This is a genomic window from Cupriavidus gilardii, from assembly GCF_013347325.1.
GTDB lineage: Bacteria > Pseudomonadota > Gammaproteobacteria > Burkholderiales > Burkholderiaceae > Cupriavidus > Cupriavidus gilardii.
In genome coordinates, this window is record NZ_CP054624.1 from 1,395,976 (window position 1) to 1,509,511 (window position 113,536).

At 67.6% G+C, this 113,536-nt stretch carries 101 protein-coding genes (2 of these 101 running past the window's edge); 25 read left to right on the plus strand and 76 right to left on the minus strand.

The window, feature by feature from the left end; all coding sequences use genetic code 11:
- The 9 genes from FOB47_RS06380 to FOB47_RS06420 form a co-directional block, all read right to left on the minus strand.
- Positions 1-763: the 5' portion of an ABC transporter ATP-binding protein gene (locus FOB47_RS06380; protein WP_174780328.1), read on the minus strand. 305 nt of this gene lie to the left of the window's left edge; only the first 763 of its 1,068 coding nucleotides appear in the window; its start codon is at positions 761-763; the stop codon falls past the left edge of the window.
- Between the two features lie 31 nt (positions 764-794).
- Positions 795-1,697 (minus strand): carbohydrate ABC transporter permease, encoded by a 903-nt coding sequence (locus FOB47_RS06385; protein ID WP_174780329.1) that lies wholly within the window; start codon positions 1,695-1,697, stop codon positions 795-797.
- Positions 1,681-2,613: a carbohydrate ABC transporter permease gene (locus tag FOB47_RS06390; RefSeq protein ID WP_174780330.1), complete on the minus strand. Its 933-nt coding sequence runs from the start codon at positions 2,611-2,613 to the stop codon at positions 1,681-1,683. Before FOB47_RS06390 ends, FOB47_RS06385 begins: the two co-directional genes overlap by 17 nt.
- Positions 2,613-4,010, minus strand: a complete 1,398-nt coding sequence (locus tag FOB47_RS06395) for an ABC transporter substrate-binding protein (RefSeq protein ID WP_244959177.1) — start codon at positions 4,008-4,010, stop codon at positions 2,613-2,615. The genes FOB47_RS06390 and FOB47_RS06395 overlap by 1 nt, the downstream gene beginning before the upstream one ends.
- 26 nt (positions 4,011-4,036) lie before the next feature.
- Positions 4,037-4,966 carry a TauD/TfdA dioxygenase family protein gene (locus tag FOB47_RS06400; RefSeq protein ID WP_174780331.1) on the minus strand — a complete coding sequence of 310 codons (930 nt, stop codon included), beginning with the start codon at positions 4,964-4,966 and terminating at the stop codon, positions 4,037-4,039.
- A 93-nt stretch (positions 4,967-5,059) separates the two neighbouring features.
- Positions 5,060-5,467: a cupin domain-containing protein gene (locus FOB47_RS06405; RefSeq protein WP_174780332.1), complete on the minus strand. Its 408-nt coding sequence runs from the start codon at positions 5,465-5,467 to the stop codon at positions 5,060-5,062.
- Between the two features lie 29 nt (positions 5,468-5,496).
- Positions 5,497-5,997 carry an Ohr family peroxiredoxin gene (locus FOB47_RS06410; protein ID WP_174780333.1) on the minus strand — a complete coding sequence of 167 codons (501 nt, stop codon included), beginning with the start codon at positions 5,995-5,997 and terminating at the stop codon, positions 5,497-5,499.
- A gap of 13 nt (positions 5,998-6,010) precedes the next feature.
- Entirely contained in the window at positions 6,011-6,763 is a 753-nt protein-coding gene (locus tag FOB47_RS06415; protein WP_174780334.1) for an SDR family oxidoreductase, read from the minus strand.
- Positions 6,764-6,927: 164 nt separating this feature from the next.
- Positions 6,928-7,899 (minus strand): GlxA family transcriptional regulator, encoded by a 972-nt coding sequence (locus tag FOB47_RS06420; protein ID WP_244959178.1) that lies wholly within the window; start codon positions 7,897-7,899, stop codon positions 6,928-6,930.
- 300 nt (positions 7,900-8,199) lie between these two features.
- On the opposite strand from FOB47_RS06420, the gene FOB47_RS06425 reads away from it, so the two are divergent.
- Positions 8,200-9,228 carry a LysR family transcriptional regulator gene (locus tag FOB47_RS06425; RefSeq protein ID WP_174780336.1) on the plus strand — a complete coding sequence of 343 codons (1,029 nt, stop codon included), beginning with the start codon at positions 8,200-8,202 and terminating at the stop codon, positions 9,226-9,228.
- A 36-nt stretch (positions 9,229-9,264) separates the two neighbouring features.
- Here FOB47_RS06425 and FOB47_RS06430 read toward each other — a convergent pair whose 3' ends face one another.
- The 3 genes from FOB47_RS06430 to FOB47_RS06440 are packed head-to-tail and all read right to left on the minus strand — an operon-like array spanning position 9,265 to position 11,851.
- Positions 9,265-10,023 carry an enoyl-CoA hydratase/isomerase family protein gene (locus FOB47_RS06430; protein WP_053823804.1) on the minus strand — a complete coding sequence of 253 codons (759 nt, stop codon included), beginning with the start codon at positions 10,021-10,023 and terminating at the stop codon, positions 9,265-9,267.
- 53 nt (positions 10,024-10,076) lie between these two features.
- Positions 10,077-10,817 (minus strand): glutathione S-transferase family protein, encoded by a 741-nt coding sequence (locus FOB47_RS06435; protein ID WP_174780337.1) that lies wholly within the window; start codon positions 10,815-10,817, stop codon positions 10,077-10,079.
- Between the two features lie 53 nt (positions 10,818-10,870).
- Positions 10,871-11,851, minus strand: a complete 981-nt coding sequence (locus FOB47_RS06440) for a quinone oxidoreductase family protein (protein ID WP_174780338.1) — start codon at positions 11,849-11,851, stop codon at positions 10,871-10,873.
- A 212-nt stretch (positions 11,852-12,063) separates the two neighbouring features.
- Here FOB47_RS06440 and FOB47_RS06445 point away from each other — a divergent pair, with 212 nt between their 5' ends.
- Both FOB47_RS06445 and FOB47_RS06450 read left to right on the plus strand, forming a co-directional pair.
- Positions 12,064-13,263, plus strand: a complete 1,200-nt coding sequence (locus FOB47_RS06445) for a CaiB/BaiF CoA transferase family protein (RefSeq protein ID WP_174780339.1) — start codon at positions 12,064-12,066, stop codon at positions 13,261-13,263.
- 93 nt (positions 13,264-13,356) lie between these two features.
- The gene (locus FOB47_RS06450) at positions 13,357-14,358 is read left to right on the plus strand and encodes a Bug family tripartite tricarboxylate transporter substrate binding protein (RefSeq protein ID WP_244959179.1); all 1,002 of its coding nucleotides are present in this window, start codon (positions 13,357-13,359) and stop codon (positions 14,356-14,358) included.
- Positions 14,359-14,481: 123 nt separating this feature from the next.
- Here the strand turns inward: FOB47_RS06450 and FOB47_RS06455 are convergent, their stop codons facing one another.
- Positions 14,482-15,165 carry a GntR family transcriptional regulator gene (locus FOB47_RS06455; RefSeq protein WP_053823799.1) on the minus strand — a complete coding sequence of 228 codons (684 nt, stop codon included), beginning with the start codon at positions 15,163-15,165 and terminating at the stop codon, positions 14,482-14,484.
- A 317-nt stretch (positions 15,166-15,482) separates the two neighbouring features.
- On the opposite strand from FOB47_RS06455, the gene FOB47_RS06460 reads away from it, so the two are divergent.
- A complete protein-coding gene (locus tag FOB47_RS06460) occupies positions 15,483-16,121 on the plus strand; it encodes a DUF4142 domain-containing protein (protein WP_244959180.1) in 639 nt (212 codons plus the stop codon).
- Here the strand turns inward: FOB47_RS06460 and FOB47_RS06465 are convergent.
- From FOB47_RS06465 to FOB47_RS06475, 3 genes are all read right to left on the minus strand, one after another.
- Entirely contained in the window at positions 16,030-16,500 is a 471-nt protein-coding gene (locus FOB47_RS06465; protein WP_174780340.1) for a hypothetical protein, read from the minus strand. The genes FOB47_RS06460 and FOB47_RS06465 overlap by 92 nt on opposite strands.
- Before the next feature lie 41 nt (positions 16,501-16,541).
- A complete protein-coding gene (locus FOB47_RS06470; protein WP_174780341.1) occupies positions 16,542-18,224 on the minus strand; it encodes a hypothetical protein in 1,683 nt (560 codons plus the stop codon).
- Between the two features lie 65 nt (positions 18,225-18,289).
- Entirely contained in the window at positions 18,290-19,252 is a 963-nt protein-coding gene (locus tag FOB47_RS06475; RefSeq protein ID WP_174780342.1) for a Bug family tripartite tricarboxylate transporter substrate binding protein, read from the minus strand.
- Between the two features lie 244 nt (positions 19,253-19,496).
- Here FOB47_RS06475 and FOB47_RS06480 point away from each other — a divergent pair, with 244 nt between their 5' ends.
- Entirely contained in the window at positions 19,497-20,195 is a 699-nt protein-coding gene (locus FOB47_RS06480) for a GntR family transcriptional regulator (protein WP_174780343.1), read from the plus strand.
- A gap of 89 nt (positions 20,196-20,284) precedes the next feature.
- On the opposite strand, the gene FOB47_RS06485 is transcribed toward FOB47_RS06480, so the two are convergent.
- The 3 genes from FOB47_RS06485 to FOB47_RS06495 all read right to left on the minus strand — a co-directional run bounded on the left by FOB47_RS06485 (position 20,285) and on the right by FOB47_RS06495 (position 22,602).
- On the minus strand, positions 20,285-21,037 hold the full coding sequence (locus FOB47_RS06485; protein ID WP_174780923.1) for an amino acid ABC transporter ATP-binding protein: 753 nt from the start codon (positions 21,035-21,037) through the stop codon (positions 20,285-20,287).
- Positions 21,038-21,077: 40 nt separating this feature from the next.
- Positions 21,078-21,731, minus strand: coding sequence for an amino acid ABC transporter permease (locus tag FOB47_RS06490; RefSeq protein WP_006576339.1), 654 nt, complete (start codon positions 21,729-21,731; stop codon positions 21,078-21,080).
- Between the two features lie 67 nt (positions 21,732-21,798).
- Complete coding sequence (locus FOB47_RS06495; protein ID WP_053823793.1) at positions 21,799-22,602, minus strand: amino acid ABC transporter substrate-binding protein; 804 nt, start codon at positions 22,600-22,602, stop codon at positions 21,799-21,801.
- Positions 22,603-22,830: 228 nt separating this feature from the next.
- On the opposite strand from FOB47_RS06495, the gene ku reads away from it, so the two are divergent.
- From ku to FOB47_RS06520, 5 genes are all read left to right on the plus strand, one after another.
- Positions 22,831-23,712 carry a non-homologous end joining protein Ku gene (gene ku / locus FOB47_RS06500; RefSeq protein ID WP_174780344.1) on the plus strand — a complete coding sequence of 294 codons (882 nt, stop codon included), beginning with the start codon at positions 22,831-22,833 and terminating at the stop codon, positions 23,710-23,712.
- On the plus strand, positions 23,709-24,572 hold the full coding sequence (locus FOB47_RS06505; RefSeq protein ID WP_174780345.1) for a tetratricopeptide repeat protein: 864 nt from the start codon (positions 23,709-23,711) through the stop codon (positions 24,570-24,572). The genes ku and FOB47_RS06505 overlap by 4 nt, the downstream gene beginning before the upstream one ends.
- 172 nt (positions 24,573-24,744) lie before the next feature.
- Complete coding sequence (locus FOB47_RS06510) at positions 24,745-24,912, plus strand: hypothetical protein (protein WP_174780346.1); 168 nt, start codon at positions 24,745-24,747, stop codon at positions 24,910-24,912.
- 498 nt (positions 24,913-25,410) lie between these two features.
- Positions 25,411-26,271 carry a hypothetical protein gene (locus FOB47_RS06515; protein ID WP_174780347.1) on the plus strand — a complete coding sequence of 287 codons (861 nt, stop codon included), beginning with the start codon at positions 25,411-25,413 and terminating at the stop codon, positions 26,269-26,271.
- 17 nt (positions 26,272-26,288) lie between these two features.
- A complete protein-coding gene (locus tag FOB47_RS06520; RefSeq protein ID WP_244959310.1) occupies positions 26,289-26,960 on the plus strand; it encodes an N-acetyltransferase in 672 nt (223 codons plus the stop codon).
- 54 nt (positions 26,961-27,014) lie between these two features.
- Here the strand turns inward: FOB47_RS06520 and FOB47_RS06525 are convergent, their stop codons facing one another.
- The 3 genes from FOB47_RS06525 to hppD form a co-directional block, all read right to left on the minus strand.
- Positions 27,015-28,217, minus strand: coding sequence for an amino acid aminotransferase (locus tag FOB47_RS06525; protein ID WP_053823788.1), 1,203 nt, complete (start codon positions 28,215-28,217; stop codon positions 27,015-27,017).
- Between the two features lie 140 nt (positions 28,218-28,357).
- Complete coding sequence (locus tag FOB47_RS06530) at positions 28,358-29,743, minus strand: amino acid permease (protein WP_174780348.1); 1,386 nt, start codon at positions 29,741-29,743, stop codon at positions 28,358-28,360.
- A 196-nt stretch (positions 29,744-29,939) separates the two neighbouring features.
- A complete protein-coding gene (gene hppD / locus FOB47_RS06535; protein ID WP_053823786.1) occupies positions 29,940-31,013 on the minus strand; it encodes a 4-hydroxyphenylpyruvate dioxygenase in 1,074 nt (357 codons plus the stop codon).
- Between the two features lie 262 nt (positions 31,014-31,275).
- Here hppD and FOB47_RS06540 point away from each other — a divergent pair, with 262 nt between their 5' ends.
- Positions 31,276-31,749 carry an Lrp/AsnC family transcriptional regulator gene (locus tag FOB47_RS06540; protein WP_006576330.1) on the plus strand — a complete coding sequence of 158 codons (474 nt, stop codon included), beginning with the start codon at positions 31,276-31,278 and terminating at the stop codon, positions 31,747-31,749.
- A 170-nt stretch (positions 31,750-31,919) separates the two neighbouring features.
- Positions 31,920-32,618, plus strand: coding sequence for an SDR family NAD(P)-dependent oxidoreductase (locus tag FOB47_RS06545; RefSeq protein WP_053823785.1), 699 nt, complete (start codon positions 31,920-31,922; stop codon positions 32,616-32,618).
- Between the two features lie 34 nt (positions 32,619-32,652).
- Here the strand turns inward: FOB47_RS06545 and FOB47_RS06550 are convergent, their stop codons facing one another.
- From FOB47_RS06550 to FOB47_RS06560, 3 genes are all read right to left on the minus strand, one after another.
- Positions 32,653-33,603, minus strand: a complete 951-nt coding sequence (locus FOB47_RS06550; protein WP_053823784.1) for a tripartite tricarboxylate transporter substrate binding protein — start codon at positions 33,601-33,603, stop codon at positions 32,653-32,655.
- 63 nt (positions 33,604-33,666) lie between these two features.
- Positions 33,667-34,563 (minus strand): isocitrate lyase/PEP mutase family protein, encoded by an 897-nt coding sequence (locus tag FOB47_RS06555; protein ID WP_174780349.1) that lies wholly within the window; start codon positions 34,561-34,563, stop codon positions 33,667-33,669.
- Positions 34,560-35,741, minus strand: coding sequence for a TauD/TfdA family dioxygenase (locus FOB47_RS06560; protein ID WP_053823782.1), 1,182 nt, complete (start codon positions 35,739-35,741; stop codon positions 34,560-34,562). Before FOB47_RS06560 ends, FOB47_RS06555 begins: the two co-directional genes overlap by 4 nt.
- 103 nt (positions 35,742-35,844) lie before the next feature.
- Between FOB47_RS06560 and FOB47_RS06565 the strand changes: the two genes are divergently transcribed.
- A complete protein-coding gene (locus tag FOB47_RS06565; RefSeq protein WP_053823781.1) occupies positions 35,845-36,741 on the plus strand; it encodes a LysR family transcriptional regulator in 897 nt (298 codons plus the stop codon).
- A 28-nt stretch (positions 36,742-36,769) separates the two neighbouring features.
- On the opposite strand, the gene FOB47_RS06570 is transcribed toward FOB47_RS06565, so the two are convergent.
- The 15 genes from FOB47_RS06570 to tcuA all read right to left on the minus strand — a co-directional run bounded on the left by FOB47_RS06570 (position 36,770) and on the right by tcuA (position 54,917).
- Positions 36,770-37,705, minus strand: coding sequence for a LysR family transcriptional regulator (locus FOB47_RS06570; protein ID WP_174780925.1), 936 nt, complete (start codon positions 37,703-37,705; stop codon positions 36,770-36,772).
- 60 nt (positions 37,706-37,765) lie between these two features.
- Positions 37,766-38,299, minus strand: coding sequence for a DoxX family protein (locus FOB47_RS06575; protein WP_174780350.1), 534 nt, complete (start codon positions 38,297-38,299; stop codon positions 37,766-37,768).
- A gap of 14 nt (positions 38,300-38,313) precedes the next feature.
- Positions 38,314-40,482: a xanthine dehydrogenase family protein molybdopterin-binding subunit gene (locus FOB47_RS06580; protein WP_151022512.1), complete on the minus strand. Its 2,169-nt coding sequence runs from the start codon at positions 40,480-40,482 to the stop codon at positions 38,314-38,316.
- Positions 40,479-40,946 (minus strand): (2Fe-2S)-binding protein, encoded by a 468-nt coding sequence (locus FOB47_RS06585; RefSeq protein ID WP_344233078.1) that lies wholly within the window; start codon positions 40,944-40,946, stop codon positions 40,479-40,481. Before FOB47_RS06585 ends, FOB47_RS06580 begins: the two co-directional genes overlap by 4 nt.
- A 212-nt stretch (positions 40,947-41,158) precedes the next feature.
- Positions 41,159-44,323, minus strand: a complete 3,165-nt coding sequence (locus tag FOB47_RS06590) for a CusA/CzcA family heavy metal efflux RND transporter (RefSeq protein WP_174780351.1) — start codon at positions 44,321-44,323, stop codon at positions 41,159-41,161.
- Between the two features lie 14 nt (positions 44,324-44,337).
- Positions 44,338-45,576 carry an efflux RND transporter periplasmic adaptor subunit gene (locus FOB47_RS06595; protein ID WP_174780352.1) on the minus strand — a complete coding sequence of 413 codons (1,239 nt, stop codon included), beginning with the start codon at positions 45,574-45,576 and terminating at the stop codon, positions 44,338-44,340.
- A gap of 18 nt (positions 45,577-45,594) precedes the next feature.
- Positions 45,595-46,887, minus strand: a complete 1,293-nt coding sequence (locus FOB47_RS06600; RefSeq protein WP_174780353.1) for a TolC family protein — start codon at positions 46,885-46,887, stop codon at positions 45,595-45,597.
- An 80-nt stretch (positions 46,888-46,967) separates the two neighbouring features.
- Positions 46,968-47,402 carry a cobalt-zinc-cadmium resistance protein gene (locus FOB47_RS06605; protein WP_174780354.1) on the minus strand — a complete coding sequence of 145 codons (435 nt, stop codon included), beginning with the start codon at positions 47,400-47,402 and terminating at the stop codon, positions 46,968-46,970.
- A 97-nt stretch (positions 47,403-47,499) separates the two neighbouring features.
- The gene (locus FOB47_RS06610; protein ID WP_174780355.1) at positions 47,500-48,507 is read right to left on the minus strand and encodes a D-2-hydroxyacid dehydrogenase; all 1,008 of its coding nucleotides are present in this window, start codon (positions 48,505-48,507) and stop codon (positions 47,500-47,502) included.
- A 25-nt stretch (positions 48,508-48,532) separates the two neighbouring features.
- Complete coding sequence (locus FOB47_RS06615; protein WP_174780356.1) at positions 48,533-49,513, minus strand: Bug family tripartite tricarboxylate transporter substrate binding protein; 981 nt, start codon at positions 49,511-49,513, stop codon at positions 48,533-48,535.
- A gap of 30 nt (positions 49,514-49,543) precedes the next feature.
- Positions 49,544-50,437, minus strand: coding sequence for an amidohydrolase family protein (locus FOB47_RS06620; RefSeq protein WP_174780357.1), 894 nt, complete (start codon positions 50,435-50,437; stop codon positions 49,544-49,546).
- A 34-nt stretch (positions 50,438-50,471) separates the two neighbouring features.
- Positions 50,472-51,449 (minus strand): Bug family tripartite tricarboxylate transporter substrate binding protein, encoded by a 978-nt coding sequence (locus tag FOB47_RS06625; protein WP_244959181.1) that lies wholly within the window; start codon positions 51,447-51,449, stop codon positions 50,472-50,474.
- A 45-nt stretch (positions 51,450-51,494) separates the two neighbouring features.
- Positions 51,495-52,283 carry a class II aldolase/adducin family protein gene (locus FOB47_RS06630; protein ID WP_174780358.1) on the minus strand — a complete coding sequence of 263 codons (789 nt, stop codon included), beginning with the start codon at positions 52,281-52,283 and terminating at the stop codon, positions 51,495-51,497.
- A 32-nt stretch (positions 52,284-52,315) separates the two neighbouring features.
- Positions 52,316-53,488, minus strand: coding sequence for a tricarballylate utilization 4Fe-4S protein TcuB (gene tcuB / locus FOB47_RS06635; RefSeq protein WP_174780359.1), 1,173 nt, complete (start codon positions 53,486-53,488; stop codon positions 52,316-52,318).
- On the minus strand, positions 53,475-54,917 hold the full coding sequence (gene tcuA / locus FOB47_RS06640) for an FAD-dependent tricarballylate dehydrogenase TcuA (protein WP_174780360.1): 1,443 nt from the start codon (positions 54,915-54,917) through the stop codon (positions 53,475-53,477). The genes tcuB and tcuA overlap by 14 nt, the downstream gene beginning before the upstream one ends.
- Before the next feature lie 389 nt (positions 54,918-55,306).
- On the opposite strand from tcuA, the gene FOB47_RS06645 reads away from it, so the two are divergent.
- Both FOB47_RS06645 and FOB47_RS06650 read left to right on the plus strand, forming a co-directional pair.
- On the plus strand, positions 55,307-57,487 hold the full coding sequence (locus tag FOB47_RS06645; RefSeq protein WP_174780361.1) for a DUF6351 family protein: 2,181 nt from the start codon (positions 55,307-55,309) through the stop codon (positions 57,485-57,487).
- Between the two features lie 158 nt (positions 57,488-57,645).
- On the plus strand, positions 57,646-58,569 hold the full coding sequence (locus tag FOB47_RS06650) for a tripartite tricarboxylate transporter substrate binding protein (protein ID WP_170265857.1): 924 nt from the start codon (positions 57,646-57,648) through the stop codon (positions 58,567-58,569).
- A 107-nt stretch (positions 58,570-58,676) separates the two neighbouring features.
- Here the strand turns inward: FOB47_RS06650 and pcaD are convergent, their stop codons facing one another.
- From pcaD to FOB47_RS06685, 7 genes are all read right to left on the minus strand, one after another.
- The gene (pcaD, locus tag FOB47_RS06655; protein WP_006576473.1) at positions 58,677-59,459 is read right to left on the minus strand and encodes a 3-oxoadipate enol-lactonase; all 783 of its coding nucleotides are present in this window, start codon (positions 59,457-59,459) and stop codon (positions 58,677-58,679) included.
- Positions 59,460-59,597: 138 nt separating this feature from the next.
- Entirely contained in the window at positions 59,598-59,882 is a 285-nt protein-coding gene (gene catC / locus FOB47_RS06660) for a muconolactone Delta-isomerase (protein ID WP_006576472.1), read from the minus strand.
- 45 nt (positions 59,883-59,927) lie between these two features.
- Positions 59,928-60,983: a cyclase family protein gene (locus tag FOB47_RS06665; RefSeq protein ID WP_174780362.1), complete on the minus strand. Its 1,056-nt coding sequence runs from the start codon at positions 60,981-60,983 to the stop codon at positions 59,928-59,930.
- A gap of 78 nt (positions 60,984-61,061) precedes the next feature.
- Positions 61,062-61,358, minus strand: coding sequence for a YciI family protein (locus FOB47_RS06670; RefSeq protein WP_174780363.1), 297 nt, complete (start codon positions 61,356-61,358; stop codon positions 61,062-61,064).
- Between the two features lie 58 nt (positions 61,359-61,416).
- On the minus strand, positions 61,417-62,760 hold the full coding sequence (locus tag FOB47_RS06675; RefSeq protein WP_174780364.1) for a short-chain fatty acid transporter: 1,344 nt from the start codon (positions 62,758-62,760) through the stop codon (positions 61,417-61,419).
- Between the two features lie 301 nt (positions 62,761-63,061).
- Complete coding sequence (locus FOB47_RS06680; protein WP_315904297.1) at positions 63,062-64,033, minus strand: IclR family transcriptional regulator; 972 nt, start codon at positions 64,031-64,033, stop codon at positions 63,062-63,064.
- The gene (locus FOB47_RS06685) at positions 64,030-64,815 is read right to left on the minus strand and encodes an IclR family transcriptional regulator (RefSeq protein WP_053823768.1); all 786 of its coding nucleotides are present in this window, start codon (positions 64,813-64,815) and stop codon (positions 64,030-64,032) included. Before FOB47_RS06685 ends, FOB47_RS06680 begins: the two co-directional genes overlap by 4 nt.
- Before the next feature lie 229 nt (positions 64,816-65,044).
- Between FOB47_RS06685 and FOB47_RS06690 the strand changes: the two genes are divergently transcribed.
- Both FOB47_RS06690 and FOB47_RS06695 read left to right on the plus strand, forming a co-directional pair.
- Positions 65,045-66,199 (plus strand): acyl-CoA dehydrogenase family protein, encoded by a 1,155-nt coding sequence (locus FOB47_RS06690; RefSeq protein WP_053823767.1) that lies wholly within the window; start codon positions 65,045-65,047, stop codon positions 66,197-66,199.
- 39 nt (positions 66,200-66,238) lie between these two features.
- Positions 66,239-67,216 carry a Bug family tripartite tricarboxylate transporter substrate binding protein gene (locus FOB47_RS06695; protein WP_174780365.1) on the plus strand — a complete coding sequence of 326 codons (978 nt, stop codon included), beginning with the start codon at positions 66,239-66,241 and terminating at the stop codon, positions 67,214-67,216.
- A 232-nt stretch (positions 67,217-67,448) separates the two neighbouring features.
- Here FOB47_RS06695 and FOB47_RS06700 read toward each other — a convergent pair whose 3' ends face one another.
- Positions 67,449-67,886 (minus strand): PRC-barrel domain-containing protein, encoded by a 438-nt coding sequence (locus FOB47_RS06700; protein ID WP_053824595.1) that lies wholly within the window; start codon positions 67,884-67,886, stop codon positions 67,449-67,451.
- Positions 67,887-68,054: 168 nt separating this feature from the next.
- On the opposite strand from FOB47_RS06700, the gene FOB47_RS06705 reads away from it, so the two are divergent.
- Positions 68,055-69,659, plus strand: a complete 1,605-nt coding sequence (locus FOB47_RS06705; protein ID WP_174780366.1) for an alkaline phosphatase D family protein — start codon at positions 68,055-68,057, stop codon at positions 69,657-69,659.
- 194 nt (positions 69,660-69,853) lie between these two features.
- Here FOB47_RS06705 and FOB47_RS06710 read toward each other — a convergent pair whose 3' ends face one another.
- From FOB47_RS06710 to FOB47_RS06750, 9 genes are all read right to left on the minus strand, one after another.
- Complete coding sequence (locus FOB47_RS06710; protein ID WP_174780367.1) at positions 69,854-70,684, minus strand: M55 family metallopeptidase; 831 nt, start codon at positions 70,682-70,684, stop codon at positions 69,854-69,856.
- Between the two features lie 40 nt (positions 70,685-70,724).
- Positions 70,725-71,786 carry a DmpA family aminopeptidase gene (locus tag FOB47_RS06715; protein ID WP_174780368.1) on the minus strand — a complete coding sequence of 354 codons (1,062 nt, stop codon included), beginning with the start codon at positions 71,784-71,786 and terminating at the stop codon, positions 70,725-70,727.
- Positions 71,787-71,801: 15 nt separating this feature from the next.
- Complete coding sequence (gene gsiD, locus FOB47_RS06720) at positions 71,802-72,725, minus strand: glutathione ABC transporter permease GsiD (protein ID WP_174780369.1); 924 nt, start codon at positions 72,723-72,725, stop codon at positions 71,802-71,804.
- A gap of 8 nt (positions 72,726-72,733) precedes the next feature.
- Entirely contained in the window at positions 72,734-73,654 is a 921-nt protein-coding gene (gsiC, locus tag FOB47_RS06725) for a glutathione ABC transporter permease GsiC (RefSeq protein WP_006576461.1), read from the minus strand.
- A 168-nt stretch (positions 73,655-73,822) separates the two neighbouring features.
- On the minus strand, positions 73,823-75,379 hold the full coding sequence (gene gsiB, locus FOB47_RS06730) for a glutathione ABC transporter substrate-binding protein GsiB (protein ID WP_053823760.1): 1,557 nt from the start codon (positions 75,377-75,379) through the stop codon (positions 73,823-73,825).
- A 114-nt stretch (positions 75,380-75,493) separates the two neighbouring features.
- A complete protein-coding gene (locus tag FOB47_RS06735) occupies positions 75,494-77,404 on the minus strand; it encodes a dipeptide ABC transporter ATP-binding protein (RefSeq protein ID WP_174780370.1) in 1,911 nt (636 codons plus the stop codon).
- A gap of 31 nt (positions 77,405-77,435) precedes the next feature.
- Positions 77,436-78,440, minus strand: coding sequence for an isoaspartyl peptidase/L-asparaginase family protein (locus FOB47_RS06740; RefSeq protein WP_174780371.1), 1,005 nt, complete (start codon positions 78,438-78,440; stop codon positions 77,436-77,438).
- Positions 78,441-78,489: 49 nt separating this feature from the next.
- Positions 78,490-79,515, minus strand: coding sequence for a MurR/RpiR family transcriptional regulator (locus FOB47_RS06745; RefSeq protein WP_174780372.1), 1,026 nt, complete (start codon positions 79,513-79,515; stop codon positions 78,490-78,492).
- Between the two features lie 319 nt (positions 79,516-79,834).
- Positions 79,835-80,377, minus strand: a complete 543-nt coding sequence (locus FOB47_RS06750; protein WP_082371864.1) for a hypothetical protein — start codon at positions 80,375-80,377, stop codon at positions 79,835-79,837.
- Between the two features lie 130 nt (positions 80,378-80,507).
- Here FOB47_RS06750 and FOB47_RS06755 point away from each other — a divergent pair, with 130 nt between their 5' ends.
- Positions 80,508-81,245, plus strand: coding sequence for a type 1 glutamine amidotransferase domain-containing protein (locus FOB47_RS06755; protein ID WP_174780373.1), 738 nt, complete (start codon positions 80,508-80,510; stop codon positions 81,243-81,245).
- A gap of 173 nt (positions 81,246-81,418) precedes the next feature.
- Here the strand turns inward: FOB47_RS06755 and FOB47_RS06760 are convergent, their stop codons facing one another.
- The 5 genes from FOB47_RS06760 to FOB47_RS06780 form a co-directional block, all read right to left on the minus strand.
- Positions 81,419-82,870, minus strand: coding sequence for an FAD-binding oxidoreductase (locus FOB47_RS06760; RefSeq protein ID WP_174780374.1), 1,452 nt, complete (start codon positions 82,868-82,870; stop codon positions 81,419-81,421).
- 25 nt (positions 82,871-82,895) lie between these two features.
- Positions 82,896-83,699, minus strand: coding sequence for a 4-hydroxy-2-oxoheptanedioate aldolase (hpaI, locus tag FOB47_RS06765; protein WP_053823756.1), 804 nt, complete (start codon positions 83,697-83,699; stop codon positions 82,896-82,898).
- An 83-nt stretch (positions 83,700-83,782) separates the two neighbouring features.
- Complete coding sequence (locus FOB47_RS06770) at positions 83,783-85,258, minus strand: NAD-dependent succinate-semialdehyde dehydrogenase (protein ID WP_174780375.1); 1,476 nt, start codon at positions 85,256-85,258, stop codon at positions 83,783-83,785.
- A gap of 34 nt (positions 85,259-85,292) precedes the next feature.
- Positions 85,293-86,816: a UxaA family hydrolase gene (locus FOB47_RS06775; RefSeq protein WP_174780376.1), complete on the minus strand. Its 1,524-nt coding sequence runs from the start codon at positions 86,814-86,816 to the stop codon at positions 85,293-85,295.
- Between the two features lie 67 nt (positions 86,817-86,883).
- A complete protein-coding gene (locus tag FOB47_RS06780) occupies positions 86,884-87,918 on the minus strand; it encodes a tripartite tricarboxylate transporter substrate binding protein (RefSeq protein WP_174780377.1) in 1,035 nt (344 codons plus the stop codon).
- Between the two features lie 155 nt (positions 87,919-88,073).
- On the opposite strand from FOB47_RS06780, the gene FOB47_RS06785 reads away from it, so the two are divergent.
- Positions 88,074-89,060 carry a LysR substrate-binding domain-containing protein gene (locus tag FOB47_RS06785; RefSeq protein ID WP_174780378.1) on the plus strand — a complete coding sequence of 329 codons (987 nt, stop codon included), beginning with the start codon at positions 88,074-88,076 and terminating at the stop codon, positions 89,058-89,060.
- A 127-nt stretch (positions 89,061-89,187) separates the two neighbouring features.
- Here FOB47_RS06785 and FOB47_RS06790 read toward each other — a convergent pair whose 3' ends face one another.
- The 3 genes from FOB47_RS06790 to FOB47_RS06800 form a co-directional block, all read right to left on the minus strand.
- On the minus strand, positions 89,188-90,681 hold the full coding sequence (locus tag FOB47_RS06790; RefSeq protein ID WP_315904298.1) for a TAXI family TRAP transporter solute-binding subunit: 1,494 nt from the start codon (positions 90,679-90,681) through the stop codon (positions 89,188-89,190).
- Between the two features lie 14 nt (positions 90,682-90,695).
- Entirely contained in the window at positions 90,696-91,889 is a 1,194-nt protein-coding gene (gene gltS, locus FOB47_RS06795; protein WP_174780380.1) for a sodium/glutamate symporter, read from the minus strand.
- A 151-nt stretch (positions 91,890-92,040) separates the two neighbouring features.
- The gene (locus FOB47_RS06800; RefSeq protein ID WP_174780381.1) at positions 92,041-93,381 is read right to left on the minus strand and encodes a dicarboxylate/amino acid:cation symporter; all 1,341 of its coding nucleotides are present in this window, start codon (positions 93,379-93,381) and stop codon (positions 92,041-92,043) included.
- 328 nt (positions 93,382-93,709) lie between these two features.
- On the opposite strand from FOB47_RS06800, the gene FOB47_RS06805 reads away from it, so the two are divergent.
- Entirely contained in the window at positions 93,710-95,629 is a 1,920-nt protein-coding gene (locus FOB47_RS06805) for a sensor histidine kinase (protein WP_174780382.1), read from the plus strand.
- Positions 95,626-97,026, plus strand: coding sequence for a sigma-54-dependent transcriptional regulator (locus FOB47_RS06810; RefSeq protein ID WP_174780383.1), 1,401 nt, complete (start codon positions 95,626-95,628; stop codon positions 97,024-97,026). Before FOB47_RS06805 ends, FOB47_RS06810 begins: the two co-directional genes overlap by 4 nt.
- Positions 97,027-97,214: 188 nt before the next feature.
- Here the strand turns inward: FOB47_RS06810 and FOB47_RS06815 are convergent, their stop codons facing one another.
- From FOB47_RS06815 to FOB47_RS06830, 4 genes are all read right to left on the minus strand, one after another.
- On the minus strand, positions 97,215-97,895 hold the full coding sequence (locus FOB47_RS06815; RefSeq protein ID WP_174780384.1) for a DUF2239 family protein: 681 nt from the start codon (positions 97,893-97,895) through the stop codon (positions 97,215-97,217).
- A gap of 101 nt (positions 97,896-97,996) precedes the next feature.
- On the minus strand, positions 97,997-98,974 hold the full coding sequence (locus FOB47_RS06820; protein WP_174780927.1) for a Bug family tripartite tricarboxylate transporter substrate binding protein: 978 nt from the start codon (positions 98,972-98,974) through the stop codon (positions 97,997-97,999).
- Positions 98,975-98,997: 23 nt separating this feature from the next.
- Complete coding sequence (locus FOB47_RS06825; RefSeq protein WP_174780385.1) at positions 98,998-99,909, minus strand: phosphate/phosphite/phosphonate ABC transporter substrate-binding protein; 912 nt, start codon at positions 99,907-99,909, stop codon at positions 98,998-99,000.
- On the minus strand, positions 99,906-100,907 hold the full coding sequence (locus FOB47_RS06830) for an ornithine cyclodeaminase family protein (RefSeq protein WP_053823744.1): 1,002 nt from the start codon (positions 100,905-100,907) through the stop codon (positions 99,906-99,908). Before FOB47_RS06830 ends, FOB47_RS06825 begins: the two co-directional genes overlap by 4 nt.
- A 109-nt stretch (positions 100,908-101,016) precedes the next feature.
- Here FOB47_RS06830 and FOB47_RS06835 point away from each other — a divergent pair, with 109 nt between their 5' ends.
- Positions 101,017-101,904 (plus strand): LysR family transcriptional regulator, encoded by an 888-nt coding sequence (locus FOB47_RS06835; RefSeq protein WP_174780386.1) that lies wholly within the window; start codon positions 101,017-101,019, stop codon positions 101,902-101,904.
- Between the two features lie 47 nt (positions 101,905-101,951).
- On the opposite strand, the gene FOB47_RS06840 is transcribed toward FOB47_RS06835, so the two are convergent.
- From FOB47_RS06840 to FOB47_RS06860, 5 genes are all read right to left on the minus strand, one after another.
- On the minus strand, positions 101,952-103,148 hold the full coding sequence (locus FOB47_RS06840; protein ID WP_174780387.1) for a c-type cytochrome: 1,197 nt from the start codon (positions 103,146-103,148) through the stop codon (positions 101,952-101,954).
- Positions 103,149-103,200: 52 nt separating this feature from the next.
- Positions 103,201-104,067: an ABC transporter ATP-binding protein gene (locus FOB47_RS06845; protein ID WP_244959182.1), complete on the minus strand. Its 867-nt coding sequence runs from the start codon at positions 104,065-104,067 to the stop codon at positions 103,201-103,203.
- On the minus strand, positions 104,061-105,152 hold the full coding sequence (locus FOB47_RS06850; RefSeq protein WP_174780388.1) for an ABC transporter permease: 1,092 nt from the start codon (positions 105,150-105,152) through the stop codon (positions 104,061-104,063). Before FOB47_RS06850 ends, FOB47_RS06845 begins: the two co-directional genes overlap by 7 nt.
- A 3-nt stretch (positions 105,153-105,155) precedes the next feature.
- Positions 105,156-106,181, minus strand: a complete 1,026-nt coding sequence (locus FOB47_RS06855; protein ID WP_174780389.1) for an ABC transporter substrate-binding protein — start codon at positions 106,179-106,181, stop codon at positions 105,156-105,158.
- Between the two features lie 80 nt (positions 106,182-106,261).
- A complete protein-coding gene (locus FOB47_RS06860; RefSeq protein WP_174780390.1) occupies positions 106,262-107,374 on the minus strand; it encodes an LLM class flavin-dependent oxidoreductase in 1,113 nt (370 codons plus the stop codon).
- Positions 107,375-107,555: 181 nt separating this feature from the next.
- Here FOB47_RS06860 and FOB47_RS06865 point away from each other — a divergent pair, with 181 nt between their 5' ends.
- Positions 107,556-108,797: an acyl-CoA dehydrogenase family protein gene (locus FOB47_RS06865; RefSeq protein ID WP_174780391.1), complete on the plus strand. Its 1,242-nt coding sequence runs from the start codon at positions 107,556-107,558 to the stop codon at positions 108,795-108,797.
- Between the two features lie 4 nt (positions 108,798-108,801).
- Here the strand turns inward: FOB47_RS06865 and FOB47_RS06870 are convergent, their stop codons facing one another.
- Positions 108,802-111,711, minus strand: coding sequence for an EAL domain-containing protein (locus FOB47_RS06870; RefSeq protein ID WP_174780392.1), 2,910 nt, complete (start codon positions 111,709-111,711; stop codon positions 108,802-108,804).
- A 337-nt stretch (positions 111,712-112,048) separates the two neighbouring features.
- Between FOB47_RS06870 and FOB47_RS06875 the strand changes: the two genes are divergently transcribed.
- Complete coding sequence (locus FOB47_RS06875; RefSeq protein ID WP_174780393.1) at positions 112,049-112,504, plus strand: nuclear transport factor 2 family protein; 456 nt, start codon at positions 112,049-112,051, stop codon at positions 112,502-112,504.
- Between the two features lie 76 nt (positions 112,505-112,580).
- Here the strand turns inward: FOB47_RS06875 and FOB47_RS06880 are convergent, their stop codons facing one another.
- Positions 112,581-113,536, minus strand: partial view of a tripartite tricarboxylate transporter substrate-binding protein gene (locus tag FOB47_RS06880; protein ID WP_053823736.1) — the 3' portion only. Its footprint extends 58 nt past the window's final position; 956 of the gene's 1,014 nt are visible here — the last part of the coding sequence; its start codon lies beyond the right edge, outside the window; its stop codon occupies positions 112,581-112,583.

The following is a 113,536-nucleotide window of genomic DNA, read 5'->3' on the forward strand; positions in this document are numbered from 1 at the left end:
CGATCGACGGCGCACCGTCGCGTTGCACACGGCCCCGGAAGAAGTTCATTGCCGGCGAGCCGATGAAGCCGGCGACAAAGGCATTGCGCGGGCGATCGTAGAGTTCCAGCGGCACGCCGCATTGTTCGACCACACCGTCCTTCAGCACGACGATGCGGTCCGCCATCGTCATCGCCTCGACCTGGTCATGCGTCACGTAGAGCGTGGTGGTGCCCAGCCGCTGGTGCAGCGCCTTGATTTCGGTACGCATCTGCACGCGCAGCTTGGCGTCGAGGTTCGACAGCGGCTCGTCGAACAGGAAGGCTTCGGGCTGACGCACGATGGCGCGCCCCATTGCGACCCGCTGCCGCTGGCCGCCGGACAGGCGGCGCGGCGTACGGTCGAGCACGGCCGAAAGGCCAAGCGTTTCCGCGACCGCCTGCACGCGCCGTTCGATCTCGGTCTTGTGAAGACCCTGCAGCTTCAGCGAAAAGCCCAGGTTCTGCGCCACCGTCATATGCGGATACAGCGCGTAGTTCTGGAACACCATCGCGATATTGCGGTCGCGCGGCGCCACGTCATTGATCACGCGGTCGCCCAGGCGGATCTCGCCACCGCTGATCGGCTCGAGCCCCGCCACCATGCGCAGCAGCGTAGATTTTCCGCAGCCGGACGGACCGACCAGTGCGACGAACTCGCCGTCGTGGATATCGATCGACAGGTCGTGAATGACCTCGGTGCCGCCGTAGGCCTTGCGCAGATGTCGGAGAGAGATGGAAGCCATGAGTCCGTCGAAATAGAATGCGAGCCTGCCGTCAGTCCTTGACGCCGCCGGCGGTCAGCCCGCGCACCAGGTATTTGCGCACCAGCAGCGTGAATGCGACCACCGGCAGCATCACCAGCGTGCCACCCGCGGCGATCTTGGTCCATTCCCAGCCTTCGTACTGCAGGAAATTGACGATCGCGACGGGCGCGGTCACGGCGTTGGTCCGGGTCAGGATCAGCGCGTAGAAGAAGTCGTTCCACGAGAAGATGAAGCACAGCACCGCGGTGGCCGCCACGCCCGGCGCCGTGAGCGGCAGCGTGACGCGCCAGAACGCGCTCCACACGCCGCAGCCGTCGATCCAGGCCGCCTCTTCCAGCGCGGCCGGTACGGCCTCGAAGAAGCCCTGCATCAGCCAGATCACCACGGCCAGGTTGAACGTCAGGTAGACAAGGGCCAGCCCCCAGACGGTGTCGAGCAGTCCGATCCAGCGATACGCCAGGAAGAACGGGATCGTGAAGGCGATCGGCGGTGCCATTCGCGTGATCAGGATCCACAGCGCGACGCGGCCACGCGAGCGGAAACGCCAGCGCGTCAGCGCATACGCCGCCGGAACGCCGAACACCAGCGACAGCGCGGTCGACAGCGTGCTGACCAGCAGGCTGTTGCCGAACGAGCGGGCGAAGTTCCCTTGGAGCAGCGCACGGAATGCCTCGAGCGTCGGCGTAAACAGCAGGCTGTCGTCGAACGCGCCCTCGGCCGGCCGGAACGCGATCTGCACCAGCCACAGGAACGGGAACATCAGCACCAGCAGCAACGCCAGCGCCAGGGCCACACGGGCGTGGCGGCGCCACCAGCGCAGCGGCGTGGCCGTCGACCGTCGCAGCCCGCGCGTATCGCTATGGGCCGTGTCGCGCTGCCGCGGCAGTCGCAGCGTGTCAGTCGTCGCGTTCATTCGCCTCGCTCCCCTTGAACCGGCTGATCGACCAGCTGATGACGAAGACCGCGGCCAGCATCACCACGGCAATCGCACTGGCATAGCCCCAGTACGAGAAATTGAAGGCCTGGATAAAGCCGTAGAAGTTGGTGACCTCCGTGACCGTGCCCGGCCCGCCATTGGTCAGCACATAGATCAGCGGAAACGCCTTGAAACTGTCGATCAGGCGGAACAGCGCGCATACCACCAGCACCGGACGGATATACGGCAGCACGATGTAGCGGAACAGCTGCCAGCGGTTGGCGCCGTCGATGCGTGCCGCTTCCAGCGGCTCGTCCGGGATCATCTGCAATGCCGCCAGCACCATCAGCATCGTGAACGGAAACCACTGCCAGGTCTCGGCGATGCTGATGGCCCACAGCGCGGTATCGGGATTGGCGATCAGCGAGCGTAATGGCAGGCCGATCTGCTCCAACGCACGATGCAGCGGGCTGACGTCGGGCGTGTACAGGATCTTCCAGATCAGCGCGACGACGATCGGCGGCAGCACCATCGGAAACAGGAAGACCGAACGAATCGCCGCCAGCACGCGGGAGTTCGCGTTCAGCAGCAGCGCGATGGCAAGGCCCAGGACGAGCTGCAGGGTCACGCTGGACAGCGACAGCCGCAGCTGCACCCACAAGGAGCCGAGAAAGCGAGGGTCGTCGAGCGGTTGCCGGTAGTTGACCAGCGGATCGTCGAAGCGGAACGTTCCCACCGGGTCGAGCAGGTTCAGCGGCGTCAGGCTGATCACCAGCAACGTGGCAGCCGGCACCAGCGTGATGGCGCCCAGGATCAGCAGCGACGGCGCGAGCCCGAACAGGAAGGCACGGCGCCGCTCGGCTTCCCAGCCACGCGACGGCGCGGCGTGCCGGATCGAAACGGAGTTCGCCATCAGACAGCCACACCTGCCCGCTTCAGTTCCGCGATCGCCGCGGCCTGCGCCTGCTTCATTGCGCCGGCGGCGCTCTGCTGGCCCGAAACGATCAGCTCGATTGCCTTGTTCAGCTGCTGGTCGACCTGCGGATAAACCGACACGGTGCGGTACTTCATGTGGCCCTGCTTGCCCGACAGCTCGATCGAATCGGTGCACAGCTTCGCGATGTCATAGCCGTTGACGACCTGCCGCTTGCGGAACACGTCGGCGTCGATGTCCGAGCGGCGCGACGGCGAGCCATAGCCAGCGGCCACCGCGCGCCGCGTGATCGTCTTCGAGGTGGCCCAGACGATGAACTGCCAGGCCGCGTCCTTGTTCTTGCTGCCCACCGGTATGCCGTAGCCATGCACCGCGGTGCCCGGGAAGCGGCCGGCCGGCCCCTTTGGCACCAGGCCCCACGCGGCCGTTTGCGCGGCCTTGCTGGAGGCGGGATCACCGACCTGCGACAGATAGATCTGTCCAAGCGTGCTGAAGTTGCTGCGGCCGGCCTTCAGTGCCTGCACGGCCTGGTCCGGCGTATACGAGACGGCGCCATCGGGGCCGAACTCGCGCAGCAAGCGGGCGAAGTAGTCGGCGGCGGCAATCGCCTCCGGCGTATCGAGCGTGGGATAGAGGTCGTCCGGCGCCTTGCGGAATACGTCGCCGCCGAACGCATGCAGATATGGCGGAAACGTCCAGCCGTAGTGGTTGTCGGTGACGAAGCCGGCCACGCGATCCTTGCGATTGACGGCCTTCAGCGTCTTGACCAGATCGTCGGTGGTATCCGGGTAGGCAAGTCCCGCGGCCTTGACCAGGTCGAAACGGGACGCGGCGCTGATGGTCACCTCGGCGGTCCAGGGCACGCCATAGAGCTTGCCATCGCGGCCGGTCTCCGGCGCGCGGGCGCCGGGCAGGAAATCGTTGATGTCGAACTCGGCCGGCGTTCGGCCGGGGTCCTTGATGAAATCGTCGAGCGGCGTCAGCCAGCCGGACTGGATCCAGCGGCTCGAATAGATGAACGTCACGTTCACCACGTCGAAGCCCGAGCCCTTGGTCGACAGCTCCAGATCGACCCGCTGGTTGTAGACCGGAAAAGACGGCGTGTCGAAATTGACCTTGATGCCGGTCTGCGCCTCGAACTCGGGCAGCCATTGCCGCAGCAGCTTCTGGTATGGCGCGCTGAATGCGGAAACGTTGAGCACGACGCCGGCGTGTTTCCGGGCACCTTGCGCAAAGGCCGGCGCTCCCAGCAACGCACCGGCACCCAGTGCCGCACCGGCGCGCAGCACGCGGCGGCGGCCCGCATCAAGCGCGCTCGCGTCAGCGCTGTGGCCCGGGGCTGCTACGGAGTCGCCAGGTTCAAATGCAGTGGTCATGTCCTGTCCTGATGCAATGGCATGAATCACTGCTGCGCGGCGGCAGTCAGATCGACACTGCGGCGGCCGTCGACGCCGACCGGCACGTCGCCGGTCACCGTCACGCGCCGCACCACCCGGTGCTGGTCGCCATAATCGTTCAGCGCGTAGTGCTGCGTGGCGCGGTTATCCCAGATCGCCACGTCGCCGGGCGACCAGCGCCAACGCACCGTGTTCTCCAGCCGCACCACGCGGTTTTGCAGCACGTCCAGCAGATGCCGCGATTCGCTGGTCGAAAGCCGCGACAGCCGCTTGATGAAATGCCCGAGCAGCAGCGCGCGTTCACCGGTTTCCGGATGGACCCGCACAACGGGATGCTCGGCCTCGATGACCTTGCGGGTAAAGACCGCGCGGTATTTCTTGCGCCCTTCGGCCTCCTGTTCGCTGGCGCCGTCGTCGACGCGCGTTTCCGCATAGTCGAAGTCGTTGCCGTGGACGGCCCACAGGCGATCGGCGATCGCCTTCAGTTCTTCCGGCAGCGCGTCATAGGCGGCCACCGTGTTGGCCCAGACGGTATCGCCGCCAACCGGCGGCAATACCACCGCCCGCAGGATGCAGACCTTGGGCGGCGCAACCTTGAAGGTCACGTCGGTATGCCAGGAATCGGCGCGGCCGCCGTGACGCGAATCCAGTTCGAGGAAGGCGGTGCCATCCGGTGCAGGCACGGTAGGATGCGATTCGATTTCGCCCCACAGCCGCCCAAACGCCTGGTGGGTCGCGTCGTCGAGATGCTGCTGCCCGCGCAGGAACAACACGCGGTGTCGCAGCAAGGCGGCCTTCAGCGCCGCCAGCGTGCTCGGGGCCAGCGAGCCCGACAGGCGCAGCCCGCGAACTTCTGCCCCGATGCGGGGCGAAACCGGAACGATGTCCAGCTCGGTGGACGTGGTTTCAGGGCGATCCTGGATGACGGCGCTCATCGGTTCTCCGTGGCAATGAATGGGACCAGACAATGGTATGGGCCCCTTTCCGCCAGGAGAACGAAGTAAAACGTATGTCGATATTCGCGCGCCCTAATCGATCGGCGTCAGAATCGGCGCCCCCTGCTTCTTGATCAGGAACACGACGAACTTCGCCGGTTGCGTCTTGCTGGCGTTGCGCCCGACCGTGTGGATATCGTTCGGCCCTTCGTGGAAGGTCTCGCCGGCCTTGAGCGTGACCTCCTTGCCGCCCTTGACGCCCATCACGATGCTGCCCTCGAGCACATAGACGAAGCCGTGGGCGTCGTGGCGATGCACCGGGTCGGCGCCGCCGGGCGCGTAATCGACGACGATCATCTCGACTTCCTTGCCGGGGTATTCCGGCAACGGCTGCGTCAGCAGCGGCTTGACCGAGACGCCTTCTCCGGCCGCGATGGCGGGCGGCACCATCATCATGGAGGACAGCAGCAACGTTGCCGCAAAGGCAGTGACTGGTTTCATGATTTCACTCCAGATTCTTGGACAGTTCCTCAAACCGACACGGTGATGACGGTATGCATACCCTCGCGGGCGATCTTTGCGTAAGGACAGAGCCGCTCGGTATGGCGGACCAGTTCTTCGGCGACCGGCTTGTCGACACCGGGCATCCGGATGTGGATGTCGGCAGTCAGCCCATAGCCGCCGTCAGCGGGATCGCGGCCAAACGACACCTTGACCGCGACCGTCGCTGCCGTGACGTCGATCTGCTCGCGCTGGGCCAGCAGGCTCAGCGCCCCGTGGAAGCAGGCCGCGAAGCCCGCCGCGAAAAGCTGTTCGGGATTGGTGCCGCCGCCCGGCCCGCCGAGTGCCGCCGGCAAGCGCAGGTCGAGATGCAGGCTGCCATCGTCCGATCGCGCGACGCCCGATGCGCGGCCATGCCCTGCCTCGCCTCCCGACACCGTCACGGTGGTCGTGTACAGCTCGGCGAAGTCGCTGCCGCGATATCGGTCGAGCAGCGTCAGCGGCGGCGGCTTCAGCCCCTTGGTTGTCATAGGGCCTCCGCGCCTACTCGACCTGAGATTGGCGCATCCAGTCCTCGAAGCTGATGCGCCCCAGATGGGCCTGTCCCTCCGGCACCAGCGAGCCCGTCTGCAGCTCTGCGCCGAAGTAGCGGGCGGCGGGATCGACCTTGACCGTGCGCGAATCTCCGATCGCCTGCAGATAGCGCTGCACGATGTCGCTCATCTTGAACGGCTCGGGACCGGCGATCTCGACGATGCCGTTCGCGGGCGCGGCCAGCGCGCGATCGGCCACGGCTTGCGCGACGTCGTCCGACGAAATCGGCTGGATCAGCGCCGGCGACAACCGGATCGTGTCGCCCTGCGCCGCCGCTTGCGCGATGCCGCCGAGAAACTCCAGGAACTGCGTCGAGCGGACGATCGTATAGGGCACGCCGGACTCGCGGATCAGGGTCTCCTGCGCGAGCTTGGCGCGGAAGTATCCGTTCTTCGGCAGCCTGTCGGTGCCGACCACCGACAGCGCAACGTGGTGTGCGACGCCCGCTTCCTTCTCGGCGGCGGCCAGATTGCGCGCCGATGTCTCGAAGAAATGCAGTACCGCGGCGTCCTCGAACGACGGCGAATTGGCGACGTCCACCACCACCTGCGCGCCGGCCAGCGCTTGCGCGAGCCCTTCGCCGGTCAGGGCGTTGACGCCGGTTTGCGGCGACGCGGCGACCACCTGATGCCCCTGGGCCGACAGCCTCGCCACGACTTTCTTGCCGATCAGGCCCGTGCCGCCAATGACAACGATCTTCATGATGCTTCTCCCTGCTGTGAGTGGAAGTGGAACGACTTCACGCTCATGCTAGGGGTCGCGCATCGCGCGCACCAGACCGATGCCGAAACCACGGTGTTTCCCGATCGGCACCAATCGGAGCGGGCAGACCGGAGCAGGCAGACCGCTCGAAAGGAATGCGCGGATCAGCGATTGACCTTCAACCGGTATTCGCTGGGCGAGAGCCCGAAGTGCCGGTGGAAAGCGACACGCATGCGTTCCTCGCTGCCAAAGCCGCATTCGCGCGCAATCTGGTCGACCGGCTTGTCAATGTCCTGCAGCATGCCGCGCGCCGCCTCCATGCGGAAGTGCTCGACGCCCTTGGCCGGCGTGCGCCCGGTCTTTTCCTTGTAGACCCGCGCGAAGTTGCGCGGGCTCATGCCGACGCGATCGGCCAGTTGTTCGACCGACAGGTCTTCCCGCGACAGATTCTGGGCGATCCACAAATGCAGCGTCTCGAACACCGGTACCTGCCGGCTCTGCGCGATCAGCATTTCGCTGAGCTGCGGCTGCGCGCCCGGGCGCTTCATATAGACCGCGAGTTCCTTGGCGACACTGAGCGCCACATCGTGGCCGCAATCGGCTTCGACCATGGCCAGCGCCAGATCGATGCCGGTGGTGACGCCGGCGGACGTCCACAGGTTCTGCTGCTGGACGAAGATCGCGTCGGCATCCAGATCGACCGTGGGGAACATCTGGTGAAACCGGCCCAGCATCGCCCAGTGCGTGGTGGCGCGCTTGCCATCGAGCAGCCCGGCGTGCGCCAGCAGGAACGCCCCGCTGCAGACCGAGGCCGTCCGCCGGACCTTGCCGGACACCGTGCGCAGCCATTCGATCAGTGACCCGGAGTCCTTCGCAACCTCCAGGATCTTCGGCGAGCCCGGCACGATCACCGTGTCGACGGTGCGCGGGTCCAGGCTGTCGAGCGCGACCGACTGCATCGCCGTGCCCTCGACCGCCGCGACGGCACCGCCACGCTCGCTGGCGACGTGGCAGCGATATTCCGGCATGCCGCGCTCGCGCGCATAGTGGGACGCCGCCCAGAACACGGTCTGCGGACCGGCGAAATCGAGCAGGCTCACGTCGGGATACAGCACGAACACGACGTTGCGCGGCATGTCTTCAACGTGTGCGGCGGGGGAGAATGAGCGATTCAATTGCATGGCACCCGGGATGGCGACAACGGATGGTATGTCCGCCCCAAGATGGCATGCAAGATCGTGTCGATGCCGCAATGCGGCAATGCGATGCCGTTCCCATTTCCGCACCAATTTCGCGCACATCGGGCAAAACACCGGGAAACAGGCTGGCAGCCTGGCAGAAAATCAGGGAACGCTGTCATTTACGATACAGCGGCGCCTGATTAGCATCCAGGCACGCCATATCTCTGCGCGGCCATGCATTCAGGGAGTGCTGAAATGAACGAACCGGAAACGGCGGAACGCGCCTTCCGCCTCAGCCTGCCCAATCGCGCGGACGCGCTGTCCACCAGCTTCGCGGCCAGCTATGCCGGCATCATGGCCTTCATGGCGGTGGCCAGCGAGGGCAGCTTCGCCAAGGCCGGCGAGCGCCTGGGCATCGGCCGCTCGGCCGTCAGCCGCAACGTGCAGAAGCTGGAAACCCAGCTCAGCACGCGGCTGTTTCTTCGTACCACGCGCACCACGCAGCTGACGCGCGAAGGTCAGCGATTCTTCGAAAACTGCCATCAGGGTGTCACGCATATCGTCGAAGCGATGAACGACATGCTGGAGCTACGGGAGGGCCCGCCGCGCGGCCTGATTCGCATCAGTTCGACGGTGGGATTCGGCCGCAAGATCGTCGCCCCGCTGCTGGAGCGCTTCATGAAGGCCTATCCGGATATCGCGATCGACCTGCTGCTCGACGACAAACCCACGGATTTCGCCGCCGAGCAGATCGATGTCGCGTTCCGCAATGGCCGCATCGAGGACTCCAGCATCATCGCCAGGCGGCTGATTCCGATGCAGATGGCATTGTGCGCATCGCCCGCCTATGCGGCCGCGCGCGGATTGCCGCGGACGCTCGAACAATTATCGGAGCACGACTGCATCAATTTCCGCTTTGCCAGCGGGCGGATATTCGAATGGGAATTCAAGGTCGACGGCAATGTGCGCAAGCTCATGCCGACGGCACGGCTGACCTTCAACGACGCCGATCTGGTGCTCGATGCGGTGCTGCAGGGCTGGGGCATCGCGCAGATGGCCGGATACCAGATCTGCGGTCACCTCGCGAACAAGGAACTGGTCGTCGCGCTGGACCGCCATTCGCCCGACGATCGCGGCCACTACATCTGCTACCTCAGCCGCCAGCACCTGCCGACCCGCATCCGCGTCTTTATCGACTTCATGACCGAGCAGATCCGCGCGCTGGATCTCGATTGCCTGACCCAATTCAACGACCACACGTTGGGACAGGAATTGGCGGCTTGAAACCCGGTGCTTCGGCCCGGCGCGCTTCACTGCTCCCTATCGCCCGACAAAGCGCGGCACGCGTTTCTCCTTCCACGCCAGCGCCCCCTCCTTGATGTCCTCCGATTGCACCGAGCGCTGCATGTCGGCGGTCAACGCCTCGACGTCGAGCACGCCGCGCGCGATCGCGTTCAGATGCTTTTTCATGCCGAACACCGAGATCGGCGCCAGCGAAGCGATGGTGGAAGACAGCTGCTCGACGCGCTCGCGCAGCGCACCGGCCGGCACCAGCTCGGTCAGGAAGCCGCAACGGAACATCGCCTCGGCATCGATCTTTTCGGCGGTCAGGAACAGATGCTTGGCGGCATTCAGTCCCAGCCGGGAGACATAACGCTCCATGCCGCGCTGGTAGAAATGCAGGCCCAGGCGGGCGGCCGGCATGAACATCTCGGTGGCCAGTGTGCCGATGCGGAAGTCGCAGGCGAGCGCGAGATCGGTGCCGCCGCCATAGACGCCGCCGTGAATCTCGGCAATGGTCACCGGGCGGCAATCCTCGAGCGCATTGACCAGCGGCTCGAACCCAGCGCCGCGCTGCCCCGCGGCCAGCTTGCCGATATCGAAGCCGCTGCAGAAGTACTTGCCGCTGCCGCGAATCCGCAGCACCAGCACATCGGCCTCATTGACCGTGTCGACATGCTGGCGCAGCGCGGCCAGGTCGTCCGGCCCCAGCCGGTTGGCGACGTCCGGCCGGCTCAGCGTGATGGTGGCGATGCGGTCTTCGATCTGGAGGATGGGGAGCGATCCGGTGTCTGACATGGCTGACCTTGTAATGAGAGGGAGTAATCGAATCAAGGGGAAAGGAATGCCGCCTATGCGCTCGCCAGGGCATCGTCGAAACGGTCGATCCGCGCTTGCGCAAAGGCGGGACGGGCCTGTACCCGTTGCCACCAGTCGGCCACGGCGGGAGCGGAATCCGCTGACAGCGCATTGACATCGAGTTCGGCGAGCCGCGCGACGAACGGCACGGCGGCGATATCGGCCAGCGTGTAGCGATCGCCAAGCAACCAAGGACCGCAATCCGCCAGCATCGCCTCCATCTTCGGCACGATGGCCTTCAGCTGGTCCAGCGCGGCGCGCTTCTCGTCCTCGGTATAGGGCTGTCGCGCGACGCGCAGCCACGCCTCGCGCCGTTGCGCGGTCGGCACGCGAGCCAGCCGTTCGGCCAGCTCGGCGTCCGTCCATTGCGATGCCTGGGCCTGGAACACCAGGCTCCAGTTCAGGATCAGCAGGTTCGGCAGCGCGCGCTCGTCGGTCCAGCGAATGAAATTGCGCATCACGGCGCGCCGATAGGGATCGGCCGGCCGCAGCGGCGGCTGCGGATGCGTGTCGTCGAGGTATTCGCAAATGGTGCTGCTTTCGTGCAGCGCCCGGCCGTCGTCCAGCACAAGCCCCGGCACCACGCCGTTGGGGTTCACGGCCAGATAGGCCGCGGAGTGATGCTCCTGCCGGCGCATGTCGACCGGCACGCTGTCGTAGCGGATGCCCTTCTCCGCCAGGCACAGGCGCACCCGCCGCGACGCGCTGGACAGCCAGCTGTGATAGAGCTTCATGCCGGTTCTCCTCGCTACACCGGCGATGCCGGTTCCATCATTGATCGTTGGGCCTAAGGAATCAGCACCACGGCGCCGCTGGTCTGCCTGGCTTCGAGCTGACGATGGGCCTCGCGCGCATCGGCAAAGGCAAAGCGCTGCCCCACTTCGAGCCGGACATGGCCGGCGGCAACCGCTTCGGTCAGCGCCGCCATGCCCTTGCGTAACGAGGCGGCATCGGCAATGAAGGTGCGCAACGTGGGACGACAGACCATCAGCGATTTCGCATGCAGCAACTGCAGGTCGAACGCCTCGACGTCGCCGGACGCGGTGCCGTAGTTGATCGCCATGCCGAGCGGCCGCAGGCACGACAGCGACGGCACGAACACGTCCTTGCCGACCGCGTCATAGACCACCGCGACGCCGCGGCCATCCGTCAGTTCGAGCGTGCGCGCGACGAAATCCTCGCGGCGATAGTCGATCGCGTGATGGCAGCCATGGGCCAGCGCGATCTCGCGCTTGGCCTCCGAGCCCACCGTGCCGATCACTGTCGCGCCCAGCGCCCGTGCCCATTGGCACAGGATCACGCCCATGCCGCCGGCCGCCGCATGCACCAGCACCGCATCGCCGGCTTGAACCGGTGAAATTCGGCGCAGCAGATATTCCGCGGTCAGGCCACGCAGCAGCGTGGCGCCCGCCACGTCCTCCGGGATCTGCGGGGGTAATGGCACCACGCGTGCCGCGGGAACATTGCGCACCACCTGGTAGGCCCCCGGCTGGAAACACGCCACCGATTGGCCGACCTGCAGTCCGCTGACGCCCGGCCCCACCGCTTCGATTCGCCCTGCCCCCTGCGAGCCGAGAACGACCGGGAACGACGTCGGCTGATGCGGGCCGTGGCTGCCGCGCCGTTGATAGATGTCGGCGAAATTGACCCCGATCGCGCGCTGCCGGATCCGGACCTCGCCCTCGCCGGGCGGCGGCACGGCGACCTCGACGAACTGCAGTTCGTCCGGGCCGCCGTTTCTCTGTATTTGTATTGCCGCCGAATGCATACGGTTCCTTGATGGGAAAACGCGTCCGCGTACTGAACGTCACTTGCTGGCGCGGGGCCATGACCGACTCGCAAAGTGTGGACGGGCTACCGCCAGCCGCACAGCGCAAAGTCTAGGACACGATCTGGCCGTCCGCATCCATATAACCCCCTATTCGTATACAGACGATTGTTGTGCGTATACTCGCCGCACCCTCTCTTTCCTTCCGCGCCATGGCCCAATCCGACTCCCGACTCCCCCTGCACGGCATCAACGTCCTGGACCTCACTGTCGCCCGCGCCGGCCCTGCCGCGGTCCGGCTGCTTTCGGACTGGGGCGCCAATGTGATCCGGCTCGAGCCTCCGCCGCCGAAGGACCACGGCTCGGTGACGGGCCAGCGCCGCGGCTCGGACGAGCAGAACCTTCACCGCAACAAGCGCAGCATGTGCGTGGACCTGAAGACGCCGGAAGGCGCGCAGATCCTGGCGCGGCTGCTCGAGAACACCGACGTGGTGGTCGAGAACTTCCGTTCGGTGGTCAAGGCGAGGCTCGGGTTGACGTACGAGGCGCTGAGCGCGCGCAATCCGCGCGTGATCCTGGCCAGCATCTCGGGCTTCGGCCAGGACGGCCCATACAGCGAACGGCCCGGGGTCGACCAGATCGTCCAGGGCATGTGCGGCCTGAGCTCGGTGACCGGCGAGCCCGGGCGCGGGCCGGTCCGTGTCGGCATCGCGATCTCCGATACGACGGCAGGCATGTTCCTGGGCCAGGGGATCTTGCTGGCGCTGTTCCATCGCGAACGGACCGGGCGTGGCCAATGGGTCCATACCTCGCTGATCGAGTCGATGTTGAACAAGCTGGATTTCCAGGCGGCGCGCTACACGGTCGACGGCGAAGTGCCGACGCAGCAGGGCAACGCGCATCCGACCCTGGTGCCGATGGGGACCTATCGCGCCAGCGACGGGCTCGTCAATATCGCGGCCAGCACGCAGCGCATGTGGGCCAATTTCTGCCAGGCGCTGGAGGCGCACGATCTGCTCGACCACGCCGACTATCGCGACGCGCGATCGCGTGCCCGCAATCGGGTGCGGCTCGACGAAGCGATCCAGGCCCACACCTCGCGCTTTACCTGCGCGGAATTGATGGCGCGGCTCAATCCGGCCGGCGTGCCTTGCGGCCCCGTCCTCGATATCGGCCAGGCCTTCGAGGACCCGCAAGTGCGGCACCTCGGCATGACCCGGTCTGTGCGCCACCCCGTGCTCGGCGAACTGGACCTGCTGCGCTCGCCGATCAATCTGTCCGCCGCGCCCCATCCCGAGCGCTTTGCGCGCGCTGCGCCGGACCCGGGCGAGCAGACCGACGAGCTGCTCGGCGAGTTGGGCTTTGCGCCGGAGCTGATCGCGCAGTGGCGCGACAAGGGCGCGATCGCCTGACGAACGGCCCAAGGGCCGGACTGAGGAACGGCCTGACGATGGATGCGGGGCCGCAGAGCCCATCGACCCATACAACACGACAAGGAGACACCGATGCACAGCCATTCCACAGCGACCTCTGCGGCCTCTGCCACTGTCGCGGCCCTGGCGGCCGTGGGTCTGATCGCCGTCGCCGCGCCTGGCGCCGCCAGGGCGGAGGGCTATCCGAACAAGCCGATCCGGCTGGTGATCGGCTACACCCCCGCAGGCGCGGCCGACTTCGTTGCGCGCGTGGTCGGCGAGGCGATGTCCAAGGAGCTGGGGCAACCGGTCGTCGTCGAGAACAAGCCCGGCGCCGGCAGCACGCTCGCATCGGCATGGCTGGCGCAGGCGCCGGCGGACGGCTATACCCTCGGGCTCGCTACCGCGACGATCTACGGCATGGACCAGCACCTGTACAAGGTCAAGTACAAGCCCGACAGCTTCACGCCGATTACCCGGCTGACCATCTCGCCGCTGATCCTGGCCGTCAACAAGGACCTCGGCATCGCCGATGTCAAGACGCTGGCCGCCAAGGCCAAGGCGAATCCCGGCAAGTTCAACTACGCGTCGTCGGGCATCGGCGGCTCGCCGCATGTCGCGGGGCTGTCGTTCGCGAATGCGATCGGCGTCGACATGACGCACGTGCCGTACAAGGGCGGCGCGCCGGCCTTGCAGGCGGTGGCCGCGGGCGAAGTGGAATTTTCCTTCGGCACGGCCTCGTCGGTGCTGCCGCTGGGCACGCAGGGCGTGGTCAAGATGATCGGCGTCACGACACCGCAGCGCTCGGCCGTGGCGCCGGGCCTGCCGACCATTGCCGAGCTGGGACTGCCGGGCTTCGACTACACCTTCTGGTTCGGACTGTTCGGACCGGCGGGACTGCCGAAGGACGTGACAGACAAGCTCTATGCGGCTGCCACCAAGGTGCTGGCCGATCCGGCGATCCGCACGCGCCTTGTCGACAACGGCAGCGAGCCGGCGCCGTCGCGCTCGCCGGCGGAGTTCAAGCAGTGGGCGCAGCAGGATGGCAAGGTCGCGCTGCAGCGCACGGTGCAGGCCGGTGTGAAGATCGACTGAACGTCGACTGAACGTCGACTGAACGTCGACTGAATGATCGACTGAATGATCGACTGAATGATCGACTGAATGATCGACTGAATGATCGACTGAATCGCGGCGCGCACCCAGGCGCGCCCTCCTTCAGCGCGGCGCCTTGGCGCCGACCGCCTCGTCCGGCATCGACGCGATCATGTCCGCATAGACGTTCCCGCCGGTCGAGATATGCTCGACCATCGCGCGGGCCGCCGCCTCTTCATCGCCGCGCAGGATGGCTTCCATCACCGCGCCATGCTCTTCGAGCGAGGCACGGATGCGCGCGGGCTTCTCGAAGCGGTAATCGCGCATGCCGCGCATGCGGGCCCGCATCGTGCGGATCTGCGCGCTGAGGATCTCGTTGCGGCAGGCCTCGTAGATGACCGCGTGGAACCCGTCGTTGGCCTCGCGGTAGCGGTCCGCGCTCGCCTGCGCCGCGGCCTGCTGGCAAGCCGCGTAGGCCTCGCGCAGCGCCTCGCGTTCGGATTCGGTAATGCGCCGCGCCGCGAGCTGGGCCGCCAACGCCTCCAGCTGGACCAGGATCTCGCTCATCGCGACGTATTCGCGCAGCGTGATGGCCGATACGATCGCGCCGCGGCGCGGCACCAGGTCCACCAGCCCCGCCGACGCCAGCCGGATCAATGCCTCCCGCACCGGCGTACGCGATACCGAGAAACGCGACAGCAATTGCTGCTCGTCGAGTTGGGCGCCGCTGGCCAGCTTGCCGGAGAGGATCTCCTGTTCGATGGTGGCGCGGATCGTTTCCGCCAGACTCGTTCGCTCTTCGGGCATGCGGCAGGGACATCGGTTTTGAGTGGGGCCAATTCTACTACGGCGCCCCTCGAAACCGGCTTTTTTGCATGCACTGCGACGCGTTGTGTGTACGAAGCGGAAGACGGCGGCTCGATCCGCGGCGGAAACCTCGGTGGTCCCAGCGTTTTTACCGCCGCATGCAATTTTTTCGCCGGCGGGCACGCCCGCGAAGGCCGCCGTCGCGGGCGTCCTGCGTTCGCGGGCCTCGTTGCACCGCCTGGCGGCGCGCAGGACAGAGCTGGGCGTGGATATTGCTGAACGAGGCATACCCATCCACGATCAAGGGAGAACATGCCATGCCCATTCGTATCATTCGCACCAAAGCACTCAGCGTCCTCGGTGCCGCCGCCTGCTCCCTGCTGCTGTCCTCGGCGGTGATGGCGCAGGGCACCAGCACCGCGCCGAAGAACACGGCGCCCGGCAATATGCCCGCCACGACCGCAACGGATGAGAGCGGCACGCGCGGCACCGCCCGCGATACCAGCAAGCTGGTGCGCGCCGACCGCAGCTTCCTCGAGAACGCAGCACAAGGCGGCCTGGCCGAGGTCGAAGGCAGCAAGCTGGCCGAACAGAAGGCCTCCAGCGCCGACGTCAAAACCTTCGCGGCCCGCATGGTCAAGGACCACACCATGGTCAACGAGGAGCTGACCAAGCTGGCCTCGAGCAAGGGCTATACGCCGCCGACCGAACCGTCGGTCGTGCAGCGGACCGAGCTCAAGGGGCTCAGCGCGCTGGACGGCGAGCGCTTCGACAAGATGTACGCCAGCCGGATCGGCGTCGCCGCGCATGAAAAGACGGTCAAGCTGTTCCAGGAAGCCGCGAAGAATGCGAAGGACCCCGATATCAAGGCCTTTGCCGCCAAGCACGTGCCGGATCTGGAGCAGCATCTGCAGATGGCGCGCGACCTGAACAAGAAGGTCGGCAACGACAAGTAAGCCCTCGTCGGGCCCGCAACGCGGGCAGGCCGCCGTCGATCGCCAGCATCGGCAGCCACATCGTCGCCAGATAGGCCGCTACCTGCAAATTCGGCGGCATCGCGGCGGCGGCCTGCAAACCCGGCCCGCACAGCACCGGCATCGCCACGACCATCGCGGCGATCCGCAGTGCCATGGCGCTCGTCCCGTTCCGTATCCCCGCACGCGGCAGTCCGCAACCGAGCATCATTGCGGCGCTGCTGACCGGAAAGGCGCGCAGGTGGTCGGCCGTCCATTGCCCGAAGGCGGCCGGGTCGATCCACGGGCCCGAGGTGGCGCAGCGCTGCAGATACAGCGTGGCGCCGCGCCACAGGTCATCGAGCGCGAGATCGGCGGCCATCGCGCCGGCCGCGATGGCAATGGCGAGGGACAGGCGAGCCCTCAATCCGATGCCGCCCCGCCATGGCAGCAGTGGCCGGCCTGAGCCGGCGCGGCAGCCTGTACCGCCGAGCCCTCCGTGCCGCAGCAGTTGCCCGGCAGCACCGGCGCCTGCACGCCGCTGTGGTTGCAGCATCCGCCCTTCCACCAGCGCGCGCCCTCGCCTTCGCAGTACTTCGCGTCGGCATCGACCATCCGCATGAACATCGGGTGGTAGTTGCGGCAGACCTCCAGTTCGGTCTTGACCCAGTGCAGCGGGTCCTTCGCATAGTGCGACCAGTAGTCGCCCTGCATATTGATGCCGGGCACCGCCGGATTCCAGCTCTCGTCGAGCCACAGGTCCGGATCGCCGTACTTCGCGCACAGCTTGCGGATCGCGGGATCGTCGAGCGCCAGCAGCCGGCCGTTCTCGATGATGTTCTCGTTGTCGCCGGACCGTTCGGTCGTGTACGTCGGGAAGTAGAGGTGCAGGTGCCAATGGCCGACCAGGTGCCCCATCCTGGCGGCCTCGCGCTCGGCCATCGACGAGATGATGGTGCCGAAGCCCATATGGATGACGCCGGAGCGCACGCGTTCGTACAGGCAATTGACGAAGCCCGACGGAAAGTCCTTGCGCGGCCGATGGATATGCGGATTGGTGCCGATCGACGCCTCCCACCAGTACATCAGGCCCTTGCCCGGGAAGGTCGGATACTGGATGTCCCTGGTCTGCTCCATCACGTTGCGCAGCTTGTCGCCGAATTCGCCGCCGGCATTGATGCGCGTGATCTTCGAATTCTCGACGACGAGCTGGGTCCAGTCGCAGGGCGCGATATGGTTGGTGGTGCCGGCGATCACGCCGCAGCCGTCCTCCTTGAACGGGTGGAACATCCACGGGCGTCCGGTGATATGTCCCGGCAGATAGGTCTTGCCGAAATGCTCGTTGCCGCGCCAGGTCGCCGCGGTCAGGTCCGGGTGATAGAACTCGCGCCGCGCGTCCCAGTAGTCGTCGTGATTGGTGAAGCTGATGTCGGTGCCTTCGGGGTCCGTAATGCGCGCGCGCCGTGCGGTACGGATCCGATCCCAAGTCCAGCGGTCGATCGCGTTGATCACCTCGATCGGCATCGCATGCGCGGGCGAGGCCAGGATTTCCGGCGTGATGAACGGCATGCGCTGGATCTTGATGAAGCGCTCCGCCAGCACCGGGCCGCCATAGCCCATCAGGATCTTGTCGTACTGCTGCTTCTTCTCTTCCTCCTCCCACATGTCCATCCACTGCGCCAGCTCGCGCGTGCGGAACAGGTAGTAGTCGACCTCGTCGGCGCCGACCCAGGTCGGGATCGGACCGCGATCGACCTTCTGGATCTCGTACTTGACCTTGTACTTCTCGAGGATGCGCTGGCACGCCTGGATCGTCAGCTCGCTATGCCAGTTGTCGACGCGCAGCAGCACGCGTTCGCCCTCCTTCAGGTCCCAGCAGGCGTTGAGCCCGTGGTTGTACGGACGGCGCGCGACGTGCTCCAGATACGGCAGCAGCTGGTCGGCGTCGGTGATCTCGACGAACGGCGGGCAGCGCGGGCGGCGGCTGTCCTTCAGCGGCGGACGGTCGTAATGCGGCAGCCCGCTGCGATCGTCGGCGGCGGGCGAGCGGGTATCCGGGTTGGCGTCGAGATTGCGGCCGGCGTTGGTGGCGAGATTTGCGGTCATGTCTGTCTCGGTTCTTGTGAGGGATCGAGGGGCGTAGAGAATCAGGCGATGCGAAGATCCGGCGGTCAATCGACGCTGGCCCCGGAGCGCTTGACCAGCGCCCCCCAGCGTTCGTATTCGGCGCGGACGAACTGCGCGAAGGCCGCGCTCGATTGCGGTACCGGCTCGGCGCCGCGGTCCAGCAGTTGCTGCCGCAGCGCGGGATCGGCCAGCGCCTTCTGGATCGCCGCGTGGACCTTGGCGGCCACCTCCGCCGGCGTACCCTTCGGCACGAAGATGCCGTCCCACGCGCTGACCTCGAAGCCGGCCACGCCCTGCTCCGCCACGGTCGGCACATTGGGGAAGCTGGGCACGCGCTGTGCCGTCGTCACCGCGAGTCCCTGCAACTTGCCGGCGCGCACCGCCGGCATGACGTTGGGCATCACCTCGATCATCAGGTCGACCTGGCCGCCCATCAGATCCGTCAGCGCCAGTGCGCCGCCGCGGTACGGCACATGCACCATCGAGACGCCGGTCGACGCCTTCAGCAGTTCGGACGCCAGATGCGAGGTGGTGCCATTGCCGGCCGACGCGACCGTGTATTTGCCGGGATTGGCCTTGAGCACCTGCAGCAGCTCCGGGAAATTCTTCGCGGGAAAGCCGGGACGCGTGACCACCATCGTCGCAATACGCGTCAATTGCGCGACGGGCACGAAGTCCTGCATCGCGTCGAAGCCGGTGCGCTTGTACAGCGCGTGATTGATCGCGAAGGTGCCGTTGGTGCCGTACAGCAGCGTGTAGCCGTCGGGCGCCGCCTTGGCCGCGGCCTGCGAACCGATGTTGCCGCCGGCGCCAGCCACGTTCTCGATCACCAGCGTCTGGCCGAGCTCCTTGCCGACGCGGGTCATCACCAGGCGGGCCAGCGTGTCGCCCCCGCCGCCGGCAGGGAACGGCACGATCAGGCGGATCGCCTTCGACGGATAGGGCTCGGATGCGGCGAACGCAGGTGCGGCGCCGGCCAGCAGCCCGGACGCGATGGCGATGGCCACCGCTCGGCGGCGCAGGGAAACGGCGGGCGAGCGAGAGGCTCGCCGCCTGGGAAGGCGGGATGGCACGGTCTTGTCTCCTGTCCGGCATGTTAGCGATGTTTGCATGCAAACACGCATTTGTATGCCTTGTATTGTCGTTACAATCTTGTTTTTGCATGCAGTATTGGCGATGCGCACGACTGCGTCAAGCCGCCCCCGTGTCATAATGAAGCCCGGCATGTTCTCCTTAATGCACTTTTAAACGATGGCCTCTCAGATCGAACGCGTGACGATGGAATTGCGGCGCCGCATCCTGGCAGGCGAGCTGCAGGCCGGCGAACGGATCCGCGAGGTGCAGTTCTCGGGAGAGCTGGGCGTATCGCGGACCCCGCTACGGCTGGCGCTGGGCGAGCTGGAAAAGGAAGGACTGCTGGAGCGGCTGCAGACGCGCGGCTTCCGCGTGCGTCAGGTCACGCTCGACGAAGTGGCGATGGCGATCGACGTGCGCGGCACGCTCGAAGGGATGGCGGCCCGGCTGCTGGCCGAGCAAGGCGTCACCAGGGCGGTATTGGAGGAGCTGCAGGCCTGCGTCGACGAAGGGCGCCTGCTGGTCGAACAGGCGCTGCTCGGCCGCGATACGCCGGTCGATACCGCACGCTGGGCAACGATGAATGCGCGCTTTCATCGGGCACTGGTGGAAGGCGCGGCCAATCCCGCGCTGGCATCGGCGCTCGACCATATCGCCAGGACGCCGATGGCCGGCCCCGGAGCACTGGGCGCGGCGGGCGTGCAGCCGTCGCTGGAACTGGCCTTCGTGCAGCGCGCCCAGTTCGATCACGAAGATGTGGTGCGGGCCATCGTCGCGCATGAAGGCGCGCGGGCGGAAGCGCTGATGCGCGAGCATGCACGCCGCAGCCGCGACAACAAGCGCGCGCTGGTGCAGGGGCTGCATCCGGCGACGTAGCGGCCCCCCCCGCCTCGCCTCGCCTCGCCTCGCCTCGCCTCGCCTTGCTTCGCTTCGCCGTGCCGTGCCGTGCCGTGCCGTGCCGTGCCTTACAGCATATGGGCCAGAAACTCGCGCGTGCGGGGATGCTGCGGCGCGCGGAAGAACGCCTCGGAGGGCGCGCTCTCGACGATGCGGCCCTGGTCCATGAAGACGACCCGGTGCGCAACCTCGCGCGCAAAACCCATTTCGTGCGTGACCACCAGCATCGTCATGTGGTCGTCCGCCAGCTGCCGCATCGTGCGCAGCACCTCGCCGGTCAGCTCCGGGTCCAGCGCCGAGGTCGGCTCGTCGAACAGCATGATGTCGGGCTCCATCGCCAGCGCACGCGCGATCGCCACGCGCTGCTTCTGCCCGCCCGACAGCCGCGACGGATAGTTGTCGCGCTTGTCCAGCAGCCCGACCTTGCGCAGCAGCGCATCGGCCGTCGGCACGATGGTCTCGCGGGACATGCCCTTGACCGTCATCGGCGCCTCGATGATGTTCTGCAGCACCGTCATGTGCGGGAACAGATTGAACGACTGGAACACCATGCCCATCTTGCGGCAGATGCGGCGCACCTCCGCGTCGGGCACATAGCGGCTGCGCTGGTCCGCCCCGGGCTCGGCCAGCGTCTCGCCCTCGATCTCGATGCTGCCGCCGTCGATCGTCTCCAGATGATTCAGGCAGCGCAGCAGCGTGCTTTTGCCCGAACCGGACGGCCCGATCACCGCCACCACCTCGCCCTTGCGCAACGTCAGCGAGACGCCGTGCAGCACGCGATTGGCGCCGAACGACTTGACGATATCGCGGGCGTCGATCATCACCGGGCGCTCCTGCCCTTCGCCCCCGCGGGCCTGCGGCTCATTGATCGTGTGCGGCATAGCGTTTTTCCAGGCTTTGGAACATCCAGGTCAGCAGCAGCGTCATCAGCAGATAGAACGCCGCGGCGACCAGGAAAGGCGTGGTGGTGAAGTCGCGCTGCACGATGCCGCGCGCGGTGCGCAGGATGTCGTTCAGCGCCAGCACGTAGATCAGCGAGGTGTCCTTGACCAGCGTGATGGTCTCGTTGCTGACCGGCGGCAGCACGCGCCGCACCATCTGCGGCAGCACCACGCGGCGCATTGTCTGCAGGTAGGTCATGCCGAGCGCCTTGCTGGCTTCGTACTGGCCGCGGTCCACGGACTGGATGCCGGCGCGGAAGATCTCGGCGAAATACGCCGCGTAGTTCAACGCGAAGGCCACCACGGCCGCGGGGAAGTCGGGCAGGCGCACGCCGACGACTGGCAGCAACGGCAGCGCGAAATAGACGAACAGCAACTGCAGCATCAGCGGCGTGCCCCGCATCAGCCAGATATAGCCGTTGACGGCGACGCTCAGCGGCCGCCATGCCGACAGCCGCGCCAGTGCCAGCGCCAGGCCGAGCGGCACCGACAGCGCCAGCGTGATGAAGAACAGCGAGAGCGTGATCCGCGCGCCCTGCGCCATCGGTCCCAGCAGGGAGAGAACGTAGTCCATGGATCGAAACCCGGCGCGCGGGATCCAGAAAAAAGCGGCGCCCCGTGAAGGGGCGCAGCGAGCTTGCTTACTTGATCAGATTCGCGCCGAACCACTGCTGCGCGATGCGGGCAGCCGTGCCGTCCTGCTTCATCTCGGCCAGCGTCTTGTCCAGCTGCGCCAGCAGCTCGGCGTCGTCCTTGCGCAAGCCCACGCCGTAGTCCTCGGTGCCGAAGTTCTCGTCGAGCACGCGGTACTCGCCGGCGCGCTTGCTGACCAGATAGCGGCCCACGACCTCATCGACCACGATGGCATCGAGGCGGCCCGCCGACAGGTCCATCAGCGCGGTCACGTTGTCGCCGAAGGTCTTCAGCTCCTTGATGCTGGCGGCGACCTGCGCTTCCTTGCGGATCGCGTCGACCGCGCTGCTGCCGTCCTGGGCGCCGACGATGCGGCCGGCCAGGTCGGCCTTGGCCTTGATCGGCGAGCCGCTGCCCACGACGATGATCTGGTGGTTGCTCATGTAAGGCGCCGTGAAGCTGATGTTCTTCTTGCGCTCTTCGGTGATGGTCAGGCCGTTCCACAGCACGTCGACGCGCTTGCCGTTCAGTTCGGCCTCCTTGGCGCTCCAGTCGATCGGCTTGAATTCGACCGTCATGCCCAGCCGGCGCGCGGCCTCCTTGGCCATGTCGATATCGAAGCCGACGATTTCATTGTTGCCATCGCGAAAGCCCATCGGCGGGAAGTTGTCGTCCAGGCCGACCACGACGGTCCTGGCGGCCGCGGCCGGGGCGCTGGCGCCGCCGGCCGCCGCCGGGGCTTGTTCGGACTTGCCGCAGGCGGCGAACAGGGCCACGGCGGAGACGATCAGGAGGGCTTTCAGTGTTTTCATGATGTGAGAGGCGCGGAGCGAGAGAGATCAGTGCAAAGGCGGGCGACGCCCGCAGGCCATCCGAATCCCGCCCGCTTCGGCGCGGTGAGATGGCGGCAAACCCGCCATTATACGAAAGACCGATCCGGCCGGAGAATGTGGCGCACAGGCCGGCGGCGTCTGTCCGTGTCGTCTATTCTTTAGCAATGTGCTAAATCCTTTAGCAATGCGAACCCGAAAGGTGACGACATGGCCGCACGCTCCATTGCCTCCCTCTCGCTGAGCTTCGGCTTGGTTTCCATCCCGGTCCGAGTCTTTTCGGCGACCGAAAGCAAGTCCGGCGTCGGTTTCAACCTGCTGCACAAGGGCTGCGGCTCGCGGCTGCGGCAGCAGTACGTGTGCCAGCGCGAGGGCGTGGTGGTCGAACGCGCCGACATGGTCAAGGGCTACGAGTTCGAGAAGGACCGCTACGTGGTCTTCACGCCCGAGGAGCTCGATGCGCTGGAGACCGGCGCGCGCCACACGATCGACATCGTCGCCTTCATGCCGACCGGCGCCATCGATCCGATCTATTTCGACGAGGCCTACTATCTGGCCCCCGACAAGCGCGGCGCCAAGCCGTACAGCCTGCTGACGGAGGCGATGCGCAAGACCGGGACCTGTGCGCTGGCCACCTGGGTGTGGAAAGGCAAGCAGTACATGGTGCAGGTGCGCGCCAACGACGACGGCCTGGTGCTGCAGCAATTGCTCTATGCGGACGAGGTCCGCTCGATGGCCGATCTGAACGTCGAGCGCACCGACATCCGTCCCGCCGAACTGACGCTGGCCGAGCAGCTGATCGAGCAGAGCACGGTCGAAGCCTACGACCCCGCGGCGTATCAGGACGAGGAGAAGCAGCGCGTGCTGGCCGAGATCGACAAGAAGATCGAGGGCAAGAAGATCACGGTATCGGCGACGGCCGAGCGGCCCAGCGAGGGCGGCGAGGTGATCGACCTGATGGCGGCGCTGAAGGCGAGCCTGAGCAAATCGCAGGCCGCGGCGAAGAAGCCCGCCCGCGAGACGGCGCCGCGCAAGGGTGCCAGGCGCGCCGCGGAGCCCGCGACCCCGATCCGACGTACTGCCAGGAAATGAGCGCGGTCGGCAAGGACAGCTTCACGCTGAAGGACATCGAAGGCAAGTTCGGCGTCTCGCGTGGGACGGTGGCGAGCCTGACACGCGCGGGTTTGCTCGAACCGGCCAAGGGCAGCCGCGGCGAGCGCCAGTATTCGTTCCAGGACGTGGTGTTGATCCGCACCGCGGATTCGCTGAAGAAGGCGAATGTCCCGCCGCGCCGCGTCACCCGTGCGTTGCAGCGATTGAAGGCATGGTCGCAGGACCGGCCGCTGTCGGGGGTCCGTATTGCGGCGGTCGGCAATGGCGTGGTCGTCTCGGAACCGCATCGCCAGTGGGAGGTGGAAACCGGCCAACTGGTGATGGAGCTGCAGCCGAGCCGGTCGCAGCCGGGCGCGGTGCTGTCGATCCAATCGGCGAGGAAGGCGGAGGACCGCGCGGACGACCGCGCCGACGTTGGGACCGATGCCGGCAGCGACGCCGGCACGTGGTTCCAGCTGGGGTGTCAGCTCGAAGCGCAGGACATGCGCAAGGCCGAGCAGGCCTACCGCCGCGCGATTGCGATCGCGCCCGACTACGCCGACCCCTATCTGAACCTCGGCTGCCTGCTGACCGAGGCCGGGCGCGTGCAGGAGGCCGAATCGCTGTATCGGGACGCGGTCGCCGCCATCGGCGACGAACCCCTGCTCCATTTCAATCTCGGCGTCACGCTCGAAGATCTGGAGCGATACGAGGACGCGCTGCGCAGCTATCACCGCTGCATCGATATCGCGCCCGACATGGCCGACGCGCATTTCAACGCGGCCCGCCTGCACGAGCAACTGGGCGACGCGCATCGCGCGATCCGGCATTTCAATCAGTACCGGAAGTACTGCCGCTGAGGTCCTGTTGCCGGTGCGTGGTGCGCCGCAAGGTTGAGACTTCTCGACGGCTATGGGATACTCGCCCTGCTTTCGCCCCATTTTTCAGGGCCGATGGAGCAAACGCTCCACCGAAAGCCCGCCATTCGCGCCTGCGTCTGGCCAATCTTCCTTCCTTCAAATTCGCGACCGAATGCAAACTGTCCTGCGCCGCACCGCCCTTTACCAGCATGCCCTGCATGCCGTGGCGGCACGCGCGTACGGCGACGCCTACGGCTTTGCCGCGCGCCAGGCCATGGTCGCCCGCACATCCCATATTCCCGCCGTGCTTCTCTCAGCCGTGCGGGGAGACAGGGACTAAGACCACACCACAGTCCCACACCGGTCTCCCTGGCACGGCACATTGCCCGGGGATCGCCATCCATCGATGGCGGTCCACTGTTCAACGTGCAAATGGGAGAGCGCATGTCCGCCAAGACCAAAAAATCCGCCGCCGTCTATTACCGCGCCGTGCTCGCCATGGCCGGCATTGCCGCGCTTTATCTGGCGGTTGAATTTCTCGTGCTGAATCCGCTGTAGGCGGTCTGGGCGTGTTGCCCTCTCCCCAGCCCTTTCCCGCGAGCGGGAGAGGGAGCAGGTCGTCGCGGCTTCGAAGGCGTACGCGCTCGTGCTCGCTGACGGCTCCCTCTCCCGCTTGCGGGAGAGGGAGCAGGCCGTCGCGGGATCGATCCCCTACGCACCCGTGCTCGCTGATGGCTCCCCTCTCCCGCTTGCGGGAGAGGGGTGGGGGAGAGGGCAACTCCTACCGCCTGCCGCACCCCAGCCCTCCCTTTCACCGACTACCGAGGTCCCGATGTCCATGGAACTCACCCAGAATTTCGTCAAGGCGAAACGCCCCTGCGCGGACGGCTACAAATGGTTCCTGCGCAACCGGCATGACGGCAGCGATTACCAGCGGCTGCTGGATGCGCTGGTCGATGCCGGCCGCGTCGGCGACGCGTGCTGGCTGCTGGACCAGTTCGGTCCCACCGATGCCGTGCTGACGCTCGATGCGCTGAACGCCGGCGCGCTGGTCTTCGCCGGCACGCTGGTCGTGCGCGGCGCCATCGACGTCGATTCGGTAGTCCGGGCCGGACGCACGATCCGCGCCGGCGGCGGCATCCGCGCCGGCACCGCGATCATCGCCGGTGAAGATATCGATTGCGCGGGCAATCTGTACAGCGGCGGCGCCATCGAAGCCGGCGGCGACATCAAGGCCGCATGGGGCATCGACGTCGCGACCTTTCTCGATGCCAAGGGCAGCGTGCGCGCGGGCTGGGACATCAGCGCCGGCGAACACATCCACGCCGGCCGCAACCTGCGCGCGGGCGACAGCATCGCCGCGCAGCACGCGATCCGCTGCGGCGGCACGCTGAAGGCCGACGGCGATCTGCAGGGCCACGGCATCAGCGCCGGACAGGGCATCGAGGCCGGCGGCGCGATCCGCAGCAGCCACCATATCGAAGCCGGCTGGGGCATCAAGGCAACCGGGTCGATCGTCGCCGATAGCGCGATCAAGGCCGGCGAAGGCGTGCAGACCGACGAAGAGATCGTCACCGGACCGGGATACGGCATTCATGCGGGACTGAACGTGCGGATCGATATCTGGGACGTCAGCGCGCGCATCGTTGCCCGCAGCAAGCCGCAGAACCTGGTCAGCGGCGCCTGGCAAACCGGTTGAGCGCCGCCATGTCATCGATGCTGACTCCCGCGGCAATCGGCGCCGCTTCATGGCAGGACGCCCCGCGCCGGCGGCTCCCGAGCCGCCCTGCCCTCGCCCGCCTGCTGCGCGCCATCGAACTGCGCATCGACGTCGAGCACGCGCCCGATGCGCTCGAGGCCGAATTGCAGGCGCTGTACGACCGGCTCTACCTGCCTGGCGACTGCCTGCACGGCATCGCGGCCACGCCATCCGCGCTGCCGGGCCTGGTCCTGCGCTACCGCGAGGCCGATGGCGAGTATTACTTCTACGTGGAAGACACCGTGCGGCGCCGGCTTGCCGGCTATACGGTCCTCAACCGGCTGGTCGAGCTGGACCGCCGCGCCGACCGCCATCTGCGCGCACCGCATTCGAAATTCGCCCCGCCCTACCAGCGCCGCGGCCTGGCCTCGGCGATCTATCGCTCGTATCTGGACGCGGGACACTGCCTGATCACCGGCGCACGGCAATCGCCCGGCGCGCATGCGCTATGGGAGGCCCTGGCACACAACTACGAGCGCGGCTATGTCGATCTGCGCAGCAAGACGCTGTGCTATCTGGGACCGGAGGTCTGCGAACCGGTGCTCAGCGAACTGCATACCCGGATGGTGCTGCTGGGAAGAGGATGGACAATTCCGGCGCTGGCTTTCGCGACCGGGATGGTGATGTAAACGAAGAAGGGCCAGCGCACTTCCGTACGCTGGCCCTTCCCTGGCGCTGCAGGATCAGCCCTTCGCCCCCATCACGCCGGCGATCGCCTTCGCGACCACCGCCACGTTGCCGTGGTTCAGGCCGGCGACGCACATGCGGCCCGAGCGCACCAGATAGACGCCATGCTCGGCGCGCAGCGTGTCGACCTGCTCGGCCGACAGGCCGGTGTAGGTGAACATGCCACGCTGCGCGAGATAGCGCGACAGGTCCGCACCGCCGGCCAGGCGCTGCAGATTGTCGTGGATCGCCGTGCGCATTGCCGCGATGCGGTCGCGCATGGCGGCCAGTTCGGCCTCCCACGACTGGCGCAGCGCCGGGGTCGTCAGCACCTTGCCGACGATGCGCGCGCCGTGCGTCGGCGGGTTGCTGTAGTTGGCGCGCACCGCGCCGGTCAGCTGGCCCAGCACGCGGCCGGCTTCCTCGGCGTTCGCGCAGACCACCGACAGGCCGCCGCAGCGTTCGCCGTACAGCGAGAAGTTCTTCGAAAACGAATTGGCCACCAGGCACGGCACGCCTTCGCGCACGAGCTCGTGGATCACGAAGGCATCGTCGTCCAGGCTGGTGCCGAAGCCCTGGTAGGCCATGTCGACGAACGGCAGCAGGCCGCGCGACTTGACCACGGCGATGACTTCGCGCCATTGCGATTCGTTCAGGTCCACGCCGGTCGGGTTGTGGCAGCAGGCGTGCAGCAGCACCACATGACCCTTCGGCACCTGGCGCAGCGCATCGATCATCGCGTCGAAGCGCAGGCCGCCGGTGGCGTCGTCATAGTAGGGATAGCTGTTGACCTGGAAGCCCGCGCGCTCGAACACCACGCGATGGTTGTCCCAGCTCGGATCGCTGATCCAGACCTGCGCCTCGGGGAAATAGCGCTTCAGGAAGTCGGCGCCGACGCGCAGCGCGCCCGAGCCGCCCAGCGTCTGGATCGTGGCCACACGGTTCTCGGCCAGCGCGGCGCTGTCCGCGCCGAATACCAGCTGCTGCACGGCTTGGCGATAGCCGGGGATGCCGGCCATCGGCAGATACGGGCGCGGCCCCTGGTCGGCGACCAGCGCGGCTTCGGCCTCGCGCACCGCGGCCATCAGCGGCAGGCGGCCTTCGTCGTCGAAGCAGACGCCGATCGTCAGGTTGACCTTGTCCTGACGCGGGTCTTGCGCGAAGTTCTCGTTCAGGGACAGGATGGGGTCGCCAGGGTAGGCGTCGATATGAGCAAACATGAAAACCTCAGGCCAGATTGAGACCGATGCAAATTCCGGGATGTCGCGCGGCGTGGCGAGCGGCGCGGGCCGCCGCATCGCATTGCCGTCGTTGCGTCACTGGTTCAGTCACTGGTTCAGTCACTGGTTCAGCCACTGGTTCAGCGTACCGGCGCGCCTTGCGGCAGCGCCTGCGCGGCGTCCTTGTTCCGCAGCCGGTAGCACACTGCCAGCACACCGAGCCATACCGGGATCAGATAGACCGAGATGCGCAGGTCCGGCGTCAGATACATGATCACCAGGATGCCGGCCATGAAGACCAGGCACAGATAATTGGTCAGCGGATAGCCGAAGCTCTGGAAGCGCGTGGTCACGCCGGCGCTGCGCTTGTGGGCGCGGAACTTCAGATGGATCACGCTGATCATCGCCCAGTTGATGATCAGGGCCGACACCACCAGGCCCATCAGCAGCTGGAACGCCTTGCCGGGAATCAGGTAGTTGATCAGCACGCAGACCGCGGTGGCGGCCGCCGAGGCGCCCAGCGCCACGACCGGAATGCCGCGCCGATTGACCTTCAGCAGCGCCTTGGGCGCGTTGCCCTGGCGCGCCAGGCCGAACAACATGCGGCTGTTGCAGTAAACCCCGCTATTGTAGACCGACAGCGCCGCGGTCAGCACCACCACGTTCAGCACGTTGGCGACCCAGTTGCTGTTCAGCGCATGGAAGATCAGCACGAAGGGGCTGCCGCCGCTGGCGACGTTTTCCCATGGATACAGCGACAGCAGCACGCCGAGCGCGCCGACATAGAAGATCAGGATGCGATAGATGACCTGGTTGGTCGCCTTGGGGATGGTCTTCTCCGGCGAATCGGCTTCGGCAGCGGTAATGCCCACCAGCTCGAGGCCGCCGAACGAGAACATGATCACCGCCATCGCCATCACCAGGCCGGACACGCCGTTCGGGAAGAAGCCGCCGTGCTGCCACAGGTTGGCCACCGTGGCTTGCGGGCCGGCCTCGCCGGACACCAGCAGATAACCGCCGAAGCCGATCATGCCGATGATCGCCGCGACCTTGATGATCGAGAACCAGAACTCGGCCTCGCCGAACGATTTGACGCTGGCCAGGTTGACCGCGTTGATGATCAGGAAGAAGGCCAGTGCCGACGCCCAGGTCGGAATCTCGGGCCACCAGTACTGGACGTAGATGCCGACCGCCGACAGCTCGGCCATGCTGACCAGGATATACAGCACCCAGTAGTTCCAGCCCGACATGAAGCCGGCGAAATTGCCGTAGTACTTGTTGGCGAAATAGCTGAAGGAGCCCGCCACCGGCTCGTCGACCACCATTTCGCCGAGCTGGCGCATGATGAAAAAGGCGACGATGCCGGCGATCGCATAGCCCAGCAATACCGAGGGGCCGGCCATCTTGATGGTCTGCGCGATGCCCAGGAACAGGCCCGTGCCGATGGCACCGCCCAGCGCGATCAGCTGGATGTGCCGGTTCTTCAGGCCGCGGTGGAGCGCGCGGTCCGTGTTGTCTGCATGCATGAAGTGTTTCCTCTACCCATTCTTTTGGAATGATAGCCGGGCGCCTCTATCGGGCGGGCGCTTATGGCTGTGCGCTGCCGCGGCGCGGGTAGCGCCGGGCAGTCGGTGGATATGACCCTGTGAATAGTCCCGACGCGATCGTCGGGGTCGCTGCCGATCCGCGGAATCAGACCGGCCCGACCGATCGATCAGACGATCAGACGGTCAGCACGCCCCGCTCGATCTGGTCGCGCTCGAGCGATTCGAACAGCGCCTTGAAGTTGCCTTCGCCGAAGCCTTCGTCGCCTTCGCGCTGGATGAACTCGAAGAACACGGGGCCCAGCAGCGGCTTGGAGAAGATCTGCAGCAGCAGGCGGCGCTGGCCGCCTTCGGTGGTGCCGTCGAGCAGGATGCCGCGAGCCTGCAGCTGGTCGACCGGCTGGCCATGGCCCGGCAGGCGCTTTTCCAGGTTCTCGTAGTAGTACTGGTTCGGCGCGGTCGCCAGCGGCACGCCCGACATCTGCAGGTTGTCGATGACCTCGATCAGGTTGTCGCACAGGAAGGCGATGTGCTGGATGCCTTCGCCGTTGAACGCCATCAGGAATTCCTCGATCTGCCCGCCGCCCTTCTGCGATTCCTCGTTCAGCGGAATGCGGATCTTGCCGTCCGGCGCGGTCATCGCCTTCGAGGTCAGGCCGGTGTACTCGCCCTTGATGTCGAAGTAGCGGATCTCGCGGAAGTTGAACAGCTTCTCGTAGAAGTCAGCCCAGTACGCCATGCGGCCACGGTAGACGTTGTGCGTCAGGTGGTCGATCAGCTTCAGGCCGTGGCCGACCGGGCGGCGGTCCACGCCTTCGACGAATTCGAAGTCGATGTCGTAGATGCTCTTGCCGTCTTCGAAGCGGTCGATCAGGTACAGCGGCGCGCCGCCGATGCCCTTGATCGCCGGCAGGCGCAGCTCCATCGGGCCGGTCGGGATCTCGATCGGCTGCGCGCCGAGCTCGAGCGCACGGGCGTAGGCCTTGTGCGAGTCCTTGACGCGGAACGCCATGCCGCAGGCGCTCGGGCCGTGCTCGGCCGCGAAGTACGCGGCCAGGCTGTTCGGCTCGCGATTGACGATGAAGTTGACGTCGCCCTGGCGATACAGCACCACGTCCTTGGAACGGTGGCGGGCCACCAGCGTGAAGCCCATCTGTTCGAACAGGGGCTCGAGCACGTTCGGCGTCGGCGAGGCGAATTCGACGAATTCAAAGCCCATCAGCTGCATCGGGTTGTCAAAGAGATCGCTCATATCGTCTTCTGGCAAGTGGGTTGTGGGTCCGGGATGCCGGGGCATCCCCCGGGGAAATATTATTTCGGCTTCGCATGCGTCCGGCGGCACTGGCGGGCGTCGGTCCCTGGGGAGCCTCGGCATGTAGCCTGGACAGTCGGTGGCATGCAGCGATGCGATGCAGTTTATATTTCGGGGCGCCAAATTGGATTTCGTTAAAACCACAGGGAAACCCTAGGATGTGAGATAACATTTCATCCATCCGCGCCTTGGAGAAATAAAGATGCATTCGATCGAACTGGACCGTACCGACCGCCGGCTGCTGGACGTTTTGCAGGAGCACGGCCGCGCCTCCAACCTGGAACTGGCCGAGGCGATCAACCTGTCGCCGGCGCAGACTTTGCGGCGCCACCGCCGCCTGGAGGAAAGCGGCATCATCAAGCGCTACGAAGCGCGGCTCGACGGCGCCATGCTCGGCTTCGGCGTGGTGGCCTTCATCCATGTGACGATGGAGCGCGGCCATATCCGCGACCTGTCGAAGTTCAAGGGCTTGGTCACCGAGCTGGCCCAGATCCAGGAGTGCTTCTCCGTGACGGGCGACATCGACTATGTATTGAAGGTGGTCGCGCGCGACCTGAAGTCGCTGTCGGACTTCCTGCTCGATACGCTGATGCGGATTCCGGGCGTCAGCGGCGTGCGCTCCAGCGTCTGTCTCGACGAAATCAAGTGCACCAGCGCCATGCCGCTGGAGCTGTAGGCGGGCCGTCGGCCCCGATATCGGCGCCCTGCCGCAATTTTCTGCCGCGACACAGGGTTAGCCCGAGCCGCAATCGCAACATCCTGTTGGGCGCGCCGCCATACACTGGGCGCCGACCGCATCGGCGCCGGGACATCGGCGCCACGCAACGTATATCCAGGAGATCCGACATGGCATTCGACTTCCACGACAAGACCGTCCTCATCACCGGCGCGGCCGGCAACCTCGGCCGCGCCGTCGCCGACGCCTTCGCGCGTGCCGGCGCACGGCTGGTGCTGGTCGACCGCCCCGGCGTCAGCCCCGCCCTTCCGGCCGGCGAGCATCTCGCGGTGGAAGCGGACCTGCTCGACGCCGCCGCGGTCAAGCGCGTGGTCGAACAGGCGATCGGCAGCGCCCGGCGTATCGACGTGGTGTGCAATCTGGCGGGGGGCTTCGGCATGGGCCCGGTCGTCGGCGAAGGCGCCGATGCCCAGTGGGAGCGGATGTTCGACCTGAACCTGCGTACCGTGCTGAACGTGTCGCGCGCGGTGGTGCCGCATATGATCGCGGCAGGCGGCGGCAGGATCGTCAATGTCGGCGCGAACTCCTCGGCGCGCGGGCTCGCACAGATGGGCGCCTATTGCGCGTCCAAGGACGCGCTGGCGCGGCTGACCGAGGCGCTGTCGGCCGAGGTGCGCGACCAGGGCATCCACGTCAACGCCGTGCTGCCCAGCGTGCTCGATACCCCGGAAAACCGTGCGGCGATGCCCGACGCCGACGCCTCGCGCTGGGTCGATCCCGCGGCACTGGCCGACGCGATCCTGTTCCTGGCCTCGGACGCCGCCCGCGCGATTCACGGCGCGCTGCTGCCGGTGGTGAACCGGGCCTGAGGCAGGCACAGGCGGCCTCGCGCCGCCCTCCATCTCAGCTCACGCGCGTGCCGGTGACCGCGACAACCTTCGCCCAGCGGGCAATCTCGCTTTGCAGGAAGCGCGTGAATTCGGCGGCATCGCTGCCGACAGGCACCAGCCCCTCGCCCTGCAACCGCTTGCGCATCGCCGGCGAGGCCACCGCAGCCCGCACGGCCTTGCCCAGTTGCGCCACGGCGTCGGCAGGCATGCCTGCCGGCCCCAGCAGCCCGTACCACGAGCTGTAATCAAAGTTCGGCACCACCTCGGCGATCGGCGCAAGCTCCGGCATTGACGGCAGGCGCTGTGCGGTACTGACGCCCAGGCCCTTGATCTTGCCGGCCTGCAGCAGCGGCTGCACCGTCGCCACATTGCCGAGCAGCAGATCGGCCTGCCCGGCGACGACGTCGGCCACCGCCGGCGCCGCGCCCTTGTATGGCACGCTGATCATCTCGATACCTGCTTCGCGCTTGAACATTTCGCCGGCAAGATGGTTAGCGCTGCCGACGCCGGCCACCGCCAGGCTCAGCTTGCCCGGCCGCGATTTTGCCAGCGCGATCAGCTCGCGCGCATTGCCAACGCCCAGGTCGGGACGGGACACCAGTACGAGGGGCGAAGTGGCGATCAGCGAGATCGGCGTGAAGTCCTTCAGCGGATCGAACGGCTTCTTGTCGAACAGCGCGGGGTTGATCGCGTGGCTGGTATAGCTGAGCAGCAGCGTGCCGCCGTCGGGGTCGGCCTTGGCCACCGCCATCGCCGCAATATTGCCGGCCGCGCCGCCGCGGTTCTCGACGATGAACGACTGCTTCAGCCGCTGCTCCAGTTCGGCCGCCAGCGCGCGGGCTACCAGATCGGTGCCGCCGCCTGGCGTCGCGCCGACCATCATCCTGGTGACGGCAGCCGCCTGCGCCACCCGGGGCAATATCGCGGCCGCTGCCAGCAGGCCGAGGAAATCGCGTCGTTGCATGGTTGTCTCCCCCTGGGGGTTTTTGTCTGGATATATATCGATCGCTCGGCGCGGGGCGGGCGCTCAGTCCTCACCGGCATACCGTCTGCCGGTGTCGAGCAGCTCGGGCGTGCCAATCAGCGCGTTCAACGCATCGAAATCGTTCATTTCGCCGGCGAAGGCACGCGTGGTGCCCGCTGCCTTGAGGCCCGCGAAGTAGCGTTGCAGCTGGCGCGAGGCGAAGCGTACGGTGCCGCCCGGATAGATGACGATGCGATAGCCGCGCCGGCCGAGTTCGGACGCGCTCTGGATCGGGGTCTTGCCGCCTTCGACCATATTGGCGAGCAAGGGAATGCGGGCGGCGAAGCGCTCGCAGACGCGGCCCATATCGTCGGCCGACACCACCGCCTCGACAAACAACGCATCGACGCCGCAGGCCAGATAGGCCTCGGCCCGCTCGATCGCTGCGTCCAGCCCTTCCACCGCGACCGCATCCGTTCGCGCAAGGATCAGCGTGCCGGCATCGTGCCGCGCATCCAGGGCGGCCCGCAGCTTGCCGCACATCTCGGCGGTCGACACCAGCGACTTGCCTGCCAGATGCCCGCAGCGCTTCGGAAAACCCTGATCCTCCAGCTGGATCATCGCGGCGCCTGCGCGCTCGAACGCCCGTACCGTGCGCTGGGTGTTCAGCGCGTTGCCATAGCCGGTATCGCTATCGACGATAATCGGCAGCGAAACGCGATCGGCGATGCGCGCCAGTACGTCGGCGGTCTCGGTTGCCGTGGTCAGCCCCACGTCGGAGCGGCCCAGCAGTGTGTAGGCGACCGCGCCGCCGGACAGATATAGCGCCTCGAAGCCAGCCTGTTCGGCCAGCAGCGCAGACAGCGCGTCGTAGACGCCCGGCGCCAGCACCGGCTCCGGGCTTCGCAGGCGTTCCTTCAGCGAATGCGACCGGCCGGCTTCCACGATGGTCCTGTTCATGTGGCGGCCACCGCGTTGGTGTAGTTCGCCAGGATGCGGGCCATGTCTTCCTGCCGAACCTGCGGGCGCCATGGCTCGAACAGCATGTTCAGCGCCGCGGCCTGTCGCCTCTCGTAGTCGAGGAAGGCCTGCGTGATCGCGCTGCCGCGCACACCGCCGCGCACCGAGCCGGCGCGCACATCGCCGTAGTACTCCTTCCAGTCGTCCGGCAGCGGCTGCGACCCGGGTACGGCCAGCCACAGCCGAAACAGATGGCGCTTGCGGTCGGGCTCGTCATGGTCTTCGAACGGCGTACGCGAATGCAGCGTGACGTAGTTGTTCAGCAATTGCATGTCGCCCTGCTCCAGCTCCATCGTGTAGCACAGCAGCTCGCTCGGCATCAGTTCGTCCAGCAGGTCCAGCGCTTCGATCTGCTGCGCCGTCAGACGGGGCAGTTCGGGAAAGTCGCGTTGCGCGGCCGCCGTGTTCTTGCGGTTGGTACGCGCGGCGAAGTACTCGGGGTGGCTGCCGAAGATCGGGCAGCGGTAATACGGCGGCTGGCTGGGATCTTGCGTGCCCTGATAGCTATGAAAGAAGGTCCCCTTCAGCACGGGGATCAGGTCCGGACGCCGACGCTGGACTTCTTCGTACAACGCGATCGAGCTGATCACCTTGCTCGTGCCACCGGCCTTGGCGGTGCGACGGCACAGCAGGCCTACCACATCGCAGGAATCCTGGTGGAAGTCGAGCCCCGCATTGGTGTTGTAGCCGCGGCCGCCCTTGACCTTGTACTCGCCCCCTTCGTTGCGCACATCGTTCATGATCTCGCTGGCGCGGTTCTGCGTGCGGGCCACACCCATATGCAGGCTCATACCCCAGTAAGCCAGCCGTGCCTCCTGCTCGGTCCACTCGTCGACCGGGAAGCCTTTCAGCAGACACATGCCCCAGCGGCCCTGGGTGGTGTCGATGGCTTGCCGCAACACATCGCGCGCGGCGTCGTTCAGCGGGAAATCGGCCTGCTCCATCTCCAGCAGCGGCTTGTTCACCGCCTTGGCGTGGGCCAGCGCCTCGCGCATCCCCTGGACCTGCGCCTCGTTCAAGCGCAGCACCCACGAGCGGTCCTCGCTGGCCTGCCGCGCGGTCCAAGGCTGCGGACGTTGCATATGTTGCGCGGCGTCGGGTACGGCTGTCACTGCCATCGGGGGCTCCTCCACGGGTGGTTCGATACGTTGGAGCTAGTCTAGCGAGACGGCGTATGATGAGAAAAGCGAACTTATTTGAGATGCTTCATAAGGATTTTTGATGAAGATCGAAACCTTCCACACGCTTGCCGCGGTGCTCGAGACCGGAACCTTCGCCGCCGCGGCCCGACAGACCAACGTGACGCCGAGCGCGGTCAGCATGCAGATGAAGCAGCTGGAGCAGTATCTTGGCAGGCCGCTGTTCGATCGCTCGGGGCTGCAGGCACGCCCCAATCGCCTGGCCCATCAGGTTTCCGAAACGATGCAGCAGGCGCTGCAGAACCTGGAGGCCCTGCGCACCGGCAGCAGCCTTGCGGTGGAAGGCGTGGTTCGCCTGGGGATCATCGAATCGTTGCAGCCCGTGCTGCTGCCGGGCATCGTGCGCTTCGTCCGCGAGCGCCATCCTCGGCTGGAGCTGCGTCTGGAGCGCGGCCGCAGCAGTACCCTGACCGCCTCGGTCAAGGCCGGCGAGCTGGATGCGGCGCTGGTCGCGCAGCCGCCCTCGGGCGGGACGGCGCGCTTGCGCTGGACGCCGATGCTGCGCCGCGAACTGGTGCTGATCGCCCCACCCGGCGCGATGGAAAGCAATGTGGCGTCGCTGTTCCGGCTGTACGACTGGATCCGCTATGACCGCAATACCGTGTCGGGCGCGCTGGCCGCGCAGTATGTCGGCAACCATGTGCCGGAGATACGTGGCACGGTGGAATTCGACAGTGCCCCGGCCATCGTTGCCATGGTCAGCGCAGGGCTCGGCGTGTCGATCGTGCAGTCGCCGGATCCGGTGGTGCTGCAGGGATATCCGGTCCGCATCGTCCGGCTCGGCCGGGCAGCGCCGGTGCTGACGCTGTCGATGGTGACCCGCAAGGCCGACGACGACAACCGCTCGGTCGCGGCCGTGCGCGACGCGATGCGGCATACCGCGGTTTCGTTCCAGCGCGCGGTGGCGGCCGCGCATTGAGGCGGACCGATGTCCGAAGCCGTCGTGATTACGCCCGCCGCGGCGACGATGCCCCGGCTTGCACCGGTCCGAAGCGCTCTTCATACAGCGCCGACACCCAGTCGACGAAGACCCGTACCCGCGGCGCCAGCTGGCGCTGCGAGGTGTACATGACCGAGATCGGCAGTTCCGGGCACGGCCAGTCCGCCAGCACCTGCACCAGCCGTCCCGCGCGCAGATGTTCCTCGAGGCGGAAGCGCGGCACCTGGATCAGTCCGCAGCCGGCCAGGCCGGCCTGCGTATAGCACTCGGCGTCGCTGACGGTGATCCAGCCGCGCGGCAGATATTCGACTACCTCGCCGTCGATCCTGACCGTGAACGGGTAGCGGTAGTCGTGATTGCGGGAGAAGAATCCGACGCCCTGGTGCTGCGCGAGTTCATCGGGATGGCGCGGCGTGCCATGCCGCTCCAGATAGGCCGGGCTGGCACAGATGATCTCGGGAAGATTGGCCAGCCGCCGCGCGACCAGCGACGATTCACGCGGCACGCCGGCCCGCACCACGCAATCGATGCCCTCCCCGACCAGATCGACCAGGCGATCGCCGCTGCTGACCACCAGCTCGATATGCGGATAGCGCCGATGGAAGTCGTCGATCCGCGGCAGGATGATCATCGCCGCGTGGATGCCATGCAGATCGAGCCGCAGCGTGCCGCGCGGATCCGATACGTGGCTGCTCAGCGACGTCTCCGCATTTTCGAGCTCTGCCAGCAAGCGCTTGCTGCGCGCGTAGAACGCCTGGCCGTCGAGCGTGGGCCGGACCTGGCGCGTGGTGCGTTCGAGCAGCCGGACGCCGAGCCGCGCCTCCAGCTCCTTGATCGCATGCGTCGCGGTCGCGCGCGGAATATTGAGCGCGTTGGCGGCACCGGAAAAGGTGCCCAGTTCCACGATGCGCGTAAACAGTTGCAAGGCGTCGAAGCGGTCCATGCCGTTGGGATCGATCTGCATTGAAGGTCCGGCAGAATTAACAGATCGATCCGCGCCGCGTCAATCCCGCCATGGCGGGCGGGCCCGCATCGCGCCTTGCCCAGCCCGGGACCGGCGGCGCGCCGCCAGTGCCCCGTCCAGCGACCAGGCCCCACCACCGCGTGCCGCGATCAGCAAGGCGACCGACAGCAGCACCAGCGGATATTCCATGCCGCGGTCGATCCAGGCGAAATGCTGGCGGTGGATATAGCAGATCGCGATCATCTGCAGCGTCATCAAGGCGGCCAGCGGCCGGGTGAAAGCACCGGCGATCAGCATCGCGCCACCGAAGGTCTCGAGCACGGCGACGAGCCAGGCCAGCACCGGCGCACCGGGCAGGTGCAGCACTTCGGCGATCAGACGGGTTGCCCCCGCCATCGGGTCGGCCATCGAACCGTGACTGGTGCCCAGCAGCTTGGGCAGGCCGTGCGTCATCATCACGAGGCCGAACACGGTCCGCATCAGCAGGTAGGCCAGCGGGTCGAGCCGGGAGGCCGGCTGGCCGCCAATGACGCCGCCGGGCGCCTGGGCATGCGCAGGAAATTGGCTGGACATGGAAGGCTCCTGGTTCAGGCGGTCGGTCGAGTCCGAGCGCGCGCAGGCAAGGTCAACGGCAGTTCGCGCAGCCTGGCGCCGGTCAGCTGGAACACCGCATTGGCAACGGCCGGTGCGATCGGCGGCGTACCGGGTTCGCCGGCCCCGCCGGGGCTTTCCCCGCTGTCGACGACATGGACCTCGATCACCGGCATCTCCGCGATCCGCAGCGCGGGGTAGTCGTGGAAGTTGGATTCGCGCACCGCGCCATCGACGATGGTCACGCGGCCATGCAGCGCCGCGCTCAGGCCATAGACGATCGCGCTCTCCATCTGCGCGCGCACGTTGTCGGGATTCACCGCCACGCCGCAGTCGATCGCACAGACCACGCGATGGACACGAATCGCGCCGTCGCGCACCGAGACTTCGACGGCCTGCGCCGTCACGCTGCCGAAGCACGCATGCACGGCAATGCCGTGCCCTCGCCCCGATTGCGGCCGGCGTCCCCATCCGAAGCGCTGCGCGGCCAGCTCGAGCACGCGCCGATGGCGCGGTGCGTCGTGCAGCAGGCGGAGGCGATAGGCCACCGGGTCCTGCCCGCTGGCATGCGCCAGTTCGTCGACCATCGACTCCATCGCGAACGCCGCATGGCTGTGTCCCACCGAACGCCAGTACCACACCGGCACCGCGGTGCGCGGGGAATGGGCCACCACGCGGTGCGCGCTGGTGCCCAGCACATAGGGAGAGTCGACCACACCTTCGACAGAAGTCGGATGCACGCCTTCGCGTTCGGGATGGTTCGACTGGCCGGCGATGCCGTGCCGCCACGCCAGTGGCCGGCCATCGCGATCGAGGCCGACGCGGATCCGATGCACGAAGCCGGAGCGGTAGTAGCCGCCGCGGACATCGTCTTCGCGGGACCAGATCGTCTTGACGGGCAGGCCGGCCGCGCGCGCGACATGTGTCGCCTCCGCGACGAAGTCCTGCACCGCCCGCCTCCCGAAGCCGCCCCCCAGAAACGTCGTGTGGATCCGTACCTGTGCAGGCTCGAGCCCGGCGACCTGCGCCACGGTCCGCTGCGCCAGCGTCTGCATCTGCGTGCCGACCCAGACATCGCAGCCATCCGGCGCGATGCGCACGGTGCAATTGAGCGGCTCCATCGGCGTGTGCGCCAGATATGGCAGGCGGTACTCGGCCTCGACCGTGCGATGTGCCTGTGCCATACCGGCGTCGACGTCGCCTGCCTCCAGCGCAATCGGCCCGGGTTCGCGCGCCAGCCGCGCGAAGTCCGCGATCAGCGCGGCGCTGCCCAGCGCCTTGTCGCCACCCTGCCATTCGACCTTCAACGCATCGCGCCCGCGCTTGGCGGCCCAGTAATGGTCCGCCAGCACGGCTACGCCGCTGGGGACGGCCAGCACCTGCCGGACGCCAGGCACGGCGCGCGCAGCGCTGTCGTCGAAGGAGGCCAGCTTCGCGCCGAACACCGGCGCACGCGCGACCACCGCTGTCAGCAGGCCGTCGAGCTTGACGTCGATGCCGAAGCGGGCACGGCCGGTGATCTTGTCGGCGGCATCGAGGCGGCGTGCGCCCTTGCCGATCCACTTCCAATCGCGCGCGTCCTTCAAGCGCAGCGCCTCGGCGGCCGGCACCGGCAGCGCCGCGGCCTCGTGGACCAGTTCGCCGTAGCGCAGGCGCCGGCCGTCATGCAAGACCGCACCGCTGTCGGTGCGCAGCGCGTCCACCGGCACCTGCCAACGCGCCGCGGCCGCCTGCAGCAGCATCGCGCGTGCCGCGGCGCCCGCCTGCCGGTAGCGCAGGAACTCGCTGCGCACGCTGCGCGAGCCGACCGTCCCCTGCATGCCGCCGAGCATCGCGATGCCATAGGCCGGTGCGGCGGGCGCGTGCTCGACGCGAATGCGCATCCAGTCGGCATCGAGCTCGTCGGCGATCAGCAGCGCCAGCGAGGTCCAGACGCCCTGCCCCATCTCCGAATGCGCCAGCAATACCGTCACGCTGTCGTCGGCACCGATGCGAAGGAAGGCGTTGGGTGCCCACGGTACCGGTTCCGCCGCCACGGCGCCTTCGACGGACCCATCCGCCAGCCGGCGCACGGACGGTACGGTAAATCCGATCACCAGCCCGCCGCCGAGCACCGCGCCGGCGGCCAGGAAACGGCGCCGCGAAACGTCGAGCGGGGCCTTCACGATGCCCGCTCCCGCGACAGCTCGGCCGCGCGGTGCACCGCCGCGCGGATGCGCTGGTATGTCCCGCAGCGGCACAGGTTGCCCGACATCGCCGCATCGATGTCCGCGTCCGTCGGCGCCGGGTTCTGCCGCAGCAGCGCGGACGCCGACATGATCTGCCCCGACTGGCAATAGCCGCACTGCACCACATCCAGTTCGGCCCAGGCCCGCTGCACCGGGTGGTCGCCACCAGCCGACAGTCCCTCGATGGTGGTGACTCGCGCTCCCTGGACGGCCGAGACTGGCAACACGCAGCTGCGCTGCGCCACGCCGTCGACATGGACGGTGCAGGCGCCGCACTGCGCCATGCCGCAACCGAACTTGGTGCCCGTCAGACCGGCCGCATCTCGCAGCACCCACAGCAGGGGCATCTCCGGCTCGACCTGCAGATCGTGCTCGGTGTCGTTAATGGTGAGTTTCATGATTGCGTTCTCCGCCGCGGCACCTTGCCGTCGTTGGCGCATTCTGTCGGCTGCGCCGCGGGCCCACAATCCGGCTGCCATTGCCATGTCTATTCAATGGAGACGAACAATGGCCATCGGCCGTCGGATGACGCAGATGTCAGGAAGCGGATATCGGAACGCCGCCGGCGATCGCCGGCGGCATGCACAGAAGGAAGGCGGAGAGCCTTCGGCGCTCAGGCCGGGTGGGACAGGGCCGCGGCCGCCAGGGCCTCATCGCGCCGGTGTGCCAGGCGATACAACACCGGCAGCACCAGCAGCGTCAGCGCCGTCGATGACAGGATGCCGCCGATCACCACGGTCGCGAGCGGACGTTGCACCTCGGCGCCGGTGCCGGTTGCGATCGCCATCGGCACGAAGCCCAGCGAGGCGACCAGTGCCGTCATCAGTACCGGCCGCAGCCGCGTCAGCGCGCCGAGCCGGATCGCCTCGTCGAGGGGCTTGCCCTGTTCGCGCAGCGTGCGGATGAACGACAGCATCACCAGCCCATTCAGCACCGCGACGCCCGACAGCGCGATAAAGCCGACCGCCGCCGTGATCGACAGCGGCAGGCCGCGCAGCCACAGCGCGAGGATGCCGCCGGTCAGCGCGAACGGAATGCCGGTAAACACCAGCATGCCGTCCTTGATGTTGTTGAACATCACGAACAGCAGCACGAACACCAGCAGCAAGGCGACCGGCACGACGATCTGCAAGCGCTCGGTGGCGGAGCGCAACTGCTCGTAGGTGCCGCCCCAGCTCATCCAATAGCCGGTGGGCATGCTGACGGAACGCTCGATCGCCGCCTGTGCTTCGGGCACGAAGCTGCCGATATCGCGGCCCCGGACATTGGCGCTGACGACGACGCGCCGCTTGCCGTTCTCGCGGGATATCTGGTTGGGCCCTGGCGCGATCGCGAGCGTGGCAACCTCGGCGAGCGGGATATAGCTGACCCGCGCGTCGGCCCCACCACCCTTCGGCAACGCGATCGGCAGCCGGCGCAGCGCCTCGATGTCCTGCCGGACCGCGTCGGGCAACCGCACGGTGATGTCGAAGCGGCGATCGCCCTGATAGAAAGTCCCGGCCTCCTTGCCGCCGATGGCGATGGCCACCGCGTCCTGGATATCGGCCAGGTTCAGCCCGTAGCGAGCGGCCTTGTGCCGGTCGATATCGACCGTCAGCATTGGCAGGCCGGTGGTCTGCTCGACCTTGACCTCGGACGCGCCCGGCACGTCGCGCAGCACCGCCGCGATCCGTTCGCCTGTGCGGTCGAGCACCGTCTGATCGTCGCCGAACACCTTGACAGCCACGTCGGAGCGGACACCGGAGATCAGCTCGTTGAAGCGCAGCTGGATCGGCTGCGAGAACTCGTAGCGATGGCCCGGCAGCTTCGCGACCTCCGCCTGCATCGCTTCGAGCAGCGCCTCGCGGGTCCTGACCGGCTTGGGCCACTCCGATTGCGGCTTCAGCATGATGTAGCCATCGGAGATATTGGGCGGCATCGGGTCGGAAGCCACCTCCGCGGTGCCGGTACGCGCGAACACCCGTTCGATCTCGGGGAATTTCGCCATCAGCGTCGTTTCGAGCTGCTTCTGCATCTCGACCGACTGCGACAGGCTGGTGCCGGGAATGCGCAGGGCCTGGATGGCGATATCGCCTTCGTTCAGGTTCGGGATGAACTCGCTGCCCAGGCGCGACGCAATGGCCAGGCACAGCACGACGGCGACGCCGGCAAAGGTCAGCACGACCGGCGCGTTCGCCAGCGACCGCCCCAGCCAGTCCGCGTAGCGCCGCTTCGCCCATGCCATCAGCCGGTTTTCCTTCTCGGCGACGCGCTCGCCGATGAACAGCGCGACGGCGGCGGGCACGAACGTCACCGACAGCAGCATCGCGCCCAGCAAGGCCAGCACCACGGTGAAGGCCATCGGGTGGAACATCTTGCCTTCCACGCCGGTCAGCACAAAGATCGGCAGATAGACGATCATGATGATCAGCTGGCCGAACAGCAGCGGCCGCCGTGCCTCGCGCGCGGCGGCAAAGACCTCGTCGAATCGCTCGGCCCGTGTCAGCGGCCTGCCGCGAAGCGCCTGCGCATGGGACAGCCGCCTCACGCAGTTCTCGACGATCACGACCGCGCCGTCGACGATGATGCCGAAGTCCAGTGCGCCCAGGCTCATCAGGTTCGCGCTGATCCGGTAGCTCACCATGCCGGTGAAAGTGAACAGCATCGACAACGGAATCACCAGCGCCGTGATGATCGCCGCGCGGATATTGCCGAGGAACAGGAACAGCACGACGATCACCAGCACCGCGCCCTCTAGCAGGTTCTTCTTGACGGTGGCGATCGCCTTGTCGACCAGCCGGGTCCGATCGTAGACCGGCACGATCCCGACGCCCTTCGGCAAGGTGCGGTTGATCGCCTCGACCCGCTCGCCGACCGCCTGCGCCACCGCGCGGCTGTTCTCGCCCATCAGCATGAACACGGTGCCGAGCACCACCTCCTTGCCGTTCTCGGTGGCGGCGCCGCTGCGCAGCTCCCTGCCGATGCCGACCTCGGCGATATCGCGCACGCGAATCGGTTGTCCTTGCGCGCTGCCGACGATCACCTCGCCGATCTCGGCCTCGCTGCGGACCTGCCCCGGGGCGCGCACCAGATACTGCTCGCCGCTGCGCTCGATATAGCCGGCCCCGACATTGTCGTTGTTGCGGTAGAGCGCGCCGACGACGTCGGCCAGCGTCAAGCCATACGAGGCCAGCTTCTCCAGGCTCGGCGCGACCAGGTATTCCTTGTCGAAACCGCCGATCGAGTTGACCTCGGTCACGCCCGGCACATTACGCAGTTGCGGCTTGACGACCCAGTCCTGCAGCTCGCGCAGATCGGTCGGCGTGTAGCGCGAGCCGTCCGGCTTGCGCGCGCCCTCCTCGGCCTCGACGGTCCACAGATAGATTTCGCCCAGCCCCGTCGAGATCGGCCCCATGGCCGGCGATACGCCGGCGGGCAGCCTTTCCTTTGCCTCCTGGATCCGCTGGTTGACCAGCTGGCGCGCGAAATGAATGTCCGTGCCTTCGTTGAAGATCACGGTGACCTGCGACAGCCCATAGCGCGACAGCGAGCGGGTCTGCTCGAGGCCGGGCAGGCCCGCCATCGCGGTCTCGATCGGATAGGTGATCCGCTGCTCGGTCTCCAGCGGCGAATAGCCCGGCGCCGAGGTATTGATCTGGACCTGGACATTGGTGATGTCGGGCACGGCGTCGATCGGCAGGCGCGTGTAGCTGTACGCGCCCAATGCCGCCATGCCAAGCACCGCGAGCAGCACCAACCAGCGCTGTACGATGGCGAAACGGATGACACGTTCGAACATGGCGATCTCCGGTGTCAGTGCTGGTGCCCGGCAGCGTCCTTGCCGAGGTCGGACTTCAAGACGAAGCTGTTGCGGGCGGCATAGCGGGTGCCGGGGCGAAGGCCATCGCGGATCTCGACCAGCCGGCCGTCGCTGCGACCCGGTACGACGCGCTGCGCGACAAAGCCCTTCGGACCGGCAACGAAGACCACGCTGTTGCCGTCGACGTCCTGCACCGCATCGGCCTGTACCGCGACCGGTACCGTAGCCTTGTCGGTCAGCACCTCGACGGTGACGAACAGCCCTGGCCGCCAGGCCAGGTTCGGGTTCTTCAGCGTGATGCGCGCCTTGGCCGTGCGGGTCTGTTCGCCCAGCAGCGAGCCGACATACGAGACCTTCCCTTCCGTCTTGCCCTCGGACGCGGCCGAACGGATCAGCGCCGTCTCGCCGACCCGCACATGCTCCAGGTCCCTGGCCGAGACCACGAATTCGGCCCATACCGTGGACAGGTCCGAGATCGTGAAGATATTGGCGTTGTCAGCCACCGCCTCACCCAGTGTCAGGTGTTTCTCGACGATGACGCCGTCGAATGGCGCGCGCAGCTCGAACTGATTGAGCCGGGCCGACGAGGCCTTCGCACCGACCGCGGTCAATTTCTGCTGCGCATTCTGCACGGCGATGCGGGCCTCCTCCAGCGCCGCCTTGGCCTGCAGATAGTCCTGCTCGGCGGAGATCTTCTCTTCCCACAGCTTGCGTTCGCGCTGATAGGTCGCGCGAGCCAGCTCCATGCGGCGTTGCGCGGCCAGCAGTTCGCTGCGCTGATCCGACAGCGCGGTGCTGGCGATCACCGCCAGCAGCTGCCCCTTCTGGACCGGCTCGCCCAGCATGGCCGGCACGCTTTCGGCGACGCCGGCCAGACGCGGCACCACATGCGCGGTGCGGTCCTCGTTGAAGCGGATTTCGCCGGGAAACTGCAGGCCCGACTGGATCGTCGCGGGGCCGGCGGTCTCGATCGCGATGCCGGCGCGCTGGATCTGTTCGTCGGTCAGCGCGATGGGGGCGTCGTGGTCGGCATGCCTGTCCGTGGCCGAGGTTGCGGCCGGGGTTGCCGCCGCTGCCGATGCCTGTTCGGCGCCATGCCCATGTGCGTCGCCGTGGTGGCCGTGCGGGTCCGCAGAACCGGCGCGGCCGGTCAGCAGCACGGCAGCCGTCGCCAGCGTGCCGGCCGCGAGAATGGCCGCGATGGCGGCCTTTTGCTTCGATGTGATTGCCATGATCGAGATCGGTCCAGATTAACGTCCGATGATGCGGTCGATGGTGGTGGCGGCCTGATAGGCGCGGGCCAGCACGCCGAGGTAGCGAATGCGCGCCTGGAACAGCGTGCGCTGGGCGTCGAGCACGTTCAGGAAGTCGAACTTGCCGGCCTCGAAGCCACGCGTCGCGGCGTCGTAGGCGCGCTCGGCCGCGGGCAACACGGTCGCCTTGAGCGCCTGTGCCGAGCTGCGCGACACCGCCAGCTGGTTGCTCGCCTGTTGCAGTTCGTTGGCCAGACGGATCCGGTTGGCCAGGAATTCGTCCGCGGCCTTGTCGGCGCGCCGGATCGATTCGTACAGATTGCCCTGGTTGCGATCGAACAGCGGCAGCGGTATCGCCACACCGAGCACCGGCATGGTTCGATTGGCCTCGTTGTCGCGCTTGGTGCCGACGCTGACGGTGATGTCCGGATAGCGGCGGCTGCGTTCGACATCGACCAGCGCCTGCCGGCGGCCGACTTCGAGACGGCTCGCCAGCAGCAACGGCGACTCCTCCAGCGCAGCCAGCAGTTGCTCCGGCGCGGGACGCGACGGCAGCGCATCGAGGTCGCCCCGCACTTCCGTGAATTGCGGCGAGGCATTGCCCCACAGCGCGGCCAGTGCCTGCCGGGACGAGTGCAATTCCGCCGTGGCGTCGGCCAGTTCGAGCTCGGCATTGGCCTGCTCCACCGCGGCGCGCGTCTCCTCCAGCGGCGAGACCTTGCCCGCGGCGACACGCCTTGCCGCCGCATCGGCGCCCTTGCGCGCGACGTCGACCGAGGCGGTGGCCAGCCTGACGCGCTCCTGGGCCACCGCCACGCCGAAGAAGGCGGCGATCACCGTGGCACGCAAGTCGGCCCGCGTGCTGCGCCACTGCGCCTGGGCGACGTCGCGGCCCCGCTCGGCCGCGGATATTCGCGCGGCGCGCTTGCCGCCCAGTTCGATCGGCAGGTTGAGCTGCGCCGTGGTGGCACGGGTCTCGCGCCGCGTGTCCTCCATGGCGACCGCCACTTCGGGATTGGGAAACGTCCGCGCCTGCCGGATCGCGCCTTCGGTGGCGTCGATCTCCCTGGCTGCGGCGGAAAGAGAGAAATTGCCGGCCGCGGCCAGCGCCAGCGCCGTCTCGAGCGTCAGCGGCTCAGCGGCCTCGCGTGGCCACGCAGAACGTTCCGGCGTCGGCAGCGGTGGCTGCTGGAACGGCTCAGCGTGTGGCTCAGGGTATGGCTGTGCCCCAGCCTGGCCGGGGCCGCAAAGAATGGCCGCCATGCACAGCGGCACGAGGTATCGTCGCATCGAATTGCACCTGGAAAAGACACCAAGGGAATTCGGCGAGACAGGAAATCAGGAAGGAATCGATCCGGTCGTCTCGCCGCTCAAGCGAGACGAAGCCACTGCGGGCGATCGGGGGCGCGGGGATGGAGCGAGGTGTAGCGGAAATCGTGCGTCACCACCACGGTCCGCGGCAGCCGCAACACCGGCACGCCGGTCGGTTCGGGACGCGCGAACGGCAGGGAGGCCAGATGGCAGGTGCCGCAGTCGGGATCGAACAGGCCTTTTGTGTCGGTATGGTCTTTGGCGTCGGACTTGATGGCGGCCTTGATGGCAGCCTCGAAGGCAGCCTTGTCGGGGGCCCTGGTGCCGGCGTTGTAAGCCTCGGCCTTGCCGTCGCCGCGATGCTGGTGCTGATGATGGCCCAGGTGCCATTGCGCCGCCGGCCGCTGTTCGTGCCCGCAATAGGCGGCGGCCGCGGCCCAGACGGACTGGAGCGGCAGCAGCATGACCAGCAGGATCAGGAAAAACCGGCGCATCGACGATCGGAACAGAACTGGCGGCCGGCGCTGCGATGCCTGTCTGCAACGCGGCATGCCGGAACGCCGCACAGTGTACCCCAAAGCCGCAGCGCGGCTAAAGCCGGGCGTCGGGATCGCCGTGCATTGCCCAGGCGCGCAGCTTGCCAAGAAAGATATCGACGACCCTGGCCGCGTTGCCATCGGAGAAGCCGGCGCTGTGCGGCGTCACGATGACGTTGGGCATGTCCCACAGCGGCGAATCCGTTGGCAGGGGCTCGTGGGCGAACACATCGAGATAGGCGCCGGCCAGCCTGCCCTCGCGCAGCGCGGCGATCAGGGCCGGCTCGTCGACGACTTCGCCGCGTGCGACGTTGACGAGGTGCGCGCCCTGCGGCAGCCGGGACAGCGCTTCGGCGCCGATCAGGCCCCGTGTCTCGTCAGTCAATGGACAGGCCAGCACCAGCCAGTCGGTGCGCGGCAGCACCTCGCCCAGCGTCCGGTATGTCACGGTCTGATAGTCCGGGCCGGCGGAGTCGGGACGTTGCCGCACCGCCACCACGCGCATGCCCAGCGCGTGCAGCACCGCGCCGATCTGCTGGCCGATCGGTCCCCAGCCGACGATGGCCGCCGTCTGTCCATGCAGATCGCGCGGCATGCCGGTCGCAATCAACGGCGCCCATTGCCGTTCGCGCTGCGCCGCCAGCATCCGCGGGAAATGTCGAGCCAGCGCCAGCAAGCCGGCCAGCGCGGTCTGCGCCACCACGCTGGCATTGGCCCCGGACGACGTGGTGACCTTGACCCCGCGCTCGCGCAACTGGACGTAGACCGGCCGGTCGGCGCCGGCGGAATGCACATGGGTCCAGCGCAGCGACGGTGCCTGCAGCAGTGCGTTGTAGAAGCGCTGCGTCGACGGCAATACCTCGTGCTTGGTCGACAGCCCGGTGACATCGCGCGAGACGAAGGCGATATCGGCGTCGGCGGCGCACGGATCGTCGATCGCGGGCGCCAGCACCGCGGTCCACGGACGGTCCTGCAGCACCGCGGCGATGGCGTCGCCATGGGCCTGCAGGGCCGGCTCGGACAACAGGATGCGCAAGGGCGCGGGACGCGAGGAAACGGTCATGGTGTCGAGATATCCAGCAAGGGCGTCAGTCTACCGAAGCGCCCGAGGCGCGCACGACGACCTTCCACTTTTCGTACTCGGCGCGGGTGAACTTGCCGAACTGCTGCGGCGAGCCCCCGACCGGATCCGCGCCCTCGCGGATCATCTGCGCCTGCAGCGACGGCAGCACCTCGTTGACGGCCTGATTGATCTTCATCACGACGTCCTGCGGCGTGCCCTTGGGCGCGAAGAAGCCGAACCACGAGCCGGCCTCGAAGCCAGGAAAGCCCTTCTCCGCGACCGTCGGCAGGTCGGGCAGCGAGCGCGAACGCCTGGCGCTGGTCACCGCCAGCGCGCGCAGCTTGCCGCTCTGGATATGCGAGATCACCGACGGGATCGTGGCGAACATGAACTGCACGCGCGCGGACAGCAGGTCGTTCAGCGCATCGGCACCCTTGTACGGGATATGCGTGGCCGGCGCGCCGATCCGCTCGGTCAGCATGAAGCCGGACAGATGCGACGAGGTGCCCACGCCCGTCGAGCTGTAGTTCAGCTTGCCGGGGTTGGCCTTCAGGTAGGCGACGAACTCGTCCAGGTTCTTGACCGGCAACGAGGGATGGACCACCAGCACGTTCGGCACATCGGCGATCTGCACGACCGGCACCAGATCGGTCAGCGGGTCATAGCTCAGCCGCTTGTACAACGTCTGGTTGATCGAGATCGGCCCGACCGAATTGACCAGCAGCGTATAGCCGTCCGCCGGCGCACGCACGACGAACTCCGTGCCGATATTGCCGCCGGCGCCGGGACGGTTGTCGACGACGAACGACTGCTTGAAACGCTGCGCCAGCTGCTGGCTGACATTGCGCGCCAGGATGTCGGTGGTGCCGCCCGGGGTGAAGGCCACCACCACGCGCACCGGCTTGGCGGGATAGCCGGCCGCATGGACCTGCGGGGCCAGGACCGCGGTGGCGGCGATCATCGCTGGCACGACGGCGCGGACCATCGGTTTGGTGAAACGGAACATCGTTGTCTCCTCGTTGCTTGTTGTGTGGGCCTAGAAGCCGTAAAGCCGCGCCGGATTGGCGACCAGCACGCGTTCGCGCGCCGCGGCGTCGGGCAGCCAGCGCGCCAGCAGGTTGAACAGCACGCCGTCGTCAGGCATCAGGTGCGGTTCGAAGTAATTGATGTGCGGCCAGTCGGAGCCCCAGACCACCTGGTCGGGATTGGCCTTCAGCAGCGCCGTGGCGAACGGGTCGACCTCGCGGTAAGGCGCACCGCCGGGATTGAGCCGATCGGCGCCGGAGATCTTGGTCCACGCCACGCCGTCGGCGAGCATCGCGCACAGGGTCTGGAAGCCGGGATCGCCGACCCCGCGCGCGGTCGACATGCGGCCCATGTGGTCGACCACCAGCGGCAGGCGAAGCGCCTTCAGCCGCTGGCCGAGTTCGACCAGGTCCGGCGCGTGAATCCAGATCTGCGCGTGCCAGCCGCGTTCGCGCAGGCGCGGCGCCATCGCCTCGAGCACGTCGATGCCGACGCCGTTGCGGTACACCGCATGGCCATCGACCCGATACAGATTGATCCGTACGCCCCGTACGCCGGCTTCGTGCCAGGTGTCGAGCTCCTGTTCGGTGGTATCGGCGGCCGGCACGGCGATGCCGCGCAGCCGCGCCGGATAGCGCCGCAGCGCGTCGAGGACCACGGCGTTGCCGGGACCGGTGCCGCTGGCGCTGGCGGTCACCAGCACGCCCCGCGTCAGGCCCAGCGCATCGAGATGCGCGATGAACGCCTCGGCCGGACAGGCCGCCGGCGTATAGCTGCGATCGTCAGCCAGCGGGAAGCGCTCGAACGGGCCGAAGACATGGGCGTGGCTGTCACAGGCGCCGGGCGGCGCCCGGAAGACCGGCGGCGTGATGCGTTCAAGGGCAGGAAGGCAGGGGCGTGTCATGACAGCAGCTCTGAATACGGATGGATGCGGGCGCTCATTCGGCGGCCTTCAGCCGGCCGGCGGACGCCAGCGTCTGGGCACGCACGTCCTCCCGCTGCAGCAACGTCGACAGTTCCTGCGGCGACGATGGATGGGCCACGCTTCCGACCGTCAGCAGCCGGCTCTTCACCGCCCCTTCGGCCAGCGCCTTGCGCAGCGCAGCGTTGATGGCGTCGACCACCCCGGCCGGCGTGCCCGCCGGCGCCAGCAGTCCGGTCGCGGTGGTCGCTTCGAAGTTGGCCAGGCCCGCCTCGCGCAGCGTCGGCACCTTGGGCAAGGCCCCATCGCGCTCGCGCGACATCACGGCCAGCGCGCGCAGCGCACCGGACTGGATATGCGGGGCCGAGCTGGTCAGCTGGTCCACCACCATGTCGATCTGCCCGCCCATCAGGTCGACCAGCGCCGGCGCCGATCCCTTGTACGGCACCTGATTGAGGCGGATGCCGGCCGCGTCTTCCAGTTGCAGCATCGCCATATGGTTGGTCGTGCCCGGACCGGCATGGCCGGCGGCAAGCTTGCCCGCATTGCTCTTCGCGTACGCCAGCAGCGACTGGATATCGCGGAAGCGCTTGTCGTCGCCCTTGACCACCACCACCAGCGCGGTGGTCGACACCAGGCCGACCGGATGGAAGCTGGCCAGCTTGAAGCTGGTTTTCGTCATGCGCGGCAGCACCACGATCGCGTTGGGCGTGGTGACCAGCAGCGTGCTGCCGTCGGGCTCGGCCCGCGACACCAGCGTGGCGCCGATCACGCCGCCGGCGCCGGGCCGGTTGTCGACGATCACGTTGCGGCCCAGGCCCTGCTCCAGCGCCGGCGCGATCGCGCGCGCGACGACGTCCAGATTGCCGCCGGGCGCAAACGGCACGACCAGGGTCACCGGCTTGTTGGGCAGCGACTGAGCACGCGCGGCGCGCATCACCATCGGGGCGGCGCCAAGCGCCAGCATCTGCGCCAGCAGGCGTCTGCGGTTCATCGTGGTCTCCATCCTGCGAAGTTGTTCTTGTGGGGTGCGCCGCGCTCAGTCGCGGTAGCTCGGATCGATCCGGTTGAGCTTGCGCAGCAGCGCCGGCCACTCCATCACGCCATAGGGGCGCCGCGTGCCGGGTTGATAGTTGTTCCAGGTGGCCTCGAGCACGTCCTGACCGACTTGCCGCAGCGGCGTGTTGCACGACATCGCACCGATCTGCGCGCGGCAGGCCAGTTCGAGCCGGTGCATCCAGTTGAAGGCCTCGCCGACGGTATTGCCGACGGTCAGCGCGCCGTGATTGCGCAGGATCAGCGCCTCGCTGTTGCCCAGGTCCTCGATCAGCGAGGCCTGCTCGGCGGTATCGAGCACCACGCCCTGGTAGTCGTGGTAGCCGATCTTCAGGAAGCGCATCGCGGTCTGCGTGATCGGCAGCAGCCCGCATTCCAGCGCCGATACCGCCATCGACGCCCAGCTGTGGGTGTGGATCACGCAGGCGACTTCGGGACGCGCCTCGTGCACGGCGCTGTGAATCACATACCCCGCCTTGTTGATGCCGTAGTTCAACGCGCCGAAATCGGGCCTGGACAGGATGTTGCCGTCGTGATCGACCTTGATCAGGCTCGATGCCGTGATCTCCTCGTACATCATGCCGTAGGCGTTGATCAGGAAGGCGTTCTCCTCGTCGGGCACGCGCACCGAGATATGGTTGGCCATCATGTCGGCCATGCCGTAGAGCTCCACCAGCCGGTAGCAGGCCGCCAGATCGACGCGGGCCTGCCATTCGGCTTCGCTGCAACGGTCGCGCATCGACGGGATGTTCAACACGCCAGGTTTGGTCATGATCTCTCTCTCCTTGTGTTCGTTCGCCGGAATCAGTCCGACCCCAGGGCCAGATCGCTGGGCCGGCGTTTTTCGATATGCCATTTCAGCAGCGCGGCGCTGCGATAGATGCCGTGCGCGAACTTGCCATACGGCAGCGTCAGGAACAGCGCCATCACGATGCCCAGATGGACCGCCAGCAGCGCCGCCATCGCGCCGGTATCGCGCCAGGCCAGCAACGCCAGGCCGCTTGCGCTGGTCAGGAACAGCAGCGCGATGAAGCCGCGGTCCATCGGACGCTGGTCCGGATCGCCAGTGCGCGGATCGCGGCGCAGATTCAACCACAGCAGTCCGACCGGGCCGATCAGCAGGCCGATGCCGCCCAGCGTGCCGAGCACCACCGGCAGGCTGGTATACGCATACGGCGCATGCAGGCCCAGCGCATAGTGGTAGAAGGTCGCCACCGTCGTCGCCGCAAAGCACAGCATGAAGCCGTAGAAGGTGAAATGGTGGAAGCGCCGGCGCGCCAGCGTGAAGGCGTCGTCCTCGTTGTTGCAGCCCTCGCCATGGCCGCCGTCGAGATAGCGCAGGCGCAGCGCGTCGCCGGCGGCGCCGGTGGCAGCCGCGGCGCGTGATTCTCCCGGCCGCGTGCCCGGTGAGACCTGCCGCCAGAACCGCGTCACGCCCACGCCGAGCGCGAGGATTGCGAACAGGAAGACGAGGCCGAACATCGCCGCGAGCAGGTTGTGCGGGAAGATCGCGTAGAAATTGCCTGCCATCGGCGCGTGCCACAGGCCGCCGCCCATCGCCACCGCCATCAGCAGGAACAGCGCGAGGCCCGCGGCCAGCGCCAATGACGTGGCCAGCCCGGCGCGGCGATACAAGCCGCCCAGCGCGGCCGGAAACGCGTAGTCGCCATAGGTCTGCACACGGACCTTGGCCATCGCCTGCGGAATATTGACCGCGAACTCGTGCGGCGGCGCGTACTGGCACGCATGGAAGCAGGCGCCGCAGTTGTGGCACAGGTTCGACAGATAGTGGATGTCGGCCTTGCCGAATTCCAGCCGGCGGGTCATCGCCGGGAACACCGCGCAGAAGCCCTCGCAATAGCGGCAGGCATTGCAGATCTGCAGCGTTCGCGCGACTTCGTGTTCGTCGGCGGTCAGCGGCAGCGCGGCCTGCGCCAACGCCGCCGCCTCGCGCGTCAGCGCTTCAAGATGTTGCATGTTGCTGTTCCAGAGATTCGGTACGAACCGGCGCGGCGGCGCCCCGTTGCGCGGCGGCGGCCTGCGCGGCCTGCGTGCCGGCGATGCGGCCGAACGCGGTGCCGATCGACATGCCGACGCCGGCGGTATAGCCCTTGCCGAGCACGTTGCCGGCCATCATTTCGCCGGCCACGAACAGATTGGCGCTCGGCTTGCCGCCGAAGTGCACCGCGGCCTTGTCGTCGACCTTCAGGCCGAGATAGGTAAACGTGATGCCCGGCCGCAGCGCATAGCCGTAGAACGGCGGCGTGTCGATCGGGCGGGCCCAATGCGTTTTCGCTGGCGTCAGGCCCTCGGTATGGCAGTCGTCGAGCACCGTATGGTCGAAGGTGCCGACGCGGCAGGCCGCGTTGTAGTCGCCGACGGTGCGCATGAAGGTCGCCTCGTCGAGCCCAAGCTTGCGCGCCAGCTCCGGCAGCGTGCGGGCCGTGACGCCGGGAAAGACCGGCGGCATGAAGCGCCCGATCGCCTTCGCGTCGATGATCGAGTAGCCGATCTGCCCGGGCTGCTGCGCCACCAGGCGGCCCCAGATCGCATAGCGCTTGGGCCAGAAGTCCTCGCCTTCGTCGTAGAAGCGCTCGGCGTTGGCGTTGAGCACCACGCCCAGCGACACGCAGTCGATGCGCGTGCAGATGCCGCCGTCGTACAGCGGCGCCCGCGCGTCGATCGCCACGCAGTGCGATTGCGACGGGTCGCCGATGGCGTCCGCGCCGGCGTCGATCATGTACTTGAGCAGCACGCCCTGATTGAAGCGCGTGCCGCGGATCAGGAAATTGTCGGCGGGCCATTCGCCCCGCTCGTTCTGGCCCCAGGCCTCGCGCAGCCACTCGCGGTTCGATTCGAAGCCGCCGGCCGCGAGCACGCAGGCGCGCGCCTCGATGCGCTCGCTGCCAATGCGAGCGGCAACGAAGCGGTCGCCATCGAGCTCGATCGCGTCGACCGGCGCCTCGTAGCGGATCTGCACGCCGAGCCTCTCCGCGCTGCGGTAGTAGGCATTGACCAGCGCCTTGCCGCCGCCCATGAAGAAGGCATTGGTGCGCGCGACATGCAGCGCGCCCGACAGCGGCGGCTGGAAGCGGACGCCATGGCGGCGCATCCAGTCGCGGCAGTTCGACGACGCGCGGATCACCAGGCGGGCCAGGTGCTCGTCGGTGATGCCGCCGGTCACCTTCAGCAGGTCCTGCCAGTACTCCTCTTCGGGATAGGCGTCGACGAGCACGTCCTGCGGTGCGTCGTGCATGCAGCGCAGATTGCGCGTGTGCTGCGAATTGCCGCCACGCCATTCGCGCGGCGCGGCCTCGAGCAGCAGCACGGAGGCGCCGGCTTCGCGCGCCATCAGCGCGGCGCACAGGGCGGCGTTGCCGCCGCCAATGACCAGGACGTCGATCATGCGGCGTCCTCGAACGAGGGCATGGGGAAGAAAGGCACGGTTCGGTCTTGTCGATGTTTGACGCGACTGTACCGATACCTTGCGGCCCTGCTAAGGCGCCGGACGGAATGGGGGCTTCACGATTCGTGAAGGGTGCGGCCGCAAGGCACTGCCGGCCGTCTCGCATCCGGGCTCGGGGGTGCGGGAGCGCCATGTACCGTCCCGGATATCCGCTGTTGGTCAGCTTTCCTCGACATTGTATTTGGCGGGACCGGACACTAAGCTCGTCGTACGCATGCATGTCGGCGCAAGCCCCGAGCGGCTTGCAACCCTCCACGACTCACCATGAAAGAGGAGTCGACGACATGAACATCCTACGGCGATGGCCCAGGATGGCGCTCGCATGCGCCATGCTTGCGGCCCTGACGGCATGCGGCGGCGGCCACGACGATGACGACGGCCCCGAAGCGGCACCGACCATCCAGCTGCTTTCCTCCTCCCCCGACCACGTGACCGGCGGCAACGCGTTGATCGATATCACCGTGCCGCGCCAGATCAAGCTGGACCGCCGCCCGCTGCGGATCGAGCTCAACGGCAACGACATCACACGGGAATTCCGTCCGCTGCTGGACGACCTTCGCCACCTGCAGGCCGTCGTGACCGGTCTGCGCGATGGCGACAATACGCTGACGGCCAAGATCGGCCGCGAAACGGCCACGCTGAAGATGACCAACTACCCGATCACCGGGCCGGTGATTTCGGGGCCGTGGCAAACGCCGTTCATCTGCCAGACCGAAAGCTTCGTGCTGCCGGACGGCTCGCGCCTCGGTCCGCCGCTCGATGCCAATTGCAGCGTCGCCACGCGCGTGCATTACCTCTACCAGAAGAACACCGGCGGCGCGCTGGTGCCGATGCCGAGCACGACGTCGCTGCCCGCCGATGTCGCCAGCACGACCACGCTGGATGGCCAGACCGTGCCCTTCGTCGTGCGCGTGGAAACCGGCACGGTCAATCGCGGCATCTATCAGAACGCGGTGCTGCACGATCCCACCAGGGAGCCGGCCCCCACCCCGCTGAAACCGCCGAAGGCGTGGAACAAGCGGCTGATCGCGGTCGAGGGCTTCGGCTGTCCGGGCGGCTGGTACATCCAGGGCGCGGCGCAGGGCAATATTTCGGTGGCCGGCTTCGACTTCACGCTGCTCAATGTCAGGCGGCTCGGCGAGGGCTACGCCACGTTCGCCAATACGCTGCAGCACGCCTCGAACAACTGCAACGCGGTGCTGGCCAGCGAGGCGGCGATGATGTCCAAGGAGGCCGTGATCGAGACCTTCGGCGTGCCGGTCTTTACCGTCAGCGCCGGCTGCTCGGGTGGGTCCTACGGCAGCTCGCAGCCCGCCGACCGCATTCCCGGCCTGTTCGACGGCGTGCTGATCGCCTGTACCTTCCCCGACCCGCTGTCGATCGCGCTGTCGGGCTCGGATGGTCACCTGATCACGCATTACCTGATGGGCAATCCGAACGCGCTGACGGATGCGCAGATCGCCGCGGTCACCGGCTACAAGAGCCGCAAGGCCTTCGAGGATGCCGCCAATCAGGCCGGACGTACCGATCCGGTGCCGGCACGGCAGGACTTCCCCGGCTACAACTCGGGCGTCTTCAATCCCGCCGTGCCGCAGGAGCTGCGCTATCACCCGGTCAATAACCCGACCGGTGCGCGCCCGACCGTCTACGACGCCGCCAGGAATATCTACGGCATCGACAAGGCCACCGGCTTCGCGCTGCGTCCGTTCGACAATGTCGGCGTGCAATACGGGCTGGCGGCGCTGAACGGCGGCGCGATCACCGTCGATCAGTTCCTCGACCTGAACGAGAAGGTGGGCGGCTACGACCAGGATGCGAACTACGTTCCGGCCCGCTCGCTCGGCGATCTCGGCGCGATCCTGCGCGCACAGCAATCCGGCCTGCAACTGGGCGGCAACGGCGGCCTGGCCACGATTCCCGTGTTCGACGTGACCGGGACCTATAACGAGGACACGGCCTACCACTACCAGTGGTTCCATTTCGCGCAGCGCGAACGGATGCTGAAGGCCAACGGCGATACCGCCAACCACGTGATGTGGCGCGGCAACCCGGTGCCGGCCGATAACGCGTGGGACACCTTCATCCGCTGGGTCGCGGCCTACAAGGACGACAAGTCGCCGGCCTCGCAGAAGCAACGGGTGGTCGCTCACAAGCCCCAGAACGCAGTCGACGGCTGCTGGCGGTCCCAGACCGATTTCGTCGCCGAGCCGCAGACCTTGAGCAGCACGCCGGACACGACCTGCAATTCGCTGTTCCCATCGTGGACCGCGCCCCGCATCGCCGCCGGCGGCCCGGTCTCGGCCGACGTGATGAAATGCGCGTTGAAGCCGGTCAATCCCGCCGACTACAGCGTGCCGTTCACGCCCGACCAGCTGAACCGTCTGCGCGCGATCTTCCCGACCGGCGTCTGCGACTGGACCAAGCCTGGCGTCAACCAGACGGGCGTGGTGCCGAACGGATCGTTCGGCCCGTCGCCGGTAAATCTGGTGTTCGATATGACGAAGTCGTAGGGCTGGCGGACGGCTTGTGGCTCTTGTGGGTCCTTTCGATGGTGAAATGAGGCACGGGGTGCTATCGTCGGCACCTGGCATCCCGTGCCACAACTCGACACTGTTGGAAGGAGACAACCTTGAAGCCACGCATCACGTGCCTGGCGGCGATTGCCTTGATGGCGACCGCCGCCGCGGCACACGCCGCCTACCCTGAACGCCCGATCAAGCTGATCGTGCCCTTTCCGCCCGGTCAGGCGACCGACATCTTTGCGCGGGCGCTCGGCGAGCGGCTCGGCAAGCAGCTTGGGCAGTCGGTGGTGGTGGAAAACCGTGCGGGCGCCGGCAGCAATATCGGCATGGAATTGGCTGCTCGCGCCGCGCCCGACGGCTATACGCTGGTGATGGCCGGCAGCGCGATGGCAATCAACCAGACGCTGTACGCGTCGATCGGCTACGATCCGCGCCGCGATTTCCAGGCGATTTCTGGCGTGTTCTCGGTGCCGCTGGTGTTCCTGTCGACGCCCGCGTCGGGCATCACGTCGCTGCGCGATCTGGTCGGCAAGGCCAAGGCGGCGCCGGGCAAGCTCAGCTACGCGAGCGCCGGCATCGGCGGCACGCAGCATCTGTCCGCCGAGATGCTGAAGGCGCGCGCCGGCATCTTCATGGTCCATATCCCGTACAAGGGCAGCGGCCCCGCGCAGGCGGACTTCCTCGGCAACCAGATTCCGGTGATGGTCGACTCGATCACCGCGGCCTTGCCGCTGATCCAGTCGAAGAAGGCCGTGCCGCTGGCCGTGACCGCGGGCAAGCGCGTGCCGCAGCTGCCGAACGTGCCGACCGTGCAGGAGCAAGGCGTGCCCGACTTCGAGGCACTGGGTTGGGCGGTGCTGATGGCGCCGGCCGGCACGCCGCCGGCCATCGTGTCGCAGCTCAATGCGGAAACGGTGAAGGCGCTGCAATCGCCGGAGCTGCAGAAGTTCATCGTCGACCGCGGCTCGGAGCCGATGCCGATGTCGCCGGAGCAGACCGCGCGGTTTGTCGACAGCGAGATCCGCAAATGGTCGACGGTGGTCAAGCGTTCCGGCGCGAAGGTCGACTGAGCCTGCCTGTCGCCACTACGAACGCGGCGCCGGCGGCCGCTGAGGCCACCGAGTCCCCGCCTTCGCGGGGACGACGGTGAACCGTCGGCGCCGTACCCCCGTTACGCTCAGGCCGCGGTCAGAAAATCGACGACCGCCTGCGTGAAGCGCTCCACCTGCTGCAGATTCGACAGGTGGGCCGCCTCCAGTTCGACATAGGACGCGCCCGGAATCGTCTCGGCCATATAGCGGCCATCGGCCGGCGGCGTCGGAATATCGCCGGAGCCGGCGATCACCAGCGTCGGCACCGCGATCCGATGGATCTCGGCGCGCAGGTCGTTGTCGCGGATCGCGCGGCAATTGGCGGCATAGCCCGCCGCGTCCGTCGCGCTCAGCATGGCGCGCAATTGCTGCACCAGCTCCGGATGCGCGGCGGCGAAGTCCGGGGTCAGCCACCGGTCGACGACCGCGGCCGCGATCGATCCCACGCCATCGCGCTCGACCGCCGCGGCGCGGTTGGTCCAGTTCTCCGGCGGGCCGATGTAGGCCGCGGTATTGCACAGCACCAGCTTGCCGAGCCGCTTCGCGTGGTTCAGGCCCAGCCACATGCCCGTGATGCCCCCCATCGACAGCCCACAGAAATGCGCGCGCTCGATGCGCAGCGCATCGAGCAGCGCGATCACGTCGCCACCGAGCTGGGCGACCGTATAGGGGCCGGCAGGCACCGACGAGCGGCCGTGGCCGCGCGTGTCGTAGCGCAGCACGCGGAAATGCTGCGTGAAGGCCGCGATCTGCGGCTGCCACATATCGAAGTTGGTGCCCAGCGAATTGGACAGCACGAGCACCGGCAGGCTCGGGTCGCCATCGAGCTGGTAGTGGAGGCGGACGTCGGAAAGGTCGGCGAAGGGCATGGCGGAAGCGGTTCTCAGCGGTTGACGGCGGTACTCAGCGATCCTCGCCGGTACCGGGTAGTGCTCGGCAGTACTCGGGACGAGCATCGATCGATGCCCCGCGCGGCGCGGCATGCGCCGCGCGGAGCGGCACAGGCATCAGTTCTGCGCGATCGCGGAACCGTGCTGCGCCAGCGGCGTGACCTTCATCTCCATGAACGGATACAGCGGCAGCGAGGTCAGCAGCGTGTGCAGCTCGTCGTTGTCCTTGACGTCGAAGATGCTGACGTTGGCGTACTGGCCCACCACGCGCCACAGGTGGCGCCACTTGCCTTCGCGCTGCAGCTGTTGCGACAGCGCCTTCTCGTCGGCCTTGAGCTTTTCGACGGCTTGCGGGTCGGCAGATTGGGGAATGCGGACGGTCATTTCAACCATGAACAGCATGGCGATCTCCTTGTTGTGGCAGTACGGTGAATGGGGTAAGCGAGGTCATACCGTGGCGATCGGCGTCACGGGCGAGCCCATCGCGCCGGGCAGGCGCAACGGCGGCGCAGTCAGGAAAAAGCGCGAGCGCCGCTCGGCGCGCAGGCAGGCGGCAAGCTCGCGCAGATACCACAGCTCGCCCAGCGGCAGGCCGAGCTTGAACAGGCAGTGATGATGCAGCGGCAGCATCGGCACCGCCCGCTGCCCCGGCTCCGGCGGCCGTGCCGGGAAGCGTTCGACCGCGTAGTTGTCGGCGGCCAGCGCGGCGATGCCAGTCTCGGTGATCCATTGCAGCAGCCGCTCGTCGCGGCCGTCGAGCGCGCAGCAGCTGTGATGCAGCGCATGCGCATCGGGCCTGCCGCCCATCTCCAGCACCATCTCGGCGAAGCCGGTGCGCAGCACCAGGATGTCGCCGGTCTCGACGGCGACCCGATCGGCGTCCATCACGCGCATCAGGTCGTCGTAGCCGACGGTGCGGAACTCGCGGCCGAAGTGCTCGGCCAGATCGACCAGCACGCCGCGGCCCTGCACACCATGTACGGCCAGTGTCTCGATGCCGAGCGCGTCGGCGTGGCTGTGGTCATGTCCGCACGGATGCGCGGCGAAATGGTCGGCCTCGGCATAGTCCACCGGTCCGACGATCTCGGCGTTGGGCCGGAAGCCGTTGTAGTAGACGCGTTCGGCCACGCCGTCGCCGTCGGCATCGAACAGCGCGCCGACATGGGCCAGCGAATCCCATTGCGTCGAATACTGCAGGGACAGCAGCACCTGGTCGTCGCTGAGCACGTCGAGCGCATTGGCGTCGACCTTGGCCAGCGGGAAATTGACGTAGGGAATGTCGTCGCGATAGGTGGGCCGCAGCACCGGCGGATGCCGGCGCACGTTCAGCGCATTGCCGCCCGGCAGATCGAGGGGCAGCGACAGGCAGAACGTGCGGCCGCTGCGAATCTCCTGCGCGGCGGCGCGGACCTTGTCCGCGGTGATCAGATTCAGACGGCCGAGCTGGTCGTCCGAGCCGAAATCGCCCCAGTTGGAGCCTTCCGGTCGTTGTTTCCATCGCATCGGGGATAGCCTCCGGCACGGACGCGCCGCGGTGCCAGCGCCGATGCGCCGGCCCGCGCGGTCCGATCGATCAGGATGTCAGAGACAGCAGACGCCGTCGAGATAGGCCTTGCGCCAGCGCGTGATCCGCACCTCGGCAAACAGGCCCGCCTGATGGAAGGGATCGGCTTCGATCAGCGCCTGCGCGGCCTCGCGGGTATCCACATCGACGATATAGACACCGCCGCCCGCATCGCTGCCATCGTCGTTCAGCTTGGCACCGCAGGCGAGCAGCAGCGACCTGTTGGCTTCGAGAAAATCCAGATGCGCCGGCCGCTGGGCCTTGCGCACGTGCTGGTGGTCGGGCTTGTCGAACGTCTCGATGATGTACGGCATGGTGTCTCCTGTGTTGTCGTGGCGAAAGCGCGGTGGCCGATGGCCGAGCCCGGGATCGTCAGATCTGCGCGCCCCACGCCAGCATGGCGGCGATGTAGATCAGGCCGACCCAGAACATCATGATCACGGTGTAGCCCATCACGTCCTTCAGCTTCAGCTTCGACAGCGCGAGCGCCGGCAGAATCCAGAACGGCTGCACCAGGTCGTTCCAGGCGTTGCCCAGCATCACCGACATCGAGGTCTGCGCCACCGAACTGCCGATGGCCTTGGCCGCATCGATCATGAACGGACCCTGGATGACCCAGTGCCCGCCGCCCGACGGCGCGAAGAAGTTGATGAAGAACGAGCTGACCAGGCCCCAGAACGGCAGCGTCTGCGGCGTCGCGATATCGACGAACACGCGCGAGATCGTGTCGACCAGGCCCGATCCGGCCATCACCGCCATGATGCCGGCATAGAACGGATACTGCAGGATGATGCCCGAAATCGTCTTGATGCCCTCGTTCAGCTTGGCCACGTAGTTGGCCGGCGTGCCGAGCAGCAGCACGCCGATGAACAGGATCAGGAAGTTGATCAGATTCAGGTCCAGCGTGCCGCCCTGCGTGAAATACAGCCCCGCATACGCCAGCCCGCAGACACCGATCACCAGGCTCAGCAGCCGGCTGTTGTTCATCCGCGTGGCCAGCGTGTTCTCCAGCCCCATGCTGTGGCCGCCGGCTGCGCCGCCCTGCTCCCCGCGCGTTTCGGCTTCGACGTTGATTTCGGTAATGTCCTTGGGGTCGCGCGGGTGCAGCATCGCGTTGAGCAGCGGCAGCGTGATGATCACCGCCAGGCTGGTCAGCAGCATCGGCGTCGAGAAGATCGTGTCCTTCAGCGCGATCACGCCCATCAGCTTTTCCATCGGATGGCCCGGCGTGGAGATCAGCACCGGAATGCTGGCCGACAGGCCGAGGCCGTACAGCGTGAAGCCGCTGTACGCCGCCGCGATGATCAGCGGATAGTGGACGCCCTTGACCTTCAACGCGAGCTTGCGCGCGACGATGCCGCCGATCACCAGCCCGAAGCCCCAGTTCAGGTAGCTGCCGATGCCGCCGACCAGCGTGGCGACGATCACCGCGCCGCGCGGCGTGGCCACGCGTTCGACGATGCGATCGAGAAAACGGTCGACCAGCGGCGCCGTGGCCAGCACGTAGCCCATCGCCAGGATCACCGCCATCTGCGTGGTGAACGCCAGCAGGTTCCAGAAGCCCTTGCCCCATTCGAGGATCACCGCCGGCGCGGCCTGTCCTTGCACCAGCATGGCCATCGCCATGCTGAGCAGCGTCAGTCCGATGGCGAAAACGAAGGGGTCCGGCAAATACCGGCGCATCAGTTCGGTAAAGAACCCGGCGACCTTGCTCAAGATCTGTCTCCCAAAAACATGCCCAATGGCATCTCGAATTGCCGCATTTCGAACTAACGTTCTACATACGAACACATTGGCTATAGGGAGGCGATCGTAGAGGCGTGTTTGCGCAAGGTCAAGTCAATGAATGGGCTTATTGAATCGGATTCCGCAATAACGGGGCCGTCACAGAATCCGCTGCGTCATTGCTGCGATGCAGAATAAAAACGCGGTGACCGGCGCCCCGGCCATGCCTATTTGAAAGCCCACGCTTGCCGCGCTGCAGCAGGCCCGACCACGAAACGGAATTCGTTGCGGCCTATCGCAACCCCAGCATTCGTTCGATATCGAGCATCAACGCCCGCAACTGCGGCCCGGCCTGCTTCTCGATCGCCGCGAAGCTGCCCTGCCCGACCGGCACGCCGCAGTTCAGCACGAACAGCTGCGAGCCGACCGGCTGGCACATCGGCACCGCGAAGCCGTAGACCTCGGGCCGCCATTCGGCGCGGTTGGTGCAGTAGCCTTGCCCCTCGAGGTCGCGGCGCGCCTGCGCCAGCCGTGGCTGCAGGCTCGCGAAGGCTTCCGGGTCCTGCAGCCGCAGCTGGTTCAGCACCGCATCGCGTTCGTGCGCCGGGGCGCGGCACAGCCACGCGCGGCCGATGGCGGTCGTCAGCATCGGCAGCGCCGCGCCGATCTCGGGCGTCACGACCAGGCTGTCGGTCGAGCGGGCGGTCTCGACATAGATCATCTGCGTGCGATCGCGGATACCGAGCGACACGGCGCCGCACAGCCGGTCGGCCAGCGCCTTGATCATTGGCCGCGCCAGCTGACGCAGATGCATGCTGGCCAGCAGCGGATAACCCATCGACAGCACTGCCGCACCGAGCCGGTATTTGCGCAGCACGGTGTCGTGGCGCAGATAGCCCAGCGCCGTCAGCGTATGCGTCAAGCGGGCCACGGTCGTCTTCGACAGCCCGGTACGCTCGGCGAAATCGCGATTGCCGAGCATCGCATCGCCGCTGTCGAAGGCCAGCAGGATGTCGATGCCGTTGGCCAGCGTCGTGGCGAACTGCCGGTCCTTGTCGGCCGGCTCGCTCGAACGCGGCCGAGACTGGGCGGTGCTGGCCCGGGAACCAGGGCGCGAACCGGGACGTGAACCGGGCAGCAAGCCGGCGCGTGTATCGGCGCGTGTATCGGCGCGTGTATCGGCGCGTGTATCGGCGCGTGTATCGGAGCGCGTATCGGAGCGCGTATCGGAGCGCGTATCGGAGCGCGTATCGGAGCGCGTCATCTGCTCTTCCTCAATGCGGCCTCGACCTTGCCCACCATCTTCAGCAAGCGCGGCCCCATCTGCCGCTCGAGCTTGCGCGGCGTCATCCGCCCGCCCAGCACGCCGCAGTTGAACACCATGACCTCGCCATCGATACGCGTCGGCAGCGGCGCCGCCACCGCGTGAATATCGCTCTGCCATTCGCCGCGCGAGGTGCAGAAACCGAACTCGGCGATCTCCTGCCGTGCGTGTTCGAGCGAAGGCGCCTGACGCCGGAACTGCGCCGGGTCGGCCTTGCGCAATGCCGTCAGTACCGGTCCGCTCTCGTGCGGCGATACATGGCACAGCCAGGCCCGGCCGATCGCCGTGAGCAGCATCGGCAGCGTCGCACCGATATCCGGCCGAAACGCCAGCGCATCGTGGCCGCGGCTCGTCTCGACATAGACCATCTGCGTGCGGTCGCGCAGGCCCAGCGACACGGATCCATCGATCTCGTCGGCCAGCTGCTTCATCAGCGGCCGCGCCAATTGGCGGACGCGAAGCGTGGCCAGCAGCGGGTAGCCCAGTGCCAGCGTGGTCGATCCGAGCCGGTAGCGGCGCAGTTGCGCGTCATAGCGCAGCAGGCCGCGTGCGGCCAGCGTGTAGGTCAGCCGGCTGACCGTCGCCGGCGACAGGCCGGTGCGCTCGGCCAGTTCCTTGTTGCTGAGCACGCTGTCGCCAATGCCGAAGCACTGCAGCAGCGACAGCCCGTGCGCGAGCGTAGTGGCAAACGCTGGATCGGGATGATGGGGGCGAGAGGCCATTGGAGGCGGCGGTTCGAGATGCATGAAAGCCAGAGGCGGCACGCCGCGCGCATCGCCTCGCTGGCCTCGATCATAACGCGCCCGGCCGCCGTCACGGCGCCTGCTTGTTCAAGATAGCGAAACAACGATCCACTATTTCGCCCGCCATTGCTACGCTGCCTCTCCATCCGATGCCGATCCACGGGCATGTCCCGCGGTCCACCGCCAACCGAAACAGGAAGCCGTAGCGATGATCCGAGACCCCGACACCTATCCCGCATTCCTGGCGCAACTGCGCCGCTTCGTGCAGCAGCGCCTGGTGCCGCGCGAGGCCGAGGTGGCATCGCGCGACGAAGTGCCGGCCGACCTGGTCGAAGAGATGGCCGACATCGGGCTGTTCGGCTTTTCGATTCCGGAGGCCTATGGCGGCGCCGGCATGACGACCGAGGAGCTGGTGCTGGCCGCGATCGAACTGTCGCAATGCTCGGTGGCCTTCCGCGCGCGTGTCGGTACCAATACCGGCATCGGCTCGGAAGCGCTGGTCGCCGACGGCACGCCCGAGCAGAAGCAGCGCTATCTGCCGCGCCTGGCCAGCGGCGAGATCACCGGCTCGTTCGCGCTGACCGAGCCCGAGGCCGGGTCGGACGCGACAGCGCTGACCACGTCGGCGCGCCGCGAGGGCGACCACTATGTGATCAACGGCACCAAATGCTTCATCACGAATGCGCCGATCGCGGGCCTGTTCACGGTGATGGCGCGCACCGATCCCGATACCACCGGCGCCTCCGGCATCTCGGCCTTCCTGGTCGAGCGCGACACGCCTGGCCTGAGCACCGGGCCGGCCTACCGCAAGATGGGCCAGGAAGGCTCGCCGGTGTCCGAGGTGCATTTCGAGAATTGCCGCGTGCCAGCCGCCAATCTGATCGGCGGTGTCGAAGGACAGGGCTTCCGTACGGCGATGAAGGTGCTCAACAAGCAGCGCATTCATCTGTCGGCGCTGTGCATCGGCCCGGCCATCCGCATGCTCGACGATGCGATCCGCTTCGTCAGCACGCGCAAGCAGTTCGGCGAACCCTTGTCGAGCTTCCAGCTGGTGCAGGCGATGATCGCCGACTGCCAGACCGAGATCCACGCGGCCCGCGCGCTGGTGCTCGAGACTGCGCGCCAGCGCGACCGCGGCGAGGACGTGACGATGCAGGCGTCGATCTGCAAGTACTTCGCCTCGGAGATGTGCGGGCGCGTTGCCGACCGCTGCGTGCAGATGTTCGGCGGCTACGGCTATATCGCCGACTACGGCATCGAACGCTTCTATCGCGACGTGCGGCTGTTCCGCCTGTACGAGGGCACCAGCCAGATCCACCAGCTCAATATCGCCAAGCGCACGCTGGCGCAGGCCGGCGCCTGACCTTCGCGCCGCAGCCGATAAAACACAACAGGAGACACCATGTTCAAGACCCTTGTCGCCACGATGGCGCTGGCGGTCGGCGCCGCCACGCTCGTCGGCGCCGCCCGCGCCGAAGCGCCCTACCCCAGCAAGCCGATCCGGCTGGTGGTGCCGTTCGCACCGGGCGGTTCGTCCGATATCCTGGCGCGCCTGCTCGCCGATCGCCTGAAGAGCGAACTGGGCCAGGTGGTGGTGGTCGAGAACAAGCCCGGTGCCGGCGGCAATATCGCCGGCGAGAGCGTCGCCCGCGCGGCGCCGGATGGCCACACGCTGCTGCTGGCCGCCGCCGGACCGACGGTGATCAATCCGAGCCTGTACAGCAAGATGCCGTTCGATCCGGCGCGCGATCTCGCTCCGATCACGGTGCTGGCGCGCGAGCACAACCTGATGGCGGTGAAGGCGCAGTTGCCCGTGCGCAACCTGTCCGAGTTCCTGGCCTATGCGCGCAGCGATCCGGGCAAGCTGTCGTTCGGCTCGCCGGGCAACGGCACCGTCGCGCATCTTGGCGGCGAACTGCTGAACCGCACCGCCGGACTGAAGATGCAGCACGTGCCGTACAAGGGCAGCGGCCCGGCGGTCGCCGACCTGATGGCCGGCCATATCGACCTGATGATCGACAACATGCCGGCGCTGCTGGCCCAGGTGCAAGGCGGCAAGCTGCGGCCGATCGCGGTCGCCAGCGACAAGCGCGCCGCCGCGCTGCCCGATGTGCCGACGTTCGACGAGGCCGGCGTCAAGGGCTATCTGGTCACCGCATGGAAGGGTCTGATGGCGCCGGCCGGCACGCCCAAGCCCGTCATCGCGAAGCTGCACGAGGCCTGCGCCCGCATCCTCGCCACGCCGGAAATGCGCAAGCGCGTGATCGAACTCGGCGCGGAACCGGTCGGCAACAGCCCCGAGGCGTTCGCGGCGCAGATCCGCAGCGAGACGGCCTGGTGGGCCGCGCAAGTCAAGGCGACCGGCACACGGCTCGATTGATGCCGATTGACGGCAACATCGCTGACAAGCACCGAATATGCATGACGCCGGCCGCCCTGTGATGCCAGGCAACTGGCCGCGTTGCGCGGCCAGACCGTCATCCGGCGGGGACCGCCAACCGCGCGGAGCGTTGCGCCTGCGGCCCCATCGGCCATTGCGGAATTACATGCCGCTGTAAGAACGACGCGCCCGCATCGGTGGCATCGACCGCACGCGGTGCGCGCCGCCTGACTCACAGCGTGCCGCCGCCGGACAGCCAGTACGGCTCGCGCTCGTAGTACTGGTGCAGCTGCGTACCCCACTGCGGGTCCGCCATGCGCGGCCATTGGTCCTTGTTGAAGCCGGGCGCCGATTTGATCCGATCGGCCGTGATGCCGAGGCGGAAGCATTTCTGGTCGGTATCCATGACCAGCGCATTCCACGGGATTGCGTGCAGCGTGTCGCCGATGCCCAGAAAGCCGCCGGTTTTCAGCACGGCATAGGCAATGCGGCCGCGCGGCACATCGAGCATGATTTCGCTGATCTCGCCGACATGCTCGCCGTCGGACGAATAGACATTGGTGTCCTCGAGGCTGGATGCCGCCATCACTTCCGGGCCGGGGCCTTCGCCGACGCCCGATCCTACGATGCTGGCACCGCCCTGATTCGTGCCGGGTTGCGAGGGATTCATCGCCGTCTCCTTGATGGTGGTAAGCGGAAACCGGTGTTTCGCAACGACCATGCCATCCCGCCTTGATCCGCCTGTCACGACGGGGCGCCGGCTTTCATCATTCTTTCGCAATCGCCGGCTAAGGTCCTGCCTTTCCCTTCCCCACACCCGAAAGGCAAGAGGCAGGACATGACCCGATCCCCCTACCCCCGTCGACGTTTCCTGATCCACACCGGCGCGCTCGGCCTCGGCACCAGCCTTGGCCTGACCGCCTGCGGCTCCGACGACTCGCCCGAGGCGCCGGCGGTCATCGTGCCCGACAGCGAGCGGCCCAGGCTGCCGTACGGCATCCAGATCGGCGATGTGGGCGGCGGACGTGCGGTGGTCTGGGCGCGCGCCGACCGGCCCGCGCAACTGCGCGTGGAGTACGACACCACCGACAGCTTCCGCAATCCGCGCAAGGTGCTGGGCCCGACGGTCAGCGCCGCCTCCGATTTCACTGGCCGCGTGGAGCTGACCGGCCTGCCGGCCGGCGAATCGATCTTCCTGCGCGTCGCCTATGACAGCATCGACAATCCGCGCGCGACCGGCGTGGCCGTGCCGGGCCAGTTCCGCACGGTTCCGCGTACCGACGCCAACCGCCCGGTGCGCTTCGTCTGGGGCGGCGACGTCGCCGGCCAGGGCTGGGGCATCAACACCGAATTCGGCGGCATGAGGATCTTCGAAGCGATGCGCCGCCGCGAGCCGGACTTCTTCCTGCACAGCGGCGACACCATCTACGCCGACGGCCCGATCCTGGCGGAAACCACCGCGGAAAACGGCCGGATCTGGAAGAACGTGGTGACGCCCGAGGTCGCCAAGGTCGCCGAGACGCTGGACGAATACCGCGGCCGCTATCGCTACAACCTGATGGACGAGAACGTGCGGCGCTTCTCGGCCGAGGTGCCGCAGATCTGGCAATGGGACGACCACGAGGTCACCAACAACTGGTCGCCGACCAAGGATCTGAGCGCGGACGCGCGCTACACCGAGAAGAACATCGCCACGCTGGTCGCCCGCGCCACGCAGGCATTCCGCGAATATGCGCCGATGCGGATCGGCAGCACCGCGGCGGAGCAGACGCTCTATCGCAAGGTCTCGTACGGCCCGCTGCTCGACGTGTTCGTGCTGGACATGCGCACGTATCGCGGCGGCAATACGGCCAACCTGCAGACCGTCGAGAACGGCGACACGGTGTTCCTCGGCAACGAGCAGCTCGAATGGCTGGTCAATGGTGTGAAGCAGTCGCAGGCCACCTGGAAGATCATCGCCGCCGACATGCCGATCGGCCTGTGGGTGCCGGACGGCAAGGACGCGGCCGGCAACGCCCGCTGGGAGGCGATCGCCAATGGCAACGACGGCGCCGCGCTGGGCCGCGAGCTGGAAACGGCGCGACTGCTGCGCGCGATCAAGGGCGTGCCCAATGTGGTCTGGCTGACGGCCGACGTGCATTATTGCGCCGCGCACTACTACGACCCGTCGAAGGCCCAGTTCACCGACTTCTCCCCGTTCTGGGAATTCGTCGCCGGGCCGCTGAACGCCGGCACCTTCGGGCCAAATCAGCTCGACGCCACCTTCGGCCCTCAACTGGTGTTCCAGAAGGCGCCGCCTGCCGGCCAGGCCAACCTGTCCCCCTACTCGGGCTTTCAGTTCTTCGGCGAGGTCAATATCGATCCGTCGACGAAGGCGCTGACGGTGGATCTGCGCGATCTGGACGGGGTCAGCGTGTTCAGCAAGACGCTGCCGGTAGGTTGAGGCTGCGGGCGCTGGCGGACCGCCGACACTGATTGTTGCCGGCGGTGCTCCCCGCCTCCCTCATGGGGAGAGAGAGGTGTTTTTTCAAGCGTTGGCCGCATGACGACCGTTGATTGCCCTCTCCCTCCCCCTTCCGCTTGCGCGAGAGGGAGAGAAAACCGACGCTTGCGATACGCGTATACGGCGGTTCGCCGCTAACGCAGCATGAACGACATCGCCGACAGGCAATTGAGCATGCGCACGGCGTCGGTCACGCTGGCCGCATCGAAGCTCAGCGTGACGCCGTCGAGCCGCTGCAGCGTGGGCCATTGGCAGAACAGGTCGGCATGCGCGGGCGTCAGCGTCCGCAATCGGCAGTTCACCGGGCCCGCGATGGTGAACGGCCGAACCGCCGCCGGCTCGGTCCGCAGCGCGCGCACCGCGGCTTGCGCCGCCGCGCCGATCGCCTCGCAGGCGGCGGCCGGCGTCATCGAATCACCACTGCCCTGCCCCTGCGCACGTTTGGTGGCGACAAAGCGAACCCACGGCATCAGCGCCGACGTCTCCTCGACGAACACATCGTCGCCGCTCGCCATCAGCACCGGCACACCGGCCTCGCCAGCGAGCGCGGCATATAGTCCCGCTTCGCCGAGTTCGATGCCGTTGAGGCTGACGCCGGCGAACGCACCGCTGTTGATCGTATGCGCCAGGATGCCGCGCCCTTGCGCGCGACCGTGATAGCCGATCATCAGCACGCCGTCGCAGCCCTGCTCGATGCCGCTCATCATGCCGGCGTAACGCGGCTTGCCGAGTACCAAGCGCACGCGCGGGTCCAGCAGGTCCGGCAGCAGGTTGCGGAAGCCGCCGTGCGAGTCGTTGACCCAGAAGGCCTCGGCCCCGGCAGCGAAGGCGCCGCGCGCCGCGGCGTCGGCCTCGCGCGTCATCCAGGCGCGCGCGCGCTCGTACTCGCCATTGCCCGGACGCGTCTGCTCGGGATGGAAGACGCCGGCGACGCCCTCGATATCGGTGGAAATCAGGATCTTCATGGGATTGGCGCGTGCCCAACGCATGGTCGGCGCACGCGGTTCAGTCGGCAGTATTCAGTTCCGGCATCAGCGCCAGCAGGCCGCGGCGGCAATGGCCATCGCGGCCGCTGACGGTCTCGGCATGCCACAGCGCATGCACGATGGCCTGCTCGACGCTGTCGGCCGCGGCATGGAACAGCGGATCCAGCGCGGTCTCGTGGACCATCGCGACGGCGGGCATCGGCGCGGCGGCGTCGTGCGGCACGGTGTAGGCGGTGCTGAAGGCCAGCGCGATATCGCCGGAGCCATGGCCGTAGACCGAGCCGGTGCGTGCCAGCCCCGCTCCGGCGCGCCGTGCCAGACGCCCCAGCTGGCGGGAATCGAGCGGCGCATCGGTGGCGACGATCATGATGATCGAGCCCTTCTCCGGCCCGGCGTCGGCCGCCGCGAGTGCGGCAAGCCGTTGCACCAATGCCGGACCGATTCGGTTGCCGGCCACCGTCAGCATGGAAGGCGTGCCGTAGTTGGCCAGCACCAGCGCGCCCACGCGATAAGCGCCCGCAATACGCGACGCCGTGCCGATGCCGCCCTTGACGCCGAACGCCGACATGCCGCGGCCGGCCCCGACCGCGCCCTGCGCCACCTCGACGCCGGCCGCGGCGCAGGCCTGCAGATAGTGCGTTTCGCCGACGGCCATTGCCTGGATGTCGTTCAGATAGCCGTCATTGCATTCGAACACGAGCGGATTGACGGTGGGCCAGGCGCGGCCGATCTCGGCGTGCGCGGCGATCGCCTGCCGGATCTGCGCCTGCGCCACCGCGCCGACAGCAAAGGTATTGGTCAGCGCGATCGGCGTCTCCAGCACGCCCAGTTCGTCGACCTGCACCAGGCCGATGCTCTTGCCGAAGCCGTTGAGTACCGCGGCCGCGGCCGGCACCTTGTCCAGATACGGATCGCCGGCGTTCGGCAACAGCACGGTGACGCCGGTCTGCACCGCGCCGTCGGCCAGCGTGCAATGGCCGACGCGCACGCCCGGCACATCGGTGATCGCATTGCGCGCGCCGGCCGGCAGTTCGCCGATATGCGGCGGCGCGCCTGGCGCCGCGGACGATTCGTGCGGCATCGCGACAGTCCTCCGTCAGCGGCGATCGATCTTCGGGTCCAGCGCGTCGCGCAGCCCGTCGCCGAGCAGGTTGAACGCGAGCACCGTCAGGAAGATCGCCAGGCTGGGGAAGATCGCCACATGCGGAGCGGTGACCATGTCGGCGCGGGCTTCGTTCAGCATTGCGCCCCACTCGGGCGTCGGCGGCTGCGCGCCCAGGCCGAGGAAGGAGAGACTGGCCGCGGTGATGATCGAGGTACCGATCCGCATCGAGAAATAGACGACGATCGACGAGATCGTGCCCGGCAGGATATGCCGCATCAGGATGGTCCAGTCGGACGCGCCGATGCTGCGCGCGGCCTCGATATAGGTCAGGCGCTTGAGCATCAGCGTGTTGCCGCGCACCAGCCGCGCGAACGCCGGGATGCTGAAGATCGCCACCGCGACGATCACGTTGACCATGCCGTTGCCCAGGATCGCGACGATGCCGATCGCCAGCAGGATGCCCGGGAATGCGAACAGCACGTCGGAGATCCGCATCACGATCCGGTCCCACCAGCCCTCGTAGTAGCCCGCCAGCAAGCCCAGCAGCGTGCCGACGATGGCGCCGACGATCACGGAGAAGAAGCCCGCCGCCAGCGAGATCCGCGTGCCGGCCAGGATGCGGCTGAAGATGTCCCGGCCCAGCGAATCGACGCCGAACCAGTGCGCCGCCGACGGCCCGGCGTTCAGCGCGTCATAGTCGAAGTAGTTCTCGGGATCGTAGGGCACCAGCTGCGGCGACAGCACGGCGACGATCACCAGCAGGATCACGAACACGCCGGCGGCCAGCGCCAGATGCTGGCGGCGGAACTTGCGCCAGAACTCGCTCCACGGCGTGCGGACGGGCTCGGCCTGCGCCGCCGCGCCCTTCACGCCCGCCGAGGCGGCCTCGTTGGCCACGGTCGATAGCTCGGTCATGGACGGCCTCACTTGTAGCGGATGGTGGGATTGATCACCGTGTACAGCAGATCCACCACCAGATTGATCAGGATGAATTCCAGCGAGAACAGCAGCACCTCGGCCTGGATCACCGGGTAGTCCCGCATCTCGACGGCGTCGACCAGCAGCCGGCCGAGACCGGGCCAGTTGAACACCTTCTCGACGACGATCGAGCCGCCCAGCAGAAAGCCGAATTGCAGCCCCATCATCGTGACGACCGGGATCATCGCGTTGCGCAGGCAGTGCTTGGCGACCACCAGCGACTCGCGCACGCCCTTGGCGCGTGCCGTGCGCACGTAGTCTTCCTGCAGCACCTCGACGAACGAGGCCCGCGTGAAGCGCGCCATCACCGCGGCCACCGCCGCGCCAAGCGTCAGCGACGGCAGGATGTAGTGCTTCCAGCTTTCGGCCCCGATCGACGGCAGCCAGCCGAGCTGGACCGAGAAGATCTCCATCAGCAGCATGCCGAGCGCGAAGGCCGGGAACGAGATGCCCGACACCGCCAGCGTCATGCCGATGCGGTCGGGCCAGCGATTGCGCCAGACGGCGGAGCCGATGCCGATCAGCATGCCGAACACCACGGCCCACAGCATCGAGGCGACGGTCAGCCACAGCGTCGGGAAGAAGCGGTCGCCGATCTCCTCGCTGACCGGACGCTTGGTGCGCAACGAGGTCCCGAATTCCCCTTGCAGCGCATTGCCGAAGAAGGTGACGAACTGCTCGTGCAGCGGCTTGTCCAGACCCAGATCCTTGCGCACCAGTTCGACGGTCGCGGCATCGGCCTCGGGCCCGGCGGCAAGCCGCGCCGGATCGCCGGGCAGCAGATGCACGAACAGGAAGACCAGCACCGCGACGATCAGCATCGTCGGCACCACGCCCAGCACGCGCTTCAGAAAGTAATTCAACATGACGACTCCAGACCCGCGGCTTTTCGCCGGCTTCCATCCTGTCGCCCTGCGCGAAAGCGGGGGCCCAGCGGCTTCAATGCACCCCTGCATGTTGCAAGCCGCTGGGTCCCCGCCTGCGCGGGGACGACGTACACCTCGACGGAACGCTGACGACCGCGGGCGCGACGCTTACTTGATATCGATGTTCTCGAACTCGAACGAGCCGTCGGGCATCACGTAGGCGCCGCTCAGCCGCTTGCTGCGGGCATACAGCACCTGCTCGGTCACCAGGAAGGCCCACGGCGCGTCCTTCCAGATGCGCTGCTGCGCGTCCTTGTACAGCCGCGCCTTCTCGTTGCGGTCGGTGGTGCGCAGCGCGCCGGCGATATCGGCATCGACCTGCTCGTTCTTGTAGTACGCCGTGTTCAGCAGCTTCGGCGGCATCGATTCGGATGCCAGCAGCGGACGCAGCGCCCAGTCGGACTCGCCGGTCGACGACGACCAGCCGACGTAGTAGATGCGCACGCCGGCGTCTTCCGGCTTGGGCACGCTCTCGACCTTCTCGACGCGCTGGCCGGCCTCGAGCGCCTGCACCGAGGCCTTGATGCCGACCTGCTGCAGCTGCTGCTGCACGAACTGGATCACCTTCTGCGCGGTGGTGTGGTTATAGGCGGACCACAGCGTGGTTTCGAAGCCGTTCGGATAGCCGGCCTCCTTCAGCAGCGCACGCGCCTTGGCTGGATCGTACGGCCACGGACCCAGCTTCTCCGCGAAGTCGACGCCCGGCGGCACCACGCCCTCGGCCGGCACCGCATAGCCGGCGAACGCCACCTTGGCCAGCGCCTGCTTGTTGATCGCGTAGTTGATCGCCTGGCGCACCTTGGGGTCGTTGAACGGCTTGACCATCGTATTGAGCGACAGATAGCGCTGGATGATCGACGGCGCGGCGATCAGGTCGACCTTCGGGCTGGCCTTGAGCACCGCGGCCTGCTCGAACGGAATGCTGAACGCGAAGTCGGCCTCGCCGGTCTGCATGATTGCCGAGCGGCTGTTGTTGTCGACCACCGGCTTCCAGGTGATGGTGTCGATCTTCGGCAGACCGCTCTTCCAGTAGCCGGCGAACTTCTTGCCGCGCAGGTGATCGGGCTGCTTCCACTCGACGAATTCGAAGGGACCGGTGCCGACCGGATGGAAGGCGATGTCCTTGCCGTATTTCTTCAACGCGGTCGGCGAGATCATCACCGCCGACGGGTGCGCCAGCACGTTGATGAACGGCGAGAACGGCTCCTTCAGCGTGATCTTGACCGTCGTCGGGTCGACCACGTCGGTGCGCGCGACGCGGTTGAACAGTGTGTAGCGCTTGAGCTTGTTGGCCGGGTCCGTGACGCGGTCCAGGTTGGCCTTGACCGCGGTGGCGTCGAAGCTGGTGCCGTCGTGGAACTTGACGCCCTTCTTGACCTTGATCGTGTAGACCAGTCCATCCTTGCTGACGTCATAGCTGTCGGCCAGCACGTTGACGAGCTTCATGTCCTTGTCCAGGCCGAACAGGCCCTGGTAGAAGGTCTTCGATACCGCCTGCGACAGCGTGTCGTTCGAATCGTAGGGATCGAGCGTGGTGAAGGTCGAGGCCACGGCCATCACCGCATCCTTGGCGGCGAAGGCCGGTCCGGCCGCGAACGCGGCCATCAGCAGACCGCCGGCAAACAGGCGCGCCGCGCCACGTCGGGACAAACTGGCTGGGATCATTGTCGATTCTCCTTGGTAAGACTGGCAGGGTGATCGGGCTGGACCGGCTCTTGGTGGCCTTGCCGCCCGGGTTGACTCAACAGGTGCACTCAGTCGGCGCGTTCAGCCGCGCGATCAATAGGCGCCGCCGACCGCGTGCCGGGCGACGAAGTGGTCCGGCGCGACGGCGACCAGCGGCTGTACCACCGGCTCGTCGCCGATCGCGCGGATCGGGCTCGGCAGCTCCTCGATCCGCGGCTCGCGCCGCAGATGGCGGCGCGCCGGGTCGGCCACCGGCACCGCGGACATCAGCTTCTTCGTATAGGGATGCTGCGGGTTCTCGAAGATCGCGCGGCGCGGGCCGATCTCGACGATCTGGCCCAGATACATCACCGCGACCCGATGGCTGATGCGCTCGACCACCGCCATATCGTGCGAGATGAACAGGAAGGCGATGCCCATCTCGCGCTGCAGGTCCAGCATCAGATTGACGATCTGCGCCTGGATCGAGACGTCCAGCGCCGACACCGACTCGTCGGCGATCACCACCTTCGGGTTCAGCGCCAGCGCGCGCGCGATGCAGATGCGCTGGCGCTGGCCGCCCGAGAATTCGTGTGGGTAGCGCGCGGCATGGGCCGGCGACAGGCCGACCTTGTCCAGCAGCCAGGCCACGCGCTGCTCGGCCTCCTTGCCGCTGGCGACCTTGTGCACCAGCAGCGGCTCCATGATCGAATAGCCGACCGGCACACGCGGATCGAGCGAGGCGAACGGGTCCTGGAAAATGAACTGGATATTGCGGCGCAGGCTTTGCAGCGCGGGCCCGGACAGTTCGCCGATGTTCTGGCCGGCGAACTCGATGGTGCCGCTCTGGCTTTCGACCAGACGCAGCAGCGAGCGGCCCGTCGTCGATTTGCCGCAACCCGACTCGCCGACCAGTGCCAGCGTCTCGCCGGGATACAGATCGAAGCTGACGCGCTCGACCGCGTGCACGCGGCGCGTCGGCCGTCCGAACAGGCCGCCCGGCACGTCGAAGCGGGTCACCAGGTCGCGCACGCGCAGGATCGGCTGGGCCGAGGCATCCGGACGCGTCGCCGCGGCCGGCGTATCGCTGCGGCCATCGGCGCTCGCCTGCCCCTCACCGCCTTCGACACGCACCAGCGGAAACTTGGCCGGCAGATCGGTGCCAGCCATTGCGCCGAGCTTGGGCACCGCGGACAGCAGTGCGCGCGTGTAGGGATGCGCTGGCCGCGCGAACACGGTCGGCGCGTCCCCCTCCTCGACCTTCTCGCCGCGATACATCACCAGCACGCGGTCCGCCATTTCGGCCACGACGCCCATGTCGTGGGTGATGAACAGCACGCCCATCTGCATTTCCGCCTGCAGGTTGCGGATCAGCTGCAGGATCTCGGCCTGGATGGTGACGTCCAGCGCGGTGGTGGGCTCGTCGGCGATCAGCAGCGCCGGCCGGCACGACAGCGCCATCGCGATCATCACGCGCTGGCGCATGCCGCCGGACAGCTGATGCGGGTAGCGGTCCAGCACGCGGCGCGCCTCGGGAATGCGCACCAGCTCCAGCATCCGCAACGCCTCGGCGCGGGCCGCCGCGCCGCTCTTGTTCTGATGCAGCCGGATCGATTCCGCGATCTGCTCGCCGACCGGGAACACCGGGTTCAGCGAGGTCATCGGCTCCTGGAAGATCATCGCGATATCGGCGCCGCGAATGCCGCGCATCGTGCCGCCATCGGCCTTGGCGAGATCGACCACCTCGCCGCCGCGCCGGCGCAGCATCATGCTGCCGCTGGCAAGGCGTCCGCCGCCATGTTCGACCAGGCGCATCAGCGCCAGCGAGGTCACCGATTTGCCGGAACCCGACTCGCCGACCACGGCCAGCGTCTCGCCGCGGTCGATATGGAAGGACAGGCCGCGCACGGCTTCGACGGTGCGTTCGGACGTGGCAAAGCGCACCGTCAGGTCGTTGACGGAGACGACGCGCTGCGGCGGCAGCAGCAGGCTGGATGCGGTAGACACGGAAGTCGATGTGGCCATGGAGTGTTCCTCGAAACCTGCGGGCATGGGGTCAGCGGTAGATCGCCACATGGATCGGCTCGCCGACGCGCGCATGGCCGCGGTACATGCCTTCGGTATTGAACGGCAGCGCGACATTGCCGGCCGCGTCGATCGCCACCAGCCCGCCCCGGCCCTGGATCGCCGGCAGGCTCTGCATCACCACGGCATGCGTTGCCGCTTCCAGCGAGCTGCCGGCATAGCGCATCCGCGCCGAGATGTCGTAGGCAGCCACCGCGCGGATGAACATCTCTCCAGTACCGGTGGTCGACACCGCCACCAGTTCGTCGGCATAGCAGCCGGCGCCGATCACCGGCGTATCGCCGACGCGGCCGAGCTGCTTGTTGGTGATGCCGCCGGTGGACGTGGCCGCGGCAAGCCTGCCCTGGCTGTCGAGCGCGACCGCGCCGACGGTGCCGAACTTGGTACCCGGATCGAGGGGCTCGCCGCCCGCCTCGTCGGCATTGGCGCGCGCGGCGAGCGCGGCGGCATCGTGATCCAGCAGGGCCATGCCGTTGCCCGCGCGGGCGCGTTGCCATTGCGCGTGGCGCTCCGGCGTGTAGTAGTAGTCCGCTTCGACCAGCGGCAGGCCCTGTGCCTGCGCGAACGCCTCCGCGCCATCGGCGGCGAACAGCACATGCTCGCTGCGTTCCATCACGACGCGCGCCGCCAGCACCGGATTGCGCAGCCGCTTGACACAGGCGACCGCGCCCGCGTCGCGCGTGGCGCCGTCCATCACCGCGGCGTCGAGCTCATAGGTGCCCGCGTTGGTCAGCACGGCGCCCTTGCCGGCATTGAACAGCGGGCAGTCCTCCAGCAGCCGCACCGCTTCGGTCACCGCATCGACGGCGCTGGCGCCATCGGCCAGCAGGCGCTGGCCCGCGCGCAGGGCCTGTTCGAGCGCGGCGATGTACTGCGCTTCCTTGTCCGCGTCCATCGCGGCGCGGGTAATGGTGCCGGCCCCGCCATGGATGGCGATCACGGGCGTGGGCTTGGAGGTCGATCGGTCTACGTTCATATTGCTTGGTCGGCCTGCGCGGCAGGCAACTCGGGAAGGCTCGGGAGCATTATTCGGTGCCGGTGTCCGGACGCCGGCGCCGTGGCGCCTTGCCGGACCCCGGACGGGGCCTGGACTGGGTGTCGCTGGCCGCGGCGGTGCGGCCGGAGTCGCCGCGCGCGTGAGTCTGATGCAGCCAGGGCAGCACGAATTCGGTCATGTCGGCGGCGGCCTTGACCGAACCGGTGGCGCGGTGCGCGACCGCACCGCACAGCGCCTCGATCATCGCCAGCACCGCCGCGTCGGAGTTGGCCGACAACTGCCGGCCGGCGCTGACATACAGCGCGATATCGGCAAAGGGCGCCAGCGGCGAGGTCGGGCCGTCGGTCAGCGCCAGAATGCGTGCGCCGTGGGCGCGGGCCCGCTCGGTCAGCGCGACGCTGTCATAGACATAGCGGGGAAAGGCGATCGGAATCACCAGGTCGCGGCTGGTCAGCTTGAACAGCTGCCGCGCCGCGGTCGACGCGCCGCCGACGCCGGCGACCGTGATCACCGTGCGGCAGTACATGTCGAGCCCATGCTGCAGCAGCCCGGCCAGATAGCCGCTCGCGCCGAAGCCGAGCACATAGACATGCTCGGCCTCGAGGATCGCCGTCACCGCGCGTTCGCAGGCATCGGCATCGAGCGCGCGGCGCGTGGCCTGCAGGTTGCGCTCGTTCTCTTCCAGCGAGGCAGCGATGATCTCGGTGATCGTCGCCGGGCGCTCCAGTTCGGTGCGCAGCTTCTCGACCGGCGCCAGCGTGGCCTCGAACCCGCGCACCAGTTCGGCGCGAAATTGCGGGTAACCGTCGAAGCCCAACGCATGCGCGAAGCGGTTTGCCGTCGCCACCGACACCTGCACCGCCTGCGCAAACTCGTCGATCCGCATCGTCGCCGCGCGGAACGGGTTCGCCAGCACGTAGTCCGCCATGCGCTGGTGCGCCGGCGTCAGCGACGGGAATACCTTCGCAATGCGCTGGGAGACGGTGGTCTCCGGCGCCGGGTCTGCCACGGAATCGGCCGGCCTGGCAGCCGGGTCCGAACGGGAAACGGTCATGGCTCTGCGGTGGGCCGGACGCAAATTGGTGCATCCGGCGAACGGCTATCGATGTAAACAAATTTACACGCAATAGCTGTGCCATGAAAATAGAGTTTACGAGAGAAAGGGTTTACCCGTATCTATTCGGCGGCTTCGCTCCCTGCTGTCATTGACTGTGCTGTCCAACTCGTTTAGATTGCCTGGATCGAAGCGACTGACCGGATGAGATCGAGCGCTTCCCAGCGGCGAAAGCCGTACCCGCGCAAGGCGAGTCGAAAGTGGTGTCCGGATCTGCTGTACAGAAAGGCGCCCCAGTGGCGCCTTTTTTATTGTCGGCTTATCTTTTGGTGGCCACCGGGTGACCCAGATACACCTTTCCACACAGCAAGACAAAGCCTATGGAACCAAGGAAGACTGGCGCCCGTTCGGTCTGGTGGTAGGCACTCTCCACGATCAGATTCAGGTCCTGGGACCGCCTCCGCTCGCCCAAGGCTCGACGGACCTCAAAGAAGACATGATATGGACCTTTGGGGTCCTGGACGGTCATCGAGTACGCCCAGTTACGCCGTGACGATGTTTGCCAGACTTTTGCCTTCGGATGATTTAGCCCAAGAATCACGCTGGGAAGCTTCCGAGACAGACGATAGCGCACCGGGCAAAAGACACGTGGCCGGTGCGTGTTGCCGTCGAAGATGGGTTGTTTGAAGTCGGGCGCCGCATCCAGGCACCTTTTCGTGAAGCAATGATTCGAAAAGGTGACGCGCATGCGAAGCGTCTTCTTGGCGAGGCCGCTTTCAACTTCCAAATTGAACGGCTCCAGGTGTGCAAAATCGATGATCTCGCCCTCGACCGCTGCAGGCGGGAAGTAAGGTCGTGCCACGAGCTGGTCCTTGCAGTCGCCCCTTGAACGAGGCACAAAGCGGCGATTCTCGGACAAGCGCTACCGTATCGCTTGCCATGCGGAACGCTTCTTGCAGCTTTCGAACTTCCCCGAAAAGCAGGAGGCACCCATGCCAGCGCAACGCCGAATCCTGGTGGTCGCGACCAACGTCGACCAGTACCAAAAAGTGGGCTTTCGTACCGGCCTGTGGCTCAGCGAACTGACGCACTTCTGGGATGTGGCCGAGGAAGCGGGCCATACGCTGCAGCTGGCGTCCCCGTCGGGCGGCAAGATCCCGATCGATCCCGAGAGCCTGATGCTGTCGGAACTTGCACGAAGTGCCGGCATGCGCAGCAGTGTTTTCAAACGCTATGAGGACCGGATCTTCATGGACGTGCTGAACGACACGGTGAACGTGGCGTCGGTCGATCCGGGCGAGTTCGATGCCATCTACCTGACCGGCGGGCATGGCGTGATGTTCGACTTCCCGGGCTGCGAGCCGCTGGCGCGGCTGATCGCGGCGATGTACGAGCAGGGCCGCGTGGTGGCGGCGGTGTGCCACGGCCCGGCCGGCCTGCTGGACGTCAGGCTCGGCAATGGCGAGCTGCTGGTGCAGGGCAAGCGCGTGACCGGCTTCTCGTGGAACGAGGAGATCATGGCCAAGCGCGACTTCGCCGTGCCGTTCGGGCTCGAGCAGGAGCTGGGCAAGCGCGGCGCGCAATACAGCAAGGCGATGCTGCCGTTTGCGCCCTATGTGGTCGAGGACGGGCGCCTGATTACCGGACAGAACCCCGGTAGTGCGTATGGCGTCGCCAAGGCCGTGCTGCGCACGATGCGGTTGTCGGAGCCGGCGGCCGAGCCGGCCTGACGTGCCGGCCTGACGTGCCGGCCTGACGTGCCGGCCTGAGCGTGCCGGCCTGAGCGTGCCGGCCTGAGCGTGCCGGCCTGAGCGTGCCGGCCTGACCGTGCCGGCCCGAACGTGCCGGCTGGAGCATGCCGGCTTGAATTGCCGAGTGACTGCCCGGGCGGCGGCCCGAACGGTCAGCCGCCCTCCCCCATCGCCGGCAACACCCGGCCCGGATTCATCAGGTTCTTCGGGTCCAGCGCCCGCTTGACCTGCCACATCAGCTCGAGCTCGACCTGCGACTTGTAGCGCCGCAGATCGTCGCGCTTGACGGCGCCGATGCCGTGCTCGGCCGAAATCGAGCCGCCTTCGCCGTGGGCGAGGCCGTCGACCAGATCGGATACCGGCTTGTACCACTGCGCGAGGAAGCCCTTGGCATCGGCGTCCTTCGGCCGCAGCGGATTGAAGTGGACGTTGCCGTCGCCCATATGGCCGTAGATCACCATGCGGGCATCGGGCACCAGCTCCAGCACGCGGCGCGAGGCCTCGTCGACGAAGCCCGCGATGCGCGACAGCGGCACCGACACATCGCACTTGATGCTGCCGCCGGTACGTGTCTGCGCATCGGAGATTTCCTCGCGGATGCGCCAGAAGGTCTGCGCGTCGGCGACACTGGCCGCGATCGCGGCGTCGTGCACCAGTTGCTGTTCGTAGCCGCTTTCAAGGATTTCGAGCAGCGTCGCTTCGAGGCTGGCGGCATCCGCGCCGGAACTCAGCTCGATCAGCACCATCCAGTCGTGCCGCTGCGCCAGCGGCGAAGCGACGTTGCCCAGATAGTCGAGCACCAGGTCGAGCGCCGGGCCCGAGATCAGCTCGAAGGCCGTGACGGCTCCGCCCGACAGCCGCTTGGCCTCGCCGAGCAGGCGCACGGCCGCGTCCGGCGATGCGACCGCAACGAAGGCGACCGCGTTCGCACGCGGCTGCGGCATCAGCTTCAGTACCGCGGCGGTGATGATGCCCAAGGTCCCTTCGGCACCGATGAACAGGTGTTTCAGGTCGTAGCCGGTGTTGTCCTTGCGCAGGCCGCGCAGCGACGAGTAGATGCGCCCGTCGGGCAGCACCGCCTCGATGCCGAGCACCAGGTCCCGCATATTGCCGTAGCGCAGCACCGCGGTGCCGCCGGCGTTGGTCGACAGATTGCCGCCGATCTGGCACGAGCCTTCGGAGCCAATGCGCAGCGGGAACAGGCGTCCGGCCTCTTCCGCCGCGGCGCGTGCGGCGGCCAGCGTCACGCCGGCCTGCACGGTCAGCGTGTCGTTGACCGTATCGATCGCCAGCACCTGGTTCATGCGGCTGAGGTTCAGCACCACGGCATCGCCGCGCGTGTCCGGCACCGCACCGCCCATCAACGAGGTATTGCCGCCCTGCGGCACCACGGGCACGCCGTGCGCATCGCACCACGCCATCACCGCGGCGACCTGCCCGGTGCTCGACGGCAGCACCACCACGCTGGCCTTGCCGCGGCTGATGCGCCGGTAGTCGGTGACATAGCTCTCGGTATCGGCATCGGCAACGAGGCAGGCGTTGTCGCCGACGATGGCTTGCAGGGCGCGCAGCGTGGCGTCGCGGGTGGAACTATCCAGGGACATGGTGCGGAGAAACCGGAAAAAGCGTTCAGTAGGCAGCGGAGGACTGTTGTGCGGGGACGGCGCCGTTCTCGCGGAAAGACGCGGCCAGCTGGCGCGCGGCCTTGGCGAACAGCAGCACGTCGACGCCGGTGGCGACGAAGGTGCAGCCCAGCTCCAGATAGCGCCGCGCCAGTCCGGCATCGGACGTCAGCGTGCCGGCCGCCTTGCCGCTGGCGACGATCGTGCGCATCGCGTTCTCGATCGCGGCCTGCACCTCCGGGTGGCCGGGATTGCCGCGATGGCCCATCGACGCCGCCAGGTCGGCCGGGCCGATAAAGACGCCGTCGATGCCGTCGACCGCGCAGATCTCCTGCAGATTCGCCAGCGCGGTCACGGTCTCTGCCTGCACCAGCAGGCACACCTCGTCGTCGGCGACATCGAGATAGTCGGTCCGGCCACTCCAGCGCGAGGCGCGCGCCACGGCGCTGCCGACCCCGCGGATGCCTTGCGGCGGATAGCGCGTGGCGCTGACCAGCATGCGCGCCTGCTCGGCGGTATCGACCATCGGCACCAACAGCGTGGTCGCGCCGATATCGAGCAGCTGCTTGATCAGCGGGACGTCGCCCGCCACCGCGCGCACCACCGGCGCGCTCCGATAGGCGGAGACCGCCTGCAGCTGGGCCAGGATGCTGCGCACATCGTTGGGGGCGTGCTCGCCGTCGATCAGCAGCCAGTCGAAGCCGGCCGTGGCCGCGACCTCGGCCAGATACGGCTCGGCCATCGACAGCCACAGGCCGATTTGCGGCCGGCGGGCGGCCAATGCGGTCTTGAAGGGATTGGATGCGGGCATGACGGATCCTGTCAGAGCGATGCGGGTTCGATGGACCTGGGGACTGGCCTGGTGCGGCATGGTACTGCCTTGCAGGGCTGGGCTCAGTCCAGCTGGCCCTGGCACAAATACTTCAAATGCAGGTAATCGTCCAGTCCGTGGCGCGAGCCCTCGCGGCCATAGCCGGATTCCTTGACGCCGCCAAACGGCGCCGCCTCGGCCGCGATGGCGCCTTCGTTGATGCCGACGATGCCGGTCTCCAGCGCCTGCGCGACGCGCCAGATGCGGCGCACATCGTTCGAATAGAAGTAGGCCGCGAGGCCGAACGGCGTGTCGTTGGCGTGGCCGATCACCTCGTCCTCGCTGGCGAAACGGAAGATCGGCGCGACCGGGCCAAAGGTCTCCTCGCAAGACAATGCCATTTGCGGCGTGGCGCCGGTCAGCACGGTGGGCGCGTAGTAATGCGGACCGTCCTCGGTACGCACGCGCTTGCCACCCGTGACGACGCGCGCGCCCTTTGCCACCGCATCTACGACGTGTCGGGCGATCTTGTCGACCGCGCGCGCATTGATCATCGGGCCGATCTGCGAGCCCGCCTCGCTGGCCGGCCCGACCTTCAGCGCTCCGACGCGCCGCGCCAGCCGCTCGACGAAATCGTCGTGAACGGCCTCGTGCACGTAGATGCGATTGGGACAGACGCAGGTCTGGCCGCCATTGCGGAACTTCGAAGCCATCAGCCCTTCGACCGCGGCATCGAGGTCGGCGTCCTCGAACACGAGGAACGGCGCGTTGCCGCCGAGCTCCAGCGACAGCTTCTTCAGCGTCGCGGCGGACTCGCGCGCCAGGTGTTTGCCGACCGGCGTCGAGCCGGTGAAGGTGATCTTGCGCACGCGGCTGTCGTCGAGCCAGACGTCGACCACCTCGGGCGTGCGTTCCCGCGATGCGGTGACGATGTTCAGCACGCCCGGCGGCACGCCGGCGAGCTCGGCCAGATAGACCAGCGCCAGCGCGGTCAGCGGCGTGTCCTCGGCCGGCTTGGCGACCACGGTGCAGCCTGCCGCCAGTGCCGGCGCGATCTTGCGCGCGATCATCGCCAGCGGGAAGTTCCACGGCGTGATCGCCGCCACCACGCCGACCGGTTCCTTCAGCACCAGCAGCTTGCGGCCCGGCACGGCCTCAGCCACGATGTCGCCGCAGATCCGGACCGCCTCGGCCGCGAACCATTCGACATACGAGGCGCCGTACTGTACCTCGCCGCGGCTCTCGTGCATCGGCTTGCCCTGCTCCGCCGAGATGATGCGGGCCAGGTCTTCCTGGTGCTCGAGGATCAGCGCGTGCCAGCGCTGCAGCAGCTGCGCGCGCTCCTTCGCCGGGCGGCGGCTCCAGCCGGCGAAGGCGGCGTGGGCGGCATCGGCGGCGCGGCGCGCATCGTCGGCCCCGCTGTCCGCGACCTGCGTCAACGTCGCTCCGTTCGCGGGATTGGTGACATCGAGGCGGCCGCCGGCCGCGGCTGGCTGCCAGTGGGCGCCGATCAGGTTCTGGCCGCGCAGCAGCGCGGCATGGGAAAGCTGCAGGGACATGATGCGATGGTGGTCCTAGAAAGGATGCGGCGGGTCAGCTGACGATGCCCATATGCCAGGGCACGAACTCGTTGTCGCCGAGACCGAGCAGCTCGCTGCGGGTCTTCTCGCCGGAGGCGACGCGCAGGATATGTTCGAAGATGCGCTGCCCCATTTCGGCGACGGTCAGTTCGCCGTCGACGATGACGCCGCAGTTGATGTCCATGTCGTCGGCGAGGCGCCGGTACATCGGCGTATTGGACGCCAGCTTGATCGTCGGCGCGGGCTTGGAGCCGAACATCGAGCCGCGGCCGGTGGTGAAGCAGATCAGGTTGGCGCCGCTGGCGATCTGGCCGGTCACCGCGACCGGGTCATAACCGGGCGAATCCATGAAGACGAAGCCGGCCTTGTCGATCGGCTCGGCATACTGGTACACGGCCTGCAGCGGCGTGGTGCCGCCCTTCATTGCCGAGCCCAGCGATTTCTCGAAGATATTGGCAAGGCCGCCCTGCTGGTTGCCGTGGCCGACCACACCGTTGAACTGCGCGTTGTGGCCGGCGGTATAGCGCTCCCACCAGGCCAGCCGGTCGAGCAGCTTCTGGCCGACCTCGGGCGTGACGGCGCGGCGCGTCAGCATGTATTCGACGCCGTGAATCTCGGGCGTTTCGGACAGGATCGCGGTGCCGCCGTGGCGTACCAGGATATCCATCGCGGCGCCCAACGCGGGATTGGCGGTGATGCCGGAGAACCCGTCCGAGCCGCCGCATTCGAGGCCGATCTTCAGATGGCTGGCGGGAACCCGCTGACGTCTCGCGGCATTTGCGGCCGGCAGCATCGATTCGATCGCCCGGATGCCGGCGGCGATGGTCTCGCGCGTGCCGCCGGTGTCCTGCATCACCATCGTATGCAGATGGTTGCCGGGCTCCAGCTGCTGCGACTCGACCAGCGACGCGACCTGATTGCGTTCGCAGCCCAGGCCCACGATCAGCACGCCGGCCAGATTCGGATGGCGCGCATAGCCGGCCAGCGTGCGGCGAAGCAGATCGAAATGCTCGCTCGGCGACGACATGCCGCAACCGGTGCCATGAGCGAACGCCACCACGCCATCGACGTTCGGATAGGCCGCCAGCCGCTCCCGCGTGAAATGGTCGGCGATATGCCGGATCACCGTGGCCGAACAATTGACCGACGACAGGATGCCGATGAAGTTGCGCGTGCCGACGCGGCCGTCCGCGCGCACGAAGCCCTGGAAGGCCGCGCGTTCGGCCTCGGGCACATAGTCGATCGGCCGCACATCGCTGCAGAAGGCGGGATCGCGATAGAAGTCGACCAGCTTCAGGTTGTGCGAATGCACGTGCTCCCCCGGCGCGATATCGCGATCGGCCACGCCGATCACGGTGTCGTACTTGCGCACCGGCTCGCCCTTCGTGATCGCGCACGCGGCGATCTTGTGGCCGGCAGGCACCTGGGCCCGCGCCCGCACGCCAAGCTCGGGCAGCGGCTGTCCCAGCGCCAGCTCCTGGCGGGCGATCAGCACGTTGTCGTTGGCGTGCAGGCGGATGACGGCATTGACGTTCACGTCGAACAATTCCTGTGGTTGGCGAGGGCGATGGTGGTCTGCGCCAGGCACATCGGCGCTGAAGGGATCAGCTCTGCTGCAGCATTTCCTTCAGCTTCAGGCGCTGGATCAGCTGGGTTTCCTGCTCGTAGACCGCCGCCACGTACTTCTTGTAGTCGGGCCCGTCCAGATACATGACGGGTGCGTCGATGCGCGCGGCGACCTGTCTGAATTCCTTGCTGGCCACCGCGGCGCGGAAGGCGTCGCGCAGCTGCTTCTCGATCGCTGGGTCCAGTCCCTTCGGTGCGCCGATGCCGTTGGGTGCCTCCACCACGACGTCGTAGCCGAGCTCGCGCAGCGTCGGCGTGTCCTTGAAGCGCGGCGTGCGCTGCTCGCCCCAGGTCGCCAGCAGACGCAGCTTGCCGGATTCGACATGCGGGGCCCACGAGCTGGAATCGGCCAGCAGGTCGACCTGACCGCCGAGCACGTCCTGCAGCGCCGCCGAGCCGCCCTTGTAGGCGATCGCGTTGAAGCGCACGCCGGCGGCCAGCGCGAACTGCTCCATGCCAACATGGGTTGCACCGCCGATGCCGGCGTGGGCATAGGTCAGCTTGCCCGGATTGGCCTTGGCCGCGGCGACGACATCCTGCAGCGTCTTGTAGGACGAGCCGGCCGGTACCGCGATGCCGAAGGTCTGGCCCGAGGTACGTGCCAGATAGGTCAGCTCCGTGCGCGGGTCGATCTCCAGCATGCCGAGCTGCGAGAAGCGCGTGACCGAGATCGGGATCTGGCCGATCGTGTAGCCATCGGGCTTGGCCCGCGCCAGTGCGCGGGTGCCGATCATGCCCGAGGCGCCGGCGCGGTTTTCGACCACGATCGACTGCTTGAGGATGCCGGAGGCGACCTGGCACAGCGCGCGCATCGACTGGTCGGCGGTGCCGCCGACCGGCCACGGGCAGATGAAGGTGATCGGGCGGTCGGGATAGGTTGCGGCGCTGGCGCTCCGGGCCAGCAGCATGCCGGCGGTACCGGTGGCCGCCGCAGCGGCGGCCGTGGCAACACCGGCGCTGGCGCCGAGGATCAGGCGGCGGCGCGCGGGATTGGTGGGGGAACCCTGGTTCATTGTCGTCCTCGCACTGTGTTATCGGTGGTGGCCGGCGTGCATCGAGGCAACGCCATGGGCGGCATTGTGTCCGGTCATGACATAACGATCCAATCCAATATCGTCATTGCTTGATAACCTTCCCGTTAAGTAGGCCGCGAGGTAGACTGCGCGCCATGCCCCATATCGACCGCGCGCTGCGCTCCAATATCAAGCTACGCCATCTGCAGTTGCTGGTGGCGCTCGACGAGTTCCGCCATCTCGGCAAGACCGCCGAATTCCTGTCGATCAGCCAGCCCGCGGTGTCCAAGACGCTGACCGAGGTCGAGAAGATGCTCGGCCTGGTGCTGTTCTCCCGCTCGACCCGCGGCACCGAACCGACCGCGGCCGGCGAAGCGCTGATCCGCTTCTCGCGCCGCGTGCTGGCGCAATACGATCGCACGCGCGAGGAGATCGAGGCTGTCGACACGGGCGCGGCCGGCCGCGTGCGCGTCGGCGCAATGGGCGCCGCGCTGCCGGTGCTGCTGGCACGCGCCACCGCCCGGCTGAAGGCGCGCTCCGCGCAGGCCACCGTGCTGATCGAGGAAGGCGATCTGACGCACCTGCTGCCGAAGCTGCGCCTGTCCGAGCTCGACCTGATCGTGGGCCGGCTCGAGCCGGGCTATGCGGCGCCGGACCTTGCAACCGAGGCCCTTTACAACGAGCCGATGGTGGCCGTGGTCCGGCCTGGACATCCCCTCGCCGGCAAGCGCAGGGCCGGCTGGGCGGACCTGGCGAAGCTGCCATGCGTGATGCCGCCACCGTGGGCCTCGCTGCGCGTCAAGCTGGAGCAGGCGTTCCTCGCGCAGGGCCTGGAGCCGCCATCGGACCGGATCGAGACCTCATCCTATCTCGCGGTCTCGACCTTCGTTACGCAGCGCGACGCGGTCGGCTTCCTGGCACGCTCGGTGGCAAGGCAATTCGCCAGCGAAGGCAGGCTCGACATCGTAAAGATCGCCGTGCCGATCGAATTGCCGCCGGTGGGAATCATCACGCTGCGCGCCTCGCGCGAAGCCGGACTGGGCGCCAGCGCGGACCATCTGGTGGATTGTTTGCGGTTGGCGGCGGCGGAGATGGGGACGGGTGAAGCCCCGCGGCGGCGAGGTGTACGACAGGGAAAATGAGTTCCGTTGAGGTGTTATCAAACGTCGGCAATTTCCCCGAATTTGCCGACGTTCGATAACGGTGTGTGCGCCACTGTCCCGACGACAGACACGCCGCTCCGGCACCTCGCTTCCAGAACGCGAATAGTCACCGGCCCTTCCCTGCTGGCACGCCGCCCTTGGTAAGCGCCTCGATGGCGCGGGCCGCGGCCAGATGCTGGGGCACCGACAGCCCCTGCGCCGCGTTGGCCGGCGAGATCTGCGCGCCTTGCGCGCTGCCACGCGCGGTGAAGTCAGCGCCGGGCGCATAGACGTTGCGCGCGATCGCGCCGACCTCGGCTTCGGACAGATCGGCGGCCACCAGCAACTGCGCGGCGACGGCCACGGTTGCCACGCCGTCGGTCTGGTTTGCATAGGTGCCGGCGGGCACCGTATATCGCAAATAACCACGGCCGGAATCGGCCAGCGCGGCGGCGGCCTTCTCGCCGAGCGGAAGCAGGCGCAGCGGAATCGCGGCCAGCGCGTCACGAATGCTTTCCGATGGCACGCCGATGATCTGGATCACGGCGTCGACCTCGCCCTGCCGCAGCGCCACCAGCGAGGCGTTGATGCCCAGCTCGTGTCCCGCAAAATCCGCCGACTTCAGGCCGTGCGCGGCCAGGACTCGCAGGGCCGTGCGCTGCGACGCGCCGCCCTTCTCGCCAATGGCGACACGCTTGCCGCGCAGGTCCGCCACCGTCTTGACGGCCGCATCGGCGCGAACGAGAACATGGACGGCCTCCGGATACAGGCTGCCGATCGCGCGCAGCGACGTGAACGGTCCATCGGCGGCGAAGTCGCCGTCGCCGCGGTAGGCGTCGAGCGCCGCGTCGGCCTGTGCCAACGCCAGCGAGGCCTTGCCCTGGCGCAGCATGCGCAGGTTCTCGTCGCCGCCCTTCGTGACCAGCGGCACTACCCTGGCGCCGGGATTGGCCGCCAGCGCCTGGGCAAAACGCAGGTACTGCCCGCCCTCCGCGCCCGCCGCCAGCGGATAGCCCTGGTTGGCGCGGGCAAGCCGCGCGCGGATGCTGGCATGCGCAGCGGCAAGTTCCTGTGCGATCATCGCGTGCTGTTCGGGCGAGGACTCGGCCGGCACGGATTCGACGATGCGGCGGACCGCTTCGAGCATCGCCGCCGCGCCCTGCGGGGCGCTGCCCGCATACGCGGGCGCCGTGACGGGGCGATAGCCGCCCGACACCACCGGCATCCATCGGCCACCCTCTTCGCGGTACACCGCGGCGCCGTGCGCACGAATGATGTCGCCCGCCTTGTTGCCGCCCAGCGCGATGCCCTGCACGCCCTTCGGCGCCGCACCGAGCGCCGAGATCAGGCCGGCCACGCCGGGCGCATCCCATGCACCGAAGTCGAAGTCGCGCGTCAGCTTCAGCTCCGCGTCGAAGTAGACGACGCGCCGGGCTTCGCCGGGCGGTCCGCGCCGATCGGTTTGCGAGCCTTGCCGCCGCAGTTCCGCCAGCTCGACCGTTCCCGGGGGCAGCGCCTGCGCCAGCCGCGCGGCGACGTCCTTGCGCAGCGCGCCGGCGTCCGGGCCGCGTTCGCATCCCGCCAGCAGCGACGCGACGATCAGGACAAACAGGGCGGACAACAGGCGGCGCACGATCAGCCTCCCATCAGCGGCATCGCCAGCATCAGCGTCAGCACGAAGGCATTCATGATGTCGACGAAGAAGGCGCCGGCCAGCGGCGCCACCACGAAACTCTTCGGTGCCGGCCCATGTTTCGCGGTGATGGCCTGCATATTGGCCATCGCGGTAGCGGTCGAGCCCATGTTGAAGCCGATGAAGGCGGCCGACAGCACCGCGGCCTCGTAGTCGCGCCCCATGAAGCGGAAGCAGACCAGCACGACGTAGAGGACGATGAACACCACCTGCATCGCGATGATCGCGATGAAGGGCCCCGCCGACAGCGCGACGTCGACCAGGTCGAGCGCCATCATCGTCATCACTAGGAACAGCGACAGGCTGACAGTGGAGATCAGCTCCGCCGGCCGGTCGTCGAAGCGGACGCCGGCCAGCGGCAGCAGGTTCCGGATCGCAATGCCGGTCAGCATGCACCACAGGAAGCCGGGGATCGTGATGGCCTGGCCCGAGAACAACGAGGCAAGCCAGCGTCCGACCACTACCGCCACCAGGATGCCGCCCAGCGCGCCGACCGCGGCCACCGTCGTGATCGGAAAGCCGAGGGCTTCGGCCTCGACGCTCGCCTCGTCCTCGCCCTGCGAACGCAGCCGATATCGCGAGATCAGGTACTGCGCGACCGGCCCCGCGATGATGCCGCCGACGATCAGGCCGATCGTCGCCACCGTCATCGACAGCTCCATCACCGACTGCAGATTGTTGATCTCGGCGAAGCGTTCGGCATAGGCCGCGCCGGTGCCGTGTCCGCCGACCAGCGTGATCGAACCGCCGACGAGCCCGAAGATCGGATGCAGGTCCATGGCCTTGGCCATGCCGACGCCGACGATGTTCTGTACTGCGATATAGGGAAACAGCACGATCAGGAAGATGACCAGCGCCTTGCCGCCCTGCTTGAGCGCCCGCAGGTCGGCGCCCATGCCGACGCCGGCGAAGAACATCAGCAGCAGCACGGGCTTGATGGCGGCGTCGATGACGACGCGAAACTCGAACAGCGCGGCCGCGATCGCCGCGGCGGCGGCAAACAGGACACCGCCGGTGATCGGATCGGGAATGTTGTAGCGCGACAGAAAGCCGACGCGGCGATTGATCAGCGTACCGAGCAGCAGGACCAGCACGGCGATCAGCACCGAGGCGACCGGATCGAGGCGAATCTGCATCGGATTCCCATCCTTGCCCGCCGGTACCGGCGGAAAAGTGACGCGTATGGATCTATGCCAGCATAGACGCGACAAATGCGAACCGCAATGCGCAAAAAAAATGCCGGACGCGATCGAGCGCGTCCGGCATTCGTGCAAGCGCGACGGAAGGCTACGCCGCCGACTGCGTCAGCTCGGGCGTGCCCGGCGCCGCCGGCGCCATCGCTTCGCCTGCCATCGCCTTGCGCAGCTGATCCTTGTCCAGCTCGCCTTCCCAGCGCGCGACGACGATCGCGGCGGTCGCGTTGCCGACCAGATTGGTCAGCGCGCGGCATTCCGACATGAAGCGGTCGACGCCAAGGATCAGCGCCATGCCCGCGACAGGCACCGACGGCACCACGGCCAAGGTGGCAGCCAGCGTGATGAAGCCCGCGCCGGTCACGCCGGCCGCGCCCTTGGAGCTGAGCATCGCGACCAGCAGCAGCAGGACCTGATCGCCGAACGACAGGTGGATGTCGCAGGCCTGCGCGATGAACAGCGCGGCCATCGTCATGTAGATATTGGTGCCGTCCAGGTTGAACGAATAGCCGGTCGGCACGACCAGGCCGACCACCGACTTGGCGCAGCCGGCCCGCTCCATCTTCTGCATCAGCGTCGGCAGCGCGGCTTCCGACGAGCTGGTGCCCAGCACCAGCAGCAGTTCCTCGCGGATATAGCGGATCAGCTTGACGATCGAGAAGCCGTTGTAGCGCGCCACCAGGCCCAGCACGATCAGCACGAACAGCAGCGAGGTCAGATAGAAGGTGCCGACCAGCATCGCCAGGTTGGCCACCGACTTGATGCCGTACTTGCCGATGGTGAACGACATCGCGCCGAACGCGCCGATCGGCGCGACCTTCATCAGGATCGACACCAGGCGGAACACCGGCAGCGTGACCGCCTGCAGGAAATCGACCACCGGCTTGCCACGCTCGCCGACCAGCGCCAGCGAGATGCCGAACAGCACCGCGACGAACAGCACCTGCAGGATGTCGCCATTGACCATCGGGCTGAGCACCGTGGTCGGGATGATGTTCATCAGGAAGCCGGTGATCGTCGAATCGTGCGCCTTGGCGACATAGCCGGACACCGCGTTCGAATCGAGCGAGGCCGGGTCGATGTGCAGGCCGTGGCCGGGCTGGACCACGTTGCCGACGATCATGCCGACGGCCAGTGCCAGCGTCGAGAACGTCAGGAAGTAGATCATCGCCTTGCCGGCGACGCGGCCGACCTTCTTCAGGTCCGACATGCCGGCGATGCCGGTGACCACGGTCAGGAAGATCACCGGCGCGATGATCATCTTGACCAGCTTGATGAAGCCGTCGCCCAGCGGCTTCATGCTCGAGCCGAGATCGGGCCAGTAGTGGCCCAGCGCGATGCCGGCGACGATGGCGACCAGCACCTGCACGTACAGATGGCGATAGAACGGACGAGGCTGCGCGGCCGTGGCCGCGGCGGTGTGGGTGTCGATCATGCGGGTGTCCCCTGCCAATGGGCTGCCGGGCGCCATGCAGGGGCACGCGGCGGCGAGTTTCTTGAAATATCCTGGCCGAGCGGATGCGGCGCCGGACCAGCCGCTATCGCAATGCGTGTGCCAGCCAAATGTCTTTCACAACTCTTTGATTTTTAATGAAAAAATCCTGAAGCGCCGAGCAGCTCGCTGGCGTTTGAGTGGAAATCCACATAGAATTCGGTCCGGTTGTATGGAAATCCACACAACTTTTGCCGCACACGCGACCCTGCAGGCCTCGGCTCTGCAGGCTCGACCGATCCGCTACCCCGCGCCCACTCCACCGCTCACGATGGCCGAACCGCCCGCCTCCACCCTGCCGGCCGACCCAACGCCCGCGCGCCGGTCCTTCTCGCCGCGCGCCGCTGTCGGGGTGGCCCTGGCGGTGCTGCTGATGCTGGCGCTGACCGTCGCGGTGCTGCGGTGGGTCGAGCGCGCGGCGCATCGCGAGGCCACCGCCGCGGTCACCCAGCGTGCGCTGACGGCCGCGCAGTTCAACGTTGCCACGCTGCGGCGGGATCTCGAGAAACATCGCGCGCTGCCGTTCGTGCTGGCGCAGGACCCGGACCTGAAGACGGCGCTGGCGACGGCCGACCCGCAGCGCCTTGCCGCGCTCAACGGCAAGCTCGAGGCACTGGCGGCCGGCACCGGCGCCTCGGTGATCTACGCGGTGGACCGCCGCGGCCTGACGGTCGCCTCGAGCAATTGGCGCGGCCCCGACAGCTTCGTCGGCGAGAACTACGCCTTCCGGCCCTACTACCAGGGCGCGATGGCCGGCGGCGCCGCCGAGCACTTCGCCCTCGGCACGATCAGCCGCCGCCCCGGCCTGTACCTGTCGCACCGGATCGAGGAAGCAAGCGGACAGCCGCTGGGTGTGGTGGTCGTCAAGGTCGAGTTCCCCGGCCTGGAGGAAGACTGGGCGCATCTGGCCGAGCCGGTCTTCGTCACCAACAGCGACGGCGTGGTGCTGCTGACCAGCGAGCCCGGATGGCGCTTTGGCTCGCTGGTGCCGCTGGGCGAGGCAGCGGCCGAGCAGTTGCGGCGCAGCCTGCAGTTTGGCGATGGGACCTTCGCCCCGCTGCCGGTCCGGCCGTTTTCGGCCGCGGCCGGTGGCGCACCGGCGCGCAAGCCGCCTGCCAGCGGCGAGGAGGTGCGTGCGGACGTGCCCGGCCATCCGGCCGGCGACAGCTATATCCACGTTGCCTTGCCCGTGCCCTCCACGCATTGGACCTTCCACCTGCTGGCGCCCAGCCGCGACGAGCGGACCGGCACCGCGGCGCGGATGCAGGCGCAGGCGCTGGTGGTGCTGCTGCTCGCCTGTATCGCCGTCGCCACCGCGATCTACGCACGGCGCCGGCTGCGGCGGCACAACGCTCAGCAGGCCGCGATCCGCGCCGAATTGACGGCGCGCGTGCAGGCGCGCACCGCCGAACTGCAGGCCGCCAACGACCAGCTGCGCGCGGAAATGGAAGAGCGCCGGCAGGCCGAGCTGCGTCTCCATGCCGCGCAGGAAGAACTGGTGCAGGCCAACAAGCTGACCTTCCTCGGCCAGATCGCCGCCGGCGTCGCGCACGAGATCAACCAGCCGGTGGCCGCGATCCGCAGCTATGCGGACAACGCCGGCAGCTATCTGGAGCGCGGCGAGGCCGAGGGGGCCCGCTCCAGCCTCGCGCGCATCGGCGCATTGACCGAGCGCATCGGCGCCATTACGGGCCAGCTGCGCGCGTTTGCCCGCAAGGGTTCGGGCGCACGAGAGCCGACGCCGGTGGACGACGCGATCGACGGCGCGCTGCTGTTGCTCGGGCCGCGCCTGCGCACGCAGCCCGTCGCGCTGGTGCGTTCCGGCGACAAGGGTCTGCGCGTGCAGGCCGAACGCCTGCGGCTCGAACAGGTGCTGGTCAATCTGCTGCAGAACGCGCTGGACGCCGTGGCCGACCGCGACGATGCGCGGATCGACATCGCGACGCATGCCGACGAAGCGCGTGTTCGCATCGAGATCGCCGACAACGGTCCCGGCATCGCGCCCGACATCGCCGAGCGGCTGTTCACCCCCTTCTCCACCTCGAAGCGCGAAGGCATGGGGCTGGGGCTGGTGATCAGCCGCGACATCGTCGCCGACTTCGGCGGCACGCTCGATACGCGCTCCGGCAGCACGGAAAGCGGCGGGCCTGGCGGCGCCATCTTCACCATCACATTGAATTCATCCCCATGATGCAAACCACCGAAGGCCAGGCCAGCCATGGCCCGGTGCGCCGGGTCGCCCTGGTCGACGACGACCACGATGTCCGCGCAGCCGCGGCCGAGAGCCTGACGCTGGCCGGCTATCGGGTCGACGCGCACGCCAGCGCGCAATCCTTTCTCGACAGCCTGCGCGACGGCTATCCGGAGGTGCTGGTCACCGATATGCGGATGCCGGGGCTCGACGGCCTGCAACTGTTCGAACGCGTGCTCGAACGCGACGCCAGCCTGCCGGTGATCTTCATCACCGGCCATGGCGATATCGCGCAAGCGGTCGAGGCGATGCGCCGTGGCGCCTACGATTTTCTCGAGAAGCCCTACGCCACTCACCGCTTGCTGACCGCTGTCGGCCATGCCTGGGAGCGGCGCCGGCTGGTGCTGGAAAACCGCCGGCTGCAGGACGCCGCGACGCAAGCGGAGAGCGCCTGGCCGCTGATCGGCGTGACGCCCGCGATGGAGCGGCTGCGCCAGACCATCCGCCATATCGCCGACGCGGACGTGGATGTGCTGGTGGTCGGCGAGACCGGCAGCGGCAAGGAAATGGCCGCGACCGCGCTGCATCGGTGGAGCCGTCGCAGCGCCGGCGAACTGGTCGCGCTCAATTGCGCGGCGCTGCCCGAGAGCGTGATCGAGAGCGAGCTGTTCGGCCACGAACCCGGTGCCTTCACCGGCGCGCAACGCAAGCGGATCGGCCGCATCGAACATGCCAATGGCGGCACGCTGTTCCTGGACGAGATCGAAGGCATGCCGCCGTCGGTGCAGCTCAAGCTGCTGCGCGTGCTGGAGACGCGCAGCGTCGCGCCGCTCGGCACCAACGAAATGCGGCCGGTCGATCTGCGCGTCATCGCGGCCAGCAAGGTCGATCTGGGCGACCCCGCACAGCGCGGCGATTTCCGCGAGGACCTGTATTACCGCCTCAACGTCGTCACGCTGTATATGCCGCCGCTGCGCGAGCGGCGCGAAGACATTCCGCTGCTGTTCGAGGTCTTCACCGGCCAGGCCGCGCGCCGCTTCCAGCGTGAGGCGCCGCCGCTCAACGATGCGGTACGGCGCTACCTGAACACGCACGCCTGGCCGGGCAACGTACGCGAACTGCTGCATTTCGCCGAACGCTTCGTGCTGGGCGTGCATACGCTGCCGGCCGCGCCTGCCGCGCAGAGCGCGACGTCAGACGGTACGAGCGGCGAAGGCACGCTGGCCGAACGGATGGACCGCTACGAAGCCCAGCTGATCCGCGACACGCTCGCCGCCAACGGCGGCAATGTACGGGCGACACTGGAATCGCTGGGCATCGCGCGCAAGACGTTCTACGACAAGCTGCATCGGCATGGGATCGAACGGCGGCTCTATGTCAGCGACAGAACCGAATAGTCGGATGGCAGAACCGCCCACTTTCGAACTGCGCTAGAATCCGACCACTGCCCTAACCTGTCCTCTCCCGGATGCACATGACGGTGATGACTCTAGGTCGATACATGGCTCGCCTCGCGCGGGCCATGTCTGTTTTCGGGCCATGTTCCATGGCGCGCTCGGCCTCGCGCACCGGCGACCGATGCGTGTCAGCTGGCTTTGCCGCCAGATGCAGCAAGGCGCTTTGCGAGGTCTGCCAGCACTTCGCTACCCTGCAGTGCCGCGGCTGCCAGCCGACGCACATGATCCCGCAGATCGCGCGGCCATGATTCGGTCAGCATCACGAAGCGCTCGCCGTCACCGGCGTACAGCGCGCGGGACGCGTCCTCGTAGCCTGGCTGGTTGCCGAGCATCGCAAGCATGAAGCGGTCGGCGGCCTGCTGCGCTTCGCGAATCGCCTGTCGTCCTCCGTCCTGGGCACGCGCCTGCTCGACCAGTTTGCGCAGCGTCACCGAAGCGCCGCCCGGCTGTGCGGCGAGCCATTCCCAGTGGCGCGGCAGCAGGGTTACCTCGCGCGCCACCACGCCGAGCCTGGGACGGCCTGGCGTCCGGGGTTCGCCCCTGCTCTCTTCCCCTTCGCGTTCCGTCTGCTCCGAGGCCGGCTGTCGCCCCTCCGGCTGCAGCCTCGCGACAATCTCCTGATCCGTGCCGCGCAGGTCGAAATCGATCTGGCGGCCGCTGCGATCATCGAAGGCCAGTACCGCTGGCGCCGACGCGTCGTCCCCCCGTTGCGCGAGGGCGCGTTTGACGGCAAGGGCGACGGCGCCGGGCGCGCCGGAAGCCAGCAGGCGTTCGCCGATGAACGCGGTGCAGGTGGCGGGTTTCGACATGTTGGATCTCCGTGAACTGGCGCTATTTTATCCGGGTAAAACAAGATGTCAATATTACCCGGGCTAAATTGCCCAACACGGTCACCGCCCCTGCTGCCCGCTCACTCCACCGAAATTCCCCGCTGCTTGATCACCGCCGCCCAACGCGCCGTCTCTTTCTGGATCGTCTCGGCCAGCTGCCGCGGCGTGCCGCCGCCGACGTCCATGCCGAGCGTTGCCAGCTTGCTCTTCAGGCCGGGATCGGCCAGCACTTCGCCGGTCTGGCGGCTCAATTGTTCGATCACCTCGCGCGGCGTGCCGGCCGGGGCCATCAGCGCATACCAGGACACCGCCTCGAACTGCGGAAAGCCCTGTTCGGCGATGGTCGGCACATCGGGCAGCACCGCCGAGCGCTTGCCGCTGGCCACGCCCAGTGCGCGCAGGCGGCCGGCCTGGATATACGGCAGCGCCGCCGACATCTGCGCGAACATCATCGTGACCTGGCCGCCGACGAGGTCCGTCATCGCCGGGCTGACGCCCTTGTAGGGCACGTGGATCAGCTTGACGTTGGCGTCGAGCTGCAGCAGTTCACCGGCCAGATGCGCCTGGCTGCCCGCGCCCGGCGAGGCAAAGGTCAGCTTGCCGGGCTGCTGGCGTGCGAGCTTCAGCAGGTCGGCAAGCGACTTCGCCGGGACGCCGGGGTGAACCACCAGCACGTTTTCGGCCGTGGCCAGCATCGCGACCGGCACCAGGTCGGCCGCCTTGTACGGCAGGTTCGGCATCAGCGACGGATTGACGGCGATATTGCCGACCGGCACCACGGCCAGCGTATAGCCATCGGGCGCGGCCTTGGCGACCTGATCGACGCCGATCGTGCCGGCCGCGCCGGCCTTGTTCTCGACGACGACCGGTTGGCTCCAGCGTTTGGACAGCCCCTCGCCTACCGTACGTCCGAGCACGTCGGCCGGACCGCCGGCGGCAAACGGCACGACCAGCCGTATTGGCTTGGCGGGATAGGCTTGCCCGCCCCCCTGCGCCGACGCGCCAAGCGGCACGCTCGCCGCGAGCAGCGCACCGAGTATCGTGGAAAGCAAACGCATCATCGTGATTCTCCGAGAGTGGATCAGGCCAATGGATCGGATGGGTGCCGCAAGGACTCCAGCGAAGGCTCCGACAATGACGCCGGCACGGACTCCGGCAAAAACGGCAAGATACCCTGCACAACCGGTGTCGCCGCGGTCAGCGCCACCCCCGCGCGATCCGCCTCGTGCGCCCAGCGGACCAGGCGCCGATAGTCGTCCGGCACCATTGCCGCAAAGCGCGACAGCCGCAGCACGGCAAGCGCCTCGCCGCATTCCGGGTCGCGATGCGCGTGCGCCAATGCCTCGCGCAGCCGCGCCGCGATGTCTTCGCCGATGCCGGGAGAAGCGACCAGCGGCGGAATCGGCGAGGACTGCGTCACCGCCAGCGTGCGCACGGCGGCGATCCGTTCTGGCGCATGCAGCCGCAGCAAGTCGAGCACATAGCTGTCGACCACGCCGACCTCGGCGCGCCCCGCGATCACCGCGTCGATCACGTCCTGCGGTGTCGGCGTGGCGTCGTCGGTCGGCAGATACAACGCCCCGTCCACCAGGCCGAACTCCATCAGATAGCGGCGCGGCGCGTTGTAGCCCGAATTCGACTCCGGCAGCATGCACGCAAGGCGCGTGCCGAAGGTCTGCGCCAGCGAGGTGCGGGACGTATCGGCGCGCACGATGAATTCGCTGAAATAGCGCGGCAGGCCGCCATAGCGCGGCAGATCGGGCACCGGCGCAGCAAGCAGCCGGTAGCGCACCGGCGCGGTCGCAAACGGATAGCCGCACATCAGCACGCAGGCGCAATCGTCGCGGTCCCACAATGCACGGATCGGTGCCGGCGCATCATGCTCGACGTAGTCCAGCGCCACGCCGGCGCGTTGCGCCACGCGCATCAGCAGCGCCCGCCAGGCCTTGGCGGCCTGCGGCGACACCGAGTACATCCTTGCATTGGCGATCATGCGTAGACCAGCCTTTGCCCGATGCCCATGCGCTGGGCCTTCTCCATGATTGCGTGGCCGAGCGCGATATCGCTGAGCGACAGGCCGCGATGCCAGAACAGATTGGTCTCCTCGTCGCTCTGCCGCCCCGGTTTGCGTCCGGCGACGATCTCGCCGAGCTCGGCATGCAGCGTCTGCTCCGACAGCTTGCCGGCCTCGACATGCGCGCGCAGCGAGCCGAACATGCCTCCCTTGCACTGGCTCCAGTCGTCGACCACCAGCTTGTCCATGATGTCGGTCAGCGACAGCTCGACCGCGCTCATCGTGCCGTAGGGCACGACGAACGCGCCGCGCGAGATCCATTCGGTCTTCAACAGCGGCGTCGGCCGCTCCAGCCGCGAGGCTTCGACGACGATATCGGCGCCGCGCACGCACGACTCCCAGTCCTCGGTCACGACGATCGGCTTGCCGAGATCGCGCTCGAGCCTCGCCGCAAATGCATTGCGGCTTTCGGGGCGGCGCGAATGCACGCGGATCTCGTCGAAATCGAACAGGCTGTCGAGCAGCCTGATATTCCAGTACGAGGTACCGCGCGCACCGATATGGCCGAGCACCTTGCTGTTGCGCCGCGCCAGATGGCGCGCGCCGAGCGCGGTCAGCGCCCCGGTGCGAGCGTCCGTAATGAAGGTCGCGTCGATCACGGCGACCGGCATGCCGGTGCGCGGGTCGAACAGATTCAGCAGCGCCATTTCCGATGGCAGGCCCTGCTTGTAGTTGTCGACGAAGTCGCCGACGATCTTGACCCCCGCCAGCCCGAGCGGCGCGACATAACCGCGCAGCACATTGAAGTGCCCATTGAAGGCGGGGTCCGGAATCAGATGCATGCGCGGCTCGATCACGGTCTGCCCATTGCCCTGCGCCACCAGCCCCTGCTCGACCGCGGCAAGGATCTCCGCGTCGGTCATCTCCAGCCGGGCGATGTCCTTGCCGTTGAGGTAGGTCAGATGGATGTCGCTCATACCGTCTCCTGATGTCGTGGAATCGTGGAATCGTCGAAATCAGTGTAGGGAGCGCGGCCATGACTGTCATATGCTTATATATCGGTGACGCTTAACATCTTGTTATGCCATGAAAATCAATCTGCGCCAGATCGAAGTGTTCCGCGCCGTGATGCTGACGGGCTCGATCAGCGCCGCCGCCAAGCTGCTGTATGTTTCGCAGCCGGCGATCAGCCGCCTGCTGTCGCATACCGAGCAGCGCCTGGGCTTCGCGCTGTTTCGGCGCACCAAGGGGCGGCTGTATCCGACGCCGGAAGCGCGCCGCATGCTGGCCGAGGTCAACGCGGTCTATGACGGCATCGAGCGCGTCAACGAGATCGCCGAGGATCTGGCGGCAAACCGCACCGGCAGCCTGCGCGTGTCGTGCAGCCCCAATCTGGGGCAGACGGTGCTGCCCCGTGCGATTGCGCGCTTCCGTCTGGCGCATCCCGAAGTCCGCATCGTGGTGCGCACGCAGATTCCCACCAACATGCTGCGCACGCTGCTGTCGGGGCAGGCCGAGCTCGGCGTATCGACGATGCCGCTGACGCATCCGAACCTGGAGGCGCGCGTGCTGGCGCGCAATCCGATCGTCGCGCTGGTGCCCGAGGGCCATCGTCTCGCCGGGCGCAGCGCGGTACGGCCTGCCGACCTGGCCGGCGAGGCGCTGATCGGCTACGGCGACGATGTGCCGTTCGGGCTGCTGATCCGCGAGATGTTCGGCGGCGAGGCTGACCAACCCGACTTCAGCGTGCAGGTGGAACAGGCGCACGTCGCGCGTGCCCTGGCGCAGGCGGGGGCGGGCATCGCGCTGGTCGACGCGATGACGGTGTTCGGCCAGAGCTGGCCCGATATCGTCGCGGTGCCGGTCAGGACGCGCGTCACCGCGTCGGCGCAGATCTTCCATGTCGAGACCGAACCGCTGTCGCGGCTGGCGCTCGACTTCGTCGATACGCTGGTGGCGATGATGAAGCGGTAAACGCGCGGCGGGGCGGGGGCGGGGGCGCTGCGCTGCCATGCCTTCCGCTAATGCACGATGCCGCCCTTGACGAAGCGCACTGGCTCCGCATCCATTCGCAACAGCAGCGCGGTCAGCCCATCGGGGGCCGGCTTTTCGGCTGTCGCGCTGGCCGCCGGCCTGGACGCCTGGCCCGACTCGCACAGCAGATCGGCATCGGACCAGCCCTTCTGCTGCGGCGTGCCGCGTGCACGCAGCCAGCCACCGCGATCGGCAAGCAGCTCGGCGCCGGCAAGGCGCTCCGGCGCGACACCGGCGAGCCGCGCGACGGTATCCCAGGCCTGCGGCGACACCGCCCCGCAATCGCTGCGGAACTGCGGCACCGAAGCGGGCGGCCTGCCGTCGGGCGTCACCAGCAGCGTCAGGAAGCGCGGATCCTCGAGCGGAATGCGATCGGGCGAACCGTCGAAGGCCACCAGCCGCAGCCGCTGGCCGTCGCGCCACTGCGCCAATCGGCGCGGCGTGTCGGCGCCGCAGCGTATCGCCATATCGGGAACCGGCAAGGCCATCGGCCAGCTGCCTGCCGACTTGGCGCCCTCGCCCGCGGCCAGCGCCTTGGCGTAGTCGAGCACGGCCCAGATCTCCTCGTCGGCCAATACGCCGGCGAATGCGGGCATCGCCAGGCCGCCATTGCCATCGCGCATGCCATCGGCGATATGCCAGAACAGCTCGCCATCGGCACGCCGCGCGAGCAAGGGACTGACCAGCGTCGGCGGCCAGCGCGGCAACGTTGCCGCCAGCGGACCTTCGCCGCGGCCGTCGTCGCCGTGGCAGGCCGCGCAATGCTGGCCATAGATGCGGGCGCCGAGGGAGATCGCCTCCACCGAAAATCCTGTTGGACTGGCATGAAAGCTGGTCGGCGCCGCCGGCACGAACAGCAGCGCCGGCGCTGGCCAGGGCGCCAGCAGCAGGCCGGCGGCCGCCATCGCCAGCAGCACCGCACGGCGGCGCCGCCATGCCAGCGCCAGCAGCATCGCCACCAGCGACAGCGCGACGGCGATCCCCGTCCACGCGAGCTGCCTCGCCACGCCGAGATCGATCAGCAAGGTTTCGCCGGCAATCCGATGGCTCCAGGGCCAGGCCGGCTGCCCGTGCACGTCGCCAGTCAGGCCCAGCCAGTGCCATAGCCCCAGCATGCCGAGCTGCGCGTGCTCGACGATGGCCAACAGCGTATCGAGCCAGGCCGGCAACACCACGCCATTCATCGCACCGCTCGCGCCATGGCTTGTCGGAACACGGGCCCCAGCACGCCGGCGATCACCAGCTGGCGTCCAGGCCCAGATGCCGCAGCGCCTCGTGCCGCATCTCGGTCAGCCTGGGATCGCCGCGATGGCGCGGGTACGGCAGATCGACATCGATCTCCGCGCGGATGCGCGCCGGCCGATCGCTGAAGACGATCACGCGCTGGGCCAGGAACAGCGCCTCCTCGACATCGTGCGTGACCAGCAGGGCCGAGAAGCCGGCACGCTGCCACAGCGCGACCAGCTCGCTCTGCATCGCCAGCCGCGTCAGCGAATCGAGCTTGCCGAGCGGCTCGTCCAGGACCAGCAGGCGCGGATCGTTGACCAGCGCGCGCGCCAGCGCCACGCGCTGCGCCATGCCGCCGGACAGCTGATGCGGAAACGCGCGCGCGAAGTCCTTCAGGCCGACCCGTTCGAGCGCGGCGTCGACGCGATGGTGTTCGCGGCCCAGCAGGCCGCGTGCCTGCAGACCGAGCGCCACGTTGTCCCAGACGCGCCGCCATGGAAACAGCGTCGGGTCCTGGAATACGACGATGCGCGACGGGTCCGGCTCGGCGATCGTCGCGCCGTCCTGCAGGATCCGCCCTTCCACCGGCGCGTCGAGGCCGGCGACCAGCCGCAGCAAGGTCGACTTGCCGCAGCCGCTGGGCCCCAGCAGCGCAACGAACTCTCCCGGCTCGACGTTCAGGTTCACGCGGTCCAGCACCTGCAGCCGCGTCTCGCCTTCCCCGAACCAATGGCTGACCTGCCGTACCTCGATGCGAGCCCCGGCGCCCTCTCCTTCGATGACCTCACCCGTCCCGTCGCTTCCTTGATGGTGCGGGCGTGCCAATCCGCGCGCCACCGTCGCCTGCGCCTCGTCCGCCATCGCCGCGCTCACCATTTGACGGTCCCCTTCTGCCACGACAGCGCGCGGTCGCGCAGCGCGAACAACAATGTGATGACCCCGGAGAACAACAGCGCCATCACGATCAGCGCCGCGTACATGTTCACGTACGAGGCCCAGCCCTGCGCCCAGGTCAGGTACCAGCCCAGTCCCGACTTGACGCCCATCATCTCTGCGGTGACCAGCACCGAGAACGACGCGCCCAGCCCCATGAACAGGCCGACGAACACCTGCGGCAAGGCTGCCGGAATCGCGACGCGCAACACCAGGAACCAGCCCGACGCGCCCATCGTTCGCGCCACGTCGTAATAGCGCTTGTCGACGCTGGCCACACCCGACCACGTCAGCACCGCGACCGGGAAGGCCGTCGCCAGCGCGATCAGGAATATCGCGGCCGAATAGCTCGACGGGAAGAAGTAGAAGGTCAGCGGCAGCAACGCGGTCGACGGCAAGGGGCCGAGCACGCGCAGCAGCGGATGCACCCAATAGCCGATCCGCCGCGACCACCCGATCGATACGCCGATCAGGAAGCCGACCAACGCGCCGTGCGCGACGCCGAAGCCCAGCAGCTTCAGCGTGTTCAGCGCGCTGTCGCCGAGGCGGCGCCAGTCGTCGAGATAGACCTCGATCAGCGCCTGTGGCGGCGCGAAGAACGGCGTCGGCAGTGTGGCGGTCTTGGCGGTCAGGTATTCCCATGCGCCCAGCACCAACGGCACGGCCACCAGCCATGGCCCGGCAGCGCGAAGTGCCGACCACCCGCGGCGGCCCGCCCCTACGCGTGGACCGATGACTGCCGCCAGCGCGAGCGCGGCCGCCACGGCGAGCGCCGCGATGCCGAGTTCGGCGGTATAGGCCCAGTCGCTGAATCCAGCGACCCGGTTGGGCCAGCGCCAGGTCAACAGGCCGAAGCCGGCCCATGCCAGCGCGGCAATGTAGCCGACGGGCCATTGTGTCGGCGCGGCCGCGGGGGCCGCCGTCGCGGAAGGTCCCGAAGGCGAGGCGGAGGCGGAAGCGCGTGCGGCCCGGCGCGTCGTCGGCCCGCCATCGCGCGCCGCCTCGAACGCAGCTTGATGCGTACTCATGATTTATCCCAGGACATTGGCGTAGACGTGCTGCGCCAGGCGTTGCGGATCGGTGGTCTTCTTGATCACGCCGATCTTGCGGAAATCGTCGGCATAGAAGGCGATTTCATCGCGCAGGTCGACGCCCGTCGGATGATGGGTATAGGTCAGCGTCGCATAGAGCTTGCGCAGGTCGTCCAGCGAGATCTTCGGCGAGTATTTGGCGAACACCTTGGCGGCCTCGTTCGGGTTCTCGTGCACGAAGTCGGTCGCCTGCACGATCGCACGCGCCAGCGCGGACGCCGCGGGCCGATCGTTGCGGACCAGTTCGCCGCGTGCGCCGACCACGCAGCAGACCTTGCGCGCGTATTCGCCCGTCAGGTTGGTCGCCAGTTCGACATAGGCGCCGTTGGTGCGCTTCTCCAGCAGATAGAGATTCGGGTCGCCGTCCGCGATCGCCTGGATCTCGCCCTTGTCGACCGCCACGCCCAGCAGGTCGGCCGGATACTGGCGCCACGTCACGTCCTTGTCCGGGTCGATGCCGTTCTTGGCCAGCAGGATCGTGAAGAAGTGCTTGCCCGGCGCGGCCAGATCGCTGACGCCGACCGTCTTGCCCTTCAGCGCCTGCAGGCTGGTGACGCCCGCCGCCTTCGCGCCTACCAGCCGCACGCAGCCGCCGTGCGAGCTGCCGATGATCTTGACGTCGAAGCCGGCCTCCAGCGGCTTGAGCCAGCGATGGATCATGCCGACCGCGGCATCGGCCTTGCCGGTGGCGATCGACTCGAGCAGCTGGTCGGTGGAGCCGCTGTAGTTGATCAGATCGACCTGCAGGCCGTTCCTCTCGAAGAAGCCCTTCTCCTGCGCGACCACGATCGGCGTCAGGCAGAACGAATTCTGGTTCCACGCAAAGGTCAGCTTGCGCGGCGCGGACCAGGCGCGCCGGCCCAGCATCAGCGCCGGTGCGGCGATCGCCGCGGCACCGGCCAGGCGCAGCACGTCGCGCCGCCGGGCAGTGGGCGTTGCATCGGAGGGGGATTGGCGTTGGCTCATGGTGATGCGGCTCCCGTGGTTCTACGTGTTGTTGGTTCGAGTCTCGGCATGCGGTTGTCGGTCAGGCCGGGCAGCAAGGTTCATGCCGCCTGCCGTTGCCCTTGTTGCTGCTCGCGCTCCCGCCGCGCATCGCGTTCGGCCACCAGCGCGCGCAGACGAGGGATCAGCTCGCGGCCGTAGTCGATCGCATCGTCAAGCGGATCGAAGCCGCGGATCAGGAAGGTGGTCACGCCAAGGTCGTAGTAATCGAGCAGCGCGTGCGCGACCTGTTCGGGCGTACCGACCAGGCCCGTCGAATTGGACCGGCCGCCGGTCTCGCGCGCGATCGCGGTCCACAGCCGGGTATCGACGCGATCGCCCTGCTCGGCGGCGGCCAGCAGGCGGCGTGCGCCCTCGCTCTGCTGCGGCCCGCCGCGGCTGTAGCCCTGTTGCACGCGCAGCGCGCGGGTGCGTTCGAGAATGCGGTCGGCACGCGCCCAGGCCTTCTGCTCGGTGTCGGCCAGCACCGGCCGGAACGACACCGAGAAGCGGATCTGGCGGCCATGCTTCGCCGCCTCCGCCCGTACCCGCGCGGTCAGCTCGCGGACCTGGTCCAGCGATTCGCCCCACAGCGCATAGACGTCGGCGTGCTTGCCGGCCACCGCGATCGCCGGGGCGGAGGCACCGCCGAAGTAGATCGGCACATGCGGCCGCTGTGCCGGCTTGACCTCGGAAAAGCCGCGCTGGAAGCGGTAGAAGCGGCCCTCGTGATCGAAGGGCTCCGGTGCGGTCCAGATCCGGCGCAGGATGCCGAGGTATTCGTCGGTGCGCGCATAGCGTTCGTCGTGACCGAGGAAATCGCCATCGCGCTTCTGCTCGTCGTCCGAGCCGCCGGAGATGAAATGCACGCCGAGCCGGCCGCCGCTGAACTGGTCCAGCGTCGCGATCTGCCGCGCGGCCAGCGTCGGCGCGGTAAAGCCGGGCCGATGCGCCAGCATGAAGTGGATTCGTTCGGTCACCGCGGCCGCATACGCGATCGTCAGCGTGGCGGACGGCCCGGTGGAATGGTGCGGCACCAGGATGCGGTCGAAGCCGGCCTGCTCGTGCGCCTGCGCGAAGGCCCGCACATAGTCGCGATCCACCACGGGCCCGCTGGGCGGATGGATCTCGGATTGCTTCTGGCTCTGGATCATGCCGATGATGTCGACGCTCATGGGTTCTCCTGTGTCGCCCGCTGCGGTCACGGCGGCGGAATCTGGCGACAAACGTAAGGCAAACCCGCGCGTGGCCGAACGAATAAAAACGAAACTCCATATTCGATTTGCATCGTTCATCGAAGCGGCATCGCGGCGTTACGCTAGGCGCCGATCCGAATCCGCACAGGGAACGACCGTCATGCCTTCCTCCACCTTGCTTCGATTGCCTGCCAGCGAGCCGCATCTGGACCGTATGCTGGACCGCATGCGCAACGACACGCTCGACATCACGCTCGACGCCTTGCGCACGGCATTCGCGGCGACCGCCGCGCGGCACGATGCCGACGGCAGCTTTGCGCACGAGAACTTCGCGCTGCTGCATCGCCATGGCCTGATCGCGCAGGTCGTGCCGCAAGCCCATGGCGGAGCCGGCGCGAACCTCGCGCGGGCGCGCCGCATCGTCGCGGCTGTCGCAGCCGGCGATGCCGCCACCGCGCTGGTGCTGACGATGACCTATCTGCAGCACCGCGCAATCGCCCGCGACGACAGGCATTGGCCGCCGCCGGCCGCGCAGCAGGTGTTCGGCAGCGCCGTGTCCGAGGGCGCGCTGATCAACGCCCTGCGCGTCGAGCCGGAACTGGGCTCGCCTTCGCGCGGCGGACTGCCGGGCACCGTGGCAACGCGCATGGCGGACGGCTGGCGCCTGCAGGGGCGCAAGCTCTATTGCACCGGCATCCCGGCGCTGCGCTGGCTCGCGGTATGGGCGCGCACCGACGAGCCGCAGCCGCGCGTCGGCGTGTTTCTGGTGCCGGGCCCCGTCGATCCGGCACGCGGCATTCGCGTGATCGAGAACTGGAATCACCTGGGGCTGCGCGCTTCGGGCAGCCACGAGACGGTGCTGGACGATGTGTGGATTCCGCCGGAATACGCGGTCGATCTCCGCCTGCCCGAACAATGGACGCCGGCGGGGGCCAGTCAGGCCGATAACGACGCCAATGCCGATCAGCAGGCCTGGATGGTGGTGCTGCTCGGCAGCCTCTACGATGCGGTGGCGCGCGCGGGCTTCGACTGGGTCCGCGATTTCGTGCGCACGCGTGCGCCGGCTAGCCTCGGCGCGCCGCTGGCGACGCTGCCGCGCGTGCAGCAGACCATCGGGGAAATCGCCGCGCTGCTGCACGCGAACCAGGCGTTGCTCGACGACGCGACCTCGCGCATCGATGCCGGCCAGCCGCCGGCACTCGCCGGCAGCGGGCTATTGAAGTTCACCGTGACGGGCAATGCGATCCGCGCGGTCGAACTCGCGCTGCAACTGGCCGGCAATCACGGACTGAGCCGCAACAACCCGCTGGAGCGCCACTACCGCGACGTGCTCTGCAGCCGCGTGCATACGCCGCAGGACGACGCGATCCTGATCGCGGCGGGCAGGCATGCGCTGGCGTGATGGCTCATGATGCCGCGCGCCCGGCGATGTACTCGCTGGCGCCGCGCCCTAGCAGTTGCAGTGCCTGCGCCGCCGGCACCGGCGGACCGAACAGATAGCCCTGCCCCTCGTCATAGCCCTCCTCGCGCACCGCGGCGAGCTGGCTCTCGGTCTCGATGCCCTCGGCCGTGGTCACGAGCTGGAACGCCGCGCCGAGGCTGGCCACCGCGTGCAGGATCGCCCGCGCTTCGTGGCCGCCATGCAGATCGGTGACGAAGGAGCGGTCGAGCTTGATCTTGTCGAAGGCAAAACTGCGCAGATAGCCCAGCGACGAGTAGCCGGTGCCGAAGTCGTCCATCGCGATGCGCACACCGACCTCGCGCAACGCCTGCAGCGTCGACAGATTGGACTGGCTCTCCTGCAGCAGCACCGATTCGGTGATCTCCAGCTGCAGCCGCGCGGGCGGAAGTCCCGCCTCGTCCAGCGCTTGCCGCACCGTATCGACCAGCGCCGGATCGCGGAACTGCAGCGGCGACAGGTTGACGGCCACCGACACCGCCGCCGGCCACGCCGCGGCCTGCCGGCTCGCCGCGCGCAACACCCAGGCGCCGATCGGCACGATCAGGCCCGTCTCCTCGGCCATCGGCACGAACTCGGCCGGCGAAATCGTGCCGCGCTCGGGATGCTGCCAGCGCAGCAGCGCTTCGAAGCAGCCGATCTGTCCCGAGCGCAGGTCGTAGACCGGCTGGTAATGCAGCAGGAGCTGTCCGTCGGCCAGCGCCTGGTGCAGGTCGCGCTTGATCGCGACGCGGGCGCGCAGCTGCGCGTCCATGTCGGCGTGGAAGGCGAGCACGCTGGAGGGGCCCTCGCGCTTGGCGTGGTCCAGCGCGATATCGGCGGCGCGCAGCAGATCGTCGGGCTGCTCCCCGTGCTCGGGCGCGACGGCGATGCCGACGCTCGCCCCCAGCGTCAACGTATGCCCATCGATGGTGAACGGCTCGGACAGGCACGACTGGATGCGGCGCGCCGGCGCGGCCGCCTCCCCGCCATCGGCGACCGGCGTCTGCACCACGACGAACTCGTCGCTGCCCAGCCGCGCGACGGTATCGGCCTCGGTCAGGCAGCCGCGCAAGCGGTCCGCGACCTGGCGCAGCACGGCGTCGCCGACCGCATGGCCGAAGGTATCGTTGACGCCCTTGAAGCCGGTCAGGTCGAGGCAATGCAATGCCGCACGGCTGCGCTCGCGCAGCAGTCGTTCCAGATGCTCGCGCAGGGCGACCCGGTTCGGCGTACCGGTCAGCGCGTCGTGCCGGCTCAGGTAGGCCAGGTGCTGTTGCGCGGCCAGGCGTTCCTGTTCGGCGCGGCGGCGTTCGGTGATGTTGCGGAAGAAGATCGACAGGCCGTCGGCCGTCGGATAGGCGTGCACCTCGAGCCAGATCGCCAGTGGCGGCAGGTATTCCTCGAAGGCGACCGGCACCTGTTCGTCCAGTGCGCGCCGGTAGTGCCGCGCGAACACGCCGTCTGCCTCCTCTGGAAACATGTCCCACAGGCTGCGGCCGATCGCGGGGGTGCGTTCCTGCAACGCCCGGGCGGCATTGCCGTTGAAGTAGGTCAGGCGCCAGGCGCGGTCGATCACGATCACGCTGTCCATGGTGCTCTCCAGCACCGCGGACAGCCGTTGCGCCAGCTGCTGCGCCTCGCGCTGCGCGCGGTCGGCCGCGTCGCGCGCCTCGCGCGCCTCAGTCGCGTCCAGCGAGATCGCCAACAGCCGTGCCGGGCGGCCCTGCTCGCCCGGGATCGAGGCCGTCACGGTATCGAGCCATTGCACGGCGCCACTGCGCAGATGGCGGCGGATCGTGAAGCGCCCGATGCCGCCCGTGCGGGCCGCGTCCAGGGCTGCGCTGGCGTCCGCGCGGCAGCTCTCGGGAACCAGGTCGACCCATCGTTCGCCCAGCACCGGCTCGTTCTCGTCAAGCTCGAGCACGCGATACGCGGTCGCATTGGCGTACAGCACGCGTCCGTCCAGATCGAGCACGCGAATGCAGTTGGGACTGTTCTCGAGGATGCTGCGGCTGAATCGCTCGCTCTCGCGAAGCGCCGCTTCGGCACGCTTGTGGTCGTCGATGTCTTCCAGCGTGCCGTACCAGCGCACCACCTTGCCGTCGCCGTCGCGCCGCGCGGCGGCGCGCGAGCGGAACCAGCGGTATTGGCCGTCCTGCATCCGCAGCCGGAACTCGTGGTCGAACGGCTGCCCCGTATCGACGCTGTCCCGCCAGCGCCGCAAGGTGTCGGGCAGGTCGTCCGGATGGACCTGCTCGGCCCAGCCGGTGCCCTTGCCCTGCTCGACCGATCTGCCGGTCAACTCCTCCCAGCGCGGCCCGGCTTCGGACACCAGCCCTTGCGCATCGGCGGTCCACGGCACCTGCGGGTTCAATTCGACCGAATGGCGGTAGTGCGCCTCGCTCTCGCGCAGCGCGCCCTCGGCCCGGCGGATATCGGTGATATCGATGATCGAGGCGATCACCACCGGCATCGGGGCGCCGTCCGGTCCGGCCAGCATCACGCGGCGCTTGCGCGTGGCCAGCACGCGCGTGCTGCCGTCGGCAGCGGTCAGCGTCTCCTCGACCTCGCGCTCCTCGCCGGTGTCGAACACCTCGTCGTCGACCGCCCAATAGCCGTCGGCCTGTTCCCTGGGCAGGAAATCGTGATCGGTGCGGCCAAGCAGCGCCGCGCGGCTGTGGCCCATCAGTTCGCACATCTGGTCGTTCAGCAGCAGCCAGCGATGGGCGCCATCCTTGACCAGCACCGGATGCGGCAGCGCATTGAGCAGGGCCTCTAGCGCGGCCGCGCCGCGGTCGCCATGAAACAGCGCGAGCGCTGATGGGCCATCCTCCGATGGCGCTTGTTGTCGGCCGGGCGCGTCGCGAGGAGTCATGAACGGGGCGATGGTTGCATGGCAGACAGCGGCGCGGTGCGGAGATGACCGCGTCCGTACCGTGTCCATTGGGCGGCACTGTAGCGCACATGTCAGCCGCATTGCTGTCCACCGCTGTCCGACACTCGGTGAGCGGCGATACGCGATCGTGGCGTTGGGCGATGGCTTCGCATGGGCTGGCGACCGAGCCGCGCTTCTAATGCAACTGGTTGCATACATTGAGGCGCACTGCTATTCTCAATGCAACCAGTTGCATAGCCAAGCGTGCCGCGGCATCGGTCAATCCCCTCGGCACGCTTTGCGCCTTCCCTGCCCTTGACCCGAAGAGGAGAGCCCGATGGGAATCGACGACCAGCCGTTGCCCTTGCCCGATGCCGCCCGCCGCACGCTGGCGGCCTGGCATCGGCTGCTGGAGCGCAATGCGATGGAGGAACTGGACCCGCTGCTGTCGGACGGCATCGTGTTCCGCTCGCCGGTCGCGCATACGCCCTACCCCGGCCGCGACGCGATCAAGCTGGTGCTGAAGACCGTCAATACGGTATTCCAGAACTTCCGCTATCACCGCACCTTCGCCAGCAGCGACGGCAGCAGCGTCGTGCTGGAATTCAGCGCCGAGGTCGACGGCAAGGCGCTCAAGGGCATCGACATGCTGCGCTTCGACGAGGAAGGCCGGATCGTCGAGTTCGAAGTGATGGTGCGCCCGATGAGCGGGCTGCAGGCCCTGGGCGCGGCGATGGGGGAGCGGCTCGGCGCCGCCCGGGAAACGCTGACGGGCAAGGCGCCGCGGCACTGAGCGCGCGGCGCCCTGGGGATGGCCCGGCGATGGGTCGAGGGGCGACGAGGGAGCGGCGATGGGTCGTGCTTGCCGCTCAGTCGGCGAAGGCGCCTGCCTTGCGCAACATCGGCTGCCACTTGTCGCTTTCGGCCTTGAGCCAGGTCTTCAGGCCTTCGGGCGTCTGCTTGGCCGGCGGCACGATCTCGGCGCCCAGTTCGTCCAGCCGCTTGACCACCGCCGGGTCCTTCAGCGCGGCCTGCAGCGCGGCGGTCAGGCGCGCGACCACCGGCGCCGGCGTGCCCTTGGGCGCGTACACGCCGTGCCACACCTTCATCTCGAAGCCCTTGAGGCCGCCTTCCTGCAAGGTCGGCGCATTGGGCAACGCGCGGATCCGCTGCGGCGTGGTGACGCCGTACAGCTTGACCTTGTTGGCGGCGATCTGCGGCAGCGTGGCGGTGGTCTGGTCGCACAGCACATCGACCTGGCCGCCCAGCAGCGCCGTCATGGCGGGCGCCGTGCCCTGGAACGGGATCACGTTCAGCTTGACGTTGGTGGCCTGCTCGAACAGCAGCCCGCACAGCTGCGAGACCGCGCCCAGCCCCGCGTTGGCAAGATTGATCTTCGACTCGTTCTGCTGCACGTAGCGCACCAGTTCGGCGGTGCTGTTGGGCGGCAGGTCCTTCTTGCCTAGCAGCGTCATCGGCACGTCGGCGACCTGGCCGATGTATTCGAAGTCCTTCAGCGGGTCATACGACAGCTTGCGGTACAGCGCCGGCGCGGTGGCCATGCCGTTGTGGTGGATCAACAGCGTATAGCCGTCGGCCTCGGCGCGGGCCACATAGGCCGGCGCGATGGTGCCGCCCGCGCCGGTACGGTTCTCGACCACCACGCTCTGGCCGAGGTGCTTCGACATGGCCTGGCCGAGGCTGCGCGCGACCACGTCGGTGGGACCGCCGGCGGAGAACGGCACCACCAGCGCGATGGGCTTGTGCGGGAAGGCATCGGCCGCCTGCACGGCGGCCGCGGCGAGCAGGCCGAGCGCCGCGACGG

Coding starts and splice junctions, on each gene's coding strand:
- FOB47_RS06385 (WP_174780329.1), bottom strand. CDS start 1,697: ATGAACGCGACGACTGACACGCTGCGACTGCCGCGGCAGCGCGACACG.
- FOB47_RS06390 (WP_174780330.1), bottom strand. CDS start 2,613: ATGGCGAACTCCGTTTCGATCCGGCACGCCGCGCCGTCGCGTGGCTGG.
- FOB47_RS06395 (WP_244959177.1), bottom strand. CDS start 4,010: ATGACCACTGCATTTGAACCTGGCGACTCCGTAGCAGCCCCGGGCCAC.
- FOB47_RS06400 (WP_174780331.1), bottom strand. CDS start 4,966: ATGAGCGCCGTCATCCAGGATCGCCCTGAAACCACGTCCACCGAGCTG.
- FOB47_RS06405 (WP_174780332.1), bottom strand. CDS start 5,467: ATGAAACCAGTCACTGCCTTTGCGGCAACGTTGCTGCTGTCCTCCATG.
- FOB47_RS06410 (WP_174780333.1), bottom strand. CDS start 5,997: ATGACAACCAAGGGGCTGAAGCCGCCGCCGCTGACGCTGCTCGACCGA.
- FOB47_RS06415 (WP_174780334.1), bottom strand. CDS start 6,763: ATGAAGATCGTTGTCATTGGCGGCACGGGCCTGATCGGCAAGAAAGTC.
- FOB47_RS06420 (WP_244959178.1), bottom strand. CDS start 7,899: ATGCCGCGCAACGTCGTGTTCGTGCTGTATCCCGACGTGAGCCTGCTC.
- FOB47_RS06425 (WP_174780336.1), top strand. CDS start 8,200: ATGAACGAACCGGAAACGGCGGAACGCGCCTTCCGCCTCAGCCTGCCC.
- FOB47_RS06430 (WP_053823804.1), bottom strand. CDS start 10,023: ATGTCAGACACCGGATCGCTCCCCATCCTCCAGATCGAAGACCGCATC.
- FOB47_RS06435 (WP_174780337.1), bottom strand. CDS start 10,817: ATGAAGCTCTATCACAGCTGGCTGTCCAGCGCGTCGCGGCGGGTGCGC.
- FOB47_RS06440 (WP_174780338.1), bottom strand. CDS start 11,851: ATGCATTCGGCGGCAATACAAATACAGAGAAACGGCGGCCCGGACGAA.
- FOB47_RS06445 (WP_174780339.1), top strand. CDS start 12,064: ATGGCCCAATCCGACTCCCGACTCCCCCTGCACGGCATCAACGTCCTG.
- FOB47_RS06450 (WP_244959179.1), top strand. CDS start 13,357: ATGCACAGCCATTCCACAGCGACCTCTGCGGCCTCTGCCACTGTCGCG.
- FOB47_RS06455 (WP_053823799.1), bottom strand. CDS start 15,165: ATGCCCGAAGAGCGAACGAGTCTGGCGGAAACGATCCGCGCCACCATC.
- FOB47_RS06460 (WP_244959180.1), top strand. CDS start 15,483: ATGCCCATTCGTATCATTCGCACCAAAGCACTCAGCGTCCTCGGTGCC.
- FOB47_RS06465 (WP_174780340.1), bottom strand. CDS start 16,500: ATGGCCGCCGATCTCGCGCTCGATGACCTGTGGCGCGGCGCCACGCTG.
- FOB47_RS06470 (WP_174780341.1), bottom strand. CDS start 18,224: ATGACCGCAAATCTCGCCACCAACGCCGGCCGCAATCTCGACGCCAAC.
- FOB47_RS06480 (WP_174780343.1), top strand. CDS start 19,497: ATGGCCTCTCAGATCGAACGCGTGACGATGGAATTGCGGCGCCGCATC.
- FOB47_RS06485 (WP_174780923.1), bottom strand. CDS start 21,037: ATGATCGACGCCCGCGATATCGTCAAGTCGTTCGGCGCCAATCGCGTG.
- FOB47_RS06490 (WP_006576339.1), bottom strand. CDS start 21,731: ATGGACTACGTTCTCTCCCTGCTGGGACCGATGGCGCAGGGCGCGCGG.
- FOB47_RS06495 (WP_053823793.1), bottom strand. CDS start 22,602: ATGAAAACACTGAAAGCCCTCCTGATCGTCTCCGCCGTGGCCCTGTTC.
- ku (WP_174780344.1), top strand. CDS start 22,831: ATGGCCGCACGCTCCATTGCCTCCCTCTCGCTGAGCTTCGGCTTGGTT.
- FOB47_RS06505 (WP_174780345.1), top strand. CDS start 23,709: ATGAGCGCGGTCGGCAAGGACAGCTTCACGCTGAAGGACATCGAAGGC.
- FOB47_RS06510 (WP_174780346.1), top strand. CDS start 24,745: ATGCAAACTGTCCTGCGCCGCACCGCCCTTTACCAGCATGCCCTGCAT.
- FOB47_RS06515 (WP_174780347.1), top strand. CDS start 25,411: ATGGAACTCACCCAGAATTTCGTCAAGGCGAAACGCCCCTGCGCGGAC.
- FOB47_RS06520 (WP_244959310.1), top strand. CDS start 26,289: ATGCTGACTCCCGCGGCAATCGGCGCCGCTTCATGGCAGGACGCCCCG.
- FOB47_RS06525 (WP_053823788.1), bottom strand. CDS start 28,217: ATGTTTGCTCATATCGACGCCTACCCTGGCGACCCCATCCTGTCCCTG.
- FOB47_RS06530 (WP_174780348.1), bottom strand. CDS start 29,743: ATGCATGCAGACAACACGGACCGCGCGCTCCACCGCGGCCTGAAGAAC.
- hppD (WP_053823786.1), bottom strand. CDS start 31,013: ATGAGCGATCTCTTTGACAACCCGATGCAGCTGATGGGCTTTGAATTC.
- FOB47_RS06540 (WP_006576330.1), top strand. CDS start 31,276: ATGCATTCGATCGAACTGGACCGTACCGACCGCCGGCTGCTGGACGTT.
- FOB47_RS06545 (WP_053823785.1), top strand. CDS start 31,920: ATGGCATTCGACTTCCACGACAAGACCGTCCTCATCACCGGCGCGGCC.
- FOB47_RS06550 (WP_053823784.1), bottom strand. CDS start 33,603: ATGCAACGACGCGATTTCCTCGGCCTGCTGGCAGCGGCCGCGATATTG.
- FOB47_RS06555 (WP_174780349.1), bottom strand. CDS start 34,563: ATGAACAGGACCATCGTGGAAGCCGGCCGGTCGCATTCGCTGAAGGAA.
- FOB47_RS06560 (WP_053823782.1), bottom strand. CDS start 35,741: ATGGCAGTGACAGCCGTACCCGACGCCGCGCAACATATGCAACGTCCG.
- FOB47_RS06565 (WP_053823781.1), top strand. CDS start 35,845: ATGAAGATCGAAACCTTCCACACGCTTGCCGCGGTGCTCGAGACCGGA.
- FOB47_RS06570 (WP_174780925.1), bottom strand. CDS start 37,705: ATGGACCGCTTCGACGCCTTGCAACTGTTTACGCGCATCGTGGAACTG.
- FOB47_RS06575 (WP_174780350.1), bottom strand. CDS start 38,299: ATGTCCAGCCAATTTCCTGCGCATGCCCAGGCGCCCGGCGGCGTCATT.
- FOB47_RS06590 (WP_174780351.1), bottom strand. CDS start 44,323: ATGTTCGAACGTGTCATCCGTTTCGCCATCGTACAGCGCTGGTTGGTG.
- FOB47_RS06595 (WP_174780352.1), bottom strand. CDS start 45,576: ATGGCAATCACATCGAAGCAAAAGGCCGCCATCGCGGCCATTCTCGCG.
- FOB47_RS06600 (WP_174780353.1), bottom strand. CDS start 46,887: ATGCGACGATACCTCGTGCCGCTGTGCATGGCGGCCATTCTTTGCGGC.
- FOB47_RS06605 (WP_174780354.1), bottom strand. CDS start 47,402: ATGCGCCGGTTTTTCCTGATCCTGCTGGTCATGCTGCTGCCGCTCCAG.
- FOB47_RS06610 (WP_174780355.1), bottom strand. CDS start 48,507: ATGACCGTTTCCTCGCGTCCCGCGCCCTTGCGCATCCTGTTGTCCGAG.
- FOB47_RS06615 (WP_174780356.1), bottom strand. CDS start 49,513: ATGTTCCGTTTCACCAAACCGATGGTCCGCGCCGTCGTGCCAGCGATG.
- FOB47_RS06620 (WP_174780357.1), bottom strand. CDS start 50,437: ATGACACGCCCCTGCCTTCCTGCCCTTGAACGCATCACGCCGCCGGTC.
- FOB47_RS06625 (WP_244959181.1), bottom strand. CDS start 51,449: ATGAACCGCAGACGCCTGCTGGCGCAGATGCTGGCGCTTGGCGCCGCC.
- FOB47_RS06630 (WP_174780358.1), bottom strand. CDS start 52,283: ATGACCAAACCTGGCGTGTTGAACATCCCGTCGATGCGCGACCGTTGC.
- tcuB (WP_174780359.1), bottom strand. CDS start 53,488: ATGCAACATCTTGAAGCGCTGACGCGCGAGGCGGCGGCGTTGGCGCAG.
- tcuA (WP_174780360.1), bottom strand. CDS start 54,917: ATGATCGACGTCCTGGTCATTGGCGGCGGCAACGCCGCCCTGTGCGCC.
- FOB47_RS06645 (WP_174780361.1), top strand. CDS start 55,307: ATGCTTGCGGCCCTGACGGCATGCGGCGGCGGCCACGACGATGACGAC.
- FOB47_RS06650 (WP_170265857.1), top strand. CDS start 57,646: ATGGCGACCGCCGCCGCGGCACACGCCGCCTACCCTGAACGCCCGATC.
- pcaD (WP_006576473.1), bottom strand. CDS start 59,459: ATGCCCTTCGCCGACCTTTCCGACGTCCGCCTCCACTACCAGCTCGAT.
- catC (WP_006576472.1), bottom strand. CDS start 59,882: ATGCTGTTCATGGTTGAAATGACCGTCCGCATTCCCCAATCTGCCGAC.
- FOB47_RS06665 (WP_174780362.1), bottom strand. CDS start 60,983: ATGCGATGGAAACAACGACCGGAAGGCTCCAACTGGGGCGATTTCGGC.
- FOB47_RS06670 (WP_174780363.1), bottom strand. CDS start 61,358: ATGCCGTACATCATCGAGACGTTCGACAAGCCCGACCACCAGCACGTG.
- FOB47_RS06680 (WP_315904297.1), bottom strand. CDS start 64,033: ATGACGCGCTCCGATACGCGCTCCGATACGCGCTCCGATACGCGCTCC.
- FOB47_RS06685 (WP_053823768.1), bottom strand. CDS start 64,815: ATGGCCTCTCGCCCCCATCATCCCGATCCAGCGTTTGCCACTACGCTC.
- FOB47_RS06690 (WP_053823767.1), top strand. CDS start 65,045: ATGATCCGAGACCCCGACACCTATCCCGCATTCCTGGCGCAACTGCGC.
- FOB47_RS06695 (WP_174780365.1), top strand. CDS start 66,239: ATGTTCAAGACCCTTGTCGCCACGATGGCGCTGGCGGTCGGCGCCGCC.
- FOB47_RS06700 (WP_053824595.1), bottom strand. CDS start 67,886: ATGAATCCCTCGCAACCCGGCACGAATCAGGGCGGTGCCAGCATCGTA.
- FOB47_RS06705 (WP_174780366.1), top strand. CDS start 68,055: ATGACCCGATCCCCCTACCCCCGTCGACGTTTCCTGATCCACACCGGC.
- FOB47_RS06710 (WP_174780367.1), bottom strand. CDS start 70,684: ATGAAGATCCTGATTTCCACCGATATCGAGGGCGTCGCCGGCGTCTTC.
- FOB47_RS06715 (WP_174780368.1), bottom strand. CDS start 71,786: ATGCCGCACGAATCGTCCGCGGCGCCAGGCGCGCCGCCGCATATCGGC.
- gsiD (WP_174780369.1), bottom strand. CDS start 72,725: ATGACCGAGCTATCGACCGTGGCCAACGAGGCCGCCTCGGCGGGCGTG.
- gsiC (WP_006576461.1), bottom strand. CDS start 73,654: ATGTTGAATTACTTTCTGAAGCGCGTGCTGGGCGTGGTGCCGACGATG.
- gsiB (WP_053823760.1), bottom strand. CDS start 75,379: ATGATCCCAGCCAGTTTGTCCCGACGTGGCGCGGCGCGCCTGTTTGCC.
- FOB47_RS06735 (WP_174780370.1), bottom strand. CDS start 77,404: ATGGCCACATCGACTTCCGTGTCTACCGCATCCAGCCTGCTGCTGCCG.
- FOB47_RS06740 (WP_174780371.1), bottom strand. CDS start 78,440: ATGAACGTAGACCGATCGACCTCCAAGCCCACGCCCGTGATCGCCATC.
- FOB47_RS06745 (WP_174780372.1), bottom strand. CDS start 79,515: ATGACCGTTTCCCGTTCGGACCCGGCTGCCAGGCCGGCCGATTCCGTG.
- FOB47_RS06755 (WP_174780373.1), top strand. CDS start 80,508: ATGCCAGCGCAACGCCGAATCCTGGTGGTCGCGACCAACGTCGACCAG.
- FOB47_RS06760 (WP_174780374.1), bottom strand. CDS start 82,870: ATGTCCCTGGATAGTTCCACCCGCGACGCCACGCTGCGCGCCCTGCAA.
- hpaI (WP_053823756.1), bottom strand. CDS start 83,699: ATGCCCGCATCCAATCCCTTCAAGACCGCATTGGCCGCCCGCCGGCCG.
- FOB47_RS06770 (WP_174780375.1), bottom strand. CDS start 85,258: ATGTCCCTGCAGCTTTCCCATGCCGCGCTGCTGCGCGGCCAGAACCTG.
- FOB47_RS06780 (WP_174780377.1), bottom strand. CDS start 87,918: ATGAACCAGGGTTCCCCCACCAATCCCGCGCGCCGCCGCCTGATCCTC.
- FOB47_RS06785 (WP_174780378.1), top strand. CDS start 88,074: ATGCCCCATATCGACCGCGCGCTGCGCTCCAATATCAAGCTACGCCAT.
- gltS (WP_174780380.1), bottom strand. CDS start 91,889: ATGCAGATTCGCCTCGATCCGGTCGCCTCGGTGCTGATCGCCGTGCTG.
- FOB47_RS06800 (WP_174780381.1), bottom strand. CDS start 93,381: ATGATCGACACCCACACCGCCGCGGCCACGGCCGCGCAGCCTCGTCCG.
- FOB47_RS06805 (WP_174780382.1), top strand. CDS start 93,710: ATGGCCGAACCGCCCGCCTCCACCCTGCCGGCCGACCCAACGCCCGCG.
- FOB47_RS06810 (WP_174780383.1), top strand. CDS start 95,626: ATGATGCAAACCACCGAAGGCCAGGCCAGCCATGGCCCGGTGCGCCGG.
- FOB47_RS06815 (WP_174780384.1), bottom strand. CDS start 97,895: ATGTCGAAACCCGCCACCTGCACCGCGTTCATCGGCGAACGCCTGCTG.
- FOB47_RS06820 (WP_174780927.1), bottom strand. CDS start 98,974: ATGCGTTTGCTTTCCACGATACTCGGTGCGCTGCTCGCGGCGAGCGTG.
- FOB47_RS06825 (WP_174780385.1), bottom strand. CDS start 99,909: ATGATCGCCAATGCAAGGATGTACTCGGTGTCGCCGCAGGCCGCCAAG.
- FOB47_RS06830 (WP_053823744.1), bottom strand. CDS start 100,907: ATGAGCGACATCCATCTGACCTACCTCAACGGCAAGGACATCGCCCGG.
- FOB47_RS06835 (WP_174780386.1), top strand. CDS start 101,017: ATGAAAATCAATCTGCGCCAGATCGAAGTGTTCCGCGCCGTGATGCTG.
- FOB47_RS06840 (WP_174780387.1), bottom strand. CDS start 103,148: ATGAATGGCGTGGTGTTGCCGGCCTGGCTCGATACGCTGTTGGCCATC.
- FOB47_RS06845 (WP_244959182.1), bottom strand. CDS start 104,067: ATGGTGAGCGCGGCGATGGCGGACGAGGCGCAGGCGACGGTGGCGCGC.
- FOB47_RS06850 (WP_174780388.1), bottom strand. CDS start 105,152: ATGAGTACGCATCAAGCTGCGTTCGAGGCGGCGCGCGATGGCGGGCCG.
- FOB47_RS06855 (WP_174780389.1), bottom strand. CDS start 106,181: ATGAGCCAACGCCAATCCCCCTCCGATGCAACGCCCACTGCCCGGCGG.
- FOB47_RS06860 (WP_174780390.1), bottom strand. CDS start 107,374: ATGAGCGTCGACATCATCGGCATGATCCAGAGCCAGAAGCAATCCGAG.
- FOB47_RS06865 (WP_174780391.1), top strand. CDS start 107,556: ATGCCTTCCTCCACCTTGCTTCGATTGCCTGCCAGCGAGCCGCATCTG.
- FOB47_RS06870 (WP_174780392.1), bottom strand. CDS start 111,711: ATGACTCCTCGCGACGCGCCCGGCCGACAACAAGCGCCATCGGAGGAT.
- FOB47_RS06875 (WP_174780393.1), top strand. CDS start 112,049: ATGGGAATCGACGACCAGCCGTTGCCCTTGCCCGATGCCGCCCGCCGC.